111 protein-coding genes, 2 tRNA genes and 1 other RNA gene (1 of these 114 running past the window's edge) are annotated in these 115,343 nt (G+C 30.2%); 60 read left to right on the forward strand and 54 right to left on the reverse strand.

Going from position 1 to position 115,343, the window contains the following annotated elements; translation table 11 throughout:
* Positions 1–280: 280 nt before the first annotated feature.
* Positions 281–907, forward strand: coding sequence for a DUF2238 domain-containing protein (locus ETU10_RS06560; RefSeq protein ID WP_146310844.1), 627 nt, complete (start codon positions 281–283; stop codon positions 905–907).
* Positions 908–1,198: 291 nt separating this feature from the next.
* Here ETU10_RS06560 and ETU10_RS06565 read toward each other — a convergent pair.
* The 9 genes from ETU10_RS06565 to ETU10_RS06605 form a co-directional block, all read right to left on the reverse strand.
* Positions 1,199–1,283 (reverse strand) — tRNA-Ser (locus tag ETU10_RS06565).
* 90 nt (positions 1,284–1,373) lie between these two features.
* On the reverse strand, positions 1,374–2,588 hold the full coding sequence (lysA, locus tag ETU10_RS06570) for a diaminopimelate decarboxylase (protein ID WP_146310846.1): 1,215 nt from the start codon (positions 2,586–2,588) through the stop codon (positions 1,374–1,376).
* 83 nt (positions 2,589–2,671) lie between these two features.
* Positions 2,672–3,688 carry a glycosyltransferase family 2 protein gene (locus tag ETU10_RS06575; RefSeq protein WP_146262787.1) on the reverse strand — a complete coding sequence of 339 codons (1,017 nt, stop codon included), beginning with the start codon at positions 3,686–3,688 and terminating at the stop codon, positions 2,672–2,674.
* Positions 3,652–4,527 (reverse strand): lysophospholipid acyltransferase family protein, encoded by an 876-nt coding sequence (locus tag ETU10_RS06580; protein WP_185145071.1) that lies wholly within the window; start codon positions 4,525–4,527, stop codon positions 3,652–3,654. Before ETU10_RS06580 ends, ETU10_RS06575 begins: the two co-directional genes overlap by 37 nt.
* Before the next feature lie 59 nt (positions 4,528–4,586).
* Positions 4,587–5,600 (reverse strand): ferrochelatase, encoded by a 1,014-nt coding sequence (gene hemH / locus ETU10_RS06585; protein ID WP_146262785.1) that lies wholly within the window; start codon positions 5,598–5,600, stop codon positions 4,587–4,589.
* Between the two features lie 91 nt (positions 5,601–5,691).
* Positions 5,692–6,612: a PfkB family carbohydrate kinase gene (locus tag ETU10_RS06590; protein WP_146310848.1), complete on the reverse strand. Its 921-nt coding sequence runs from the start codon at positions 6,610–6,612 to the stop codon at positions 5,692–5,694.
* A 578-nt stretch (positions 6,613–7,190) separates the two neighbouring features.
* A complete protein-coding gene (locus ETU10_RS06595) occupies positions 7,191–7,712 on the reverse strand; it encodes a hypothetical protein (RefSeq protein WP_146310850.1) in 522 nt (173 codons plus the stop codon).
* A 165-nt stretch (positions 7,713–7,877) separates the two neighbouring features.
* Entirely contained in the window at positions 7,878–8,270 is a 393-nt protein-coding gene (locus ETU10_RS06600) for a DUF3037 domain-containing protein (RefSeq protein WP_146262782.1), read from the reverse strand.
* On the reverse strand, positions 8,248–9,030 hold the full coding sequence (locus ETU10_RS06605) for a HipA family kinase (protein WP_146310852.1): 783 nt from the start codon (positions 9,028–9,030) through the stop codon (positions 8,248–8,250). Before ETU10_RS06605 ends, ETU10_RS06600 begins: the two co-directional genes overlap by 23 nt.
* Positions 9,031–9,540: 510 nt before the next feature.
* Between ETU10_RS06605 and ETU10_RS06610 the strand changes: the two genes are divergently transcribed.
* The 4 genes from ETU10_RS06610 to ETU10_RS06625 all read left to right on the forward strand — a co-directional run bounded on the left by ETU10_RS06610 (position 9,541) and on the right by ETU10_RS06625 (position 14,025).
* Positions 9,541–10,620: an Mrp/NBP35 family ATP-binding protein gene (locus ETU10_RS06610; protein ID WP_146293485.1), complete on the forward strand. Its 1,080-nt coding sequence runs from the start codon at positions 9,541–9,543 to the stop codon at positions 10,618–10,620.
* A gap of 27 nt (positions 10,621–10,647) precedes the next feature.
* Positions 10,648–10,884 (forward strand): NifU family protein, encoded by a 237-nt coding sequence (locus ETU10_RS06615; RefSeq protein ID WP_146293484.1) that lies wholly within the window; start codon positions 10,648–10,650, stop codon positions 10,882–10,884.
* Between the two features lie 391 nt (positions 10,885–11,275).
* Positions 11,276–12,583: an adenosylhomocysteinase gene (gene ahcY, locus ETU10_RS06620; protein WP_146310854.1), complete on the forward strand. Its 1,308-nt coding sequence runs from the start codon at positions 11,276–11,278 to the stop codon at positions 12,581–12,583.
* Between the two features lie 230 nt (positions 12,584–12,813).
* The gene (locus tag ETU10_RS06625; RefSeq protein WP_146262777.1) at positions 12,814–14,025 is read left to right on the forward strand and encodes an acetate/propionate family kinase; all 1,212 of its coding nucleotides are present in this window, start codon (positions 12,814–12,816) and stop codon (positions 14,023–14,025) included.
* Positions 14,026–14,091: 66 nt separating this feature from the next.
* On the opposite strand, the gene ETU10_RS06630 is transcribed toward ETU10_RS06625, so the two are convergent.
* The 9 genes from ETU10_RS06630 to ETU10_RS06665 form a co-directional block, all read right to left on the reverse strand.
* Positions 14,092–14,334, reverse strand: coding sequence for a hypothetical protein (locus tag ETU10_RS06630; RefSeq protein WP_246118432.1), 243 nt, complete (start codon positions 14,332–14,334; stop codon positions 14,092–14,094).
* 56 nt (positions 14,335–14,390) lie between these two features.
* Positions 14,391–18,278, reverse strand: coding sequence for a TraB/GumN family protein (locus ETU10_RS06635; protein ID WP_146310856.1), 3,888 nt, complete (start codon positions 18,276–18,278; stop codon positions 14,391–14,393).
* A gap of 103 nt (positions 18,279–18,381) precedes the next feature.
* A complete protein-coding gene (locus tag ETU10_RS06640) occupies positions 18,382–19,251 on the reverse strand; it encodes a cupin-like domain-containing protein (RefSeq protein ID WP_146310859.1) in 870 nt (289 codons plus the stop codon).
* A gap of 51 nt (positions 19,252–19,302) precedes the next feature.
* Complete coding sequence (locus tag ETU10_RS06645; protein ID WP_146310861.1) at positions 19,303–20,601, reverse strand: aminopeptidase P N-terminal domain-containing protein; 1,299 nt, start codon at positions 20,599–20,601, stop codon at positions 19,303–19,305.
* A gap of 686 nt (positions 20,602–21,287) precedes the next feature.
* Positions 21,288–21,422 carry a hypothetical protein gene (locus ETU10_RS11355; protein WP_262710354.1) on the reverse strand — a complete coding sequence of 45 codons (135 nt, stop codon included), beginning with the start codon at positions 21,420–21,422 and terminating at the stop codon, positions 21,288–21,290.
* Positions 21,423–21,482: 60 nt separating this feature from the next.
* A complete protein-coding gene (locus ETU10_RS06650; protein ID WP_246118433.1) occupies positions 21,483–23,129 on the reverse strand; it encodes a carbon starvation CstA family protein in 1,647 nt (548 codons plus the stop codon).
* A gap of 149 nt (positions 23,130–23,278) precedes the next feature.
* Positions 23,279–23,515, reverse strand: a complete 237-nt coding sequence (locus ETU10_RS06655) for a hypothetical protein (protein ID WP_146262772.1) — start codon at positions 23,513–23,515, stop codon at positions 23,279–23,281.
* A 15-nt stretch (positions 23,516–23,530) separates the two neighbouring features.
* Positions 23,531–23,863, reverse strand: a complete 333-nt coding sequence (locus tag ETU10_RS06660) for a MerR family transcriptional regulator (RefSeq protein WP_146262771.1) — start codon at positions 23,861–23,863, stop codon at positions 23,531–23,533.
* Positions 23,864–24,050: 187 nt separating this feature from the next.
* Positions 24,051–25,067, reverse strand: a complete 1,017-nt coding sequence (locus ETU10_RS06665; RefSeq protein ID WP_146262770.1) for a hypothetical protein — start codon at positions 25,065–25,067, stop codon at positions 24,051–24,053.
* 263 nt (positions 25,068–25,330) lie between these two features.
* Here ETU10_RS06665 and ETU10_RS06670 point away from each other — a divergent pair, with 263 nt between their 5' ends.
* Positions 25,331–27,358: a TonB-dependent receptor gene (locus ETU10_RS06670; protein ID WP_146310862.1), complete on the forward strand. Its 2,028-nt coding sequence runs from the start codon at positions 25,331–25,333 to the stop codon at positions 27,356–27,358.
* Positions 27,359–27,381: 23 nt separating this feature from the next.
* Positions 27,382–28,491 (forward strand): YncE family protein, encoded by a 1,110-nt coding sequence (locus tag ETU10_RS06675; RefSeq protein WP_146262768.1) that lies wholly within the window; start codon positions 27,382–27,384, stop codon positions 28,489–28,491.
* Positions 28,492–28,706: 215 nt separating this feature from the next.
* Here ETU10_RS06675 and polA read toward each other — a convergent pair whose 3' ends face one another.
* From polA to ETU10_RS06695, 4 genes are all read right to left on the reverse strand, one after another.
* On the reverse strand, positions 28,707–31,532 hold the full coding sequence (gene polA / locus ETU10_RS06680; protein WP_146310863.1) for a DNA polymerase I: 2,826 nt from the start codon (positions 31,530–31,532) through the stop codon (positions 28,707–28,709).
* Positions 31,533–31,590: 58 nt separating this feature from the next.
* Complete coding sequence (locus tag ETU10_RS06685) at positions 31,591–32,487, reverse strand: Ppx/GppA phosphatase family protein (RefSeq protein WP_146310865.1); 897 nt, start codon at positions 32,485–32,487, stop codon at positions 31,591–31,593.
* Between the two features lie 19 nt (positions 32,488–32,506).
* Positions 32,507–34,564 (reverse strand): polyphosphate kinase 1, encoded by a 2,058-nt coding sequence (gene ppk1 / locus ETU10_RS06690; protein ID WP_146310867.1) that lies wholly within the window; start codon positions 34,562–34,564, stop codon positions 32,507–32,509.
* A 130-nt stretch (positions 34,565–34,694) separates the two neighbouring features.
* Positions 34,695–36,059 (reverse strand): MFS transporter, encoded by a 1,365-nt coding sequence (locus ETU10_RS06695; RefSeq protein WP_246118434.1) that lies wholly within the window; start codon positions 36,057–36,059, stop codon positions 34,695–34,697.
* A 193-nt stretch (positions 36,060–36,252) separates the two neighbouring features.
* Between ETU10_RS06695 and ETU10_RS06700 the strand changes: the two genes are divergently transcribed.
* Entirely contained in the window at positions 36,253–37,416 is a 1,164-nt protein-coding gene (locus ETU10_RS06700; protein ID WP_146293474.1) for a THUMP domain-containing class I SAM-dependent RNA methyltransferase, read from the forward strand.
* A gap of 44 nt (positions 37,417–37,460) precedes the next feature.
* Here the strand turns inward: ETU10_RS06700 and ETU10_RS06705 are convergent, their stop codons facing one another.
* The 5 genes from ETU10_RS06705 to ETU10_RS06725 all read right to left on the reverse strand — a co-directional run bounded on the left by ETU10_RS06705 (position 37,461) and on the right by ETU10_RS06725 (position 41,704).
* The gene (locus tag ETU10_RS06705; protein ID WP_146310873.1) at positions 37,461–38,303 is read right to left on the reverse strand and encodes a hypothetical protein; all 843 of its coding nucleotides are present in this window, start codon (positions 38,301–38,303) and stop codon (positions 37,461–37,463) included.
* A gap of 20 nt (positions 38,304–38,323) precedes the next feature.
* Complete coding sequence (locus ETU10_RS06710) at positions 38,324–39,178, reverse strand: hypothetical protein (protein WP_146310874.1); 855 nt, start codon at positions 39,176–39,178, stop codon at positions 38,324–38,326.
* Between the two features lie 10 nt (positions 39,179–39,188).
* On the reverse strand, positions 39,189–40,004 hold the full coding sequence (locus ETU10_RS06715; RefSeq protein ID WP_146310876.1) for a hypothetical protein: 816 nt from the start codon (positions 40,002–40,004) through the stop codon (positions 39,189–39,191).
* Between the two features lie 375 nt (positions 40,005–40,379).
* Entirely contained in the window at positions 40,380–40,940 is a 561-nt protein-coding gene (gene rsmD, locus ETU10_RS06720; RefSeq protein ID WP_146310878.1) for a 16S rRNA (guanine(966)-N(2))-methyltransferase RsmD, read from the reverse strand.
* Complete coding sequence (locus ETU10_RS06725; protein WP_185145072.1) at positions 40,937–41,704, reverse strand: DUF3822 family protein; 768 nt, start codon at positions 41,702–41,704, stop codon at positions 40,937–40,939. The genes rsmD and ETU10_RS06725 overlap by 4 nt, the downstream gene beginning before the upstream one ends.
* A gap of 221 nt (positions 41,705–41,925) precedes the next feature.
* Here ETU10_RS06725 and asnS point away from each other — a divergent pair, with 221 nt between their 5' ends.
* Both asnS and ETU10_RS06735 read left to right on the forward strand, forming a co-directional pair.
* A complete protein-coding gene (gene asnS, locus ETU10_RS06730; protein ID WP_146310882.1) occupies positions 41,926–43,374 on the forward strand; it encodes an asparagine--tRNA ligase in 1,449 nt (482 codons plus the stop codon).
* 385 nt (positions 43,375–43,759) lie between these two features.
* Positions 43,760–44,182, forward strand: coding sequence for a deoxycytidylate deaminase (locus ETU10_RS06735; protein WP_146310884.1), 423 nt, complete (start codon positions 43,760–43,762; stop codon positions 44,180–44,182).
* Positions 44,183–44,192: 10 nt separating this feature from the next.
* On the opposite strand, the gene ETU10_RS06740 is transcribed toward ETU10_RS06735, so the two are convergent.
* The 8 genes from ETU10_RS06740 to ETU10_RS06775 all read right to left on the reverse strand — a co-directional run bounded on the left by ETU10_RS06740 (position 44,193) and on the right by ETU10_RS06775 (position 51,175).
* Positions 44,193–44,987 carry a thymidylate synthase gene (locus tag ETU10_RS06740; protein WP_146310886.1) on the reverse strand — a complete coding sequence of 265 codons (795 nt, stop codon included), beginning with the start codon at positions 44,985–44,987 and terminating at the stop codon, positions 44,193–44,195.
* A gap of 18 nt (positions 44,988–45,005) precedes the next feature.
* A complete protein-coding gene (rpoN, locus tag ETU10_RS06745; protein ID WP_146262754.1) occupies positions 45,006–46,475 on the reverse strand; it encodes an RNA polymerase factor sigma-54 in 1,470 nt (489 codons plus the stop codon).
* A 143-nt stretch (positions 46,476–46,618) separates the two neighbouring features.
* Entirely contained in the window at positions 46,619–47,716 is a 1,098-nt protein-coding gene (locus tag ETU10_RS06750) for a Nif3-like dinuclear metal center hexameric protein (RefSeq protein ID WP_146310888.1), read from the reverse strand.
* A gap of 96 nt (positions 47,717–47,812) precedes the next feature.
* On the reverse strand, positions 47,813–48,274 hold the full coding sequence (gene rplI, locus ETU10_RS06755) for a 50S ribosomal protein L9 (RefSeq protein ID WP_146262752.1): 462 nt from the start codon (positions 48,272–48,274) through the stop codon (positions 47,813–47,815).
* Between the two features lie 19 nt (positions 48,275–48,293).
* Positions 48,294–48,599, reverse strand: coding sequence for a 30S ribosomal protein S18 (gene rpsR, locus ETU10_RS06760; protein WP_146262751.1), 306 nt, complete (start codon positions 48,597–48,599; stop codon positions 48,294–48,296).
* Between the two features lie 3 nt (positions 48,600–48,602).
* The gene (gene rpsF, locus ETU10_RS06765) at positions 48,603–48,944 is read right to left on the reverse strand and encodes a 30S ribosomal protein S6 (protein ID WP_146262750.1); all 342 of its coding nucleotides are present in this window, start codon (positions 48,942–48,944) and stop codon (positions 48,603–48,605) included.
* Between the two features lie 102 nt (positions 48,945–49,046).
* Positions 49,047–50,102: an RluA family pseudouridine synthase gene (locus ETU10_RS06770; RefSeq protein ID WP_146310889.1), complete on the reverse strand. Its 1,056-nt coding sequence runs from the start codon at positions 50,100–50,102 to the stop codon at positions 49,047–49,049.
* Positions 50,103–50,107: 5 nt separating this feature from the next.
* Positions 50,108–51,175: a PASTA domain-containing protein gene (locus ETU10_RS06775; RefSeq protein ID WP_146310890.1), complete on the reverse strand. Its 1,068-nt coding sequence runs from the start codon at positions 51,173–51,175 to the stop codon at positions 50,108–50,110.
* 143 nt (positions 51,176–51,318) lie between these two features.
* On the opposite strand from ETU10_RS06775, the gene ETU10_RS06780 reads away from it, so the two are divergent.
* The 10 genes from ETU10_RS06780 (at position 51,319) to ETU10_RS06825 (ending at position 60,163) form a co-directional block, all read left to right on the forward strand.
* Entirely contained in the window at positions 51,319–52,302 is a 984-nt protein-coding gene (locus ETU10_RS06780; RefSeq protein WP_146310891.1) for a D-alanine--D-alanine ligase, read from the forward strand.
* A gap of 6 nt (positions 52,303–52,308) precedes the next feature.
* Complete coding sequence (gene coaD, locus ETU10_RS06785; protein ID WP_146293462.1) at positions 52,309–52,770, forward strand: pantetheine-phosphate adenylyltransferase; 462 nt, start codon at positions 52,309–52,311, stop codon at positions 52,768–52,770.
* A gap of 125 nt (positions 52,771–52,895) precedes the next feature.
* The gene (locus ETU10_RS06790) at positions 52,896–53,738 is read left to right on the forward strand and encodes a MotA/TolQ/ExbB proton channel family protein (protein WP_146310892.1); all 843 of its coding nucleotides are present in this window, start codon (positions 52,896–52,898) and stop codon (positions 53,736–53,738) included.
* A 56-nt stretch (positions 53,739–53,794) separates the two neighbouring features.
* Positions 53,795–54,415: an ExbD/TolR family protein gene (locus ETU10_RS06795; protein ID WP_146310893.1), complete on the forward strand. Its 621-nt coding sequence runs from the start codon at positions 53,795–53,797 to the stop codon at positions 54,413–54,415.
* Between the two features lie 24 nt (positions 54,416–54,439).
* The gene (locus tag ETU10_RS06800; protein WP_146310895.1) at positions 54,440–54,973 is read left to right on the forward strand and encodes an ExbD/TolR family protein; all 534 of its coding nucleotides are present in this window, start codon (positions 54,440–54,442) and stop codon (positions 54,971–54,973) included.
* A 17-nt stretch (positions 54,974–54,990) separates the two neighbouring features.
* Complete coding sequence (locus ETU10_RS06805; protein ID WP_146310897.1) at positions 54,991–55,866, forward strand: energy transducer TonB; 876 nt, start codon at positions 54,991–54,993, stop codon at positions 55,864–55,866.
* 193 nt (positions 55,867–56,059) lie between these two features.
* Positions 56,060–56,746, forward strand: coding sequence for a succinate dehydrogenase cytochrome b subunit (locus ETU10_RS06810; RefSeq protein WP_146310899.1), 687 nt, complete (start codon positions 56,060–56,062; stop codon positions 56,744–56,746).
* 23 nt (positions 56,747–56,769) lie between these two features.
* Positions 56,770–58,785, forward strand: a complete 2,016-nt coding sequence (locus tag ETU10_RS06815; protein WP_185145073.1) for a fumarate reductase/succinate dehydrogenase flavoprotein subunit — start codon at positions 56,770–56,772, stop codon at positions 58,783–58,785.
* 26 nt (positions 58,786–58,811) lie between these two features.
* The gene (locus ETU10_RS06820) at positions 58,812–59,588 is read left to right on the forward strand and encodes a succinate dehydrogenase/fumarate reductase iron-sulfur subunit (RefSeq protein ID WP_146310901.1); all 777 of its coding nucleotides are present in this window, start codon (positions 58,812–58,814) and stop codon (positions 59,586–59,588) included.
* 176 nt (positions 59,589–59,764) lie between these two features.
* On the forward strand, positions 59,765–60,163 hold the full coding sequence (locus tag ETU10_RS06825; protein ID WP_146310903.1) for a hypothetical protein: 399 nt from the start codon (positions 59,765–59,767) through the stop codon (positions 60,161–60,163).
* A gap of 3 nt (positions 60,164–60,166) precedes the next feature.
* Here ETU10_RS06825 and ETU10_RS06830 read toward each other — a convergent pair whose 3' ends face one another.
* A complete protein-coding gene (locus ETU10_RS06830) occupies positions 60,167–61,291 on the reverse strand; it encodes a GNAT family N-acetyltransferase (RefSeq protein WP_146310905.1) in 1,125 nt (374 codons plus the stop codon).
* Between the two features lie 126 nt (positions 61,292–61,417).
* Between ETU10_RS06830 and ETU10_RS06835 the strand changes: the two genes are divergently transcribed.
* The 5 genes from ETU10_RS06835 (at position 61,418) to ETU10_RS06855 (ending at position 66,167) form a co-directional block, all read left to right on the forward strand.
* Entirely contained in the window at positions 61,418–62,119 is a 702-nt protein-coding gene (locus ETU10_RS06835) for a zinc metallopeptidase (RefSeq protein WP_146310907.1), read from the forward strand.
* Positions 62,120–62,131: 12 nt separating this feature from the next.
* A complete protein-coding gene (aroB, locus tag ETU10_RS06840; protein WP_146310909.1) occupies positions 62,132–63,190 on the forward strand; it encodes a 3-dehydroquinate synthase in 1,059 nt (352 codons plus the stop codon).
* 208 nt (positions 63,191–63,398) lie between these two features.
* A complete protein-coding gene (gene epsC / locus ETU10_RS06845) occupies positions 63,399–64,226 on the forward strand; it encodes a serine O-acetyltransferase EpsC (protein WP_146310911.1) in 828 nt (275 codons plus the stop codon).
* Positions 64,227–64,265: 39 nt separating this feature from the next.
* Positions 64,266–65,174 carry a cysteine synthase A gene (cysK, locus tag ETU10_RS06850; protein ID WP_146310913.1) on the forward strand — a complete coding sequence of 303 codons (909 nt, stop codon included), beginning with the start codon at positions 64,266–64,268 and terminating at the stop codon, positions 65,172–65,174.
* Positions 65,175–65,261: 87 nt separating this feature from the next.
* The gene (locus ETU10_RS06855; RefSeq protein ID WP_146310915.1) at positions 65,262–66,167 is read left to right on the forward strand and encodes a hypothetical protein; all 906 of its coding nucleotides are present in this window, start codon (positions 65,262–65,264) and stop codon (positions 66,165–66,167) included.
* A 15-nt stretch (positions 66,168–66,182) separates the two neighbouring features.
* Here ETU10_RS06855 and dnaJ read toward each other — a convergent pair whose 3' ends face one another.
* Together dnaJ and ETU10_RS06865 are read right to left on the reverse strand one after the other, a co-directional pair.
* Complete coding sequence (dnaJ, locus tag ETU10_RS06860) at positions 66,183–67,307, reverse strand: molecular chaperone DnaJ (RefSeq protein WP_146262732.1); 1,125 nt, start codon at positions 67,305–67,307, stop codon at positions 66,183–66,185.
* Positions 67,308–67,347: 40 nt separating this feature from the next.
* Positions 67,348–67,902, reverse strand: a complete 555-nt coding sequence (locus tag ETU10_RS06865; RefSeq protein ID WP_146310917.1) for a nucleotide exchange factor GrpE — start codon at positions 67,900–67,902, stop codon at positions 67,348–67,350.
* A 185-nt stretch (positions 67,903–68,087) separates the two neighbouring features.
* Here ETU10_RS06865 and ETU10_RS06870 point away from each other — a divergent pair, with 185 nt between their 5' ends.
* The 22 genes from ETU10_RS06870 (at position 68,088) to ETU10_RS06975 (ending at position 88,072) form a co-directional block, all read left to right on the forward strand.
* The gene (locus ETU10_RS06870) at positions 68,088–69,068 is read left to right on the forward strand and encodes a long-chain-fatty-acid--protein ligase (protein WP_146310919.1); all 981 of its coding nucleotides are present in this window, start codon (positions 68,088–68,090) and stop codon (positions 69,066–69,068) included.
* Complete coding sequence (locus tag ETU10_RS06875) at positions 69,047–69,709, forward strand: YdcF family protein (protein WP_146262729.1); 663 nt, start codon at positions 69,047–69,049, stop codon at positions 69,707–69,709. The genes ETU10_RS06870 and ETU10_RS06875 overlap by 22 nt, the downstream gene beginning before the upstream one ends.
* A 41-nt stretch (positions 69,710–69,750) precedes the next feature.
* Positions 69,751–72,456, forward strand: coding sequence for a PD-(D/E)XK nuclease family protein (locus ETU10_RS06880; protein WP_146310921.1), 2,706 nt, complete (start codon positions 69,751–69,753; stop codon positions 72,454–72,456).
* A gap of 122 nt (positions 72,457–72,578) precedes the next feature.
* On the forward strand, positions 72,579–72,725 hold the full coding sequence (locus ETU10_RS06885) for a type I restriction enzyme HsdR N-terminal domain-containing protein (protein ID WP_146293450.1): 147 nt from the start codon (positions 72,579–72,581) through the stop codon (positions 72,723–72,725).
* 1,477 nt (positions 72,726–74,202) lie between these two features.
* A complete protein-coding gene (locus ETU10_RS06890) occupies positions 74,203–74,802 on the forward strand; it encodes a hypothetical protein (protein WP_146310923.1) in 600 nt (199 codons plus the stop codon).
* A 282-nt stretch (positions 74,803–75,084) separates the two neighbouring features.
* Complete coding sequence (locus ETU10_RS06895) at positions 75,085–77,370, forward strand: type VI secretion system Vgr family protein (protein WP_146310925.1); 2,286 nt, start codon at positions 75,085–75,087, stop codon at positions 77,368–77,370.
* Between the two features lie 7 nt (positions 77,371–77,377).
* Positions 77,378–78,307, forward strand: a complete 930-nt coding sequence (locus ETU10_RS06900) for a hypothetical protein (protein ID WP_146310927.1) — start codon at positions 77,378–77,380, stop codon at positions 78,305–78,307.
* Entirely contained in the window at positions 78,297–79,793 is a 1,497-nt protein-coding gene (locus ETU10_RS06905; RefSeq protein ID WP_146310929.1) for a PAAR-like protein, read from the forward strand. Before ETU10_RS06900 ends, ETU10_RS06905 begins: the two co-directional genes overlap by 11 nt.
* Positions 79,794–79,799: 6 nt before the next feature.
* Positions 79,800–80,273 carry a toxin-antitoxin system YwqK family antitoxin gene (locus tag ETU10_RS06910; protein ID WP_146310931.1) on the forward strand — a complete coding sequence of 158 codons (474 nt, stop codon included), beginning with the start codon at positions 79,800–79,802 and terminating at the stop codon, positions 80,271–80,273.
* Between the two features lie 40 nt (positions 80,274–80,313).
* Complete coding sequence (locus ETU10_RS06915) at positions 80,314–80,814, forward strand: endonuclease V (protein WP_146310933.1); 501 nt, start codon at positions 80,314–80,316, stop codon at positions 80,812–80,814.
* A gap of 25 nt (positions 80,815–80,839) precedes the next feature.
* The gene (gene cdiI / locus ETU10_RS06920) at positions 80,840–81,193 is read left to right on the forward strand and encodes a ribonuclease toxin immunity protein CdiI (protein WP_146310935.1); all 354 of its coding nucleotides are present in this window, start codon (positions 80,840–80,842) and stop codon (positions 81,191–81,193) included.
* Positions 81,194–81,300: 107 nt separating this feature from the next.
* Positions 81,301–81,699 carry a hypothetical protein gene (locus ETU10_RS06925; RefSeq protein ID WP_146310937.1) on the forward strand — a complete coding sequence of 133 codons (399 nt, stop codon included), beginning with the start codon at positions 81,301–81,303 and terminating at the stop codon, positions 81,697–81,699.
* A gap of 180 nt (positions 81,700–81,879) precedes the next feature.
* Positions 81,880–82,122 (forward strand): Imm74 family immunity protein, encoded by a 243-nt coding sequence (locus ETU10_RS06930; RefSeq protein ID WP_146310939.1) that lies wholly within the window; start codon positions 81,880–81,882, stop codon positions 82,120–82,122.
* A 67-nt stretch (positions 82,123–82,189) separates the two neighbouring features.
* Positions 82,190–82,522: a TNT domain-containing protein gene (locus ETU10_RS06935; RefSeq protein ID WP_146310941.1), complete on the forward strand. Its 333-nt coding sequence runs from the start codon at positions 82,190–82,192 to the stop codon at positions 82,520–82,522.
* A 451-nt stretch (positions 82,523–82,973) separates the two neighbouring features.
* The gene (locus ETU10_RS06945; protein WP_146310943.1) at positions 82,974–84,107 is read left to right on the forward strand and encodes an RHS repeat domain-containing protein; all 1,134 of its coding nucleotides are present in this window, start codon (positions 82,974–82,976) and stop codon (positions 84,105–84,107) included.
* Between the two features lie 24 nt (positions 84,108–84,131).
* Positions 84,132–85,436 (forward strand): RHS repeat domain-containing protein, encoded by a 1,305-nt coding sequence (locus ETU10_RS06950; protein WP_246118435.1) that lies wholly within the window; start codon positions 84,132–84,134, stop codon positions 85,434–85,436.
* Positions 85,437–85,445: 9 nt separating this feature from the next.
* The gene (locus tag ETU10_RS06955; RefSeq protein WP_146310945.1) at positions 85,446–86,087 is read left to right on the forward strand and encodes a hypothetical protein; all 642 of its coding nucleotides are present in this window, start codon (positions 85,446–85,448) and stop codon (positions 86,085–86,087) included.
* Positions 86,088–86,386: 299 nt separating this feature from the next.
* Entirely contained in the window at positions 86,387–86,542 is a 156-nt protein-coding gene (locus ETU10_RS11175; RefSeq protein ID WP_185145074.1) for a hypothetical protein, read from the forward strand.
* 285 nt (positions 86,543–86,827) lie between these two features.
* Complete coding sequence (locus tag ETU10_RS06960; protein ID WP_262710361.1) at positions 86,828–87,121, forward strand: RHS repeat-associated core domain-containing protein; 294 nt, start codon at positions 86,828–86,830, stop codon at positions 87,119–87,121.
* Between the two features lie 29 nt (positions 87,122–87,150).
* Positions 87,151–87,351, forward strand: a complete 201-nt coding sequence (locus tag ETU10_RS06965) for a hypothetical protein (protein ID WP_146310949.1) — start codon at positions 87,151–87,153, stop codon at positions 87,349–87,351.
* 4 nt (positions 87,352–87,355) lie between these two features.
* Positions 87,356–87,778, forward strand: coding sequence for a hypothetical protein (locus ETU10_RS06970; RefSeq protein WP_146310951.1), 423 nt, complete (start codon positions 87,356–87,358; stop codon positions 87,776–87,778).
* 21 nt (positions 87,779–87,799) lie between these two features.
* Positions 87,800–88,072 (forward strand): hypothetical protein, encoded by a 273-nt coding sequence (locus tag ETU10_RS06975; protein ID WP_146310953.1) that lies wholly within the window; start codon positions 87,800–87,802, stop codon positions 88,070–88,072.
* Positions 88,073–88,463: 391 nt separating this feature from the next.
* Here the strand turns inward: ETU10_RS06975 and ETU10_RS06980 are convergent, their stop codons facing one another.
* Positions 88,464–88,724: a hypothetical protein gene (locus ETU10_RS06980; RefSeq protein ID WP_146310955.1), complete on the reverse strand. Its 261-nt coding sequence runs from the start codon at positions 88,722–88,724 to the stop codon at positions 88,464–88,466.
* Positions 88,725–88,861: 137 nt separating this feature from the next.
* On the opposite strand from ETU10_RS06980, the gene ETU10_RS06985 reads away from it, so the two are divergent.
* Positions 88,862–89,239, forward strand: a complete 378-nt coding sequence (locus tag ETU10_RS06985; protein WP_246118436.1) for a helix-turn-helix transcriptional regulator — start codon at positions 88,862–88,864, stop codon at positions 89,237–89,239.
* Between the two features lie 153 nt (positions 89,240–89,392).
* Here ETU10_RS06985 and ETU10_RS06990 read toward each other — a convergent pair.
* A tRNA-Ile gene (locus ETU10_RS06990) sits at positions 89,393–89,466 on the reverse strand.
* 251 nt (positions 89,467–89,717) lie between these two features.
* Between ETU10_RS06990 and lpdA the strand changes: the two genes are divergently transcribed.
* The 3 genes from lpdA (at position 89,718) to ETU10_RS07005 (ending at position 92,272) form a co-directional block, all read left to right on the forward strand.
* Complete coding sequence (gene lpdA / locus ETU10_RS06995) at positions 89,718–91,106, forward strand: dihydrolipoyl dehydrogenase (RefSeq protein WP_146310957.1); 1,389 nt, start codon at positions 89,718–89,720, stop codon at positions 91,104–91,106.
* Between the two features lie 156 nt (positions 91,107–91,262).
* Entirely contained in the window at positions 91,263–91,637 is a 375-nt protein-coding gene (locus ETU10_RS07000; RefSeq protein WP_146310959.1) for a DUF5684 domain-containing protein, read from the forward strand.
* 65 nt (positions 91,638–91,702) lie between these two features.
* Positions 91,703–92,272, forward strand: a complete 570-nt coding sequence (locus ETU10_RS07005; protein WP_246118437.1) for a Maf family nucleotide pyrophosphatase — start codon at positions 91,703–91,705, stop codon at positions 92,270–92,272.
* Positions 92,273–92,295: 23 nt separating this feature from the next.
* On the opposite strand, the gene fumC is transcribed toward ETU10_RS07005, so the two are convergent.
* From fumC to atpB, 10 genes are all read right to left on the reverse strand, one after another.
* Positions 92,296–93,690, reverse strand: a complete 1,395-nt coding sequence (gene fumC / locus ETU10_RS07010) for a class II fumarate hydratase (RefSeq protein ID WP_146310963.1) — start codon at positions 93,688–93,690, stop codon at positions 92,296–92,298.
* 103 nt (positions 93,691–93,793) lie between these two features.
* Entirely contained in the window at positions 93,794–95,617 is a 1,824-nt protein-coding gene (gene yidC / locus ETU10_RS07015; protein WP_146310965.1) for a membrane protein insertase YidC, read from the reverse strand.
* Positions 95,595–97,253, reverse strand: coding sequence for a CTP synthase (locus ETU10_RS07020; protein ID WP_146310967.1), 1,659 nt, complete (start codon positions 97,251–97,253; stop codon positions 95,595–95,597). The genes yidC and ETU10_RS07020 overlap by 23 nt, the downstream gene beginning before the upstream one ends.
* Before the next feature lie 71 nt (positions 97,254–97,324).
* Positions 97,325–97,422, reverse strand: an RNA gene (ffs, locus tag ETU10_RS07025) — signal recognition particle sRNA small type.
* 186 nt (positions 97,423–97,608) lie between these two features.
* Positions 97,609–98,475, reverse strand: a complete 867-nt coding sequence (gene atpG / locus ETU10_RS07030) for an ATP synthase F1 subunit gamma (protein ID WP_146262576.1) — start codon at positions 98,473–98,475, stop codon at positions 97,609–97,611.
* 33 nt (positions 98,476–98,508) lie between these two features.
* Entirely contained in the window at positions 98,509–100,086 is a 1,578-nt protein-coding gene (atpA, locus tag ETU10_RS07035; protein WP_146310969.1) for a F0F1 ATP synthase subunit alpha, read from the reverse strand.
* Positions 100,087–100,118: 32 nt separating this feature from the next.
* On the reverse strand, positions 100,119–100,661 hold the full coding sequence (gene atpH, locus ETU10_RS07040; RefSeq protein ID WP_146310971.1) for an ATP synthase F1 subunit delta: 543 nt from the start codon (positions 100,659–100,661) through the stop codon (positions 100,119–100,121).
* A gap of 2 nt (positions 100,662–100,663) precedes the next feature.
* Positions 100,664–101,158: a F0F1 ATP synthase subunit B gene (atpF, locus tag ETU10_RS07045; protein ID WP_146310973.1), complete on the reverse strand. Its 495-nt coding sequence runs from the start codon at positions 101,156–101,158 to the stop codon at positions 100,664–100,666.
* A 110-nt stretch (positions 101,159–101,268) separates the two neighbouring features.
* Positions 101,269–101,466: an ATP synthase F0 subunit C gene (atpE, locus tag ETU10_RS07050; RefSeq protein WP_185145075.1), complete on the reverse strand. Its 198-nt coding sequence runs from the start codon at positions 101,464–101,466 to the stop codon at positions 101,269–101,271.
* 18 nt (positions 101,467–101,484) lie between these two features.
* Positions 101,485–102,600, reverse strand: a complete 1,116-nt coding sequence (gene atpB / locus ETU10_RS07055) for a F0F1 ATP synthase subunit A (RefSeq protein ID WP_146310975.1) — start codon at positions 102,598–102,600, stop codon at positions 101,485–101,487.
* Positions 102,601–103,278: 678 nt separating this feature from the next.
* On the opposite strand from atpB, the gene ETU10_RS07060 reads away from it, so the two are divergent.
* The 4 genes from ETU10_RS07060 (at position 103,279) to accC (ending at position 105,972) form a co-directional block, all read left to right on the forward strand.
* Positions 103,279–103,764 (forward strand): YceD family protein, encoded by a 486-nt coding sequence (locus tag ETU10_RS07060; protein WP_146310977.1) that lies wholly within the window; start codon positions 103,279–103,281, stop codon positions 103,762–103,764.
* A 31-nt stretch (positions 103,765–103,795) separates the two neighbouring features.
* Positions 103,796–103,996, forward strand: coding sequence for a 50S ribosomal protein L32 (gene rpmF / locus ETU10_RS07065; RefSeq protein ID WP_146262583.1), 201 nt, complete (start codon positions 103,796–103,798; stop codon positions 103,994–103,996).
* Between the two features lie 117 nt (positions 103,997–104,113).
* The gene (gene accB, locus ETU10_RS07070; protein ID WP_146310979.1) at positions 104,114–104,593 is read left to right on the forward strand and encodes an acetyl-CoA carboxylase biotin carboxyl carrier protein; all 480 of its coding nucleotides are present in this window, start codon (positions 104,114–104,116) and stop codon (positions 104,591–104,593) included.
* Between the two features lie 20 nt (positions 104,594–104,613).
* Positions 104,614–105,972: an acetyl-CoA carboxylase biotin carboxylase subunit gene (accC, locus tag ETU10_RS07075; RefSeq protein WP_146262585.1), complete on the forward strand. Its 1,359-nt coding sequence runs from the start codon at positions 104,614–104,616 to the stop codon at positions 105,970–105,972.
* Between the two features lie 54 nt (positions 105,973–106,026).
* Here the strand turns inward: accC and ETU10_RS07080 are convergent, their stop codons facing one another.
* Genes ETU10_RS07080 through ETU10_RS07090 form a run of 3 tightly spaced genes read right to left on the reverse strand, consistent with a single transcriptional unit; the run spans position 106,027 to position 108,603 of the window.
* Entirely contained in the window at positions 106,027–106,593 is a 567-nt protein-coding gene (locus ETU10_RS07080; RefSeq protein ID WP_146262586.1) for an IS1096 element passenger TnpR family protein, read from the reverse strand.
* Positions 106,594–106,608: 15 nt separating this feature from the next.
* Entirely contained in the window at positions 106,609–108,024 is a 1,416-nt protein-coding gene (locus ETU10_RS07085) for a CCA tRNA nucleotidyltransferase (protein WP_146310981.1), read from the reverse strand.
* Between the two features lie 15 nt (positions 108,025–108,039).
* Entirely contained in the window at positions 108,040–108,603 is a 564-nt protein-coding gene (locus ETU10_RS07090; RefSeq protein WP_262710359.1) for an L-threonylcarbamoyladenylate synthase, read from the reverse strand.
* Between the two features lie 197 nt (positions 108,604–108,800).
* Between ETU10_RS07090 and secD the strand changes: the two genes are divergently transcribed.
* The 3 genes from secD to ETU10_RS07105 all read left to right on the forward strand — a co-directional run bounded on the left by secD (position 108,801) and on the right by ETU10_RS07105 (position 112,644).
* The gene (secD, locus tag ETU10_RS07095; RefSeq protein ID WP_146310984.1) at positions 108,801–111,668 is read left to right on the forward strand and encodes a protein translocase subunit SecD; all 2,868 of its coding nucleotides are present in this window, start codon (positions 108,801–108,803) and stop codon (positions 111,666–111,668) included.
* A 113-nt stretch (positions 111,669–111,781) separates the two neighbouring features.
* Positions 111,782–112,075, forward strand: a complete 294-nt coding sequence (locus tag ETU10_RS07100) for a Sec-independent protein translocase subunit TatA/TatB (RefSeq protein ID WP_317129708.1) — start codon at positions 111,782–111,784, stop codon at positions 112,073–112,075.
* Entirely contained in the window at positions 112,075–112,644 is a 570-nt protein-coding gene (locus ETU10_RS07105) for a phosphatase PAP2 family protein (protein WP_146310988.1), read from the forward strand. Before ETU10_RS07100 ends, ETU10_RS07105 begins: the two co-directional genes overlap by 1 nt.
* 29 nt (positions 112,645–112,673) lie before the next feature.
* Here ETU10_RS07105 and pdxR read toward each other — a convergent pair whose 3' ends face one another.
* Entirely contained in the window at positions 112,674–114,092 is a 1,419-nt protein-coding gene (gene pdxR, locus ETU10_RS07110; protein ID WP_146310990.1) for a MocR-like pyridoxine biosynthesis transcription factor PdxR, read from the reverse strand.
* 122 nt (positions 114,093–114,214) lie between these two features.
* Here pdxR and pdxS point away from each other — a divergent pair, with 122 nt between their 5' ends.
* Both pdxS and pdxT read left to right on the forward strand, forming a co-directional pair.
* Positions 114,215–115,090 (forward strand): pyridoxal 5'-phosphate synthase lyase subunit PdxS, encoded by an 876-nt coding sequence (pdxS, locus tag ETU10_RS07115; RefSeq protein ID WP_146262592.1) that lies wholly within the window; start codon positions 114,215–114,217, stop codon positions 115,088–115,090.
* Between the two features lie 64 nt (positions 115,091–115,154).
* On the forward strand, positions 115,155–115,343 hold the beginning of the coding sequence (gene pdxT / locus ETU10_RS07120) for a pyridoxal 5'-phosphate synthase glutaminase subunit PdxT (RefSeq protein WP_146310992.1). It continues 381 nt past the right edge of the window; the window shows 189 of its 570 coding nt (coding positions 1–189); the start codon lies at positions 115,155–115,157; its stop codon lies beyond the right edge, outside the window.

A 115,343-nucleotide genomic window follows, 5' to 3' on the forward strand; every position in this document is an offset into this window, starting at 1 on the left:
TTAAATTTTTAAGTGTTTTGAGGTTATTTTGAATATAATCATTAAAATTGAAAATATTATTTCACTGATAATCAGTAACATTTATTTTTTTCTAAATGCACCATGGGTTTTATAATACTAAATCTTATTATTAATTTAGTTAATTGTATATTAACACATGTGTAAATAAATTATTCAAACATAGAAAATCCTTATTTACAAATTTAATCCTTTTATATTTTTTATGATTTAAATTTTATATTCTTCGTTTATGTCATTATTCCATACATAAAAAAACTATATGATATACTCTAAAAATTACTATGTGCTTTTTTACTTACTGATTTTCTCAATTACAGCAGTTTGTTCTATTTATAAACCTTATGAATTATCATTATGGTTTTTAGAGTCTGGATTCTGTTTTCTTGGCATATTTATTTTAATTTTTACTTACAAAAAATTTAAATTTACTAATATTTCCTATTTACTAATTCTTGTACATTTTATCATTCTTTTTATTGGTGCACATTATTCCTACGCAAGAGTTCCTTATTTTGATTATATCACTAATTCTGGTAGAAATAACTACGATAAACTTGGACATTTTGCTCAAGGTTTTGTACCGGCACTAATAACTAGAGAATTATTAATTCGTTTAAAAATTGTACAAAATAAAAATTGGATTCCTTTTTTAGTGATATGTATATGTTTAGCAATTAGTGCTTTTTATGAATTTTTAGAATGGTGGATATCTATTTTCTCCTACGGAGGAGCTGAGGATTTTTTAGGTATGCAAGGATATATATGGGATACACAGTCCGATATGTTTTGTGCTTTCATAGGATCTATAACCATGTTATTAACTTTGTCAAAAATTCAGAATCGTCAGATATTACAATTAAAATATAAGAAAGCATATCATCCTTAAAGATTCATTAAGATACTATATATATGAGTTTAAATAATTTTAAATTTTAAATATATCTAATAATACAAGCGTTTTGAAATTATCGGATATTATGTGATATATTTTTTTGAGATTTTATTTTTACAACTGTTACAATTTGAAATAAGTTATTAAGTTATAAACAACTTTTTTCAAATAATGTATTTTAAATGAATTGAAAATTTAAACAATAAAAATTTATACTTACTTAATAAAAACATTAAGTAATCTAATAAAAAAACCTTACAATATTTAATTGTAAGGTTTTTAATGCGGAGAGAGAGGGATTCGAACCCCCGGACCTGTTACAGTCAACGGTTTTCAAGACCGCCGCAATCGACCACTCTGCCATCTCTCCAATACTATTGAAATTTATAATTTCAGTAGTTATGTTAAGCGGTTGCAAATATACAATAGTTTTTTATTTTTCCAAACTTTTTCAAATTTTTTATAAATTTATTTCTTCAGTAGTCATTAAAATATCTTCTAAAACCTCTCTTCTTCTAATTAAATGGGGTTCACCATTCATAATTAATATTTCTGCGGGTTTTAATCTAGAATTGTAATTGGACGACATAGAAAATGAATATGCTCCTGCGTTTAGAAAACATAATAAATCACCCTCTCTAATTTCTGAAATTTCCCTTTCCGACGCAAAAGTATCAGTTTCACATATATATCCCACCACGTTGTAATTTTTCTTTTGTGCATTTGGATTAGTTAAGTTGATTATATGATGATACGCATTGTAGAACATGGGGCGTATTAAGTGATTAAAACCACTATTTACAAAAGCAAAGGTATTGTAAGGTGTTTCTTTAACTACATTTACTTCTGCAAGAAAGTACCCTGACTGACTAACTAAAAATTTCCCTGGTTCAAAAATTAGTCTTAAAGTTTTTCCATACTTTTCTATAAATTGATTAAATATCTCGCCTAACTTTTCTCCTAGTAATTCTATATCTGTCTGCTTATCTCCTTCCTTGTATGGTACTTTAAATCCACTACCGAAATCTAAATACTTCAAATTAGGAAATTTCTCTGCTACATCAAAAATTACTTCAGCTCCTTTTAAGAAGATATCTATATCAACAATGTCTGAACCGGTGTGAATATGTAAACCTTGTACATTTAAAGGAATTTGATTTTTTAATTCTAAAAGATCATCGTTCTGTTCAATGGAAATTCCAAATTTTGAATTTACATGTCCGGTGGATATCTTCTCATTACCTCCAGCTTTAATATGCGGATTAATTCTAATCCCTATAGGATAGTTCCTAAATTCTTCAGCAAAATATTTCAGAAATGGGAAATTATCAATATGGATATTTACCCCTAAATCTACAGCTTTTCTAACTTCATCAAAACTTACACCGCTGGGGGTGAAAATTATTTCTTGGGGAGTAAAGCCTGCTTTTAAACCTATTTGTATTTCTTGTAAGGAAACTGCATCTAAGCCAGTTCCTAACTTCTTCATTAGTTTAAGAATATTTAAATTAGTATTGGCTTTACATGCATAGTTAAAAGTAACCTCTTTTACATTATTAAATGCTTCTGATAATTTTTTATATTGACTTTTAATTATATCGCCATCATATATATAAAGAGGATTTCCATATTGCTTTGCAAGCTCCTCCAATTGTTGTATTCTTGCCAGTTCCATATTATAAATTTTAATAGTTTGCTAAGGTATTAAAACTAAAATTAGTTTTAAGTTTATTTAAAAATTTTAGTATTCATTAAATTTTATCTTAATTTTTTGTATGTTTTTCGTTTATAAAAAAAATATTGAAAGACTATAAATTTTTTATGTCCATAGTTTTTTATTCCTGGATTTCTTTTTTTTAGAAATTTTGGGATTAAATAATAAAAAGCAAAGTGTGCCCGAATCACTGCCCAGCAGTGTTTCCAACCATCGGTAAAAATAAATTTAATTCCTGCCAGCCCATCTAAAATTAATCGAAAAAAAATAATTGGAAAGATCTTATAGGATGGTAAATTTTTCAATAGCATTAAATGATTATTCCTAAAATTTAAAAAGGTTTTGGTTGGATTGTATGGATTTAAGGTTCCTCCTCCTACATGATAAACCTGTGATTCTGCACAATAAAAAATTTTTTTTCCTGAATTTTTTAATCTCCAACATAGATCTATCTCTTCCATGTGTGCAAAAAAATCTTCGTCAAATCCATTCTGTTCCCAAAAACTTTTCTTTCTTATAAATAAACATGCGCCTGTCGCCCAAAATATTTCACAAGTATTGTTGTATTGACTTATGTCTTCTTCTGTACTAAAAAAAACTCGCCCTCTACAAAAGGGATATCCTAAATTATCAAGAAAACCTCCGGCTGCTCCTGCAAATTCAAATTTATTTTTTTCTTTGTAACTGAGAATTTTAGGTTGCACAGCTACAATTTCACCGTCCTCTTGAAATAATTTTAAAATAGGATCAATCCAGTTCGGCGTAACTTGAACATCAGAATTTAATAAACAATAAATCTCTTCTTTAACTTCTTTTAATCCATGATTATAGCCTCCGGCATAGCCTAGATTTTTAGGGTTTTTTATGACCCCTATTTCCGGATAGTTTACTTGCAAATAGTTTAAGGAATCATCGGTTGAATGATTGTCTATAACATAAATGGGGTAACCTTGACTAAAATTTACAATTCCTGAAAGGAATTTTTTAAACCATTGGGTTCCATTAAAGTTTAATATGACTATTGCTAAAGTTTGTAATCGATTCCGCTGGTATATTTCCATCTTTTATGAGACCAAAGCCAAAGGGCTGAGTGTTTGATAATATTATGGTTTAAGTTTTGGTAAAACTTTTCAACTATTTCATTTTCTCTAAAATTTTGTTGATCTGGAAGAATACTTTTAATAACAACTTCGTATTTACCTCTATATATTTTATTCATTTCCAGATAAAAAACATGATAGTTCTTTTTTCTTGCAATCTTATCGTAACCGTTAAAAACTGGTGTTAATCGATTGAAAAATTCTAACTCATAATGAATTCTAGTTTTGTAAGGACTTTGGTCAGCTACAAATAAATAGGCATGGGTACCATCATTAGGCAATCCTATCATTTTACGAGTGGCATCTTTAACTGATAAGGGTATTGTTCCAAATTTAGAACGCGCTTGGAAAACCTCAAAATCAAAAAATCCATTTGCAACTTTTTTATAAACTGCATAAGCTTCATTTTGTGGCAATTGTTTAGAAACTCCAATTAACCACTCCCAATTAAACAAATGTCCGGCTAATAAAATTACATCTTTGTTTTCCTTCTTAGATTTTTCTAATATTTCAAGATTTTTAATACTAATGTGCTTATTAAAGTCTTGCTGAGTCATTGAAAAAATTTTTATAAATTCAATAATAAAATCTGTAAAATTTTTATAAAAATTCTTTTCAATAATTTGCTTTTCTTTACTATTCTTGTTAGGGAAAGCAATATTTATATTATGTCTAACAATTTTTTTCCTATATCTTAAAATATAGTATATTATAAAATATAAAATACTTGATATTCCATATAAAAGTTTTAAAGGAAAAAAAGATATTATCTTTATGGTAATATTTGCTAAAACTCTCAATATACTTTAGGGTTATTTTAGATTAAAAATAGAATGAAACATTTATAATTAATTCTATTTTAGTTGTTTGTATAATTATTAATTTTATTAATTAACCACTGAATCCAGTTGTCGTCTTCATTTAAACATTCTAAATAATTATATTCTATTCCTCCATTTTCAATAAAGTATTCTTTATTTTCTACAGCTAGCTCTTCTAATGTTTCTAAACAATCTGAAACAAAGGCGGGGGCAACAATCGCAATTTTTTTTATTCCTTTGGAAGAAAGATTTTTTAAAGTATAGTCTGTATAAGGCTTAAGCCATGGGTCTTTCCCTAAACGTGATTGAAAGGTCTGCATAACTTTAGAATCTTCAAGCCCTAACCTTTTCTTTATTTGTTCAGTTACATAATAACATTGATGTCTATAACAATAGGAATGAGAAGGTAATTCTTTTTCAAAGCAACAGCTATTATCTAAACGGCAGGTTTTAGTGATATCTGTTTTAAAAATATGCCTTTCAGGTAATCCATGATAACTAAAAATTAATAAATCAAAATTTTTTGGTAGTTTAGTTTTTATATTTTTAGTTAATAGATCAAGATATTCTTCATCTTTGTAAAAAGGAGGCAGAAAGCTTAAGTGCATCTTAGGGAATCTTTTCTTCTGGATTTCCTTAGCTTTTTCAACTACTGTCTCAGTTGTACTCATGGCATACTGTGGGTACAATGGTATCACTAAGGTTTCGGTAACTCCTTGTTCTTCTAGTTCTTTTAACCCCTTTTCAATGGAGGGTTGCTGGTATCTCATAGCCAATGCTACGGGATTATTTATTGATTTTTTTATCTTTTGGGTTATTCTTTCAGATATAACCACTAGGGGTGAACCTTCGTCCCACCATATGGATTGATATGCTTTAGCGGATTCTTTGGGTCGTTTCGGGAGTATCGCTAGCTCCACAATTAATTTTCTTATAATCCAAGGTACATCAATTACCCTTTTATCCATTAAAAACTCTCGTAAATATATTCTCACATCTTCTACCGAGGTGGATTTGGGAGAACCTAAGTTTACTAGTAGTATACCTTTCATATGATTATATTCAAAACTTTATTTATCTAAGTTAGTCTTTTAATTTTCTTCTTAAGTATTTGTATTAATATTTAAATCTAAATCGAAGCAACTATATGTTATAATCATAAGAGGTTAAAGTCTTAAAACTTTCAAGTCTTGATTCAAACTCCTGCTGAGTTAATTCCACTAACCTTTCAACACCAAATTTCTCAACGGTATATGAGGCTAACGCACTTCCTACTATAATTGCTTTTTTTAAATTTTCAAATGCAAAATCTTCAGACTTAGCTAAATATCCTGTCATTCCCCCAGCAAAGGAATCTCCAGCTCCTGTAGGATCTAAAATTTCTTCTAATGGCATTGCTGGGGCAAAAAAGACTTGTTCTTTATGAAATAGTAGCGCTCCGTGTTCTCCTTTCTTAATTACCACGAATTTAGGTCCCAGTTGTTGAATTTTTTTAGCGGCTTTTACCAAACTAAATTCTCCAGAGAGTTGGCGTGCCTCTGAATCATTAATTGTAATTACATCAACTTTAGCTATGACCTTAAGCAATAAATCCCAAGTTGAATTCATCCAAAAATCCATAGTATCTAAAACTATTAATTTGGGTTTTTCACTCATTTGCTCAATCACTGACAATTGCACCGCAGGATGCAAATTTCCTAACATTAAAACTTCTGAATTTTTTAAGTCCTCAGGAATCACTGGATTAAAACTTTCTAATACATTTAATTCTGTTACTAGTGTATCTCTACTATTCATATCTTCATGATAAATCCCAGACCAGAAAAAAGTTTTTCCGTCTTCTACTTTTTCTATGCCTTGAATACCGATTTTATGATTTTCTAATAGATCTAAATATTTTTGTTGAAAATCTCCACCTACTACCGAAATTAAATTTACTTCTGTCCCTAGTTTAGATGCTGCTAAACCTATGTAAGTTGCTGCACCTCCTAGAATTTTATCAGTTTTCCCAAAAGGAGTTTCTATAGCATCGTAGGCTACTGTTCCAACTGCTAGTAATTTCATTTTAAATGTTTAAATTAAATATATTCATCACAAATATACTTTTATTAAAAAAATTTGTTAGAATTTTTAAAAATTTATTTTTAGTAATTTTTGAAGTAATAAAATTAATTAGAATATAAATTTTTAAAGTCTAAAAAAATTTATATCATAGATGAGTATATTATTTAATAGATATGGTGGTTTAATGGAATCAACATAATCTACTAAAAATTTAGTGCAATAAATTGTTTATTTATTGCACTAAATTTATTTTATAAAGAATATTTATTCAATGCAAAAGATTTTAAAAGACTTTTTCTTAATAACCTTTCATAATATTTTAAGTAAACTACATACTTTTGTATTAAAAAAAATTTCATAATTATTAGTACCTTTACTAATATCTGTACTGCTCTAGAATGAAGAGATGAATACCTATACCTATATCAACTTCAAAATTTTTAAAGAACTTGATGAAAAAATAAGGAATTTTGAATTTTTAGAATCTATTTAGACCATCAAAAAATCTAAATATATTTATTCATTAAAATTCCAATTTATCTATTATAAAATAAGCTTCAGATCAAGAAAATTTCAAATCACTCACCAGGTAAAACTTCCGTAGGATAAATTTCTTCAGCAACATATAACTTAGCCATTATTTTGTTTTGATAAAAATTTTCCATCTTTATAATTTCCTCTTCTCCATGCTTAGGATCATTACTCCAAACTTGAATTAAATAATTCTCCTTGGTTAAATAGCCTTTTTGTTTATTTGCTAATAATTTATTTAAAGCTGTATCCAGAGATTTTATATCTTTATACTCTGCTACTAAAACCCCTGATTCTGATCCAGAATTTCTATCCTGATAATTCTCTAAATATATTTTCTTTACATTTTTACAGTCTACTTTAAATAATGAACATATTAAACTTGGATTCGTTATAACACTTAAGTTATTTATATTCCCATTGTCTAGTTGAGTATAAATCTTTGCAGGTGTAACCATGTCTGGAAATAATAAAGAATCTAACTTAAAATCTGTTGATATAGAAGTTATTTTTTGTGACTGAGCAATAATAAAGGAAAAACATGCGAATAAAAAAAGGATTCTTTTCATTTTTAAATGTTATATTATTTTTATTCCACACAAAGCAAAAGACATTCCATAATCAAAATATTTGAATACTTTAAATTTTTTTTATGAATTTCTTGTAGAACTATATCTGTATTAATTAAGAGTTTTAATCCATAATTTTTAACAATTTTAGTATAAAAGAAAAGTTTACATTACCAACTCTTCCCACAAAGCTGAAAATGTCTTATTTAAATCTGTTGAAATTCCTGGATGTGGTCTTGAGGTTTGAATTATAGTGCTACGCATGGCTGTCAACCACCTAAAGCGTTCTGGAATATCAAATTCACCGATTTCCCCCCCATTATTTTTCCCTTTGCATATATTTTCAAAAGCAGTTAAAATGGAATGAATATTTTCAATGTCTAATTCCTCCATATTGTTAAATAAACACTTAATTTTTCTTTCATTGATTTCATACTTAAGATTTATATAACGTGCATGTTTAGAAAATAAAATTAAACCAATATTTATAAATTCTTCTCGTTCTATTTTAGGTACTAAACGAATAATTGCATATTCATATAAGTGTTTTTCTTGCATTTTGTGCTTCTTTTATAAATATTTGAGTATGATTTAATCTTCTTAAAAGGTATTCTAAGTAAATGCTTTTTACTTGATCTATATTTTCATCAAAATCTTCTGGATTTATCCATTCTTCAGGAATTAGATTCACAATTTTTTTCAAACTTTCTTCATTAATATACTTTTTAGCAAAAATATCTGCATCTTCTAACTGTGTAGCTAGCGGCAACAATACGTGGTCTTTAACTTGAGAAAATGGGGTAATAGATAATTTTTCCCAATTCACCCAAGAATGATGAAAATATAAAGAAGCACCTTGATCGATTAACCATAATTCCTTATGCCATACTAACATGTTCGTATTTTTAACCGTTCGGTCAATATTGGTTAAAAAGGCATCCAACCAAACAATTTTGGAAGCTAAGGCAGAATCAACTTTAAAAGCTATAGGATCAAAAGTGGTTGCACTAGATAAATAATGAAGCCCTAAATTTAAGCCCTTACTAGCCCTTAATAAATCTTGTATCTCTTCGTCAGGCTCCATCCTACCAAATGCTTCCTCTAAATTAATAAATACTAACTCTGGTATTTTTAAGCTTAGAAGTCTAGCAATCTCTCCTCCTATCAATTCAGCGATTAATGCTTTGGAACCATGCCCTGCCCCTTTAAATTTTACCACATATTTAAAATCATCATCTGCTTCAGCCAAAGCTGGCAAAGATCCACCTTCCCGCAAAGGAGATATATATCTCGTAACATTTACTGTTCTTAAACCCATAATTAATGAATTAACTGTGGCTAAATATAACTAATTTTTAATTTTTAAATACTTAGGAAATATTACGATTATAAATTCATTAAAAAATTAGTGGTTCAATTTTTATTCAGTCGTAGTCAAAAACCTCTTATTTTGAATAAACGAATTAATTTATATAAACAGTTTATAAATTATCTTAACCCGTGGTGCATTTAGAAATTAAAATATAATATATTGAATATTAATCACTTATATTTATTACTCAAAATTATTTGTTATTCTGATTTTAAATTTTTAAGTGTTTTGAGGTTATTTTGAATATAATCATTAAAATTGAAAATATTATTTCACTGATAATCAGTAGAATTTATTTTTTTTCTAAATGCACCACGGGTTATCTTATTTAAAAAACATTATTTTTTTTTACGCTAACATTAGTTAATGGAAAATTGAAAAAACAATTTTATTAATGCTATAATATCCCTATTTTTGTGAAAAGATTTTTATTAAATAATCTAAAATTTAGCATCCATGATAAGCAAAAAGGATATAATTGAGTTTTTAAAGGAAATTGAAGTTGAGGATTTAGTTAAAAATGTTCAATTAATGGGGGATACTGCCATTATTGATATGTTGTCCCATTCCCCGGCTATGCATGAAAAGAAAAGAATGGAAGTAGCTATGCATGCAGCTTTTGAAGATAAGTTTGGCAAAGATTTAAAACTTAAACTTAATATATCCGTAGAGGTTCCTGAAAAACAAGAAATTAAAGGTAAAAACATCCCGGGAATAAAAAACATCATTGCTATTGCTTCTGGAAAAGGAGGTGTAGGTAAATCTACTGTAGCATCTAACTTAGCAATATCTCTAAAAAAATTAGGTTTTAAAGTAGGCTTATTAGATGCAGATATCTATGGACCTTCAATTCCTGTCATGTTTGACGTTGAAAATGCAAAACCAACTTCCAAAGATCATAAGATGGTTCCCATTGAAAGTTATGGTATTCAATTGTTATCTCTTGGATTCTTTTCAGGTGCAAATCAAGCGGTTGTATGGAGAGGTGCGATGGCGTCTAAAGCCATTCACCAATTGATTCACGATGCTGATTGGGGTGAACTAGATTTTCTATTAATAGATCTTCCTCCAGGAACAGGAGATATTCATCTTTCCATTGTTCAAGAAGTACCGGTAACAGGTTCAGTGATTGTTAGTACTCCACAACATGTAGCTTTGGCAGATGTTAAAAAGGGGGTTGCTATGTTTCAAATGCCTGAAATTAATGTTCCCGTTCTAGGTATTATTGAAAATATGGCTTACTTTGTACCTAAAGAATTACCTGAGAACAAATATTATATTTTCGGAAAAAAAGGAGCTCAAAAATTGGCTGAGTCTCTTGATTTACCATTATTGGGAGAAATTCCTATCATTCAATCTATACGTGAAGCCTCCGACTATGGAAGACCTGCCGCCTTGCAAGAAGACGAACTAATTCCAAATATTTACATTGAAATTGCAAAAAAAATGATCGAGAGTTTAGTTTTAAGAAATAAAAATTTACCTCCTACTGAAGCGGTTAGAATAACTACAATGGCTGGTTGCTCTTCAAAATAATTCTATTAAATTAAAATAAATAAGTATATGAATAATTCAATTATAGATAAAGTAAATAAAGCCTTAGAAGAAGTAAGACCTTTTTTAGTTGCTGATGGTGGAGATGTTGAACTAATAGACATTCAAGACAATGTAGTAACTATTAAATTTACAGGTGCTTGTTCTGACTGTTCTATCAATCAAAGTACTTTAAAACTAGGAATTGAATCTACCATAAAAAAACATGTTCCTGAAATTTTAGAAGTGATAAGTATAGTTGAATAGATACATGTCATTTATTTATTAAAAAAATCTACTAAGTGAATTATTTCAAATTAATTTTCAATTTTTTTTAATTCTTAATTGAATCTTTCTAAGTAATAATTTTAAAAAATATTTACTCTTTGTATAAAATTTTTTTGATGATTATCTCACTATGGGGTTATGATTGTTGAATTTTAATTATAAATTTTTTTATTCAAATATTCAACTAAATATATCAATTTATTTCACTTTTGAAGCTACTCAATTTTATACAAGCAAGTAAATAGATTACCAATTTATTAAAAGAACTATGGATTAATATAAATTTATATTAAAATCCTACTATTTTATTTTAGTTTCTAGATTTTGTAGCTAAAAAATTTAATTAATAACTTTACGAAAAAAATTATAAATGAATACAGAATACATACCGTATAAGGTTAAAGATATATCTCTTGCAGATTGGGGTAGATTAGAAATACAGTTAGCTGAAGCTGAGATGCCTGGGCTAATGTCCTTAAGAAAAGAATACAAAGATGAACAACCTTTAAAAGGTGCTAGGATTGCTGGATGTCTACATATGACCATACAAACAGCAGTTCTAATTGAAACTCTTAAAGAATTAGGTGCAGAGGTTACTTGGAGCTCTTGCAATATTTTCTCCACTCAAGACCATGCTGCTGCGGCTATTGCTGCTAAAGGAATTCCAGTATATGCTTGGAAAGGTATGACTGAAAATGAGTTTAATTGGTGTATTGAACAAACTCTATTTTTTGGTGAAGATAAAAAGCCTTTAAACATGATTTTAGATGATGGTGGTGATTTAACTAATATGGTGTTAGATAAATATCCAGAATTAGTAAGTGGTATTAAAGGTTTATCTGAAGAAACTACAACGGGGGTACATCGTTTACACGAGAGGGTAAAAAATGGAACATTACTTATACCTGCGATTAACATTAATGATTCTGTAACAAAATCTAAATTTGATAACAAATACGGATGTAAAGAATCTGCCGTTGATGCTGTACGTAGAGCAACGGATCTAATGATTGCAGGAAAAGTTGTTGTCGTTGCTGGATATGGCGATGTAGGAAAAGGCTCTGCTGCTTCTTTCCGTGGTGCAGGTGCTAGAGTTATAGTTACTGAAATAGATCCTATTTGCGCCTTACAAGCAGCTATGGACGGTTACGAAGTAAGAAAAATGGATAATGCCATTTCAAGAGCTGATATTGTTATTACATGTACTGGTAACCGTGATATCATCCAAGGGAAACACTTTGAGATGATGAAGGATAAAACTGTGGTTTGTAATATTGGACATTTTGATAATGAGATAGACATGGCATGGTTGAATAATAATTATGGAAACACGAAAGTTGTGATAAAACCACAAGTAGATAAGTATACTTTGAATGGTAAAGATGTAATTGTATTAGCTGAGGGCAGATTGGTTAATCTTGGTTGCGCTACCGGACATCCTAGTTTTGTTATGAGTAATTCTTTCTGTAACCAAACGCTTGCCCAGATTGAACTATGGCAAAATCCTGGAAAATACGAAAATAAGGTTTATACACTTCCTAAACATTTGGATGAAAAAGTGGCTCGTTTACATTTAGAAAAAATTGGAGTAGAACTGGATATTCTTACAAAAGAACAAGCCGATTATATTGGAGTAACTGTTGAAGGCCCTTTTAAAACAGACGAATATAGATATTAAGATATTTAAATATAAAGCCGGAAGATTCCGGCTTTTTTATTATTTGCTTTAGATTTTTTTATTTAAATTCTAAATTAATTTGAGAGGTTTATTTTTCAAAACTTACATCAAAAATTATTTTAATTCAAATAATCTAAATTATAGAATTAGGTTTTAATTCTATATAATTTTAAACTATATTCCTTTAATATATTACTTAAAAATATTACTTTTGGCTCAAAAATTAAGGAATGCTAATATTAGTTATAAATGCAGGTAGTTCATCCATCAAGTATCAATTACTTAATATGGAAACTACGACTGTTGTTTCCAAAGGATTAGTTGAAAGAATTGGTACAACAGGAGGACAACTTACACATAGATATTTAAACGGTAACTCCCTAGAAAAGAAAACAATTAATCAAGAATTTCCTGACCATACTGGAGGAATGAAGTTAATTATAGATTTATTAACCGATACAGAAATTGGTGTTATAAAATCTCTTTCTGAAATTAATGCTGTAGGACATAGAATTGTACAAGGAGGGGGTGATTTTAATGCGCCTGTACTTATTACTGATGAGGTTAAAAAGAAAATTGAAGAAATGAATCCTTTGGCTCCTTTGCATAACCCGGCTAACTTACTGGGTATTGAGGTGGCTCAACAATTTTTCCCAAATATTCCTCAAGTAGCTGTTTTTGATACTGCTTTTCATCAAACCATGCCTCCGAGAGCTTATAGATACGCTATTCCAGAAAAATTTTATACGGAGAATAAAATTCGGTCTTATGGAGCACATGGGACCAGTCATAAATACGTACGTGAACAGGCGGCTAAGTATTTAAATAACGAACACGCAAAAGTAATCACCATACACTTAGGGAACGGTTCTAGTATTACAGCTATTAATGAAAAGGGTGAAAGTATAGATACCTCCATGGGATTTACTCCTTTAAATGGTTTAGTTATGGGTACTCGATGTGGAGATATAGACCCTTCTGTATTGATATACATGGTAAGAGAATGCGGAGTTAAATTTGAAGAGCTTGATGATTTATTAAATAAAAAATCTGGTATGCTGGGTATGACTGGTCATAGTGATGCCCGTGATATTGAGAATTTATACAAAGCTGGTGATGAGAAGGCTACCTTGTGTTTAGATTTATATTCTTATAGAGTAAAAAAATATATCGGAGCCTATATGGCTGCATTAAATGGAGCTGATGCCATTGTATTTACCGCAGGTATTGGTGAAAATGATTTTCAACTTCGTTCTTTGATTTGTAAGAATATGGATTACTTGGGTATTCAAATGGATGATTCTAAAAACAAGGAGTATAATAGTCCAGACGAAATCAAAGAAGTTCAATCTTCTGATTCTAAATTGAAAATATTATTAATTCCTACCAATGAAGAGTTAGAAATTGCTAACAATACTTTAGAAATTATTTCTAAAAAATAATAATCATTTTAACAAAAAAACCGACAATAAAATTGTCGGTTTTTTTATTTATTATAGTAAAAGAATTTATTTAGTATAAACCAATTCAACTCCCTCTTGTTCAGTTAATATTTTTCTTCGAACATCTTCAGGCTTTACATCAGCATTTATTTTTCCAGAATTTTCAGCAATTCCAAATGTTAGCCAGTAAGGCAAAATACTTAGTAAAAATGTAAGACACCAAAATGCCATTGAAGCTATGATAAGAAATAATACGAAACCTACAAATTTTGCAAAAGGCCAAAAACCTATATATAGTATTGTTATCATGTCTATTTTATTTCTTCAAATGTAATAATTTTTATTGTAAACTAACAAATATTAATTTAATAAGGATATTCAATCGTGTATACCTCATCTAAAAATTTGGATGTTGATCTTGGATGACTTAAAGATTTTAAATAATCTATAAATTTATCTTTTAATTTCTCCCATTCATTTAAATCTTTATAATACAAATCTATAGAATTAAATAGTGTTAAAGCCATAAAATCTGATTCGCTATTCCAAACGTAATCAGATTCATTGGTAAACCCATCATGATTATTCTCTTCATAACAAGAACCGTCATTTATATTTGATGTCATTAAATTAAAGGCAATTATTCCTATATTAACTTCTTGAATGTTATCATCCTTCTCCTTGTATTCATGAAAATCTTGTTCATCTTCCTTAGCATTGATTTTTTTATCGAACTCTGATCCAATATTGCTTTTATATACTGTAAAATAGAAGACTTTATAATCCTTTCCTTCGTAAGAATAATTCTGTTCCTCCTTAAATGCTAATGAATCTACTTTTTCATAATCATAAGTATGATTCTGAAAAAAATTTTTCATTAGCTCTTTTTTAGCTAATTCTGCTGTTAAATCCTTGGCAGGATTAAAAAGATCTTCCCCAAACTTTTCTTTATAGGATTCATTCATTTTTTTAGATGGAATCGCATTTCTTTTAACATATAAATATTCTTCTTTGGTTAAATCTATGGGATCTTTTAAAGAAATTAAAAGTTCAATTAAGCCAATATTTTTGGTTTCTCTAATGCTTTTTATTAGATGATTATATTCTGCATCATTGAATATGGAAAGTATTTCAAGATATTTTTTTAATTTTAATATAGAATAATTATTTTCTAAATAAGAGCTATTCTTATTATCTCCGGAATCGTAACTTAATATCCTCTTTATTTCTTTATTTGATTCTTTATAGAAAAAGTCTCTATACTTTTTTATATGATAAGCTTTTAGTTTTTTATCATTGCTTAATCTTGTTAAATATTCTATTAATGTATTTTGGTACTCTTCTACTCCTAGCAAAGACAATAATGTAGGTAACATATAATCTTCTGATTGATCGTACAATTCTAAATTATTCATTAGATTAGGAATAGCACTCTCTGATAATGGAATAGGTTGATTCTGATTTATTAAATCAATGATTTTCTTATTCAATTGTTTATCTTTATCTAAAGAAATAATTTTTTGTAATATTAGATATTGAGCATTCCCATTATTTTTAAATTTTGTAAATATGTTTAGATAAAATTCTGGTTTTGTATTATCATGAAAATCTAAAATCTTTATAACTTTTTCTAATAATTTTTGATTTAAATATTGTTCATTTAGTTCTAAAACAAATTCTTCAACCTGGTTAGAATTATTTGAGAATTGCTTCAATTGATTTAATACCTTTTTATCTAGAAAGTCATCGGGTTTCCAGAGAAGAGAATCTTGTTCTAAACTATAAGAATTCACATTCGAGAAACTAAATTCATCGTTAAATTTAAAAAATTCATCATTATCCACCAGTTGGGTGCTAGTGATCTCAGTAGGTTCTTTATTTACATCTAAGTTCTCAACATTATCAAAATTTACCTGATCTTCTATAAGAGGCAAGAATTGAATATTATTAATTATATCTTCAATAGAAGGATTTCTAAACTCTTTATGCGCATTAACTATGTATTTAATTTCGTAAATTCTATGATTTTCATAAAAATATCTTAATCGGTAGGCTTGTGCTTTAGTGTCTTCTTTCAATAAATAATCTGAAAAAGAGTTTTTATTTTCAGTAATTCCATGGACAAGAAATTTTATTTTTCTATGATTGCAAGAGTCTGAGGGATATTGATCATCTACATATTCTTTAATTACTTGATCTACAGAAAGAGAATAACTGGTCGGTATATAGTTATAATTAAATATGCTTAGGGTTTGCCCATTATCTAGGATAAAAGAAGTTTGTTCTTGCACATCTCCCTCGTTCATCTCTTCAGTATTATTTTGCTCATGATCATCAATATTAATAGATGTATCTAACTCATCTCCAGAATCATTCACACTCTTCTCTATATCAATTTTAGGTTTAGTTTTTATAGACTCACTAGGAACAATAATTGAATACCCCGCTGTTTTATTTGTAAATTTTTCTGTTTTTTTAAATCTTTTGAAGTCCGTAATTATTAAGGAATTAAAAAAATCTTTTTTCTGATCTTCATTGCTTGTTTGTACTCCTGCAACATGATAATAAGAGCCATTAATCATTGTTTTTAAATATAATTTCTCTCTATTTTTCCATTGTATTATGGATTCTGAAAATGGAATAGCATTTTCTTGGTTTATAGAAGTAGTAATAATTTCTGCATTTAAATTTTTTCCTATTTCATAAGGTATTCTCTCAAGTTCATAAATTTCTTTCTCTGATGAAATATTCTCCCACACTTGAGACTTCATAAAATAATAAGACTTTGTGTTATTATCATACCCTATTACATTCGTATGACCATACAAAGTATCTGTAACTACTCTATAATCAGGCATTTTAATCGTGTATCCTCCATATTTAGGTTCAAAATTTGAAAAAGTGCTTGTGTAATTGTCCAATTTTAAACTTTTAAAAATTTTGCTTTTATATTTGTCTTGGTAGGGCTTAGATCCAAATAGACTAACTATATACGTTTGTAAGGGTGTCACAAAAATTTGCATACTTATATACTCATCTTGTTCTATCTTACTCATAAGTTCAATTCCTGAAAATCCATCTAAACTTATATTTTTTTTATCTAATATCTTTCCAGGAATATTTTCATAAAGTAGACTATCAATAGATTCTAATGATACTTTTGATAAATTATTTTTTAAAAAATTATAATTGTTGAATTTTGTAATTGATAGAAACGCGCCGTTTGGAATGTCTAAGGAAACCAAATAATCTATATCTTGACTGGAAGAATAGTTAAAAAATTTTTCTGGTGATTGTATTGTTAACCCTGTTTTACTCTTATAATTTTTTAATTTGTGATTGTAAACTAAATGTTCCAATTGTTCCTTTTTCAATCTTCCTTTTTCCGTATATAAACCAGTGATTGGTTGAACTGTATATCCTAAGTTTCTTAATTTCTCGATTATACCATAGGTACCTGGTAAATGTGCCGCTCCAACCGCTGAAAAAAGAGATCCTTTCTTCATTAAACTATCCATAGTTTTAACCATGTTTTCATTTCTTATATACAATAAATACTTTCTCGAATTGAATGTGCTAGTTGCCAGAGATATTTCATCAATTAAATCTAAATCTTGTTTTCTATAAGCATCAAACATTAATTCGTATAACGATTTAGTTTTTAAAAGTTTTTTAATTTTTAAATTTTTTATGTCTGAATTGTTTATATATCCATGACTAACTTCTGATTTTTGTACTAAGTCTTCTGATTCTTGAATGTTCTCTAGCCCTATAAATTTTTTATTTAACTTCTTAGCGGCTCTATAAATAAACATATCAATGTAGGTATTTTCTTGAAAATTCTGCATTTCTGGATACCTTCTATATAGTATACCATTTGCCAACATATCTTTGGCTCTCAACGATTGTTTATAAATATCTATGGAAGTATTATTTATATATAAACTTTGGTATGAGTAATCATTCTTCAGATAATGATTATCAGTATTTAATTTAGAATAAATTTCATTTAACCATAATTCCGGATCAGATTCTAAGGCTATCTGTTTAACGGAAAAGAGCTTTTCATAAAAATCATCAGATAAATTAAATGCTACTTTTTCGCTTACGTGCATAGTTCCGTATAGGTAGGATTTTTCTTTCAGTCCATTTCCTGAAATTTCCCATAATAAACTTGGATATTTTTTTTGTGAAAATAATAGAGTTGATACTAATAAAATACTAAGGAGAATTACTTTATAAAAAATTTTCATATTTATAGTTAATTTTTGCTAAATTAACCATTTATATTTCATTATAAAAAAGTAAAAACCCAAGGTTAACCTTGGGTTTTTAGATGTATTTAATTTTATATATTTATTCAAACATACTCAACTCCCGATGGGTATTTTTTATGGCTAATTCATTTTTATAATCTATCCACTCTTGGCCTTTCTTTTTTCTCATATAATTATCGTAATGTCTTTTTACAAATATATTTAAAATTGCTTGGGTAAAGTTTGATGGTCTTTTGGCTAAAGAGCGCAAACTCATTGAAAAACCTGGAGTTATATATTTCATATAATGCCACCAACCTTCTGGCATGTACAGCATTTCTCCATGAGAAAGGTCTGCTCTAAAAGGTTTAATTCTTTTCAAAGCTGGAAATTTTTCAAAATCGGGTTGATCAAAATTAATATCTTCTCTACAAATGGTTGAATAGGGAACTTTATACATAAATTTTGTATCTTCTGGAGAAACTAGAATACATTGTTTTTTGCCTGAAAAATGGAAATGAAGAATATTTGCTAAGTCAATATCAAAATGCATAAAAACATTGGAACCTGCTCCTCCAAAAAATAACATAGGCATGCTTTTGAAGAGATTAAGACCTAAATCCGGAAATTCAAAATCCTTTTGCATTTCAGGCACTTGTTTTAATAAATTAAATAGAAATATTCGTAAATCTGTAGGACCTTTGTGTAAAAGATCAATATAATCCTCCATCTTCATCCGAGCATCTGGCTCGTTTACCTTTTTATCAGCGCTAACGGGATCATTATTGTATAAGGGCACAATTTTATCTCCAGCTACTTGTTTTATATATTCAAAATCCCATTTAGTAAAAGCTGGCCAATTTTGTGTTATTTTTTCAATAACTACGGGTTTCTGTTTTTTGTAAAAATTGTTGTAAAAATCTTCTTTTGATATTTTTTCAACGCGTTCTATTTCTATATAATTAAACATTTTATAAATTATTAAGTTTTTAATTTAAGACTTTGCCTAAACTTCTACATTTCAAGCATTCATAAGATCTTCGATCTCTTCATAATCAATAGGAATATTTCTCATAAGATTGTAAGGTTCCCCGTTGGATTGAATCACATAATTATCTTCCAATCTAATTCCAAAACCTTCCTCAGGAAGATAAATACCCGGCTCTACCGTTAAAACCATATTAGGAACAAAGGGTTCTGTTAAAATCCCATAATCGTGGGTGTCAAGTCCTAAATGATGAGAATTTCCATGCATGAAATATTTTTTATAGGCCGGCCATTTAGGATCTTCATTTTTAACATCATTTAATGACAATAAATTCAAATTTAATAATTCTTGAGTTACAATTTTACCCACTTCTTCATTGTAATTCAACCAATTGTTCCCTGTTACTAATAGTTTAGTGGATTCTTTTTTAATATTTAAAACTGCTTGATAAATTTGCTTTTGTCTTTGAGAAAATTTTCCGCTTACGGGAACCGTACGGGTCATATCTGAAGAATAATTGGCATATTCAGCTCCAACATCCATTAAAATTAATTGCCCATCTTTACATTCTTTATTGTTTTGTATGTAATGAAGAATATTGTTATTATTTCCTGATGCTATGATCGGTGAATAGGCAAAACCTTTGGATTTATTTCTTATAAATTCATGAATATATTCTGCTTCTATTTCATTTTCAAATACGCCTGGTTTAATGAATGGTAAAACTCTTCTAAATCCTTTTTCAGTGATGTTACAAGCGTGTTGTAATATATCAATTTCTTCTGGCTCTTTAATTGATCGCAGATGTTGTAGAATAGGATTACTTCTTAGATAATTATGTCCCCTATATTGTTTTTGTAATTTTTTTATAAATCTATCTTCTCTAGTTTCTACTACTCGTTCTGCACGAGAATGTTCATTTATATTTATATATATATTCTCCATTTGGGGAATTAATTGACCTAAAATTTTATTTAAATCTTTTAGCCAAAAAACACTTTTTATTCCAGAAATATCATTGGCTTGTTCCTGAGAATATTTTTCTCCTTCCCAAATTGCTATATGTTTATTAGTTTCTCTTATAAAAAGTATTTCTCTATATTCTTCTAAGTGTGCATACGGACATAAAACTAAAATAGTTTCCTCTTGATCTATTCCCGTTAAATAAAACAAATCTCTATTTTGCTGAAAAGGTAATGTACTATCTGCTCCTATTGGAAAAATATCATTACTATTAAAAATAGCTATGGATTGAGGCCTCATTCTTTGAACAAACTTTTGCCTATTTTTTATAAATAAATTTTTATCAATAGTATTATATTTAGTTTTCATATTATTTGTCTATAATTTGAAAATCAAAGGTATGATTATTTAATAATAAAATTTAAAATATCCAGCCAAAACCTTTTGTGCTATTTGCAATAAATAATTATCAATTTTGCACTCTAAAAATTATAGAAATTCAAACTTTTATTACATCCATTTTATGGATATAATTAAATGAAAATTTTATAAAAAATAAGTATTTATTTATACAGCTAGTTTACAACTGTCTAATAGTTGTAATTTATTCATTGCAATTAACTAAATGAATTTGGATATGAAATAACATATGATTCATATCCAAATTTTTCTTAAAAAGGAATATTATACAATTATTTTACAGTAAAAATTATATAATAATAAATTAACGTTCTTGTTTTTTAGTTTAACTAAGCTCTTCGATTTGTTATACAAATGTAACAACCTATTAAACATTACAACTACGGTTTTCCATAATTAAACAATATTGTTATGCTTCTTTTTATTTTAATTTCAATGATTATAAAATATTAACCCATTTATAATCATTTAATTACATATAAACCTTAAAGATTAAAAAATAATATAATTTTAAGCTAAATTATTATAAATTAAGTTTTAATTATATAGAAATAATCTTTTTTATAATTAAACAAATGATTTTTATTATATATCAATTATAAAATTTATAAGTGTTCTTATGGAAACATAAACTTTTATCTTTCAACCAATTGTTTTACAGAATCTCCATATTTATCTGTGACCAAAGTTTTCATATTCAGTAATTCTAGCCATCGTTTAAATGTTCCTATAAAAACAACCAACATCAATAACATTGCTATGGTTGCCAATGTGGCTAATAAATATTGTTCATTCGGATAATATATATCTACAACTTGAATATAACCCGCCTAAAAAGTTATTACAGCCATAAATACTCCTGGGATAGCTGCACATAAAGCATATTTTTTTCTATTCATTCTAATCAACATTGTTGTACATACTATAAGACCACAGGCCGCCAATAGTTGATTACTAATTCCAAATAAAGGCCATATGCTGCTAACATTTCCTGTATAAACTAAATAGCCCCAAGCAAAGGTAAAAAGGGTGCTACTAATAATAATACCTGGTAGCCAATTTTTATCGTTAAACTTAGGTATTACATTTCCTAACATTTCTTGTAAAAAAAATCTTCCAACTCTAGTACCTGCATCTATAGCCGTAAGTATAAACACAGCTTCAAACATAATTGCAAAATTATACCAATAAGCCATTAAACGATCCATATAAGGTATATTATTAAAAATATGAGCCATCCCTACAGCTAAAGATACTGCTCCCCCTGTTCTACCGTGCAAATCAATTCCTATATGATCAATAAAATATTGTAAATCAACTGCATGTAAAGAAGGATGCGCCTTTAAAAAGCTATTGTAGGTATCTACTGGAGTGTTAATTGCAAAATAATCTCCGGGCATTAAAGTACATGCGGCAATTAATGCCATTAAAGCTACAAATCCTTCCACTAACATAGCTCCATAGCCTACAAAAAGTATTTCTCTTTCATCACCAATCATTTTTGGTGTAGTTCCCGTTGCTATTATGGCATGAAATCCAGAGATAGCTCCACAAGCAATGACAATGAATATAAATGGCAATACAGGCCCTCCGATTACAGGTCCTCCACCATTGATAAACGATGTTAATGAAGGCATTTGAATGGTTGGATGAACAAAAATAATTCCTACTGCAAGCATTAATATGGTTCCTATTTTTAAGTACGTTGATAAGTAATCTCTGGGAACTAGTAATAACCAAACCGGTAATACAGATGCAATAAATCCGTAAATAGGAATTGCGATGGAAATGGTTTTTATATCCCAATGGAATATATGGTTGATGGTCTCATTTTGCATTAAATTATGTCCTCCAACAATTCCAATGATCAATAGGAAAACCCCTAAAATGCTGGCTAGGGTTACACTATTCTTTCTATACCTCATCAGCAAACCCATAACAATTGCGATGGGCATGGTTATTAATACAGTAAATAATGACCAAGATGCTTCGTGCATAGCACTTATACAGGCTAGTGACAACCCTGCTAATGTTAATATTAAAATGAATAATATGGCAAATCCTGCAATTGTTCCAGTAACAGGTCCAATTTCTTTAGACGCTATCGTTGCTAAACTTTGTCCTTTATGACGAACTGAAGCAAATAGAACAACCATATCGTGTACTCCTCCTCCAAGTACACAGCCTATTAAAATCCATAAGGTCCCTGGCAAATAACCGAATTGTGCTGCTAGCACAGGTCCTACCAGAGGACCCGCAGCTGCAATTGCTGCAAAATGATGCCCAAAAAGTACATTTTTATTGGTTGCTACATAATCATGACCATCTGCAAATTCTACTGCGGGAGTTACGTTTTTAGAATTCAATCTTAGCACTTTATTTGCTATAAAAATTCCATAAAATCGATAAGCAATAGCAAAAACTAACAAGGATACAAATACCAATGTTAATGCGTTTATTCCATTCAGTGATTCCATAATTTTTATTTGTCTTTAAAAAAATTTATATTATTGAATTTGGATAAATATAAAAATTTTTGAACGCATTCAACATAAATTAAATGAAAAAAGCAATACCTTATCTAGGTATTGCTTTATAATTACATGAGTAATATATTTTAAAAAATTTATTCCTCGTCCTCCTCTTCGTATTTTTCAATTTCTTCGTCACAAAAAGCAAATGCTTTTTCAATTAAGGAATTTATTTCATTGGTTGCATCTTCATCACTTTCTTCGATTGTATCTAACCATTCTACATCCTCTTCTTCAACATTTAATATAAATCTTGGGAATTCGGTGTGAACTACAAATAAATCTTCTGGATAATTTGAGTTATCAGCCATTAAAAACTTTGGTAATTTCATATTCATTTTATTTAATTATTCGTCTAATAATTCTTTTAGTTTTACTAATTCTGCTCTTATCATTTGTAAACGTGATATAACTTCTACCTTCTTTGGTGTATTGGGTTGTACTCTAAGAGCTGTTTTAGCTCCGTCTAAGGTATACCCTTTCTCTTTTACCAAATGATAAATAACTTTAAGATTCTCTACATCTTTCGGAGTAAAGAAACGGTCACCTTTTTTATTTTTTTTGGGTGTTAAAATATCAAATTCTTTTTCCCAAAAACGTATAAGAGAAGCATTCACATTAAAAGCTTTTGCCACTTCTCCTATTGAATAATATAGTTTTTCAGGAAGTTGAATATCCATAATTCAAATCTAAGATTTTTTTATTGAATTTTAATTTTTTTTCAAATTATTTAAAAACACTTAAGAGCTATCTATATTAAATTCTAATATAAATATATATTTATCATTATAAGATTCTTGTGCTTAAAAAAATCACATAAATATAGTTAATCTATGTGATTTTTTTAAAAGTCTAATTTATTACAAATTAATTTTCTTCATCTCCGTAGGAATATTGTGGATACAAATCATAGTCTTTAGTATTTGTATCCATTAACAAAGCATTTTTGTTGTAACTACCGTATTGCAATATAAGCCCATCTATAGGAGAAGGTACTAAATTGGATGAGTTTTTAAATATTTTAGCACCTTTTTTAAATGAATTTATTCTGTAATACCCATTAAAATCTTTGCTATAAGCTACATAAGGTTCTTTAGTTACTTTATTTGTACATATAACTAATAAATATGACGATTGTCTTTGTGTATTATCTAGTATAACTGCTACGTCTTGCAATCCATCATTATCAAAATCGCCGTATGCTACACATTGGGTTGCTCGATCTGCGTTTTGTGTTGGTTTATATCGGGTTTGATCGTAATAGTCGTTATCTAATATAATTTTCTTTGTTTTAGAATCTAGTTTTGAAAATGGTGAAAGAGAAAATGCTTTTTTAAATTCATCAAAACTATATTCCTCAACTAAGGTTGACGTAGCTATATAGTACCTTGACGGGTAACTATCTCCTTCTCTGGGTTTAGTTTTATATACTTCTACATACGGACCACTTCTATTTTCATAAAAATCTTTCACATAAAGAACTTCACCAAAATGTAAAGTTTCAACTGCATTATTCGATTTATCGGGAGAAGTTCTTAAATAAGCACTATTTGCAATTATATAGGCTTTGGTATACGGATCAATTTCTTCTCCATATTCATCGAATTTCTTTTCAACCTTAGTCACTTTCACGCTATCTTCTTTAACTTTCTCTGGCTCAACAGCTAAAACTTTATCGTTCTGCTTATCATCGTTTATTTTTACTTCTTCTATAGCCTTAGGTGAAAAAACTATGTAACCTAATAAGCCTAAAATGACCAGAAAGCATAATCCTAAAATTAAATGCCATCGATTTATTATGATTGCTTTAGAACTAGTTTTTTTATCGATCTCCTTTTTGGAAATCGTAGATTCTTCTGTTTTAATTTCTTTATTTTCTTCCATAGTATTAGAATTTAATTTTGCAAAATTAAAACTAATCACTGAATAATTATAGGATATTTTATTAATATGTTTAATATATTTGCGAAAAATAGATTTTTTTAAATTTATATAAATCTGAATTATAAAATTTAAAATTGTAAATAAATTTTTTATGCTTGTAAAAGTTCTTAGATATTACAACTTTATATATTAACAAGTTTATTAGCCCATAGATAACTTGAATAAAAAATTATCTATATTGATATCTTAATTTATTTAATAAAATGAAAAAAATATTTTTTAGTATAAAAAAATTATTAATTTTATATTTTATCTTATTTTTTTATTTTATTCAAGCACAAAAAAATTCGGATAGCATTTCAATTGAATCCCTACAAGATGTAGTAACTTTTGGCAAAAAAAAATCATTGGAAGTAATTCCTCATCAACAAATCTCAAAAGAAGAATTAGATAAAGTAAATGGTTTATCGGTGGCAGATGCTGTTCGATTATTTTCAGGCGTTCAACTTAAAGATTACGGTGGTGTAGGTGGTATAAAAACTGTAAATATTAGAGGGATGGGTAGCCAACATGTGGGAGTTTTTTATGATGGTGTTTCATTGGGTAATGCACAAAACGGAACTGTTGATTTGGGGAAGTTCTCTTTAGATAATATGGAATCCATCTCTTTGTATAATGGACAAAAAAGCGAGATTTTGCAATCTGCCAAAGATTTTGCTACCGCGAGTAGTATCTATTTAAAATCTAAAAAACCAATTTTTTTGGAAAATAAAAAAAACAATATAGGCATTCAATTTCGTACAGGCTCTTTTGCATTGATTAATCCTTCTGTATTATGGGAACAAAAAATTTCTCCTACCCTATCTTCTTCTCTTAACTTAGAATACCTAAATTCTAACGGAAAATATAAATTTAGATATAGGAAAAATGGTTTAGATACTATAGCTATACGAACCAATGGAAATATTAGTGCTTTTAGAGCAGAATGGAATTTAAATGGTATTATAAAGAACGGTACTTGGAGTTTAAAAAATTATTATTATGATTCGGATAGACAAATTCCCGGAGCTGTAATTAAAAATTCTTACCAGCGTTACCAATTTGAAAAGCAATGGGATAGAAATTATTTTGTACAAGGAACTCTTGAGAAAGATATCAATCCTCGGTACAAGGTTTTAATCCATGCTAAATATGCCAACGATTATACTCATTATTATGATCATACTGTTTTGGGCGATTATGTTTCTAAACATTTTGATAATGTATACAAACAGCAAGAATTTTATATTTCTTTAGCTCAACAGTATAAGCTGTTTGATTTTTGGAATATTGCTTTAGCTACCGATTACCAATTCAACCATTTAACTACTAATTTTTATAAAAACAGAAATCCAAAAAGAAATGCAGAATGGGTGGCTTTATCATCAAATTTCAATTGGAATCGTTTAAAATTTCAAACTTCAGTTTTAGGATCATTTATACAAGATCAAGTTGCGGATCAATCAACCGAGGCTAATTCTAGAAATGAATTTACTCCTTCTTTTTTTGCTAGTTATAAGTTATTAAAAAATATTAATTTTACTTTCCATGCTTTTTATAAGCAAATCTTTAGAATGCCTACTTTTAATGATCTTTATTATACTGAAATTGGGTCTTCAAACCTTAAACCAGAATATGTTTCACAATACGATATTGGTCTGCATATCTCACACAAATTTTCTGAGGGAATTTTAACAAATATTTCTGCAACGGTTGATGGTTATTACAATGAGGTTAAAGATAAAATAGTTGCCTTTCCTAGGGGACAGCAATTTAGATGGGCTATGTTTAATATAGGTGAAGTAAAGATTCGTGGCATAGAAATTTCTACTCAATCGACTTGGCAACTGATGGAGCATATGCAAATGTATACACATATTAATTATACTTTCGAAAGTGTCCAAGATGTCACAGGCGGTTTAACCGGTCAATCAACCTATAAAAATCAAATTCCTTATATCCCTAAAAACAGTGGTAATTTATTAGTAGGATCCACTTTTAAAACTTGGGACCTAAGTTATAGCCTTGTGTATACCGGAAGTCGTTATAGTTCTTCTGAAAATATTAAATCTAATTATTTACCGGAATGGATCACCCATGATATTAATTTTACTAAATTAATTCCTATGAAAAATATGAATTTGAAAGCTGGAATTGAAGTTAGTAATCTTTTTAATAAACAATACGAAATAGTTTTGAATTATCCCATGCCGGGAAGAAGTTACCGAATTTCTTTACGAGCTGAGTTATAAAAATATTTTAAACAATTATAAACATGAAAGCACTACATCTACTTTTGTCCTTTTTAGTCCTTCTTGGAATCACTTCGTGTAGCAACGATGATAACTTTAACAGTCAAATACAAGCACCCCCATTAAAATCTTCAAATGTTACTTATATTTTAAATGAGGGAAGCTTTGGTAGCAATAATTCTACGCTCAGCTATTTTAATAATGATACGGGTGAATTAATCAATGATTATTTTCAAAAAATAAATCCAAGTAAAGGAGGTTTGGGTGATACCGGTAATGATTTGAAAATATATGGTTCTAAGATGTATGCAGTCATGAATGCTTCTAACAGCGTGGAGGTTATGAATAGTAAAACCGGTGTTTCTGAAGGTAAAATAACTATACCTAATGCTCGGTACATTGCTTTTGATAAGGGCTTTGCCTATGTTTCTTCTTACGCTTCTGCTACTTATGGCAATGGGGAGGCTTTAGGAATTGTATTTAAAATTGATACTACTAATTTACAAATAATTAGTGAGGTTAATGTGGGTAGACAACCAGATGGATTGGCCGTTGTTCATAACAAATTGTATGTAGCTAATTCTGGGGGATACACTACAACGGGAGATTACGAAACCACTGTATCTGTAGTAGATTTAAATTCTTTTCAAGTGACAAAAAATATTGAAGTTGCTCCTAATTTAAATAAGGTTAAAGTTGATCAAAACCAAAAAGTATGGGTTACTTCAAGGGGAAATTATGGTAATATATCTTCTTCAATCTCTGTCCTAGATCCTACCACAGATTTAGTTATCCAAAAATTAAACCTTCCAGTTTCTGATTTTGATTTTTATGGAGATACTATGTACTACATAGGAACGGAATATGACAATAATAACAAATCTAGCAATGTTTATGGCCGTTTAAATATTAATAGCTTAAGTAAAGGTTCTAGCTTCGTTAATGAAAATATTAAATCTCAAATAGAATCTCCTTACGGCTTAGCTGTTAATCAAAAAAATGGAGATATTTATCTTGCAGATGCTAAAAATTATATGGTAACTGGTAATGTATTTTGTTTGACGAATGGCGGGGATTTGAAATGGGTAAATGCCACAGGCATTATTCCGGGGCATTTTGCTTTCCTCAAGTAAATGAAAAAGGAGCTTTTACAAGCTCCTTTTTTTTATCTCCTAATATCTAATGTAGGAATATTTTTTTGACTATATTCAACCACTAGCTCATTAAATTTACAGTCTTTGAATGAGCTAATTTTTTCACCGTTTCACACACTATCTTGAATATTTAAAAATTTCTAACTTTAAAGTTATAAAATTTTTGGGTTATCCATTATAATAGGTATAAATAGCTAATGGGCTTCCAGCCAATTTTTTCCAACTCCTACTTCCACCAATAAAGGTACTTCAATTTGAATGGCTGCTTCCATAGTGTTTTTAATTAGAGAAGAAGCTTCCTCAATTTCTTCGTCAGGGGAATCAAATACCAACTCATCATGGACTTGTAACAGTAGTTTCGTATGCATTTTTTTCTCAATCATTTGTTGATGAATCTGTATCATGGCTATTTTAATAATATCAGCGGCAGTCCCCTGTATGGGAGCATTTACTGCATTTCGTTCTGCATGCGATCGAACTATTGAATTGGCGGATTGTATGTCTGGTAAATACCGACGTCTACCCAGTAAGGTTTCTACGTATCCATTTTTCCTGGCTATCTCAACCTGTTCCATCATATATTGTTTTAGCAATGGATATGCTTCGTAATAAGCATCAATCAATTGTTTAGATTCCGAACGAGTTAAGCCTGTTTGTTCACTTAAACCAAAAGAGGATACTCCGTATATGATACCAAAATTTACAGTCTTTGCGTGAGAACGTTGTTCTCTCGAAACTTCCCCCATAGGAACTTGAAATACTTTTGCAGCCGTAGAACGGTGAAAATCTTCTCCTTCGTTGAAGGATTGAATCATTGCCGGGTCTTTGCTCATAGCTGCAATGATTCTTAATTCAATTTGAGAGTAGTCTGCAGAGATAATTTTATGTTGAGCATCTTTGGCTACAAAGGCTTTTCTAACTTCCTGCCCTCTAGAAGTACGTATAGGTATATTTTGTAAATTGGGATTGTTGGATGCTAACCGCCCGGTTGCGGCAACCGTTTGTGCAAAGGTGGTATGTACTCTTCCTGTTTGTGGATTTACCTCATTGGGTAAAGCATCAACATAGGTATTTTTAAGTTTTTGTAATTGTCTATATTCCAGTAATTGATCTATAATTTTATGCTTATGCGCAAGTTTTAGTAGAACATCCTCACCGGTTGCATATTGTCCGGTTTTTGTTTTTTTGGGTTTGTTTCCTAGTTTCAGTTTGTCAAAAATAATATCTCCCAATTGTTTAGGGGAATTTATATTGAACTCTTCTCCAGCTTGTGTGTAAATTTCTTTTTCTAAGTGTGAAAGATTGGTGTCTAATTCCTTAGACATTTCTTTTAGTGCATGCAAATCTAAATTTATTCCTTCCCATTCCATATCTGCCAAAACTTTCATAAGTGGCATTTCTATTTCTTCAAATAGTTTTTTTAGATTGTCTTGTTCTAACTGGGGTTGTAATTTTTCTTTAAGTTGCAGGGTAATGTCTGAATCTTCCACTGCATATTCTTTTTGTTGTTCTAGAGGTACAGTTGAGAAGAGTTTCTGATTTTTTCCTTTTTTGCCTATTAATGTTTCAATGGAAAGTGGTTTATACTGTAAAAGGGTTTCCGCCATTATATCCATTCCATGCCTGCCATCAGGGTTTATTAAGTAATGGGCAATCATGGTATCAAAAAGAGTGCCTTTAACCTCAACGTTGTATCTTCTTAAAACTTTACAATCGTATTTCAAATTTTGTCCAACTTTTACAATTTCTTCAGAATTGAAAAAGCTAAGTAAAACATCTAAGATTTCATTAGTTTTTTGTTTATCGTCAGGATCTAGTGGAATGTAGTATCCTTTTCCTTTTTCATATGAAAAGGAAATTCCTACCAATTCAGCTTCTAAAGAGTTGGTTGAAGTAGTTTCTGTATCAAAACAGACTACTTTTTGCTTTAATAGTTTTTGATTTAGTAATTTAATAACGGTTGGGGTATCTACCAACTGATAAAAATGTTCGGTATTTTCAAGTGTTTTCCAATGATCTGATTCTTCAATATTGGCATTATCTTCTTGTACAGAATCAAAAAGAGATGTTTGTGCTGAATCTGAATTTTTTTTATTAGAAGAACCTGACGCAATCTCTTTATCCGAAATTAGATTGTAGGTTTTTTTAAAGTTTACAATCATATTTCTAAACTCTAATTCTTCAAATAGTTCTACAACTTTTTCTTCATTAGGCTTATCTACGGTAAAATTTTCATAATGGAATTCTATGGGTACTTCTGTTTCAATAGTAGCCAGCCTTTTAGAGAGTAGCCCTATTTCTTGGTTTGCCTCAATCTTTTCTTTCATCTTTCCTTTTAGCTCTGACGCATGAGCAAAAAGATTTTCCATACTTCCATATTCCTTTATAAATTGTTTGGCTGTTTTTTCTCCCACCCCAGGAATACCGGGTATATTATCTACACTATCCCCCATCATTCCTAAGAAATCGATCACTTGAACAGGCTCTTCAACTTCAAATTTTTCTTTTACTTTCTCAATATCCCAAATTTCAATATCATTTCCACGGGTGGCCGGTTTATAAACAAAAATTTTTTCTGATACTAGTTGTGCATAATCTTTATCTGAAGTCATCATATAGGTTGTATAACCTTCCTTTTCTGCTTTTTTTGCTAAGGTACCTATTACGTCGTCTGCTTCAAAACCTTCTTTCCACATGCAAGGAATTTCCAAAGCTTCCAATATTTTCTGTATATATGGAACGGCTATGCGTATAGCTTCCGGGGTTTCTTCTCTATTGGCTTTATATTCTGCATATTCTTTATGCCGAAAGGTTTCTCCCACATCAAAAACTACTGCTAAATGAGTAGGCTTTTCTCTCTTCATTAAATCAAATAATGTATTGATAAAACCAAAAATTGCTGATGTATTAATTCCTTTGGAGTTTACTCTCGGATTTTTTATAAAGGCATAATAAGCCCTAAAAATCAAGGCATAAGCATCTAAAAGGAATAGTTTTTTATCACAATTTTGTGTTGTCATTTTATTGTTTTAAATTCAAATATAAGGGATTTACAAGAAATTATTTAGGCTAGGTTGATCATTTAGTAATATCTTTATTTCTTTTATACATTAAATTGATCATACCATCAGCCGCTCCAATCTTAGGTACAAAAATTTTTTTTGCATTGGCAAACTTCATAATAGAGCTGTAAATTAATAATGCTGGAACTATTACATCAGCCCGATCAGGCTTCATATTGTATTTTTCAATTCTTTCATTATAAGTCAACTCCTTCAAAATTTTATATTGATTTAATAAATAGCCTACGGTAAGACTTTTTCCTTCTTTTTTTTCTGAATTTTTAAATATATAATTGATGTTCCCACCAGAACCAACAGCTTCCACTGATAAATCTCTGGTTATATTTTTAACCCATGGTTTAACTGTTTCAAATAAGTATTCTTCATTCACTTTGCCATCTAATAAACGAACAGTACCTATTGGAAATGATTGACTATTTATTACTTTGCCTTTATTCAATAGGGAGATTTCTGTACTTCCTCCTCCTACATCTATAAAAAGATAAAATTCATTGGATTCTATATAGTTTTTCAATTCTGAACTAAATATTATCTCTGCTTCTTCTTCTCCTGAAATTACTTCAATCTCAATGCCACTTGCATTTTTTACATAATCAATAACATCCGTTGCATTCTGGCTTTCTCTCATAGCAGAAGTTGCAAAGGCTCTAAATTTTTGTACATTGTAAATATCCATTAACAGTTTATAGGCTTGCATTGCTTGTGCTAATCTTTCTTTTGAATGCTCGGAAATCTTACCATCTGTAAATACATCTTGTCCTAAGCGTATAGGAACTCTTACGAGACTTGCTTTATTGAAAGTTACTGAATCTGTGGTTTCATAAATATTGTTGATTAGTAAGCGAACTGCATTTGATCCTATATCAATAGCTGCATAGGTAGATATATTCATAGGTATGTAATAATTAATTTTATTGATTAAATTCTTTTATGAATTGATATATGGTTTCTTGAGATCTATTTTTTTTTCTTCTATTTCTTTGATAAGGTTCTTCTAAACCTTCTTTTATTAAACGCCCTTTTACGTTATCTTCTAACCCTAAATTAAATATTTTCATAATTTCTTCCTTATTCTTAGGATTAGTTATTGGACAAGCAACTTCTACTCTATGATCCAAATTTCTGGACATTATATCTGCGGACGATATAAATATGGCATCTTCACCCGCATTTTTAAACCAATACAATCTTGGATGTTCCAAAAATTTATCCACTACACTTATTACTTTAATATTCTCACTTAGATCCTTAATTCCTGGAATTATAGAGCATATTCCTCGAACCAAAATTCTTACTTCCACTCCATTTTTAGATGCATCATATAAATGATCAATAATTTCTTTGTCGCACAAACTATTTACTTTTAAATTGATTTGAGCCACCAGCCCGGATTTCTTATTTTTAATTTCTCTTTTTATACCTAATATAAGTTTTCTCCTAATCCCCCAAGGACTTACTGCTAAATCTTTGTAATTTTTCACTAAATAATTGGCATTGAAAAAATTAAATACGTCATTTACTTGGTTTACTATGGACTCATTCACTGTAAATAGGGTAAAGTCAGTATAAATTTTTGCCGTTCCTTCATGAAAGTTTCCTGTTGAAATAAATGCATATCTAGTTGCTGCTCCTCTTTGATATTCTCTTTCCACTATTCCGATTTTGGAATGTACTTTAAGCCCTGGGACACCAAATATTACATTAACCCCTTCATCTTGCAACTGTTGGGACCACTTTATATTTTGTTCCTCATCAAAACGAGCCCTTAATTCTAACACAGCGGTTACTTGTTTACCATTTTTTGCTGCATTAATTAATGCGCTTATAATTTGAGAATTATTAGCAACCCTATATATAGTAATTTTTATTTTGGTAACCTTAGGATCTATAGCTGCTCCTCTCAAAAATTTTAGAAAAACTGAATAATCGTAATATGGGGTATAAATGAGTGTATCTTCTTTTGCAAATGCTTTAAAATAATTTTTTTCTTCTCTTAGAATTTTAGGTATTATAGGAGTAATTTTTTTGTATTCTAAATCTTTTCTACCTAAGGTTGGGAATTTCATAAAATCTTTTTTATTATGATATTTACCACCGGGCGAAAGACTGTCATATTCATCTAAATTCAACATTTTTTTTAAAAAAACTAAGGTTTTACTATCGATGGTTTTATCATAAACCAAGCGTACGGGTAAACCTTTTTGTCGTTCTTTTAAAGCCCCTGCTACACTTTCCATATAGCTTATTTGTACGTCGTTATCTACAGAAAGATCAGCATCTTTGGTTAATTTAATGGACTTGGCTTCTATGGTTTCAAACTTAAAAAACTGAAATATATCTTTTAAATGAAATCGAATAATATCTTCTAAAAATATAACATAATGCTTTTCGTTGATGTCTGGTAAAACTAAAAAGCGAGAAAAACGGTCTGTGGGAACTTCAATCAAAGCATATTGTTGATTGCCATTCTTCTTTTTCATTGTAACGATTAAGTAAAAAATATTATCCTTTAAATTCAAAACTTTATCGCCTTCCATCCAATATAAGACGGTTAAATTGTGACTTAATTTATTTTGAAAAAAATCTTGTACGTAAGGAATTAAGCTTTCAGGAAGATGATCATTATCTACCAACAAAGTGTTTTCTTTCGCTAATTCTTTAATAATTTGTTCATATAATAAATCGTATTTTTTTTGTTGAAAGGCTACCGTTTGATTTATTTCATCTAAAAGATCTACATCTTTTTGATCTTCAATTATATTGTTATATTTTCTTTGAAATTGTATCATACGTGCTATATATGCATAACGCACTTTGTAAAACTCATCTAAATTATTAGAATAAATCCCAAGAAATCGAAGTCTTTCCAACAATGGATTTTTTTTATCCATGGCTTCTTGAAGAACTCTTGAATTAAATTTCAACCAACTAATCTCTCTATTTATATATTTATGATTTTTCTTTAACATCTTTCAAGTTCTTTAAAGTTACCCAAATTTACAATTATTTATGAACTATATTTTAGGCTTCTAAATATATAAATCTGTTTTCAATGATAAATATAAATCTTAATAATATATTTAAAATTGAAATATATTTTTACTTTTTAATTTTAACGAGTATCATAAAAAATAATCCTACAAAAAAGAAGAGAGACATTGCAAAAATTGAATTACTCATATTTCCAGTTTTATTTATTAAATAGCCCGATATAAAAGTCCCTAATATTATGGCAAGTTTTTCAAGTATATCATAAAAACTAAAATATGTTGCAGTAATATCTTTATCTTCTTCCGGTAACATTTTACTATAAGTTGATCTAGATAATGATTGTATCCCGCCCATTACTAATCCAACCATTGCTGCTGCTATATAATAGTAATATTCTATATTAGGATCTGTTTTGTCAAGTAAATACCCTCCCAGACATATAACTACCCATATACTTATGCAAATGATTAGAACAACTTTATTACCTATTACTTTGGAGAACTGTGAGCAAAGGTATGCACCTAATATAGCTATGAGCTGGATAAGCAATATAGAAATTATTAATTTATAACTTTCCAAATTAATCTCATTCGTTCCAAACAAGGCAGCTATTAAAAATATGGTTTGAACTCCTACCGAATAAAAATAAAAACTAAGAAGAAAAAATGATAGATTTTTATTTTTAATAATTCTCCTATACAATAAATAAAAAGTCTTAAAACTATTAATTATCACAGTTTTTTTTCTTATTCCTTCTTGTTTATGGTTTTTGGGAAGGAATTTAAATGTATACTGGGCAAATCCTAACCACCACATACCAGTCAAAGCAAAACAAATTCTTATATACAATAATTTTTCATCTTCTGGAGCAACAACTTCTATTAAAAATAAACATAAAATCAATAATAACATGGATCCTAAATATCCTAACATATATCCCTTAGCTGAAACTTGATCTTGTCTATCTTCCGTTGCAATATCTGGGAGATAGGAGTTATAGAATACCATGCTCCCCCAAAAGCCTACGCTTGCAGTAATATTTAAAAATAAACCGTATAAAATTTGTGATTTTTCTATAAAAAAGAATAGACCTATACAGGAAAAGGCGCCTAAATAACAAAAAAATTTTAAAAAATTCTTTTTATTACCAGTGACATCTGCCAAAGATGATAAGAAAAAAGTAGAAATAACAACCATAATAAATGAAATCGTAAATGAATAGCTAAATAAAGCATCTGGTTCATATTTTTGACCGAATATTTGAATTATTGATCTAATAGGAGTATCATACCAAACATTTCTATATTCGTTGTAATTTTTAGTATTTCTTTCAGTAGTTAATATTGAATAATAAATGGGAAAGATAGTGGATGTAATCACTAGTGAATAAACAGAGTTTGCCCAATCATAAAATATCCAAGCTGATAAAATTTTTGGATTATTTTTTTCTATTTTATTATTTATAAATCTCAAAATTATATTATTTAATTATATATGTTATAAAAAAATTAATCATTCTAAAATAAATTTTAAGTATTTAACGAATTTATAAAATTTATTTATATCAAAACATCTTTTAATATTATGTTCAAAATTTTTATAAATTAATGTAGATGCTACTAATAAATTCTTTTATTACTTTTGTTGGAATAGAAAATTTCAAGTCATGGATTTAAACATTAATTCTTTTGTAATGCAAGCAAAAACATTTTATGGTTTAGAAGAAGTTCTTGCACAAGAATTAAGACAACTCGGAGCAACTAACGTACATATTAAAAATAGAGCTGTTGAATTTCAGGGAGATCTTGGTTTTCTATACAAAGCAAATTATTCTTTAAGGTGTGCTTTAAAAATTTTAGTTCCCATTTATAAATTTAAAGCTAACAATGATACTATCTTTGAAAAATATATAAGTAAATTTAATTGGGAAAATTATTTTTTTAATTCTCAAACCTTTGCTATTGATTCTACAGTTTATTCTGAAGAATTTAAGCATTCCCAGTATATAATGCTGAAAATGAAAGATGCTATAGTAGATAGATTTCGAAACAAATTTGGTAAAAGACCTAATATAGACGCCAAACACCCAGATATTAAATTTCATCTCCATATTAGTAACAACGATATTACGATATCCCTTGATAGCAGTGGAGATGCATTATTCAAACGGGGATATAGATCTACATTCTTTGAAGCACCTATCAATGAAGTGTTAGCCGCAGGATTGTTGCATTTAGCAGGATGGGAAGGAAAAGGAAATTTTTTAGACCCAATGTGTGGATCAGGAACATTATTGATTGAAGCTGCTATGATCGCTTTAAACATTCCTCCTCAATTACACAGAAAAAGGTTTAGTTTTGAAAATTGGAAAAATTTTGATCTTAATTTATTTAATAAAATAAAAGAAACTCGACTCAATAGAATTAAGGATTTTAATGGTAAAATCGTTGGTTTCGATATTGACAAAAAGGCTGTTGAAACTGCTTTAAAGAATGTAAAATCCGCAGACTTAACTGATTTTATTGAAATTTATCAGAAAGATTTTTTTACTACTCAAAAAGAATTATTTCCTACCTTATTGATTTTTAACCCTCCTTACAACGAACGTTTAAATATTGAACAAGACAATTTTTACCAAAGTATAGGAAATACCTTGAAAACTAGCTATAAAAATACTTTGGCTTGGTTTATAACTTCAGATTTAGAGGCTTATAAAAAAATAGGCTTGAGACCTTCAAGAAAAATAAAATTATTCAATGGAAAACTTGAATGCCGTTTTTTCAATTACGATATTTATGAAGGATCCAAAAAAAATAATCATAATGGTTAAAAAAAAACTTTAGATTGCTCTAAAGTCTTTTTTATTAATTTTAATTACACTTTCACAATATTTATACAGTTTAGCTGATCATTCTCTGATATTGAAGGAGAATTTAACAAATAGGAATAAAAGGATACATGAACTTTATCACCTGCTTTTAAATATAAAAATGTTTTATTAAAAACAGGTATATCAATACCGCTAGTAGGAGCGATTATAGGATATACACTTTTAACCCCTTGAGCTACTCCATTATCCGTATAGAAAATATTTAATTCACAACTAGCATTTGTAGGTGTATTAATTGTTTTTATAAGTAGCCTTGCAGTAACAACATATATGCCATTGTCAGGCGCGGTAAAAACTCCAGTAGTTGGATTGAAACTATTTGTAATATCTCTAATCATTGTCCAGCCTTTGATGGGTTGATCACTAGGAACAATAAGAGTAAATCCTGCTGGTCTAGCTACAGCCAAAACATTTGTTTTAGGCGGTGCTTTTTTCATTGTTATCCAAGTTAAACCGTTTGAATATTCAATAAGGGATGTTAAAGGATTATACCTGATCGCACCTGCACCTGCAGTAACAGCATCAAGGTTACTATTTCCAACGGCAATTGTACCTTCAGAATCACCTCTTAAATCCAAACGAACTTTTGGAGTAACATTTTTTCCTAACCCTACATATCCATTTTCATTTATTATAAAAATATTATTATTTAAAAAATCAGAGATTTTTAAAATTGGATATTCAGGATTTTTTGAATATACAGATAAAGAAGCAGATTGTATGGACTCAAAATCTGTAGGGTCATTACTATTAATAGCAATTTGTGAAAAAAGGTTTAAATTAAACAGCAAAATTAATAATGTTGCAAAAATTCTATTATTTTTCATAATAAGTTTATTAAAATTAATCATTCTAAAACTCTTATAATTGACAGAGAGTTAAAATTTCTCTCAGCAACAGCATTGTTGTTAACATCCACTCTTAAATAACGACCATCTCCAGAATTATGAATAACTCTTGCTTGAATCTTATCTCCTTCATTTAGACGAACAGTACCAGTGCAAGAAATCCCTAACATATAAACTCCACTAGATAAGAAATTATTTTTAGCTTGAATTATAGGAGTTTCAACGCCTCCCTCTATTTTTACCCACTCTCCTTTAAAATAAGAGCTAGAGGGTTGTTGTATCATATTAGTAAAAACAGAAAATGATAATATATACATTCCTGTAACTGGAACAGTATAGGTGTCATTAATAAAATCCCCTACTCTAGATTCGTGTTTAACTTCCCAACCAGTTAATTTAGTGTATACATTATTAGGTATTAGTACTTTCTTAAAATTATTAACTGCTATTAAATGATCAGGAGGAGTATCATAGTTAAGTACTAACCATTGTTCACCATTAGAACATTCAAAAATTTCAGATTCAAATTTATATCTTAAAGCTCCTGCTTGAGCTTCCTCTGCTGATAATGACGTATTACCTACTTTAATTACAGATGAATTTGAATTTATTCTAACATCAACAGGTACGGGTGAATTCTCTTCGCCAAACTTTAATAATCCTAAACCATCTAGATTAAATTTCAGAGATTGATCTAATGATCTAACTGAAATCGCATTACTATAATTTATATTTTCTTTCATCTTAATATGTAAGGTTGCTTCAGGACTATTTGTATTTATACCAACCCCAATTTGCGCATTTAAAATTGAAGAAATTATAAAAATGTGAGTAATAAATAATTTTTTAAACATTTGGATAGTTTTAATTTTCAACGATTGATATGCTACACGCACTTGGATTAAGGCTTATAGTTGACCCTAAATTATGATAAACATATGGAATAACTTTTTCACCTGCTTTTAAAGTAGCTGTTGAGGTTATTACAGCAAAAGGTTCCATATTATTAGCAGTAACATAATATGTTTTTCTAGATTTTAAAAATAACATTCTAGGTACTCCCGCATCATTAGACAATGGTAAAATTGACAATTCCATTTCTATATATGAACCTGCAAGCACTGATGTTAAATTAAAGCCCAGATTGTAAGAAAAAATATAACTTCCATCTCTAGGTGCAGTAAATATACCATCTATAAAAGCATTATTATTTTCATAAATAATTGTGAACCCAGTCACCTGTGTTTTAACATCTGTAGGAAATAAAATATTTGAGTTTTCAAGATTTGCAACTGTATACAATGGTAAAACTTTAGATGATATTGAACTCCAAGTTAAACCATCTGAATAATATAAAAGTTGATCCGTTTTACTATATTTAATTGCTCCTGAGCCTGCCTCTGAAGCTGTAAGATATGAATTACCTATACCAATGGCTCCATCATCAGGATTTAGTCCCAATAGAACATTAGAGTTTTCTACATCAAATCCAATATTCCCATCACGATTAATATTAAAAACTAAATCTTTTTTTGAATTATACACCTTTAAGGCGTACTCATTATTAGGATTAACTACAATGTCTAAAGTTGAAGTAGGAGAGTCTTGATTTATACCAACCTGAGCATCAACTGAAATATTTATAAAAACGATAAATAAAAATAAATTCATTTTTTCCATATAAATTCATTTATTAAACAACAAGCTAATGTAAATATTTTTTTTTATATTATAACATTACAGTATAAAAAAATATTTATATATGATGTTTATATATTTATGTAATTCAAAAATATATTTATATAAATAATAAATTTATATTTATCTTTAATTAATAATATTAATTAGACTAGTTCAAACTTTAAATAATACTATAATATTTATTTAAATAAATTTGATAAAAAATATTTTTATCAATCGCTATTATAATATAAAAAATACAAATAAATATTTATATTTTTGATGTAAGCCAAATTAATATCCAATTAAAAAGTTAGAGAGTATGAAAATTTTTAAAATGAGTATATATATTTATTATTAAGATTAAATACTTATTTATAAAACTTTGGAATTATTAAAAAAGGAAAACCGAACATTACCGTATTTTCTAGAATCACTAAAAAAAGGTAATTCCGATAAATCTTTTCGACTTTCATGCTCTAAGATGAATTCTCCTTGAGATTTAAGGAATTTATTTTGAAAAATTAGATTAATTATCTTATTATATAATTCGGCATCGGTATTAAATGGAGGGTCTGCAAATATTAAATCATAAGATTGATTACTTTTCTTTGATAAGAATGTAATAACATCGTGCTTGATAAGATGAACTCTATCGTTTATATTTAGAGTATTAACTGTATCCTGAATAAATTTTATATGTTTGTCATTGTTATCAATTGATGTAATATTTTGACATCCTCTAGATGCAAATTCGAGTGTAATTGATCCAATCCCCGCAAAAAGATCTAAAATATTAATATTTGAAAAGCTATATCGATTTGAAAGTATACTAAAAAGAGCCTCTTTAGCAAAATCCGTGGTAGGTCTGACATCAAAACTTTTAGGAGCATGAATTCTTTTTCCTTTGAACTCTCCTGAAATAATTCTTATCATAAATCTAAAATTGTAAAGTTATCTCTAATAAATTCATCTCCATAACCTTTATAACTATCAATAAAATGCTTTTCAAAACCACTTATATATTCTTCACAATCTTTTTTAACTCCAAAGCAAAATAATGTCTTATTAAAAATATTAATTTTTGATGTATCAGAGATTACTTGTAAATAATATAATACATCACTAAAAGTATTATATGAAAATACGTTATAAATAAGTAAACCTTTCTTTTCAATAACAGCCACCTCAAAACATTTATCGTATATATTTATATAAACTCCTTCGTTATTTTTAAAAGAATTAAAAATTTTAGATAAAAATTTAAACCCTGTATGTGTCACCCTTATTTTATCAACACTTTCAATTAAAAGATTATCAATATCTTCTGGATAATAAAAAACTATGGCTAAACCATATTCTGGCAAAAAATTATATCTAACCCCCATATTAATATTGAAAGTCACTGTTTTATTTAGAAATATTTCAGCTGTATCTTCATCAAAATGTTCAAGAGGGATTAAAGTAAATGTATTATTAACAATTGATACATCAATAAAATTGTAAGAAGCTTGAAAAAAATTAAAATTCTTTAGTTTATCATTAAAAAAATTTTTATCAATATACTTACAATGATCCAGGTAAAATATCTTCTTATCAGAAAAATTTTGATCTGATTTTACTAAGTAAGAAACTTTATTTTCTTCAAATAAAAAATATGAAGTTGTATTTATAGGTTGGTTGGTTGTAATTTTTTTCAAATCTATTATTATACTAATATTCCTCTAGTAGCAAATATAAAGAATAATATGTTTTTGAAGAAAAATTATATAAAAATTACACTTATATGCTAATAAAGTCATTACGTTACTAAATCGATTAGATTTTTTTCATACAGTTATATTGAATTATTATACCTAAAACAATATTCAATTGAAAAATGAAATTTTAATTATCTTTGTTTTATAAAATTAAAACATAAATGAATTTATACAGTATTAAAGAATTATTAAAAAAAGGAACCCAATGTTTAAATGAGAAAGTTACTGTACAGGGCTGGATTAAATCTTTTAGATCCAATCAGTTTATAGCTCTAAATGATGGTTCTGGACAAAAAAATTTACAGATTGTTCTTGATTATAATAATTTTAATACTGATTTGTTAAAACAACTAACAAACGCTACCTCAATTAAGGTAAACGGTGTAGTAGCAGAGAGTAAAGGTACTGGGCAAGAAATAGAGGTTATTGCCGAAGAAATTGAAATTTACGGATATGCAAATCCCGATGATGTACAAGAAACCATTTTACAACCTAAAAAACATTCACTAGAAAAATTAAGAGAGCAGGCACATTTAAGATTTAGAACTAATACCTTTTCTGCAATCATGAGGGTTAGAAACGCTTTAAGCTTTGCTATCCATAAGTATTTCAATGAGAATAATTTTTGTTATATTAATACTCCTATAATCACTGGCTCAGATGCAGAAGGTGCTGGGGAAATGTTTACCGTTACCAATTTTAATCTTAATAACATACCAAAAAATGATAACGGAGATATTGATTTTACTAAAGATTTTTTCTCAAAAAAAACGAGCTTAACTGTTTCAGGACAATTAGAAGGAGAGGCTGCAGCCATGGGATTAGGTAAAATCTATACTTTCGGTCCTACTTTTAGAGCTGAAAATTCTAATACTACCAGACATTTAGCTGAATTCTGGATGGTGGAACCTGAGATTGCCTTTTATGATTTAGATAAAACTATGTGGTTGGCCGAGGATTTTTTAAAATATTGTATTAAATATGCCATAGATCACTGTAAAGATGATCTAGTTTTTTTGAATCAAAGATTTGAGGATGAACAAAAGCAAAAGCCTAAAGAAGAAAAAACTGAACACAATTTACTTGAAAAATTAGATTTTGTATTAAATAATAGTTTTGTTAAACTGAGTTATTCTAAGGCTATTGAAATTCTAAAAAAGTCTAAACCCAATCAAAAAGGAAAATTTAAATATCCAATTGAAAAATGGGGGGCTGATCTTCAATCTGAACACGAAAGATATTTAGTTGAAAAGCACTTTAAATCTCCTGTGATTTTGTATGATTATCCTGCAAAAATTAAGGCTTTTTATATGAGATTAAATGAAGACGGAAAAACGGTTAGAGCAATGGATGTATTGTTCCCTGGTATAGGAGAAATCATAGGAGGATCTCAGAGAGAAGAAAGGTTAGATATATTAAAAAATAAAATTGAAGATTTTAATATTGATGAAAAAGAACTTTGGTGGTATCTAGATACCCGTAAATACGGAACTGTACCTCACTCAGGTTTTGGATTAGGTTTAGAACGTTTAGTATTGTTTGTAACAGGTATGGGAAATATTAGGGACGTGATCCCCTTTCCTCGAACACCAAACAATGCAGAATTTTAATTAAAAAAATCACCTTTTAAAAACAAAAGGTGATTTTTTATATATTACTTTTTACTGTTTAAAAATATAAAAAGAATAATACTAAATATTGCAAATAAGCAAATACCAATAATAGTAACCATGGAATAAAATTAAATTAAAATCTTAAACCATCAATGGTTAAGATTTCTTCAAATGTAGTTTATTTTGTTTTAATATTTTTAGCATGTTTAAAATTTTATATACATTTTCAAAAAACACTCAAAAATCATAATAAATTTTCGCATATAAGTCATTATTTTAATTTATTTATTATACTCTTATGAATACTCATCGCAAAAATATTTATGATTCTATAATTAATAGATCTAAAATTTAATTAAGTATATTTATTTAAATTTAACTCATGAAAAATAAATACGACATAGCCTATCTACGGATGGCACTGGAATGGGGAAAATTATCTTATTGTAAAAGAAAACAGGTTGGATCGCTTATTGTTAAAGATCGCATGATTATTTCAGACGGATATAATGGTACTCCTACAGGTTTTGAAAATTGTTGTGAAGATGAAAATGGATATACTAAGTGGTATGTATTACACGCTGAAGCGAATGCTATATTAAAAGTTGCAGCTTCAACTCAATCCTGTCAAGGTGCTACATTATATGTTACCTTGTCCCCCTGTAAAGAATGTAGCAAACTTATTTATCAAGCAGGCATAATACGGGTGGTATACATTGACAATTATTCTGATACTTCTGGCATTGATTTCCTAGAACAGGCAGGAATAAAGGTTGATCATATCCCTTATGATCAGATTATATAACTACATTAATCTATATAGCTACTTCTCCTTTTATATGTGGATGAGCCTCATAATTTTCAATTGCAAAATCCTCAAACTTAAAATCAAAAATATTATTAATCTTAGGATTTAATAGTAATTTAGGTAAAATAAATGGTTGTCTACGTAGTTGTAATTGAACTTGTTCAATATGGTTTTTATAAATGTGAACATCTCCAAAGGTATGAATAAATTCCCCTACATCTAATTTGCAAACTTGTGCCATCATGTGTAACAGCAATGCATATGAAGCTATATTAAAGGGTACACCTAAAAAGACATCCGCACTTCGCTGATACAGCTGTAAAGAAAGTTTTCCTTTAGATACATAAAATTGAAATAGTGCATGACAAGGAGCTAGTGCCATCGACGGAAGATCAGCAACATTCCAAGCAGAGACTATCATTCTCCGAGAATCTGGATTATTTTTTATTTGATCAATAACTTCTGAGATTTGATCAATTGGTTTACCATTCAAGGTTCCCCAACTTCTCCATTGATGTCCGTATACAGGACCTAAATCTCCATTTTCATCTGCCCATTCATCCCAAATTTTAACTTTATTATCTGATAAATATTTTATATTGGTGTCTCCTTTTAAAAACCATAGAAGTTCATATATAATTGAGCGCAAATGTAATTTCTTTGTGGTTAATAAAGGGAAGCCTTTTTGTAAATCTATACGCATTTGATAACCAAATGTACTGATGGTTCCTGTACCCGTTCGATCATCTTTCTCTACACCATTATCTAAAATATGTTGTAATAAATCTAAATATGCTTTCATTTATTAAATTTAAAAAAATTAAATTTTCTTTCTTAACCTAGCAACTGGTATATTTAATTGATCTCTATATTTTGCTATGGTTCTTCTTGCAATATTATAACCTTTTTCATTTAAAATTTTCATTAAATTATCGTCAGTTAAAGGTTTTTTTGGATCTTCGTTATTAATTACATCTTGTAATATAGTTTTAATTTCTCTGGTTGAAACTTCATCCCCCTCTGAATTGGTTAAACTTTCTGAAAATAAATCTTTAATAAGTAAAGTTCCGTATGGTGTATTTACATATTTACTATTGGCTACTCTTGATATCGTTGAAATATCTAAACCAGTTATTTCAGAAATATCTTTTAAAATCATAGGCTTAATTTGCTCTTCATCACCAGAAAGAAAATAATTTTTCTGATAGTCCATAATTGATTTCATGGTGATATATAAGGTTTGTTGGCGTTGCTTAACTGCATCAATGAACCATTTGGCCGAATCTAATTTTTGCTTAACAAACATCACAGCATCTTTTTGCTCTCTAGATTTTTTTTCGGTATTTTTATAGGTATCAAGCATCTCTGAATATTCTCTTGAAACTTTTAATTCAGGAGCATTTCTACCGTTTAATAACAATTCAAGTTTTCCATCTACTATTCGAATAGTAAAATCTGGTATAATTTGTTCAGTATTTTTTGAATTATTGGTAAAAGATTTTCCCGGTTTAGGATTTAACTTCTCTATTTCATTAATAGCTTCTTTTAATTCATCGTCCGTAATAGAAAATTTTTGCTGTAATTTACTATAATGCTTTTTGGTAAATGCATCAAAGGCTTCATCTATTATTTTATAAGCTAGCTCCGTAAATTCTGTTTGGTTTTTAGCTTTTAATTGCAAAAGAAGACATTCTTGCAAATCTCTGGCTCCAACTCCAGTAGGATCTAATTTTTGAATGTAATTTACTAATAGTTTTTCAACCGTCTCTTCATCTGTGTATATGCCTTGAGTAAAGGCTAAATCATCAACTATCGCGGATAGATCTCTTCTTAAATAACCATCGTCATGTAAATTACCAACTATAAAATCAGTAATCTCAATTTCTTCTTCATTTAAACGAAAAGTATGCAATTGTGAAATTAAATGCTCTTGAAATGAAATATATTGAGCGTAAGGCATCTCTGTTTCATCCTCTTCATCACTGTAGTTATTGGATTGTGTTCTATAGCTTGGAATTTCATCATCACTCAAATATTCATCTATATTTATATCTGGAGCATCTATAATTTCATTATCTGATGATTCATCGTAATCATTGGAAGCTTCTAAAGATTCAGAAGCATCGTAATAATCTTCATTAGAAATATCTTCTAGTGCTGGATTTTCTTCTAACTCTTGCTTAACAGCTTCTTCAAAAGCCAATGTAGGCAGTTGAACCAGTTTCATTAATTGAATCTGCTGAGGCGATAATTTTAATAGTTGCTTTAGTTTTAAATCTTGTTTTAACATTTAATAATTAAGTTATTTAGTAGATTTATTTTTTGTTCAATAACATTTCAAATTTACACTTTTTATTATTTAAGTCAAAATTTAGGCATAATATTTGTACAGGAAAAATTTTAAAATTATATTTCCTTAGCTTCACTTATACATTACATAAAATATCTCACAGGATTAGTTTTAACTTTTGAAATACGTATTCTTAAATCATTTAGATTTTCATTTAAATATCTAAATATCAATTTCGTAGTAAATTGTTCACTTTCATAATGCCCTATATCTGTCAAAATTATTTTACCTTCAGCCTTAAAGAAATCATGATATTTTAAATCAGCAGTTATAAATACATCTGCACACGATTGAATCGCCTTTTGTATAGCAAAACTTCCAGAACCACCTAGAACAGCAATCTTTTTTACTGGTTTATTTCTAAATTCTGAATGTCTGATACATAGAGTAGGTAACGAAGTTTTCAAAAATTTTAAAAAATCTTTTTCGGATACTTCTTGATCTAATTCACCCACTCTCCCCATTCCTATCTCTTGATTTTCATTGTCTAAAGTATAAATTTCGTAAGAGATTTCTTCGTAAGGATGCGATTGTCTTAGAGCTTTTAAAACATTTATTTCTTTATAATCTTGAAAAATTACACTTAACATAATTTCCTTAACTTCATTAAATTCCTTTTTTATTCCTAAAAAAGGATTTGCACCTTCACCAGGCAAAAAAGATCCTTTTCCTTCTAACTTAAAACTACATTTTTTATATTTACCAATTTCTCCAGCTCCACCATCAAATAATGCTTTCTGAACTTTATTAAGACTTTCCAGAGGTACATAAGTTTGTAATTTTTTAATCACATTCTTTTTTGCAATTAAAGGTTTTGAATTTTTTATTTGCAAACGGTTGCAAATTTCAAAATTAACTCCTTCTTTAGCAATATCTAAATTGGTGTGTATGGCATAAATAACTATATTATTTTTAATAGCTTTAATTACAGCTCTTTCCACATAATTTTTTCCAGTAATTGATTTTAATCCTGAAAAAATAATTGGATGAAAAGTAACTATTAAATTATATTGATTTGCAATTGCCTCATCTACTACTGATTCTAAACAATCTAAAGTAATTAATATTCCAGATATTTTATTAGAAACATCACCTGTAATAACTCCTACATTATCAAAATCTTCAGCATATTCTTCAGGGGCTAAATTCCTTAATACATTAATTGCGTCTAAAATTCTCATTTTATTCAATTTAAACAGGTTTAAATATATATAAAAAAAATCGATAACTATAAAGTTATCGATTTTAAATATAAGTAATTATTAATTCAATATATCCTATTCAGCAGATACACCGTCTGAAACTACTTCAAACGTATAATCATACTCTACAGTTCTGTGTAAGCGTATTTTTGCTGTATATTTCCCCAGTCTTTTAATAGTATTCCCAGGAATTTTTATATATTTCTTTTCAATATGCACACCTGCTTTTGCTAAAGCTTCTGCTAAATCTTGATTGTTTATAGAGCCAAATAAACGGTCTCCTGACCCAACTTTTGCTAGAATAGAAACAGTTGCTGATTTTAATTTATTAACTATATCATTGGCTGATTTTATTAAGGCTGCTTCTTCTGCTTCTCTTTCTTTAAGAGTAGCTTCTAAGGTAGCTTTGTTTTTAGGGGTAGCTAAAAGAGCCCAACCTCTAGGTATTAAAAAATTACGAGCATAACCTGGCTTAACATTAACCACATCAAACTCTAATCCTAAATTTTCTACGTCTTGTTTAAGAATAACTTCCATGATTTCTTTATAAAATTGATTATGGTTTTAATTGATCTCCTACATATGGCAATAATGCTAAATGTCTCGCCCTTTTAATCGCTTGAGAAACTTTTCTTTGAAATTTTAAAGAAGTTCCGGTTAATCTTCTTGGAAGAATTTTCCCTTGTTCATTCACAAATTTCAATAAAAAATCTGGATCTTTATAATCAACATATTTAATACCGTATTTTTTAAAACGGCAATATTTTTTTTCAACTTTTGTATCTATATCTAGTTGGCTAAGGAATTTTACTTCACTTGTGTTACCGCCTGCCGCTTGTTTTGCTAAATCGTCTATTGCCATGTCTTATTTTTTTAAAGATTTAACTTTTTCTTCTCTTTTTCTTGCCCATTCAACTCCGTGTTTATCTAGTTTAACGGTTAAGAATCTTAATACTCTTTCATCTCTTTTAAAAGCTAGCTCTAAAGCATTAACAATTTCTCCTGGCGCTTGGAATTCAATTAAATGATAGAATCCATTTCTTTTTAATTGGATGGAATAAGCGAGTTTTTTTAATCCCCAATTTTCTTGATTTACAATGGTTGCATTGTTTTCTTTGAGTAATTTCTCAAATGATTTAACTGCTTCCTCTACCTGAGAATCCGATAGAACGGGAGTTAATATGAAAACAGTTTCGTAATGATTCATATATTTTTTATTTTTAAAGTTGCAAATGTACGTTTTTTTAAAGAATTGGACAAATCATTATTCTCTTTCTGCTAATGAAAAAAATATTTGTTTAAATTATAGTTAATCAATTTCCTGAACTGCATTGATATAAATCCGCCACTTTTGAATTACCTGCTGCATATCTTCTGGTAATTCTATTTCAAAAAACATTTCTTTTTTAGTTTGAGGATGTATAAAACCTAAGGTTTTTGCATGCAAAGCTTGTCTTGGAAGAATTGAAAAGCAGTTTTCTACAAATTGCTTATATTTAGTGAAGGTGGTGCCTTTAAGGATTTGATTTCCTCCATATCTCTCATCATTAAATAAAGTATGCCCCTTGTATTTCATATGAGCTCTAATTTGATGAGTTCTTCCTGTCTCCAATCTACATTCTATTAAAGTTATGTATCTAAATCTTTCCAGTACTTTATAGTGTGTTACCGCATGTTTGCCATAGGCTCCATCTTCAAATACAGTCATTTGCATACGATCTTTTAGTGACCTCCCAATATGACCCACGATAGTTCCCTCCTCCTCTTCAATATTCCCCCAAACAAGAGCATTATAAATCCTTTTGGTTGTTTTATTAAAGAATTGTTTAGCTAAATGATTCATTGAATATTCATTTTTAGCTATAACCAAAAGTCCCGAAGTATCTTTGTCAATTCTATGTACTAAACCCGGACGCTTATCTAAATCCGTTTGAAAAAAAGGCAACTGTTGAAAATGATACGCTAGTGCATTGACCAATGTGCCTTCAAAATTGCCAAAACCAGGATGTACTACCATACCTGGCGCTTTATTAACAACCAACACATCCTCATCTTCAAAAACAATATCTATGGGTATGTTTTGTGGTACTATAGTAGTATCTCTAGGGGGATGTGCTAATACTATAGATACCGAATCGTTGGGTTTTACTTTATAATTTGATTTTACAGGCTTACCGTTTACTAAAATATTCCCCGCGATAGCTGCCTGTTGTAATTTATTTCTAGTAGAGTTTTCAATTAAATTAACCAGATATTTATCAATACGAATGGAACTTTGTCCTTTATCAACAACAATCTTAAAATGTTCGTACATTTCATCCCCATCACTTTCGTTAATTTGAGAATTATCCTCAATTACCTTCATAAATATTATTCAACAATTATTCTGTTTACTTTTCTTTTTTGATCCTTATCTACAGTAGGCTTTAATTGTTTCTGATTTTCTTTCACTTGTTCAGACACAGAGGGAGAATTTTCTTGTATTTGCGATGATTTATCTATGTTTGTGTTGGAAGGTATATTTGTAGAACCTGCATTGATTGAATTCGATGATGATATTATATCATCATCATTGCTATCTGGCCTATAAACTTTTTCATCCTCATATGTTTCACCTAAATAACCAGCACTAGAATTTGGATTAAATGTTGCATCTAAATCTCTAATTTTGGTTCTTAATTCTTCCAATGGTTTAGAACTTAGATAGATATCTATTGATTGACCTTGATCGTAATTGGCTGATGGTGATGGAACTTGATAATATACTCGTGTATTTTCTTTATTATCAGGATCATCGTAGGTTATAGTACCTACTGAAAACATTTTTTCTGTTATCATTCTCTTCGCCGTCTCTTCATCTAAACCTAAAAAGTTAGGAACTGAGACATTCTTGGCTAAACCTTTGGCTAAAACAATAGTTAATGGAGAAAATCTTGGTAAATTAACCCCAGGCTGAACCTCTTTTCCTTTATATAGTAATCTTATAACAGTATTTGTCGCTAAACTTGGCTCGTACAAAGTATCGATAACTTTTAAGCCCACTAAATCCAACTGATTAAAAGCTAAATATTTATATTTACCAATTATATTGGGTACAACCACAGGTTTCCATGTTTTTGCATTTGCTCTTATAAAAATTCTCCTACCTCTTTTTACATTAGTTCCTGCTAAGGGATAAACATCTAAAATCTGGTAAGGCTTAAATTTAGGATCGTATTTAGTGGTATCAAGTTCAAACTCTAATTCACTATTTTGTAACTTTTGAATAGCTTCATCTAAATTTAAAGAGCTTAAATCTGGAACTTCAATTTGTATTTCATGATTGGTATACTTATCTAACCATAAAAAAGTTCCTTTAATCAATCCAAATACTAAAGCTATAGCTAAAACTACGCTAACCCAAAATTGCCAAGAAGCTACGAGTTTTAAAAATTTCATATATGTTTTTTACAAAGCAAATATATAAATAATAAAGATTATTTAGTTTTAGTAATATTAAATATGTTATTTTTGTTATTGTACTTGTAGAAAAAAAGTACGCTATTAATTAATAAAAAATTAAAATTTATTATTATTAAAATATGTTAACCATAGGAATTGTCATGGGAGGATACTCCGGAGAAAGCATTGTATCTTTAAAAAGTGGTGAATATATTTATTCACAAATTGATCAAAATAAATATAAAAATGTTTTCAATATTCATATTTTAAATAACGGTTGGAATGTGTTTATAGATGATATAAAATACCCTATTAATAAAGAGGATTTTAGTTTTATATTAAACGATAAAAAAATCAACTTTGATGTTTTAGTCAACACAATACATGGTACCCCTGGTGAGGATGGTATACTTCAAGCGTATTGGAAATTATTGAATATCCCATACACCGGTTGTTATTTTTACAATTCAGCTCTTACGTTTAATAAAAAAGACACTTTAGCCGTTTTAAGCAAATATGGTGTTGCTATGGCTAAATCTTTTTATCTCAATAAAGGAGATGAAATAAACAGTCATGACATAATTACGAATATAGGGCTTCCTTGCTTTGTAAAACCCAATCAATCCGGGTCAAGCCTAGGTGTATCTAAGGTTAAAGCCATAGAAGAACTACCCAAGGCTATTGAAGATGCTTTTAAAGAAGATCATTCTATTTTAATTGAAAGCTTTCTTGATGGTAAAGAAGTAAGTGTAGGTGTTATGAAATATAAAGGTAAAATTGTAGTAGTGGGAACTACAGAAATTAAAACTGATAATGATTTTTTTGATTATGAAGCCAAATATCTAGGTGCTTCTGAAGAAATCACTCCTGCTAATCTTACATCTGTTGAAGAAAAAAATATACGAGATGCTGCAAAGCATATCTATAAATGTTTAAATATGAATGGGTTTTCAAGGCTTGATTTTATAATTATGAATAATACTCCTTATTTTTTAGAAATAAATACCAATCCAGGATGTTCACCTGCAAGCATATTTCCACAACAAGTTCGCTACGCGGGATACAATTTTTCAGAATTACTTGATAATGAAATTAATCAAGCAATTGAAAATTCAAAAAAATAATTAAATATGGAAAAAATTGCTGTGTTCCCAGGTTCGTTTGATCCTATAACCTTAGGACATTTGGATATCATTGAAAGAGCGGCTCCATTATTCGATAAAATTATAGTAGCTATTGGTAACAACTCTAACAAAAACTACATGTTTTCTTTGCAAAAAAGAATGGAATGGATTATTGAAACTGTTAAAACCTTTTCAAATATAGAAGTTGATCATTTTGATTGTTTAACTGTAGATTTTTGCATAAAAAAAAATGCACCTTACATTATAAGAGGATTGAGAAATCCTGCTGATTTTGAATTTGAAAAGGCAATTACACATACAAATAGAACTTTAGCTAAAAAAAGTATTGAAACAGTTTTCTTTCTTACTTCTTCGGGAAAATCATTTATAAGCTCAAGTATAGTAAGAGAAATTATGAGGTATAAAGGAGATTATTCCTCATTAGTACCTAATACTGTAAGAATATAGTTGCATACCAAGGCATAAATCTTGATATTTGCATGTTTTTTAGAATCTTTCTAAATAAATACAATAAATAAAATAAATATCGTTTTAATATAAATAAACTAAAATAGAATTTAAGTTTCACTCAAATGGAAAATAATCAATTAAATCAACCAAAAAAAACAAATAATACAGGTTTAAATCCTCTACTAACCATTTTATTGTTGTTAATTATTTCAGTCTTAACCTATGTCTTCATACTCGGGGCTGATAGTAATTTTGTTCCCTTGTCTGAAGCAGATATAAAAAATGGTTTAAGTGCTAGTGAAGGAGACCCAAGAAATGTAATGGGAATTATTCATCAGGGAGGGGTAATCGTACCTATTCTTATGACCTTTGCTCTTATGGTTATTGTTTTTTCAATTGAAAGATTTTTTATTCTATCTAAAGCGGCAGGTACTAAAAGTATTTCTCAATTTATGACAGAAATAAAAACCGCTCTAGAAAAAAATGAAATTAATTATGCCATTGAACTTTGTGACCAACAAAAAGGTTCCGTTGGAAATGTGGTTAAGGAATGTTTACTTAACTATAAAAATCTTGGCATAGATCAAACACTCAATAAAGAGCAAAAACTAAATTCATTAAATCAAACGATTGAAGAAGCGGTTACTCTTGAGATGCCATCACTAGAAAAAAATATGAATATTTTATCTACTATAGCCTCTGTAGCAACTCTTGTTGCTTTAATGGGTACAGTAATGGGGATGATTAGATCCTTCTTTGCATTAGGAGACGGAGGAGGTTCACCAGACGCAGCAGCATTATCAAAAGGTATAGCAGAAGCTTTAATTAATACTGCTTTAGGGATTGGGGCCTCTGCACTGGCAATTATTGCATATAATTATTTTACCTCTAAAATTGATAACTTAATATTTAAAATTGAAGAAATAGGATTTATTATTCAAAAGTCTTTCAACTCCAAACATTAATTCTTAGCTATTTTTTAATTTAAAATTAATGTTAACTCACGCATAAAAAAAATAGAATGGCAAGAGTAAAACCCCAAAGACAAGGAATACATATAGATATGACTCCCATGAGTGATTTGGCATGGCTGTTATTAACTTTCTTTATTTTAACCACTGAGTTTAGACCTCCAGACATTTTAAATATTGATACACCCTCTTCAATCTCAAGTAAAGAAATGAAAGATGTCGGAACAATGAAAATTTCAATTCCCGAAAACGGTAAATATTATTTCTCTATGGAAGAAGAAAAATATCGGGTTCCTTTATTGAATGCCATGGGTGAAAAATATAATATTTCATTTAACGCAAAAGAACAAAATGAATTTAAAAAGATTTCTGAATTTGGTGTACCTATTCAACAACTAAAACAATATTTAAGTTTTACCGAATCACAAAGAGAAAAACTAGAAAAATCAGGTGGAATCCCTGGAATACCTTCAGATAGTTTAAGGCCCCAAATAGTAGAATGGGTCTTTGAAGCAAGAAAACTTGCCGAACAAAATAATGATTCCTTAGAATTAAAGATTAAAGGAGATCAAAATGTAAAGTACGAAAGAATTAAGAATTTATTGGATCGGTTGCAAGACAGAAACCTTAATAAATTTAAATTAATTACAGTTTATAATGCCGGCAAATAATAAAAAGAATAAAAAAATTACATTATGTCTGCAGGAGTAGATACCAACAATAATAAAAATAAGAATAAAACACGTGCCAAGAAAAGTACTTTTCGTATAGATATGGCACCCATGTGCGATTTAGGTTTTTTATTAATCACATTCTTTATGTTTACTACCACGTTTAGTAAACCTAACATTTTACAATTAAACATGCCATCCAAAGCATTAATTGATCCTAGCAATATACCCACAGTTAAAAATAAAAATTCTCTAACCATTATTCTTGGTAAAGACAATAAAATATATTACCATCAACAGGAATTAGCTAGTTTAACCCCCTCCAATTTAATAGAAACAGATTATTCTAAAAATGGAATTCGAACCGTCATATTAAATGCTGCAAAAAATGCAGATCAAGATAAATTTACAGTTATAATTAAACCTACCAACGATTCAAATTATAAAAATTTAGTGGATTTATTAGATGAAATGCAAATTACCAATAGCGAAAGATTTTCTGTAGGTAAAATAACGAAGCAAGAAACAGATGTGTATAAGCAAAAACAAAATAACTAACCCTTAAAGGTATTAGAATGACAGATAATCATAAGAAGAAATCTTTAGATGATATTATCTTTGAAAATAAAAATAAAGAGTACGGGGCTTATGAACTAAGAAAGTCTGGAAAAAAATATTTAACCATTGCTTTTATCATTGGTTTGCTGTTTTTTTTAACCTTAATTTTACCAATATTTATTTATCTAAAAGTAAAAGATTATACACCTCCCCCTGTAAAATATAAGGAGGAAATTGTTGCGGTTTTACCTCCTACTCCAGAAAAAGTACCAGAAGAAATTCCTGAAAAAGTACCAGAAGAAAAAATTTACACGATTGAAGATAATAACAAAGGTTCGGAACGTTCAACTGTAGAAAAAACACCCAAACAAGACGAAGTTGCACAAAAAAAATATTTTGAGACAAAAGTTGACAATTCAAAAGAAGAACAAACCACTCCTAAGCAAAGTGAATTGGTAGGAAAAAACATTGGAGAAGAAGATAAAGAGGGAAAAAAAACAAAAGCTGATGATACCAATAGATCTGGAGAAAAAAATGATGGCCCTTCAAATGCCAATAATGTAAAGGGAGACCCTAACTCAATTGTTAAAAATCCTCAGAAAAAAGCAAAATTTAATGGAGGCGATTGGGGTAGCTTTCTTAGAAAAATATTAGTATACCCTTCTAAAGCTGAATTTAATGAAACCCAAGGAACTGTTATGGTTCAATTTGTTGTTGATAAAAAGGGAAATATTTCCGATTTAAAAATTATTAGCAAAAGATTGGGCAATGGTTTGGAAGAAGAAGCTATGCGAGTGTTAAAAAAATCTAGTGGTCTTTGGAGCCCCGGAGAGATTAATGGAGAACCTGTAAACTCCTATTATACTCAATCCATTACATTCCAATTAGAATAAGATTAACAATTTTTTATTAAATCCATCATTTTATATCATTAAAATGATGGATTTTCTATTTTTAATTAAAAAATTCAACAAAATATTTATTTAGATGTATTCTAAAGTATATATATCTGAGATTTGTCATAAAACTTACCTATTATATTAATTAGATTTGTTGTCATAGGAACTTTTAAAACAATAAAGTATTATGACTAGATTTTTCTCTTCCTCTATAGGAAGAAAGTTTATGATGGCACTCACGGGATTCTTCCTGATGATATTCTTACTTGTACATTTAGGAATTAACCTTACCTTATTTGCCGGTAATACAGACTGTGCCGGAGAGCTACTACCTAAACAAGAAGTAATATTTAACCAAGCCTCGCATTTTATGGCTACCAATCCGCTAATACAAGTTATGCAATACGTATTAGCCTTAGGTTTTATTTATCACATTCTTTTAGGTGTTGTATTAACTCATAAAAATCAAAAAGCAAGAGGGAAAGAGAGATATGCCGTGAATCATTACGCTGCTAATACTCCTTTTAACTCTAGAACTATGATTTACACAGGACTTTTAATTTTAGTATTTTTACTTTTACACTTATGGAATTACTTTATACCTATTAAATTTTCCGAAGTGCCTGACGATTATCTCTTAGTTACTTCCTTATTTAAAAGTTACGGATATACGTTTATATATGTAATTGCATTTATTTTCTTAGGAACTCATCTCAGTCATGGCTTTGCATCATCATTTCAATCCGTAGGATTTAATCATAGAATTTACACGCCGTTAATAAAAGCATTAGGAAAAATTTACTTTATACTTATATCCGTTGGATTTGCTTCTATTGCAATATATTTCTGTCTTAAAGGCAACGGATTAATTTAATAATTTTAAGAATCAACCAAATCATGAGTATCAAACTAGATTCAAAAATACCCGAAGGAGATATCCACGAAAAATGGAAAAACCATAAAGACCACATGCGTTTAGTCGCACCTAACAATAGAGGAAAAATAGATGTCATTATTGTAGGAACTGGATTAGCCGGTGGATCTGCTGCTGCTTCACTCGCAGAGATGGGATACAACGTTAAAGCATTTTGTTATCAAGATTCACCGAGACGTGCACACTCTATTGCGGCACAAGGAGGAATTAATGCCGCTAAAAATTATAAAAATGATGGAGATAGCATCTATAGATTATTCTATGATACAATAAAAGGAGGAGATTACCGTGCAAGAGAGGCCAATGTTTATCGATTGGCTGAAGTTTCCAATGCCATTATTGATCAATGTGTCGCACAAGGAGTTCCTTTTGCCAGAGAATATGGTGGATTACTAGACAATAGATCCTTTGGTGGAACCCAAGTTCAAAGAACTTTTTATGCAGCAGGACAAACAGGTCAACAACTACTGTTAGGAGCTTATTCTGCCATGAATCGACAAATCGGAAAAGGTAGATTGCAAATGTACAATAGGCATGAAATGCTAGATCTAGTTGTTGTAGATGGAAAAGCTAGAGGCATAATATCTAGAAACTTAATTACAGGTGAAATTGAAAGGCATTCTGCCCATGCAGTAGTTATTGCCTCTGGAGGATATGGAAATGTATTTTTCTTATCTACAAATGCCATGGGTTCTAATGCAACCTCCGTATGGAAAATACATAAAAAAGGCGCTGCATTTGCCAATCCTTGTTTTACGCAAATACACCCTACCTGTATTCCTGTACATGGAGAACAACAATCTAAATTAACCCTTATGTCAGAATCTTTAAGAAACGATGGACGTATTTGGGTACCTAAGAAGAAAGAAGATGCAGAAGCTATACGCGCAGGTAAATTAAAAGCTACCGAAATAGCCGAAGACGATCGTGATTATTATCTTGAAAGAAGATATCCTGCATTTGGAAATTTAGTACCAAGAGACGTAGCTTCAAGAGCGGCTAAAGAAAGATGTGATGCAGGATTTGGAATTGAAAATAATGCCACAGGCGAGGGAGTTTTTCTTGATTTTTCTGCTTCTTTTGTTAAATATGGAAAAGAAAAAGCCAATGAGCTTGACATGCATAATCCTTCCCAAGAGGAAATAATAAAATTAGGTAAAAAAGTGGTTGAAGCCAAATATGGTAATCTATTCACCATGTACGAAAAAATTACTGGTGATAACCCTTATGAAACTCCAATGAAAATATACCCAGCAGTACACTATACTATGGGAGGAATATGGGTAGACTATAATTTAATGAGTAGCATCCCAGGTTGCTTTGTTACTGGAGAAGCTAACTTTTCTGATCATGGAGCAAATCGACTAGGAGCCTCTGCATTAATGCAAGGTTTGGCTGATGGGTACTTTGTACTTCCTTACACTATCGCTGATTATTTGGCAGATGAGATTAGAACGGGTTCAATTTCCACCGATTTACCAGAATTTGAGCAAGCTGAAAATGAAGTTAAAAATACCTTAAACCATTTCTTAAACAATCCAGGAACAAAATCCGTGGATTATTTTCATAAAAAACTAGGTAAAGTGATGTGGAATAAAGTTGGAATGGCAAGAAATGCAGAAGGTTTAAAAGAAGCAATTCAAGAGATTGAAGAAATAAGAAAAGAATTTTGGAAAGATGTTAAAGTTCCAGGTTCTCAAGATACCATAAACATGGAATTAGAAAAGGCGGGTAGAGTTGCAGATTTCTTAGAATTGGGACAATTAATGGCTCTGGATGCTTTAAATAGAAATGAATCTTGTGGAGGACATTTTAGAACTGAATACCAAACGGAAGAGGGTGAAACTTTACGCGACGACGAAAACTATTCCTATGTTGCTGCTTGGGAGTATAATGGAGAAGATATAAATAAAGAGATTCTTCATAAAGAGGACTTGAATTACAAATACATAAAAATAGCAGCAAGAAATTATAAATAAAAATAACCTGTAAAATAAAATATAAAATGGCAGGAAAATTATTAAATCTGAAATTAAAAGTTTGGAGACAAGCAAAAAAAGACCAAAAAGGTAGTTTCGAAGAATATAAACTAGAAGGAGTATCTACAGAAAGTTCATTTTTAGAGATGCTAGATATGCTTAATGAACAATTGGTAGAGCAAGATAAAGAACCCGTAGCTTTTGATCATGATTGCCGCGAAGGAATCTGCGGAATGTGTTCCCTATATATCAATGGTCGTGCACATGGACCAGACAGAGGTATTACCACTTGTCAATTGCACATGAGGATGTTTAACGATGGAGATACAATTGTAATTGAACCTTGGAGATCTGCAGGATTTCCTGTTATCAAAGATCTAGTTGTTGATAGAACTGCTTTTGATAGGATTCAACATGCTGGTGGATTTATATCTGTGGATACTTCGGGAAACACTATTGATGCCAATGCTATACCCATTGAAAAAGAAAAAGCAAATAAAGCATTTGCTGCTGCTGCTTGTATAGGTTGTGGTGCCTGTGTTGCCACTTGTAAAAATGGATCTGCAATGTTATTTGTTTCAGCAAAAGTTTCACAATTTGCCTTGTTACCTCAGGGAAAAATTGAGTCAACCCGAAGAGTTTTAAATATGGTTAAGAAAATGGATGAAGAAGGCTTTGGGAATTGTACCAATACTGGAGCATGTGAAATTGAATGTCCAAAAGGAATTTCTTTAGAAAATATTGCTCGAATGAATAGAGAGTTTTTACATGCAAGCATTGTTAATGATATTAAATATGAATAATTAAATATTCAAACCAATAAAAAAAGTCAAAATAAATAATTATTTTGACTTTTTTTATATTCTTGGAAAATGTATTATTTACCTTTACAATAAATTTTTCAACTAATTATCGAAAATATTTAATACATCTAATGAAAATAAATTTTAGCTTATATATATTTATATTTTTTATTTCAATGGTTAAATCACAGCATATAATTTATAAAAATTCAGAACATTTCAACAATAAAATAGGAAATAGAAACTTACACGACTCGGAAACTAAAATCTCTTATTCTAAAGATAAAATGTCTTTAACCACAGATAGTTTAAGTTTTAATGAATTAAATACAAAAGTAAACAACCCCAACGGAACGATAAACCTAGATACTAGCCGGACTATAAATGTAGATAATAACAACGATACTAACTATGGCAATAACATTGGTAAAAATAGAGATCGATCTAGGGATTTAAGAAGAGATCTAAAAAGAGATTTAAAGAGAGATAAAAATAGAGAAAGAAACAAAGACAGACAAACCGTTATAAATAAATATAAAGGATATAACATCAAATTAAAAATTAAAAACAGTTAGTAATTATATTTCCTTAAAATAAGTTTTTCTTCTTTTATGATTAATAGGATTAAAATCCTTCCAAAGAAGCTGAATACTTTTATTATCTTCCAATTCAGGATTGGTTTCTAAATATTTAATAGCCTTAGATGTAAACAGTTCATGAAACTCCTTTAATACAATAGAAGTTATCCCTTTTTTTTGAAAACTTGGATGAATACCAATTAAATAAAAATTAACCCATTCATTAGAGCGACTGGCTTGGAAAAGATAATACCATCCCAACGGGAAAAGTTTACCTTTCGCTTTTTGTAAAGCTTTTGAATAAGAAGGCATAGTTATAGCAAACCCTACTAAATCATTATTTTCATCAGCAATACAAATGACATAATCCTTATTTATAAAAGGTAAATATTTTTTTTTATAGTATTGAATTTGTTTATCAGAAAAAGGCACGTAAGTAGGCAGAACCTTATAAGTATCATCCAACAATTTAAAAATCTGATCCCCATAAGCAATCAATTCTTTTTTGGATTTAAATTGAAGAGCTTTTAAATTATATTTTTCTTTTAGAAGTTTAGAAAAACGTATCACTTTATCAGGCAAATGATCTACCACTTCAATATAAAATTCCACCCATTCATTTGCCTTACTAAAACCTAGCTTTTCAAAATGTTTATGATAATAGGGAAAGTTATATATCCCTATCATAGTAGCCAATTTGTCATAACCTTTGCTTAAAAATCCAGCTTTATCTAAATTTGTAAAACCTACTGGACCTTCAATTCTTTTAAAATTATTCTTTTTAGCTAGTTCATAAGCCTTATCTATTAATGCCTTAGTTACAGAAATATCATCAATTGCATCAAACCAACCAAATCTTATTTTTTTAATCCCTAAGTCTTCAACCTCTTTACGATTGATAATAATCGCTATTCTCCCTACGATTTCATCGTTTTTATAAGCCAAATATTTTTCACATATAGAAAATTGAAATACAGGATTTTTATCTTCGTTAAAAACTTCCATTTCTTCTGAAATTAAAGCCGGCACATAATAAGGATTATCCTTATACAATTCATTGGGATAAAGAATGAATTTTTTTAAATCTATTTTTGTAGTAACTTTTTTAATTTCAATTTGACTCATGAATTATTATCAAAGATTATTATTAAGCTTATTTGTCATTTAACTTAATAAGGCATAATTTTAGCAAAGATAATGAGTTAATGCGAATATTAAAATATAATACAAACATTTAAAAATTAAAATATTATGGTATACGATCCTATTTATTTGATGATTACTGGTGCTATATTTATCATTAGCATGATCGTTCAAAACCGATTAAAGTCAAAATTTACCAAATATTCAAAAACTACTCTTTCCAATGGAATGAGTGGAAAAGAGATTGCTGAAAAAATGCTTCGCGATCATGGAATTATGGATGTTCAAGTAATCTCAACTCCTGGTATGCTTACCGATCATTACAATCCAGCCAACAAAACAGTAAATTTATCTGAAGGCGTATATAATCAGAGATCAACCGCTGCTGCTGCTGTAGCTGCACACGAATGCGGACATGCGGTACAACATGCCGTAGGCTACTCAATGTTGCAGTTACGTTCCAAACTAGTACCGATTGTAAGCATTAGTTCTAATCTAGTTCAGTGGGTATTAATGGCTGGATTGGCTCTTATGGCTTTCTCTAATAATACCACAATCTTGGCTATTGGTATTGTAATGTTTGCTATTACCACTATTTTTGCCTTTGTAACTTTACCAGTAGAATACGACGCAAGTAATAGAGCCCTTGCATGGCTAGAAGGCAATCATATTGTACAATCTAATGAATACGAAGAATGTAAGGATGCATTAAAATGGGCTGCTAGAACTTATTTGGTTGCTGCTTTAGGTTCTTTAGCACAACTTATGTATTTTGTGATGATTTTATTAGGCAATAGAAGAAGCAACTAAATTATTTGAACCATGAGCTTAATCAATCCCATATATTATAAAAAAGAAGGAATAAATCAAATCAATTCATTTATAAAGAAATACAATCCTTCCAAAATTATATTTTTAGTTGACGAAAATACACACCAATATTGCTTACCAAAGGTAATCCCTGAAATTGAAGCTAATTCTGAAATTGAAATTATTGAGATTGAATCTGGAGAAATCAATAAGAATCTGGATACCTGCAAAAACTTATGGGAAGCACTCACCGATCTAAAAATAGATCGTAAAGGTTTAATAATAAACTTAGGAGGAGGAGTCCTTACCGATATGGGGGGCTTCGTCGCACACTGTTATAAAAGAGGTATTAAATTCATAAATATACCTACAACTCTACTGGCAATGGTTGATGCTTCTATTGGAGGAAAAACAGGAGTGGATTTAGGCAGCCATAAAAACCAAGTTGGAATATTTGTTCTTCCAGAACTTGTCTATATTCAACCCTCCTTTATCTCTACACTTTCTCACGAACAAAAGTTAAGCGGATTTGCCGAAATTATTAAACATGGATTAATTGCCGATCAAGAATACTGGAATAAAGTAAGTTCTTATAAAGTAATTCCTTTCAACGACTTTGAAGAAATTGAAGAATTAATTCATACCAGTATAGAAATAAAAAAGAAAGTAGTTAGTGAAGACTTTTCTGAAAGTGGAATTAGAAAAATTCTAAATTTTGGACACACCATAGGTCATGCAGTTGAAAGTTTTTTTCTTGAAAAAGAAACTCCAATTTTACACGGTGAAGGAGTTGCCTTGGGTATGATTGTAGAAAGCTATATTTCAGTAAAGAAAGGTTTACTTCAAGAATCTGATTATTTAAGTATAAAAGAATTTTTAAGCGTTTTTTATCCAAAAATTTTACTACATAAAGAATATTTAGGTGAAATTCTTACCTTTATGTACAATGATAAAAAAAATAGTAATAAGGAAATTAAATTTGTTCTATTAGAAAAAATAGGAAAAGCCATTTTTGATGTTAGTGTTGAAGAAGATCTGATTAAAGAAGCCTTACTAAAATATATAAATTAAATATCTTTAAAATTATATAAAAGGAGACAAATAATTTTATACTTGTCTCCTTTTTTTATAGAAATAATCTTTTAATAAAAATATAACAATTTAAATAAATACATCTACTCTAATTTTTATATATTTGTTAATGCCTATAGGTTTAGTAGGAAATAATATTAATAAATAAAAATAAAGTAATTTAGATTTTATTATCTAAATTCAAACTATGAATAAAAAAATTGATAATTATATTGATTTAATAAGTTCTCATCCTATTTGTTTATCCATAAATAAGAAGGATTTGGAAACTGCTGTTGACTTATTTTTTTCTCAAATGTATCCTATATGTGAAAAAACTGAAAATTTGGATACTAAAAGAATTCAAATAACTACCATCTATAAAATACTATCAGACAATATTTCTAAGTTATTGAATTCTAAAAGTAAGGCAGATGAAATTATAGATCAATTTTTTCAAAAATTGCCTGAGATACAAAACTTATTATACAAAGACGCTCAAGCTTTTTTGGATCACGATCCCGCGGCAGAATCTTTAGAAGAAGTAGTCATTACCTATCCAGGATTTTATGCTTTAACCATACACAGGATCGCCCATGAATTTTATAAATTAAACGTCCCCATTATTCCTCGCTTGTTCTCTGAATACGCACATTCTAAAGTAGGTGTTGATATTCATCCCGGTGCACAAATTGGTGAAAGATTTTTCCTTGACCATGGCACTGGTACTGTTATTGGAGAAACTACGTCCATTGGTAATAATGTAAAAATCTATCAAGGAGTTACCTTAGGAGCATTATATGTAACCAAAAATCTTACTAAAACTAAAAGGCACCCTACCGTTGAAGACAATGTAGTGATTTATGCTGGAGCAACTATCTTAGGAGGAGAAACTACTATTGGACATGATTCTACCATTGGGGGAAATGTTTGGATAACCAATAGCATTCAACCCTATACATTGGTTTACTACTCTTCACAAATGAAACTTAAAACTATAAAAGAGTTTAAAGAGCCTATTAATTATGTAATTTAATAATCTAAACTAATAAAATTAAACTTAAAATAAATAAATATGAAAGTAAATAGCATATTAGACGTGATTGGAAATACTCCACACGTCCGTCTAAAAAATTTATTCCCTAATCATGAAGTATATATAAAATTAGAAAAGCAAAATCCAGGCGGAAGCATTAAAGATCGTATAGCCTTAGCCATGATTGAAGATGCAGAACAAAAAGGTCTTTTAAAATCTGGAGGTACTATTATTGAACCCACTTCTGGTAACACCGGGGTAGGATTGTCTTATGTAGGTAAAGTAAAAGGCTACAAAGTTATTATTGTTATGCCGGAATCTATGTCTGTAGAAAGAAGAAGATTAATGGTTGCTTACGGAGCAGAGCTTGTTCTAACTCCTAGAGAAAAAGGAATGAAAGGAGCCATCGAAAAAGCCGATGAGTTACAAAAAGAGACTCCTAACTCTATAGTATTGCAACAATTTAAAAATAAAGCCAATCCTGAAATTCACGCTACAAAAACTGCTCAAGAAATTGTTGCGGACTTTCCGGAAGGTATTGATGCATTAATCACAGGTGTTGGCACCGGTGGACATATTACAGGAGTAGGTAAAGTATTGAAAGAAAAGTTTTCTTCTACTAAAGTTTTTGCTGTTGAGCCTACAGACTCTCCAGTAATTTCTGGAGGATCTCCCGGTCCGCACGCCATACAAGGAATTGGAGCAGGTTTTATTCCAGATACTTTAAATGTAGATATTTTAGACGGAAGCATTCAAATTTCTAAAGAAGAAGCATTTGAATATGCTAAAAAGCTTGCAAATACAGAAGGTATTCTTGGAGGTATATCAACGGGAGCATCAATTGCAGCTGTAGCCAAAAAAATACAAGAACTACCAGAGGGATCTACCGTTCTTACCTTTAATTATGATACGGGTGAACGATATTTTTCTGTGGAAGGTTTATTTTAACTTTCTTAGAATAAAAGTTGTTAAGGATGAGGTAAATGATAAGTTTACCTCATCTTTTTTTAGTGTATATTAGTTAAAAATTTATTCATGAAATTATACTCAACAATTTTATTCATAGTATTTTGCATCACTTACCTGAATAGCCAAATAACCACAGATACATTAGATCTTTCTGAAATAGCTATTCGTATTACTTTGCCCAATCAAATTAATGAAACATCTGGAGTTGTTTATAATAAGAATGCACTTTATACATTTAATGACAGTGCAGGAAATGCCGAAATTTATAAATTAAACATAAATGATGGAAAAATACTCCAAACTATAAAAATCCAAGAGGCAACAAATGTGGATTGGGAAGAAATAGCTCTTAAAGATGATACTCTGTATATCGGAGACTTTGGGAACAATTTAGGAAATCGAAGGGATTTAACTATTTATTCTATAAAACTACCTCATGATTCTATCTCTAAAAATTTAGAGGTTCCTCTCATCAATAAATTTTATTTTACTTTTGAAGATCAAAAAGATTTTGAGAACCAGGGTTATCAAAAGACCAATTTTGATTGTGAAGCTTTTGTTTATGACCAAGGAAAACTTCATTTATTCACTAAACAATGGGGAAATAATCAAACCACACATTACCTTTTAAACATTCCAAAGAAAAACGGTAGTACAGCAATTGCCAAAAAAATGGAAAGTTTTAATACCGAATGTGTTATAACTGGAGCCAGTCTATATAAAAATGAGTTGTTTTTTATTGGTTATACACCGAATGGCTTGGCATATCTATGGAAATTCACAAATTTTAAAGATGGTTATTTTTTTAATGGAAAAGCTAAAAAAATACTTTTGGGTTTTACGGCAGAACTAAGTCAAACCGAAGGAATTGAAGTGAATGAAAACAATGTTTATATAACTGGTGAGGAAATGAACTATTCTCTTTTTCAAACCCCTCCTACTCTTTATATACTTAATAAATCTGAATTATAAAAGAAATGTTCTCTATTAGGAGAACATTTCTTTTATTTTTTCAAAAAAAGTTTTATCATTTTTTGTAGGCTTAGGATGAAATTGCTCATTATTTAACATAGACTCAAAAAATTCTTTTTGTTCTTTGTTTAACTTACTCGGGTTTGGAGTCCAAACATTGACATGGATAAATAAATCTCCATGACCATATCCTTGCATTTGTGGTAATCCTTTACCTTTTAATCTTAAAATTTTACCGGATTGAGTTCCAGGCTCTACGGATATTTTTACTTTACCTGTAACCGTTGGTATTTCTTTTTTAGTACCCAATACCGCTTCTGGTACTGATACGTATAATTCATAGTGCAGGTTATCTCCTTCACGTTTTAATTCCTCGTCTTCAATTTCATCAATAACAACAATTAAATCTCCGGGAACTCCTCCAAATGGAGCATCATTTCCTTTATTTCTTACTTGCAATTGAATTCCTTCTCGAACGCCCGCCGGTATTTTTATAGATACCTCTTCTTCAACTTTTATTAAACCTTGGTTGTTAGCTCCAGGGGGAATATGATCGGCTACTTTACCCGTACCTCCACAGGTACTACAAACCGTCTGGGTTTGCATTTGACCAAAAGGCGTATTCATCACCCTACGAGATTGACCGGAACCCTGACAAGTTGGACAATTTTTAGAAGTAGCCCCTTCCGCTAATTTCAGTCTTTTAACTTTAACCGTCTTTTCAACACCATTTACAATCTCGCTTAAACTTAAAGATAATCGAATCCTTAAATTGGAACCTTGAGCTTGTTTAGGACGTGATGAAAAACCACCAAAACCTCCACCTCCGAAGGCTCCACCAAAAATATCTCCGAAATGGGAGAAAATATCTTCCATGTTCATTCCGCCACCATCGAAACCGCCACCTGCAGCTCCTCCTACTCCCGCATGGCCAAACTGATCGTAACGGGCTCTTTTTTGCGGATCACTAAGAACCTCATAGGCCTCGGCTGCTTCCTTAAATTTTTCTTCTGCTTCCTTATCTCCCGGGTTTTTATCTGGATGGTATTTTATTGCTTTTTTTCTGTATGCTTTCTTAAGCTCAACTTCTGTAACCGTTTTGGTAACTTCTAAAACTTCGTAATAATCTCTTTTAGACATAACTTCTTATAATAATACAAATGCTTCTCTTAGGATATAATTATTTACCAGTTACTACTTTAGCATATCTTATAACCTTTTCATGCAACTGATAGCCTTTTTGTACTACATCAATGATTTTTCCTTTCAAACTTTCATCCGGAGCAGGGACTTGTGTTATTGCTTCATGAAAATCCAAATCAAAATCATCCCCCGGATTAACCTCTATTAACTGCAAGCCATTGTCTTTTAAATTATTATATAATTTATTGTAAATAAGCTTAACCCCTTCTAAAACTGCCGAAGAATTTGGATCTTTTTCTAACTCTTCCATAGCCCTATCAAAATCATCCAGTACTGGCAACAAGGATTCTAGAATATCTTTGTTTGAATAGCGAAGTAAATCCTGTCTTTCTTTGGTCACACGTTTTTTGTAATTATCAAATTCGGCAAATAAACGTATATATCTGTCTTTCTCCTCTTTTAATTTATCTTCTAAATTAGGTTCATCTTTGCAATTTTCTGACATATTTTCAGGATTTTCAACAGATTCATTCGTCATTGCATCATTTCCCTCTAGTTCTTCATCAAAACTATTTTTAGTATGGTCTGTCATAACTTAATTTACTTTAAAAATTCATCTTCATAACCATCAATTTTATTGCCACTTTAGTTATACTGCCAAATCGACCTTATTATTAGATTTATTGGTTGTATTGGCAAAAGATTATTAATTATTTAACAAGTGTTTAAAATAATCTACAAAATGTTCTTCATTACTTTGTATTGGATTTAAAAACTATGATTAAAGACTTAAATATTTTTGATATTAAATCGGAGGATGAATTTAATCATTTATCCCTTAAAGTATTTAACTACCAATACTTAAGTGTACCTATCTACAAAAAATTTGTGGATTTATTGTCTATAAATCCTAACGAAATTTCTAACTACAAAGATATTCCTTTTCTTCCCATAGAATTTTTTAAAACACATCCTGTTCTAGATAAAAACTATAACTATAAGTTTTACTTTCAAAGTAGTGGAACTACCTCTACCCATTTATCCAAACATTTCATTGTCAATGAACAAATTTATGAGCAAAGCATATTAAAATCTTTTACTACTTTTTTTGGAAATCCTGCTGAATATATTTTTTTAGGACTTCTTCCCTCCTATTTAGAAAGAGAAAATTCATCACTGATTTACATGGTAAATTATTTAATGAAACTCTCTAACCATAAGGAAAATAATTTCTATCTGCATAACTTTAGTGAGCTTGACCAAATAATAAAGAAAACGGAACAAGAAAATAAAAAAGTTATTTTATTTGGTGTTTCTTATGCCCTTTTAGATTTTGTTGAAGCTTTTCCACAAAAACTTGAACATACTATGGTAATAGAAACGGGAGGTATGAAAGGAAGAAAGGAAGAAATTACAAAAGAGGAATTGCTAAATGAATTGAAGAATTCTTTTCAAACCCATAAAATTTATTCTGAATACAGCATGACAGAATTACTCTCACAAGCCTACTCCTTAGGTCAAAATATTTATGAATGTCCTTCTTGGATGAGAATTTTAATTCGAGATATTGAAGATCCTTTTTGTTATAAAAACCATGAAAAAACTGGAGCTATAAATATTATTGACTTAGCAAACATACATAGTTGTTCATTTATATCTACACAAGATTTAGGTAAAACATATAGTAATAATTCTTTCGAAGTTCTTGGAAGAATTGACAATTCAGATATTAGAGGATGCAGTTTACTGGTAATTTAAATCATCACTTAGAAAAATCAAATTTAAAAACTCTTCCCCAAGTTTTTAAAAAATTAATTAAAGTAGGAACCCGTTATATACTTTTCCCAGCATTGCTAGTTATAATCTGGTTCCTTTTTCATAACTTCTTTATAATAAAAGAAGGCATAAATAATGGTACTTCTCCTGCTGAGGTAGGAGTTATTTTCGGATCTAAAAATCAAGAGAATGGAAGCCTATCTGCTTCCTTACTGGAACGTTTAAATATTGGCTTGAACCTTTACAGAAAAAAACAGATTGAAAAAATTATAGTTACCGGAGGTATGGCAAATAAAGGACTTTGCGAAGCAGATCTTATGCGTAAATACTTGTCAGACCATGGGGTACCTCTCAAAGATATTATTACGGATGATAAAGCGCTGAACACTCAAGAAAATGTAGAAAATTCCTTAGAAATTATTAAAAAACATAAATTTAAAAGTGTTGCGATAGTTTCTGAATACTACCACATTGCAAGGATTAAACTGATGTTTAATAAACACAATTACGATTTTAACAATATTGAAACCGTAAGTTCATACGGTAATCCCTTGAAAAAATATCATTTAGACGTATATCTAAGAGAATTTTTAGCCTATTATTACTATTTATTGTTTAAATAATAGCGAATTCGTTTACCTTTGGATAATCTCCAATTAGTAGTATGGCAAATTCGTTTATAGAAAAAATCATTCAACAATTATTAGATTCCTACAAAGATTTATCAAGCATCCATTTGGTACTTCCGGGTAAAAGACCGATCATTTTCTTTAAGAAATTTTTAATTGATCATGGTTACCAAGGCTTTCTACCTACATTTTATACTATTGAAGATTTTATAGAAAAGTATTCTAAATTAACCCGAATAGAAAATATTCCTCTTTGGTTAGAAGCTTATAAGATTCAGAAAAAATATATAAATACGGAAGAGAAATTGGATGATTTTTTAAAATGGATTCCTACCCTTTTAAAAGATTTTAACGATATAGAACTTTTTTCTGAAAATCCTATCCGAGTATTGGAGCATTTGGCTTCCATTGAAAGAATGGAAAATTGGGCAGAAAAACTAGATTCTAAAAATGAAGAAAAATTATACCATAAGAATCTAAAATTTTGGGAAAACAATTTAATTCTTTACCAAGAGCTAAAGAAAAGTTTATTCAACCAAGGTTTAGGAACCTCAGGAATGTTACTTTCAACTGTTGTTGATAACCTGGAAAGGCTATCTATCAAGCCTGAAGATATTTTTGTTTTTGCCGGATTTAATGCACTAACCCCGAAAGAAGAAAAACTTATAAAATATTTTATATCTCATTCTACTACCCTATTATTCTGGGATACAGATGAGTATTATATGAACCAAAGCACTCAGGAAGCTGGTTTTTTCTTACGTAAAAACATTCTTTGGAACTATTACGCGAATCGGGAATTTTTATGGAAAGAAAATCAATTTTCTAAGAAAAAAAATATACAAGTGATTGGTACTTCCCAAGAAGTTGCTCAAGCCAAATACACCCACAATATACTGGAAAACATCCCTCAACATGAATGGGAACATACAGCCCTCGTACTATGCGACGAAACCCTGCTGCCTTCGGTAATTGAAAGCCTACCGCAAGAGATACAAAAAGTAAACATCACCATGGGGTATTCATTAAAAAATTCTTTGGTAGCCTCTTTTTTTAAACAGATTTTTGGCTTGCATATATTTAGAGAAAAAAACAAAACCCAAGGTTTTTATTATAAAGATGTTTTGGCTATTCTACAACATCCATTGCTAGAATACAACCAAGAAATTGCAGATTTCTGTAAAGAAATTCAAGAGAATAATTTAGTATTCATCTCAGATTCTTTGCTTTATAAAAAATTAAATACTTGGAACTTACTATTTGTTTTTAAAGAATACAAAGACCCTTTACAATTGGTGAAAATAATGAGCGATTATTGCTCTCAAAAATTTTGGAATTACAACGAAGACGAAGGCATATTAAAAGAGAATTTTTTGAAATTTAAAAATATTTTTTCTCTTTTATATACCCAACTTTCCGAACAATCATTGGTAGATACCTTTAGTTTATTGCAAAGCTTATACCAGCACATTTTAAACAATGAAAAAATTGATTTTATAGGAGAACCTTTACAAGGCTTACAAATTATGGGAGTTTTAGAAACCCGTCTGTTAGGGTTTAAAAACCTAATTATGCTAGGGGTAAATGAAGGAATAATTCCTGAGGGAAAAAAGGATAACTCTTTTATTCCTTTTGATGTTAAGAAAAACTATAACATCCATACTTTTTTAGAAAATGATGCCATTTATGCCTATCATTTTTATCGGTTGTTGCAACATGCCGAACAAATTTATTTACTATACAACAATTTTACCGAAGGGCTTTATTCCGGGGAAAAGAGCCGATTTATCAGTCAATTGGAGTTTGAATCTCCACATCAAATACAAGAAATCACCGTTTCCTACTCTGGAAGCGTACAACAACAACCCGAGTTTAAAATTGATAAAACCCCTGCTTTAGTTAAAACCATTCAGCAATGGCTAAAAAAACCCATTTCTCCTACGCATTTAACCAGCTACCACTATAACCCTATCAATTTCTATCTACAAAAATTGGTACAACTGGAAGAAAATACAGAAGTAGAAGAGGAAATTTCTCCTCTAAATTATGGAAACTTAATCCATCATACGTTAGAAGCTTTATACACCCCCCTAAAGGGTCAATATTTAACAGAAGATGCCTTAAAAAATTGCTTGTCTGACTATAAAGTACATTTGCAAGAATATATAAAAAAAGAGCTAAACCCAGATTTATTTGAACGTGGACAAAACTACTTGCAAAAGTTGTTGGCTGAAAAAACCTTAGAAAAAATTATTTTAAGAGACTTAACCGACATTCAGCAAGGAAATTCTATTTATCTACAAGACATTGAAAAATCCATAAGTTCCAAAACTAATTTAGAAAACTTAGGGAAAATTCAACTGAAAGGTTTTGTAGACCGGTGGGATGTTTTTAATGGACAAGACCGAATTATTGATTACAAAACCTCTTCCGTTGGTTCTTTGGCTTTCAGTTCAGATAAAAGAGACAAGATACAGGAAAACACAAACTTTAAATTTTTTATTCAATTGGTTTTTTATGCTTATATGATTTTGAATGAAAAAACAACCCATTCAGTACAAGTAGGCATCTGGAGTTTTAAAAAACCTTTTAGAGGGTTGGAGGTTTTAAGCTATGACAAGCAAACCCTAATCACTTACCCCATGGCTATAGACCTTTTTAAAGAAGTAGAAACAATTATACAGGAAATAGCCAATCCCCATATTCCTTTTATTGAAAAAACTTATGTTAAGTTTAGATAACTTATCGTAAGGATTTTAATAATTAATGAATCATTTACTCTTAATTCTCTATTTAGATAAATATTAAAAAAACATATTTAGTACTTTTAGAAAAAATAAATTTGTATTCTATTTAAATCCCTATGAACTTAGAGATAAAAACTAAAAATAATAAAATTTTTGCTCCCTTATTGAATAAATGTTTAGTAAATAAACCGGAAGAAAAAGTAAGACAAGAGTATTTATGCCGTTTAATAAATAATTATAAGTTTACTTTGGCGCAAATGTAACAAGAAGTAGAGGTAAATAACTCTCAAAGAGAGCAAGGACAAGTCATGGCTGATATTGTTATATGGAAAAATAAAAAAAAAGATAAATTAGAAAATATAAACTCCGTTATTGTTGTAGAGTGTAAAGAAGAACATATCACCATACAAGAAGAAGATTACTTTTAAGGATATAATTATGCTTCTTGGGTTAGTGCTGATTTTTTTACTACAAATCTCAAAGAAACCCGTATTTTTAAAGTAGTAAAAGGAAAAATTCCTAAAAAGTTAGAAGAAATTATTGATATTTCCTAAGGCAGAAATTATCAATAACAAAAAAGTGTAAAAACTTCTAAATTAAACCAAAGCATTTATCCAAGATGAATTTTCTAAACTACTCTTTAAATTTCATAATATTATCCGGAATAACGATAAACTATCTCCAGAAGTTGCTTTCGACGAAATAAGTAAATTTTTTTTATTAAAATACGCTATGAAAGAGATAATTCGGGAGCCCAAATTTTTACTTTAGAAGAATTTAAAAAAGATAAAGAAAGTTACGACCGTTATATGGCAGAAGAAGGCAGAGATTTCTACCAAGTATTGTTTGAAAAAATCAAAAAAGATTTTAAGGATAACAAAAAGCATAATTAAGCTAACATTCTCCGTCAATTTTTTTGATTACATTTCAGGCTTTTTTTATTACTTCCCTCTATACATTAAGTATAATACCCCTTACTTGAAAAATTCTAAGAATTTTTCTTTCATGTAGCAAAAATAAAAAAAAGAGCCTTAGAAACAAGGCTCTCTCCTTATAAGGCAATAAAGAGCGATTGGCATAGTAGTATTTATTCGTTTAATTTATGAAATTACATGTCCTTACAAGTTTCTAATATTTTTGACATTTAAAGAGTGAAAAACCTTACTTGATGTTTCTTATCTTTTATTTATAAAAACCTAATTATATATTTTCATTTTCAATTCTTTAAATTTTTTATTGACTCCTGCAATTATAATCTCTTTCGCCAATAGGTACTCATTTCTTCTTACCTCTATGTGATTTGCTTCCACTAAATTTAATTGTATAATTAATATTATATACAATTATCTGTCTACTTTAAGCTACATTCTTAATTAACACTTTCTCCGATAGGCTTTTTTAACTTTAACATCATTCTATAGGTATTTATCTATGGTGTAAGATTCAAACCCCATACAGATTAAAACTTTTATAAACATTATTAAGTTTTAATCAATTTATATTATTAACTATAAAATTATTAAAATATTATTTATTTGTCAACAAAATTATATTTTATCTCCATTTACTTAAAATTATTTTTTAATTCTGAATTTATGAATCATTAGAATTTTATTAGAAAAAATTAAAATACATTAAAATTAAACCATTTGTTTTAATTTTTTTATTACTTGTTAAAAGAAAGGAAGAGTTTTTTCCTAAAAACTTATTTTTTCTATTATTCATATTTACATATGATCGATGGATAGAATAATATATATATCAAGTATAAAAAAACGGGTTTCTCCTATTGTATTAGTGGGTAATGGTACTGATGTAAGCGACATGGAAAGCTTAAAGAGAAGAGCCAAAAGTAAACTAAATAAAGGTATGTATCGGGCTTTTTCTTTGATTTTAAACAGGTATAAGAAGAGGTTTCAAAGAGGAAAAGCGATTCAACTGATAGGGATTAAGTCTTTGGAATGTAATTTTAATCCTCAGAGAAAAACTTATAATCCGCATTTTCATATTATTACGGCTAATCTGGAAATTGCTGAAATTTTGAAAAAGGAATGGTTACAGATCTGGAAGTATAAGGATAATCCTAACCAAATAGTAGTAAGTCCCAAAGCTCAGTTTATAAGAAAGGTGGAAAACTTGGAAAGGGATTTAATTGAGGTGATTAAATACGGTAGTAAGATTTTTACGGAACCGGATATTAAAAGGAAATCTAAAAAACAAAATTCCAATCTTGCTCCCATGATTTATATTCAGGCTTTGGATGCTATTTTTACTGCTATGAAGGGGAAAAGAATTTTTGAAAGGTTTGGGTTTAATCTTCCAAAACAACCAAGACTTTAACCAAAATCCAAACGAACTTATGAATTTGAAAACTGGAATTTTGATTTAAAGGTGAATGACTGGGTGAATCCTGAAACGGGGGAATGTTTAACGAGGTATAAAACCCCTGCTGAACTTGCTTATTTATTGGAGGAAGGGGTGAATTGTTCAAGAATATAAAACCTATCCTAAAAATCTTCAGTTACTATAATTTTTTTTTTAAAAGATAAAAACCATAAAAAAAATCAATAAATTTGCTCATATTATAATAAAATATATTCACTAATTTAAACATAAAATACAATGAGCTTTATAGATCCTAATAAAGGCAAAGGAGCAGGAAAGACTGTACCCGATATATCCCCAAAAAACATAGTTTCCACCGGAGCAGAACTAGGCAAAGCCCCCCTAAACAATGCCTTAGACCACGTAACCGACCAGATTACCAATAAAATAGAAGAAAAACTAACCGAACTCACCGCCCCCGTACAAGAAGCCATAGATAAAGCCAAAAAATCCGTAGATACAGCAAAAAATATAGCTAATCAAGCCCAAGAAATAAAAAAAATCATCCCCGGAGACCTAACCAGCCTACCCAACGGCTTATTAACCCCGGAACAATATGCCGAATACAAAGGATACAACACCCTTATAGCCACCTACGGCGGAGACCCCGAAACCAACCTAGCCAACTCCCATATCGTTTACAGTAAAATCCAGATCGCAGGACAAAGAGTACTGGCCGAGAGTCATTTTACCGTAGAAATCAAACAAAAAATAGCAGACCACGACAGCTTTACCATCACCTGTTATTCCGATGCGATAGATGGAGCAAAAGCCTACCCCCTAGAAACCTCCAGAAATTACCTAGGAAAAAGAACCACCATACAATTCATGCAGTATGGAAAACCAGCCCTGGTATACACAGGAATAATAACAGACATCACCAATATACGCGAAAACGGAGAATCCAAACTAGTATTAACCGGAAAATCCCCCACCATATTACTAGAAAACGGACTCGATACCCAAAGCTTTGAAAACAAAGACCTAGCAGGAATTATACAAGAAGCCACTACAGAATACCCCCAAGATTTAGTACAATGGGAGATCCAACCCCAAATGAAAGAAAAACTCCTGTATACCGTACAATACCGAGAATCCGACTGGAACTTTATCAAACGCTTAGCCACCCGATACGGAGAATGGTTATATTATAACGGACAACAAATTGTATTTAGCCCCTATGGAGCGAAAGGCTTTGAACTAGTAGAAGAACAAGACGTATATGATTGTAAGTTACACATGCAACTCGTCCCCCAGAAGTTCAGCTATATAGCCTACGACGCCAAACAAGCAAAAGCACACACCGTGAATTCCGAAACAGTAAGCCTCAGTAGACGACTAGTGAATCCCTTTCAACAATACGCCATGCAAGCCTCCGAAGACATATATACCAAAGTCCCATCCTCCCTGTATAATCACAGTTTAATGGAAGCAGGCGAATACGAACTAAAACAAGCCGTAAAAAGACAAAAACAAAAAAGACAGAATGTCTTTTTTATGGAAGCCAAAACCAATAAACCCGACCTAAGAGTCGGAGATACCATAAAACTCAAAGCCTGGATGCCCGGGCATGAAATCTTTAAAAACGGAGAAGTCCCCTTAGAATCCTACCGAATATTAGAGATAAAACACTACCAAGACGTAACCGAAGGCTATTACAACGAAGTGATAGCCATCCCGAAAGACAATGAAGTCCCCCCCTACATGGATGAAGACGCCTTTCCAGCCTGTGAAGAACAATCCGCCATCGTCACCGATAACAACGACCCTGAGGGCATGAGCCGCATACGAGTACAGTTCCCATGGCAGAAAGCCTATGGAGGACAAAGCCCCTGGATCCGCTCCATTACCCCATACGCCGGCAAAGGAAAAGGAATGCATGTAGTACCCGAGATAGGCGAAGAAGTAATCGTAAGCTTTGAAAACGGGAACGCAGAAAAACCCGTAAGCCTAGGCGCCATGTTCAACGGCAAGGGAAAATCCGGACATGGGGGAGCCGGGAATTTTATCAAAGGTTTACAAACCCCAACCGGAAACAAAATACAATTTAATGATAAAGAAGGAAGCGCTTTACTCACCGATAACGGAGGAGCCAGTATGAAGTTTGATGGAGCCGGGAATGCAGTAACTAATGCAGCCGCCATGCAGACCTTTAACGTAGGAGGAGGCGGAAAAGATTCTTCGGGGGAAACCATCCCACCTCAATCGGTTTTAAAAATGGATAAAGATGGGAATATTAAGCTGGATGGAAAAACCAATATTACTTTAATGGTAGGAGAAAACACCTTGGTAATAGATGCAAATGGGCTCACACTTACCAATAAAGATGGTAATAAAGTAGCTATTACCCCGGAAGGAATTGTACAAACCGCCTTGGTAGGAGATATTTCATCAACAGCTGAAACCGGGGATATAAAACTAGACAGTAGCGCAAGTAAAATCAGTTTAAATGCATCCACACAAATAGAAGCAACTGCGGGTTCTACCATTGATCTATCCGCTCCGGAAGTAAATTCAAACTAAGTAAGAGATGGGATTTTTAAGAAATCTATTTAGGAACGAAGTTTCTTCTGTTAGTGCTATACCAGAAGTGCAAGGAAGATTAAAAAAAACTTACAATTATGTTTACGAACGTAGGCAATGGTTACGCGGACAAAGTATGAAACATAAAGTAGAAGGAATTATACAAGCGGCTATTTCGCCATACAGCAAAAATTATACAAAATGGGAGATTTATTTTAAGGATGTTAACCTAAGAAAAACCTCAAATTTTGTGTTAGAATACTATATTTTATGGGATTTTGTACGCCGTGCTAACTTTTATATGAGTACAAACGGAAAAATAACCACCCATGAATTTGATGCTTTCGGACAAAAGGAGATTTTTAAAGAAAAGCAAGAAAAAATTTACCAATATTTAAGAGAAGGAACCCGAAGAGATGCTATTGAAAAGGTTATAAAAGGCGTAAACCAAAATTCAATTTTACTTGCCCGTACCCTGAAAGCCAATCCTATAATTCAGCTATTGGCTAAAGAATTTTCTTTTTTTCAGGAAAACCTTTTGCAAAACACCCACCAACTTCCGGTATTTTCCTTTAATTCTAACGAAATAATGGAAGATTACTTTGGTGCAGGGAAGCACCTGCCCTTAAAAAAATTTTCTTCCTTAAATCTATCCCTTAAAGATGCAACGATAGGAAGCTCCGTAAACGGATGGAACAAGGAAGAAATAGACACCGGAAACTTTTTTCGATTTATGAAGCAATTGGCAGGAAAAATACAAATAGGTAGAGAACTTTTGGTAGATAGTAGTGAGTATTATAAATATGCACCGACCGATTTTTTTAATCAGAGAAAATTATTAGAAGCCGAAAGCTATACCCAAACGGTTGTAGCTGAGGCTTGGTTTTTAGAAGAACAAACAAGTTTAACCTTAATAGAAGAAGACTATGGCAGTTGATGATTTATTTATACCCGATGGGGTTTACTTAAAATGTGACCAGGGAGCGACCGTAGTTAATTTAAAAGTTAATTTTAAAAAGCACAAACTATATGGAGAAATTATTGCTACCGAAAAAGACCATACTCCTTTGGTCAATATTCCATCCTTTGGCGCCTGCTCTTCCACCGGAAGTGCTTGCACACCTACGGATACCTATTGGGTAAATGTACACGAAGGCGGTACCTTGGTGCAAAAACAAAAGCCTTTGCTGGAAACTTCTTTTTGTAAATGTATGAAAGGAGGAAATATTAAAATCTTTTTTTCTGAGGCAGAGGCTATAGCTGGCTTAGAGGCAGATAAAAATGAACGGGTAGATAAAATTCCTTATATAGATGCCATATTAGGAAAAGCCACTCTGGGACCCTTAAATCCTCTTTTCTTATTTACCGATACCGAACCTTCGGATGTGGGAAGAGGAGTGAGAAAAGGAGTAAAAAGCACCTATCATGGACTTAAACAAATGATTTTGCACCCCATTGACACTGCCAAAGGGTTGGGAAAACTAGCCATGACAGGAGTGGCAGGTTATGTTCCTCCCATGACTAGTGCTAGTTTTGGGGGGATACCTACAGAAAGCGAAATAAAAATGCAACAAGACTGGTTTGATAAAACTCCTGAACAGCGGATTGCAGATTTTGATAAAGATATGGGCACCGATCTTACCTCTACCCATGAAGGGATAAAGGCGGCTGCTTCCGAGTTTTATGATCAGAAAATTGTACATGGAACTAATGCGGAGCGTGGAGTATTGATGGGGCAAACCGCAGAGTTCATAGGGGAATTAGTAGTAGGCTCTAAAGGTGCGGGTGCAGTTATTAAAAGTGCTAAAGGGAGTGCAGTGGCAGCCAGTGCCACAGAAAAACTATCTATAGCTATTACCGCTATTAATGAGTTTGTAAAAACAACTAAATTGGGTAAATTAGCTAAGTCTATTAAGGGTGTTTTTAAGGTGAGCATTAAAAAACACCCTTTTAATGAAAAAAAATTTATTGATGACCTAATTAAAAAAGCTGATGATCTAATAGCCTTAAATAGTAGAAAAAAGAATGGACCATGTTTATCTGGTATCTTTGAGCCTATAACTGGAGATACATTTTATGCTCAAAATTTCTTAAAAAATGAAATTGGGAAAGCTGAATATCTTAAATTTGTGGATGAGGCTCATCCAGTTATAAAAAAAAGAATAAAAGCTCAACAGAAACTTATTGATGAAGGGAAGTTACCTGCAGATATTGATATTCGGGCAGGAGGACATTCAGAAATTAGAGCTTTAGATGAAGCTCTTAAGGCTAGAGATAAAGTAACAGGAAGAATTTCGACAGAAGCAGATTTAAAAGATCTATACTTACATAATAGGCATTTACCAAGTAATACTCCATTCAATAGATGCCCAAATTGTTCATCAATAACAAGTGGAGTTCAAACAGTAGGAGGACATAATTAAAATATAATGAAGAAATATATAGAAGAATTGTATACTAAAGGAGATTCTCTTACCGGAGAAAGTTTATACTATTTAGACTCTAATTTTTCACAACCTTACAATGGTTGGGCAATAGAGATGTTTAAAGGTGAAATTAATTGGGAATTTGAAATTAAAAATGGTAAGCAAAATGGAATAGAAAAGGTATATAAAAATGGTCATTTAATACAAGTTGATGAATATAAAGATAATTTGCAATATGGAGTATCAAAAGAATACGATAAAAATGGAAATTTAACCTCTGTTAGCGTTGTTTGGAATAATGATCATATAAAAACTATATATTTAAAAAATAATCAAATAGATGAAGTAATTTTATATAGAGAATTTAATATCCAAAAAACATTACCAGAATATATTAATAAACTATGCCAATTATCAGAAGAAGAATTAATAAATTATAAATTTGACTCTAATAATCCTCACCTAGATTACCCATAAACTATTCTAGTATTAATTTAAATATTGAATAAATATTACAATGAAACTAGCCATAGATGTATATTATTATAATAACAAAGCAAAGGCAGTAGGAATTTTATTTAAAAATTGGGAACAGGAAGTTCCTGATCAAATTATAACCTCTTTTATTACAGATGTTGCTGAATACCAACCTGGTTCTTTTTATAAAAGAGAACTCCCTTGTATTTTAGATTTATTAAAACAAGTGAATCTATCTGAAATAGAAGTAATTATTATAGATGGTTTTGTTTATTTAGATAACCAAGAAAAACCTGGTTTAGGAAAACATCTTTATGATTCATTAAATAAAAAACTACCTGTTATAGGAGTAGCTAAAACTCCTTTCTTTCAAAATGAAAAGTTGGTAAAAGAAGTGCTAAGAGGAGAAAGCACCAAACCCTTATATATAACTACGGTAGGAATATCTCTTGATGAATCTGCTGAGAATATTAAAAATATGCATGGTAAATTTAGGTTCCCTACCCTTTTAAAACTCTTAGACCAAGAAACAAAAAAATAAACTTTAGTTACTTATTTATATATTCATGAAAAAATTAAGGATTACTTTAGAAGATAATTTTTTTCCTGTTCAAGCTTATTTTAATTCTATTCCTGATAGAAGTTTTCTAAAAGTTTTACAAGATTTTTCAAAAAATATAGGTTCAGGATTTGAAGAAACATCTATAGGTTTTCCTGAAAAAGCAGAAGAATGGGGAGAAGAGCCATTCAAAGGAGTAGAATTTGGAATATTTGAAAAAGAAATAATAATTTCCAACACAGATTTTATAAAATATTTAAGAATGGTATGTAATGTATATGAAGAAGATTATCCAGAACAAAAAGAGGAAGTAGAAATATTATTTAATGAAATTAAAAGAAAATTTATTTCAAAGGAATAAAAAATTTATTGAAACAAATTCATACTAGAAAAATTTAAAAGCCTTTAAAAATAATGCATAGAAAAATATTTTATCTACTATAAAAGCAGTAAAGCCATAAATTTATTATGAAAAAAATAAAAGAAAAAGAACTTATTTATGGAGGCTCTGATCAAGGAATTATCCTTGATATGGTAGTCAAAAATAGTAAGAATATTAGATTTATAGATATTATAGAAAATAATCCTTTTCAAAATCTAAAAGAAAAGATTAGTACAGAAAATTTTAATTTTATAAAAGCAGATTTGCATATTCTTCATGGAACAGAAACTAAACGATTTAGGGAAGCCAAAAATCTAGGATTAATAGAGAAAGTAGGAATAGAATCTTTCAATTATTATAAAATAGAAAGTGATAACTTAAGTTTGTATTATTATAAAGTAGATAATTACATATATATATATGGTTTTGGAGAAACACAACCTTGTTTATATAAATTATATTTGGAAGGAGTTTATGAATTATAACAAAAAAGAAGACTAAATATCTTCTTTTTTGTTCATTGGTATTTATAGTTTTTTACTTTTTAAAGTAACCAATCAATTAAAGGGATTTTTTAAATAGAAGGACAATCCTAATAAAACTAAAATCATACTTTAGATGCAGAAAATTTAGAAGAAACAATAATTTTCATTAAATAAAAAACTATGGAAATAACCTATTCTATCCCAACTCCTTTTAAAATGATAATAAATGTAGATAATAAAAAAATGGTTCTTACAGGAGAAGGAACAACCACTCCTGCTTTTTATGCGGATATTAAATCTATGAAGAACTGGGAACCTCCATATGAAAATGAAAAAATAACGGAGTTAGAAAAACAGGAAATAATAAAAGTAATTGAACAAATGAGTCAAAAACAAGGGGAAATACCAATTTATTTTGAGTAATATTTAATAATTTATAAAATTATTAACACCTAATAACAAAACTTAATAATTAAATGAATGGGGTGGATTGATTCCCCCTAATGGTGGTTTTATTAGAAAATATTCAACAGTATTGAAGCTTCCTTCTAAAATAGATAGATATGGAGGAAGAATAGAAAATGGTATATTCAAGGATACAGGAAAATATTTTGGAATAGATGGGGCTTCTTTTGAGAGTAGAGCATTACAAAATTCAGTGAAAGATGGATTTTATAATAAATATGAAATACTAAAAGATCTTCCTGTTGTAGAAGGAAAAGCAATACCATGGTTTGGTCAAGAAGGTATGGGGGGGCAATTTTTAACAGATCAAGGTGTAAGTGATTTAATTAAAAATGGATATATAAAAAGAATTAACTAAATGATAAAAATAATAGAAAACAATAGAATAGAGCTCTATGATGGTTTAGAATCAAAGGAACTATATAACATAATAATAATTGGGAATATTAAATTAAAAGATATTTTAGAAAAACGACTTTTTAAATTTAAAGGATAAGCTAGTTAAAGAAACCGATGAAGAAGGCTTAGAAACTCTTCATAATTACGACGAATTAGGAAATCTTACTAAAACTACTTTACCTGATGAAAGTACGTATACTTTTGCTTATGACAGTGAAAGCCGACTGATATTAGCTACCGATCCTTCCGGCAACCACACGAAATGGACCTACTATAATAATAGGCTGCATAGTACAGAATCCGACAGAAAATCTACCCGTTTTCTCTACAACGAGCAAAATCTTATTTCTACTATAAGAAACCATTGGGAGGAAGAAACCCATTTACAGTACGATTCCCAATACAATTTAGTGGAAATGACCAATCCTTTAAAACAAACTACGCGTTGGAAATACAATGCTTTAGGAGAATGTACCGAGGTAATTAATCCTCTAGGTAATAAACAACAATTTGAATACAACCGTTTGGGGCGTTTGTCTAAGGTAAAATTACCTAATTCAGAAATTATAGACCTTAAGTATGATGCCTATGACAGTATCTTGCGGGTAAATTCTTTGCACTCAAAAATAAATTATACCTATACTCCCTTGGGGAGTATACGGAGCAGGGAAGAAAAAGGCGTTAAGTTTTTTTTTGAATATGATGTGCAAGAAAGGTTAACTGCACTAAGCAATGAAAAAGGGGAAAAATACCAATTCTCCCGCAACCAAAGAGGAGATATTGTTCGAGAAGTTTCCTTCGACGGAATTAACCGCTACTATAAACGTGACAAGGCTGGAAAAGTTGTTCGCATAAAACGTGGAACTGACCGCTTTACCGAATACGAATACGACAAGGGCGGACGGATTACCCGGGCAGAATACCACGACGGTAGCTGGGAAACTTTTTCTTACGACCAAGCAGGTAGGCTTATTGAGGCCCGAAACAGCAAAACAGCCGTTAGTTTCAAGCGAAACCGGGATGGTAAAATTCTACAGGAAAAACAAGGAGAACACCTGCTGGATTATCTTTATGATAAAGATGGTAACCTTGTTGAAGTTAAAAGTTCCTTAGGTGCAAATATAAACTATACTCGTGATGCTTTTGGGCAAATTTCTGGTATACAGGCAGGGGACAAAGAAAACCTATGGATTGCTAAAATAAAAAGAAATATGCTGGGGCTGGAAGTAGAAAGAACCCTACCCGGAGGTGTAAAAAGCAGTTGGAGTTACGATGAAAATAATCTTCCTCTTTCACAAAAAGTTGAATCTTACAAATTTAAATCAGGATTACATAAAAACTATCAGTGGAATGCTTCCCAACAGTTGCAACAAATTACCAATGCTTTAACTCATGGAGAAACAACCTTTGCCTATGATGCTTTCGGTAGCCTGGCTTCTGCCCGATACGAAGATGGTAGTTTTGATTATAAATTGCCTGACGAAATTGGGAATCTCTTTAGAGAAACTGCCAAGCAAGATAGAAAATATGGCAGGGGTGGATAGCTAATTCAGCTTCAAGATCAATATTTGTTTTATGATACCGAGGGAAATCTAATTCTAAAATCCAAAAGAAAAAATCCGAATATTGAGGTTTTAGATAACTCTGAAACTAAAATGAGTTTTTGGATTGATCCTAAAGATGAAGGGGCGTTTACGGGTTTTTGGATAGATGATAAATGTTCAAAAAATCGGGTTTACGATAATATTTTTGACGAAAAGGCAGAAATACGTTCTTATTCTAAAAAAGAACGGGAAGAATACAATCGGCTCAGGGGTAGAGATGAACAAGGTAAACTTAAACAACCCGAGTGGCAACCGGGTGACTGGGGCTACGAATGGTTGGCTAACGGAATGCTGAAAACAGTTACCACCCCTGAAGGGAAAAAAATAAGGTTTGAATACGATGCTTTGGGAAGAAGAACTGCTAAAATTGCAGGAGATAAGATTTATCGTTATATTTGGGACGGTAATGTTCTTTTACATGAATGGAATTATCCTCTGGGGAGAAGGCCTCAGTTAGTAGCTAATTCTGAAGGGGAAATTTACTATAATCAACCGGAACCGATTGAAAATCTGGTTAGTTGGATTTATGAAAATGGAGCCTTGGTTCCTACCGGTAGAATTGAACAGGGAAAAACCCATTCGATTATCTCAGATTATATAGGACGCCCGATACAGGTGTACAATGAAGAAGGGGAATGTGTTTGGGAAACTGAGTATGATATCTATGGAAACCTGCGGAATTTAAAAGGAAATCGGGAATTGATTCCTTTCCGTCAGTTAGGGCAATATGAAGATGTAGAGACGGGACTGTTCTATAATCGTTTCCGTTACTACAATCCGGAAACAGGGATGTATATCAGTCAAGACCCCATCGGTATTGAAGGAAATAATCCCAACCTTTATGCTTACACCCACGACTCGAATACGATGGTCGATCCTTTAGGGTTACAGCAAATCCCTGAAGGACTACCAAGGAGAGCACCTACTGCTGGAGATGTTGATATGGCCTCAGTAAGAGCAGCAAGAAGAGAGGCTATGAGAAGATTAGGTATACCTACTTCACAGACTTATAAATCTAGAATAATTAAAGATCCTACAGATGCAAGGTTTAGAATAGAAGAAATATACGATTTAAATGGTAAAAAATTAGGAGAGTTAAATATACATCAGGATGGACATATTTTCACCAATAAAAATGGAGTTCCTATAAATTACGAAAAACCTCATTATCATACATTTGAAAATGGTGTTAAGCAAGAAGGACATATAACTTATGGGAAAGGTAAGCCAAGAGGTACTCAAACTTATTTAGATTATATATGTAAATAATTAATATTAATGGATAATTTGAGAAATCAATTTATAGATGATATAAATAATTTATACTCTATAGATGAAATTACACTAGAACAAATTAATATAAAAAATAATTATGTTTGGGCTATGTATAGGGAGTACAATATTAATAATATAAATCCTAAAATATTAAAATATAAAGGAGCTTTTGGTAATTTAGGTTTTAACTTTAAAAATAAAGAACTATTAAAACAGTTTTTGATAGTTTACAATCAAAATATATTCTTAGATATTACAAAAATTAGTAATCTAGATGGTTTAAATCAAATTATTTTCAATCAATACTACAATAAGTATATAAATTTATTTATTAGTGAGTTAGAATTGGACTGTAATATTTTATTAGATAGGATACAAGGAATTGTACAACAATATTTTAACTATAACTATGAAAATTATTCAAAGAATCACTTTGAACTTTTATGTAAATATTATAATTCTATAAATAGTTTAGACTGTAAATCTTTATTATTAATTACTAATTTAAGAGGAGAAAAAAAAATATTAACAATATCTCGAAAAACAAAAGAAAACAAAATAAAATTATATTCAGAAGATATAATTTTATTCCCTTTCTCTAAACCTTATACAGATGTGATTAGCAGAAAAAATATAAATCTATGAATTTGACTTATAAATAAATTAGATAAAAGAGAAGATGATACATTTAATTATATATTAAAATTATTTGAAGATCAAATTTTAGATAAATAAAGATATGGTATTAATATTTAAAAATCATACTGAATATAGAGTAAGATATAAGTAACTAAAAAAAAATAACCAATGAAAAAACACTACTACTATTAGTTGGAGTGCTAATGTTAACCTCATGTAGCAAAAAAGGCTGGGATGAAAACGATAAAAAAGAATATGTAGAAGGATGCCAAGAATCCGCTTTAAGCTAATTCAAAGAAAGGAACATGGAAGTAGATACTCTTATGTTAAAAAATCTTTGTAACTGTTCCCTAGAAAAAATAACCAGCCAAGGCTTAACCAAGGACAACCCTTCCAAAGAAAAAGCCATGCAGATTATGCAAGAATGCGCAAAAGAACTAGTAGAAAAAAAACAAAAATAAACCAAAAAGCCAACCTAAGGGTTGGCTTTTTTCAATTAAGAATTATTCTTCAATTTGTCTAAAAGTTCCCATTCGCTGGTAGGGAGAAGGCTTTTAACAAGCCAGAGCAGATTATAAAAATCTAGCGGAGAATGGCAGAGCGTAAGCCCCTTACACTCCGTTTGTGCTAGTAAGGCCGTTTGCCCAATCTTACAAAGCGAGTTCAGCGTAAAGCCTAAGTTTTAAAAATAAAAACTTTCCTTTAAAATGGAATAAAGTTTTTATCTTTGAATAACGATATTTGAAATAAAACAAGTTCTTCCTTTCCGTCAGTTAGGGCAATATGAAGATATAGAGACTGGTTTATACTATAATCGTTTCCGTTACTACAATCCGGAAACAGGGATGTATATCAGTCAAGACCCCATCGGTATTGAAGGAAATAACCCTAATCTATACGCTTACACCCATGACTCTAATACGATGGTCGATCCGTTTGGATTAGATGAAAAGGAGACTTTAGAGTTACTTTTTGATGATTATAATCAAGCTATGTATGGTAATAAAGGTAAAAAAATGGGGCACTTGATTGGTTATTAGAGAGGGGATTTAAGGCAGAGAAACAAACATTGGGTAAATTTGGAGATATTGCAGGAAAACCTGTTGGAATGCAAACAATGGATGGAAAAGTTGGATTCAGAATAGAATATGATGCTAGAAGTGGTGCACATATTAATGTTTGGTCAGGAAAAGAAAAAGGCCCCCATTATATTTTTAAAGCCAAAGAAAAAACAGTTAAAAAATTACAAAATCTTTTTAAATGTAAATAAATTTATGGATAATTATTACGATTCTGATCTAATAAACTCACTTGAAGGGAATATAGATTTTAAAATATTATTAGCAGATAACTATTATAATCTTATTAATAATAAATTCCCATTTGTGGGTAGTAAAATTGATTTTTCTAAATTAAAAGATACACAATATAAAAAATTAAGTATAAAGAATAAAATTGGAGATTGTATAGAATTTATTGATGAAGTATTACAAATTGATAGAATAGATCTTAATCAAGATGTTATTTATTTGGGAGATAGTCTCACAGAAAATGTATATTCCTTTTCATTAAAAAATTTAGATAAAATAATTCCATATATTTTAGATATCCCACAGCATCATTATATTTTATCAGAAAAAATGGAATGGTGTATATACATATCTTTTGAAAATTATATTGAATTTGGATTAAGATAAGTAACTAAAAAAAAATAAACAATGAAAAAAACATTACTACTATTAGTTGGAGGAATAATGTTAACCTCATGTAACAAAAAAGGCTGGGATGAAAACGATAAAAAAGAATATGTAAATGCCTGTGTAGAATCAGCGTTAAATAAATTTAAAGAAAATAACATGGCAGCAGATACCGCCAAAGTAAAAACCCTTTGCGAATGTTCCGCAGAAGGAATAATAGATAAAGGACAAGATATAAAACGCCCTTCCCGCAAAGTAATGTTTGAGGTTACACAGGAATGTGCAAAAAAATGAAAGAAGAAACAAAATAATTAAACAAAACCAACATAGTTTAAGTAAGTCCTAAAAAGTTAGGCAAATAAATAAAAGAGTTCGGTATTTACCAAACTCTTTTTTCCTTTAAACATTATTCAACTGGTCTAAAAGTTCCCATTCGCTGGTAGGGAATAAAGCTTTAACAAGCCAGAGCAGATTATAAAAATCTAGCGGAGAATGGCAGAGCTTAAGCCCCTTACATTCCGTTTCTGCTAAAAGAGCCGTTTCTTTTATGCTAAAAAATCTTTGTAACTGTTCCCTAGAAAAAATAATCAGCTAAGGCTTAACCAAGTACAACCCATCCTAAAAAAAGCCATGCAGATTATGAAAGAATGCACAAAAGAACTAGTAAATAAACTATAAAAATAAACTAAAAATTATTCTTTAATTTGTCTAGCAACTCCAATTCTGGATCAGGAATAAGACTTTCAGCCAAACACAATAAATTATAAATATCTAAGTCCTTATGTAGACGCACATCTTCTTGTTCATTTAATAAAGCACTCTGGCAAACCCTTAATATTGAGTGCAAAGTAAAACCTAACTGTCTATAATCCCTGATATCCATCTTAGATAAAGAAGTCAAAAAAAGGTTTGAGTTTTCCAATAAATCATTCTCTTTTCTTTCCATACCTTTTTTTTATTACAAAGAGAATTAAAAAATAAACCATATACCATAGAAAAAGACCTTATCTTATAGAGAAAGACCTGTAAAATATCTCTATCATTTAATCGTATTTTTCTTACTTTTGTTAAAATCTATTGTTTTTGAATACAGATATAGCACCTAAAAAAGTGCATCAGGGAAGAGACATAAAAAGACTAAGAGAAATGCTGGGAATTAAACAAGAAGCCTTAGCCTTTGATTTAGGTGTTACCCAGACTACCATATCGGATTATAAACAAAAAGAACAATTGGAAGATAAAATATTAGAGAAAGTCTCTCAATCTTTAAAAGTACCTGTAGAAGCTATTAAAAATATGAATGAGGAAGCTACTAACAACTACATTAATACTTTTAATGATAAGGTAGAATCTTTTAATTCATATAATTGCACTTTCAATCCACTAGATAAAGTAGTAGAACTTTATGAAAGAATGATAAAAAATAGAGATGAATTAATTGATGAACTATCTAAGAAGTAATTAATAAGATTCGTATATAATATTAATAGAAGAGGTTTAATTACAACCTCTTTTCTTTTTAAGAAAAAATAAGATCGTTGTCTAAATATTGTCTAAAAAATAAAAGTCTGCATATTAATATACAGACTTTCATTTATTTAATTCCAAAATTTGTGGTCCCACCTGGGCTCGAACCAGGGACCACCTGATTATGAGTCAGGTGCTCTAACCAACTGAGCTATAGGACCAGTGCTGATTAGCGGTGCAAATGTACTATTTTTTTTATTACCTGCAAATTTTAAACGTAAATTTTTACTATATATTTTTATTATTTAATCCCAAATAATTACTTTTAGACTTTTCATTAAAAAAAAAATTCAATAAACAACTGTTAAACTGATAATTACAAATTATAAATTTTGAGTTTTAATAAAAATATTTAAAAGGTTCCTAAAAAAGATAATAAAAATTATAGTATTTTTGTCTATAAAAAAGTATAATGAATTACGATATAATAGTTATTGGAAGCGGACCTGGTGGATATGTTACTGCAATTAGAGCTTCTCAATTAGGTTTTAAAACTGCTGTCATTGAACGTGAAAATTTGGGAGGAATTTGCTTGAACTGGGGATGTATCCCTACGAAAGCACTAATTAAAAGTGCTCATGTTTTTGATTATATTAAACATGCCGAAGAATATGGACTAAATAAAGTAGAGGGTTCTTATGAATTTTCTAATATTATAAAAAGAAGCCGAGGAGTTGCTGACAAAATGAATAAAGGAATTGGCTTCCTAATGAAAAAAAATAAGATTGACGTAATCTTAGGAAATGCTAAAGTGAAAGCCGGAAAAAAAGTTGATGTTACAGATTCCGAAGGAAAAGTATCTGAGTACTCAGCCTCTCACATTATTATTGCAACTGGTGCAAGATCTAGAGTATTGCCTAATCTTCCACAGGATGGAAAAAAAATAATCGGTTATAGAGAAGCTCTTACTCTACCTAAACAACCCAAATCCATGATAGTTGTAGGGTCTGGAGCTATAGGTATAGAATTTGCCTATGTTTATGCTAGTTTAGGTACGAAAGTTACCGTAGTTGAATATTTACCTACAATTGTTCCTGTAGAAGATGAAGAAGTTTCTAAACATTTAGAAAAATCACTTAAAAAACAAGGAATAGACATAATGACTAATGCTTCAGTTGAGAAAGTAGAAGACCATGGGGAAGGAGTTAGAGCATCAATCAAAACTTCCCAAGGTGAAATAACTTTAGAAGCTGAAATTGTATTATCTGCAGTAGGAATAACTGCCAATATTGAAAATCTTGGACTTGAAAATGTAGGTATCGCTACTGACAAGGGAAGAATTCTTGTTGACGATTTTTATAAAACCAACGTACCCGGTTATTATGCAATTGGTGATGTAATTCCAGGACCTGCACTCGCACATGTAGCCTCTGCTGAAGGCATTTTATGCGTGGAAAAAATTAAAGGTCTAAAGGTTGAGCCAATAGATTATGGCAATATTCCTGGATGTACCTATTGTTCACCAGAAATAGCCTCGGTGGGTATGACAGAGAAAAAAGCTAAAGAAGCTGGTTATGAATTAAAAGTAGGTAAGTTTCCATTCGTTGCTTCTGGTAAAGCTACTGCCAATGGAGATACAGATGGATTTATCAAAGTCATTTACGACGCTAAATATGGAGAATTATTAGGTTGTCATATGATTGGAAACGGAGTTACTGACATGATTGCTGAAGCCGTTGCTATAAGAAGATTAGAAGCCACAGCGCATGAAGTGCTAACCACTATTCACCCACATCCAACCATTTCAGAAGCATTTAAGGGTGCAACTGAAGCCGCCTACGGTGAAGCCATTGATTTATAAGAAAATACTTAATTAAGAATCTATAATTTTTAATAGATTCTTAATTATAATTTAATAATATAGAATGTATATTTTTTATTATATAAAATGATTTTTTTTGTTCAAATGTTCTAATTATTAATATCTTTGAATAATTAAAATAAATATATATAAACAATGAATAATTTAGTCCTTTTAATTATTTCGGTAATTGTTATAGTTTCTAATTGGAAACTATATGAAAAATCTGGTCATAAAGGTTGGAAAGCAATTATTCCTATTTATAATTTTTATGTATTAATCCACGAAATTAATAAAAGACCTGCTTGGTGGATAATTTTACTACTTGTACCCATAGTAAATATAGCAGTTTTAATAATTGTTTATATGGATTGGGCATTAAAATTTGGAAAAAGCAAAGCTTTTGGAGTTGGAATGGCTCTACTACCTTTCGTATTTCTTCCTATGTTAGCATTTAGCGAAGCTACCTACAATGACGGTATAAAAAATGATATTCTTGATAGTTTAGGTGAAATTGGAAAGCAAGACTAATAATTATTTAATATATTAAAATAAAGCTACTTTAAAATTAAAGTAGCTTTATTTTAATAAATAGAATGAAAATTCCTTATAATATAATTTTAGCCTCTCAATCTCCAAGAAGACAGGAATTATTAAGATCTCTGAACATTTCGTTTGTTTGTAAACCTGTTTTAGTAGAAGAAACTTATCCAGCGGGATTAGTTGCTAACGAAATTACTGAATATTTAGCAAAAAAAAAGTCATCCCACTTTGGAAATGTAAAATCTAAGGATCTACTTATAACGGCAGATACCATAGTTTGGAAAAAAGATCATCCCTTAGAAAAGCCTAAGAATATTGAGGAAGCTAAAAAATTTTTAAGAGAAATTTCTAATACTGATCATACTGTATATACTTCGGTCGGCTTTACTACTTCTGAGGGTACTAAAATTTTCACCGACAGTGCTAAAATCTATCTTTCTGAATTAAGTGATGAAGAGATTGATTTTTATATAACCAATTACCGTCCTTTAGACAAAGCAGGTTCTTACGGGATACAAGACTGGATTGGATTATCTAAAATTTATAAAATTGAAGGTTCTTATTATACAATTATGGGACTTCCAACACATATCGTTTATGAATATCTTAAAAGTATAAAATAAAAACCTTCATTTTAAATTATAATTTATTTTAAACTACCAACCATATCTTCCGGGCGTACCCATTCATCAAATTCATCTGAGGTAACAAAACCTAAATTAATAGCTTCCTCTTTTAAAGTAGTTCCATTTTTATGTGCTGTTTTTGCAATGATAGCAGCCTTCTCGTAACCGATATGTGTGTTTAATGCTGTTACAAGCATTAAAGAGTTATCTAGCAGCTCCTTTATTCTTCTATGATTGGGCTCAATACCGGTTGCACAATGAGCATCAAAAGAAAGGCAAGCATCTCCCAATAGTTGAGCAGATTGAAGAAAATTATAAGCCATTACAGGTTTAAACACATTTAATTCATAATTTCCTTGAGTGCCAGAGAATGTAATTGTTGTATCATTACCTAATACTTGCGCACATACCATTGTCATTGCTTCATTTTGGGTAGGATTGACCTTGCCAGGCATTATGGATGATCCTGGTTCATTTTCAGGAATGAACAACTCTCCTATCCCACTTCTAGGTCCAGAAGCCATAAGCCTTATATCTTGAGCAATTTTAAATAAAGAAACTGCTAATTGTTTAAGTGCTCCATGAGTTTCCACTATAGCATCATGAGAAGCTAAAGCTTCAAATTTATTGGTTGCGGTTACAAATGGTAATCCGGTGAATTTAGATATATATTCAGCAACTTTTGCATCGTATCCCTTTGGGGTATTTAAACCAGTACCTACAGCAGTTCCTCCCAACGCTAATTCACTAAGATGTGGTAAAGTATTTTCAATTGCTTTAATAGCATAATTAAGTTGAGCTACATAACCAGAAAATTCTTGTCCTAAAGTTAATGGGGTAGCATCCATCAAGTGGGTTCTTCCTATTTTTATAACTTCTTTAAAATTTTCAGCCTTTAGTTGTAAAGTATCTCTTAATTTTTTTACTGCGGGTAAAGTATGTTTCACCACTTTCTTATAGGCAGCTATATGCATAGCCGTTGGATAGGTATCGTTGGAAGACTGCGATTTGTTTACATCGTCATTGGGATGGATACAACTTTTTTCTCCTAATTTCCCTCCTTGCAATACCCATGCACGATTGGATATAACCTCATTCACATTCATATTAGATTGAGTCCCTGAACCGGTTTGCCATATAACTAAAGGAAACTGTTCGTTTAACTTATTATCAAGAATTTCATCACAAACTCTTGCTATTAAATCTCTTTTTTCTGAAGATAAAACTCCTAAAGATTCATTGGCATAGGCAGCCGCTTTTTTTAAAATTGCAAAAGCATGTACTATTTCAACAGGCATTGAACCCTCAGGTCCAATCTTAAAATTGTTCCTAGATCTTTCTGTTTGAGCGCCCCAGTATTTATCTTCAGGAACTTTAACTTCCCCCATGGTATCTTTTTCAATACGATAGTTCATATTTTTAATTTTATTATTTTTATTAAAGTTACAAACTATAATTCTATTGTTAAAAAGAAAGACAGCCCAATTGGGCTGTCTTTTATCATGTTTATTTAATATATTATTTCTTATTCTTGGCTTGCTGTTGCTGTGCTTGCTCTATCATTTGTTGCATCTTCTGTTGCCATTTACTTTTCTTCTTCGCAGGCTTTAGTTTATTTTCTTGCATTTTTGCATGTATCTTCTTCTCATCTATGAAATAATTTTTTATTAATATAATTAGAAGAATATTTATAACATTGGAAACTAAATAATACCATGATAAACCTGCAGCATAGGAGTTTAACCAAAAAATAAACATCACTGGCATTAAGTACATCATAAATCTCATATCAGGCATACCTTCTTGTTTAGGTGGCTGCATGGTTGAAGTTGACATCTTTGTATAAATTAATAAGGCTATACAATATAATAATGTAAATAAACTTATATGATTTCCATAGAAACTTGATAAAATAGGTATATGGGTATTCCATTGATAAATGGAATCGTAAGCGGTTAAATCATTGGCCCATAGGAATGATTTCCCTCTCATTGCTATATTATTAGGAAAGAATCTAAACAAAGAATAAAAGATTGGAATTTGAATTAATGCAGGTAAACAACCGGCTAATGGATTAACGCCTGCTTTCCTATACAATTCCATGGTTGCTTGTTGTTTTTTTAATGGATCTGCATTTTTATTCTTTTCATTTATTTCATCCAATTCCGGCTTAAGTATCCTCATCTTTGCTCCTTGTATATACTGTTTGTACATAATTGGAGAGGTTACTAACTTAACAACAATCGTCATTAAAAAGATTATCCATCCTGCGGGTATTCCAAATTTTTCTAAAAATTGATAAATCCATAAATAAAATATACACAACCATTTCATCCAACCAAAAGGTATGTTGTAAGAAAATTGTTTGCTTATTTCATTATTATCAGCTTTATAAGATTTTAGAAGATCGTAATTTAAGGGCAAGAAATTCCAAGTATAATTTTCATTTATTTCACCCTGGTGAATAGGAACTATGGAAGTAAATGTAAATTTCTTAAGATATTTAGAAGTATCTTCATCCTTGGTTTGTTCTCCTTTTGAATTATGAAATCCATTTTTTGCCTCTAAAATGGTGGCAAAAAACTGTTGTTTTACACTTATCCAATCAATTTTATCTTTGTCTTCTGTAAAGCCGTTGGTATCATAATCGGTTTGTTTATAATTATTTAAACTATATCTATATTCAGTATAAATAAGTTCTTGAGATCTACCCTTTTCTAATGCTATTGCATTTTGTTGCCAATCTAAAGTAGCATTCTTACCTGATGTAATTTGTGATAATCCTTGAGTTTTAACGTTAAAATTTAAAGAATATTCTCCGTAAAGTTTATAGATAAATTGTATGTAAGATCCATTGGAAAGGTTTGCGGTAAATGTAGCTTCATCTTTTCCAACTTGGGGAGTAAAGACTAAATCTCTAGTATTAATAATCTTTCCAGTTTTATCTTTAAAAGAAATATTAAAATCTGTATTTTCTTCATTAACTAAAAAAAGATCTTTCTTATGCGATTCGTTAGCCTCGTCATAAGCCGTCCATTTTTTTAACCTTACTCCTCTTAGCTGTGCTCCTTGCGTACTAATTTTTATGTCTAATTGCTCATTAGAAAATGGAATTAGTTGAACTTTTGCTTCTTCAATAGAATCTAATTGAATGGGTTTGGTTGTTACGGTTGATTGCTCAATTTTATTTTCTGAAGCAATTGCTTGTTTTTCAACCTTCTGATCTTCTAATATAGTTTTTTGCTGCTGTTTACTTGAATAAACTAAAAATCCGATTAAGATTATACCTATAAGTATAAAACCTATAATTTGATTTTTATCAAAATTGCTTTTTTGTTGCATTTTTTATTTTATTATAATTTTGATAATCTTGAGCTGCTTTTATAAGGGCTAAAAATAAAGGATGTGGAGTTGCTACTGTACTCTTATATTCTGGATGATATTGAACTCCTATATAGAACGGATGATCTTTTACCTGAATAATTTCAACCAATCCTGTTTCTGGATTTGAGCCTATAGCTTCAAGACCGTTTTTTTCAAACTGATCTTTATATTCACTATTAAATTCATATCTATGCCTATGTCTTTCTTTAATACTAAGATTGCCATAGATTTTTTCAGCTAACGAATTTTCTTTTATTTTACAATCCCATGCTCCTAACCTCATGGTTCCCCCCTTATTAGTGATATTTTTCTGTTCCTCCATTAAACATATCACTGGATTTTCAGATTGTACATTAAATTCAACACTGTCTGCATCTTCATAACCTAATACATTTCTTGCAAACTCTATGACAGCAATCTGCATCCCTAAGCATATACCTAACAATGGAATTTTATGAACCCTTGCATACTGACAGGCTGTAATTTTACCTGCTATTGCCCTATCACCAAATCCTGGGGCTATAATAATACCATCAATCCCTTTTAATTTATCCGAAATATTTTCAGGTAGAATATCTCCACTATAGATCCACCGTATATTAACTTTTGTTTCATTTGATGCTCCTGCATGTATGAGTGCTTCAACAATAGATTTATAGGAATCTTGTAAAGATACGTACTTACCAACTAAAGCTATTTCAAGTTTATTTTTTGGATTTTTGTATTTAGTGAGAAATTCGTTCCATTGAGTTAGATCAGGCTCTTTACTAAATTCATCAAAACCTAATTCTTTTAAAACTAAGGTATCAAAATTTTGTTTTTTAAGATAAAGAGGTACTTCATAAATGGTTGATAGATCTTTGCTTTCAATTACATGATCTATGTTCAAATTACAAAATAGGGCTAATTTAGAACGTACATCTTTAGGAATATCATGCTCAGTTCTACAAACTAGAAAATTGGTTTGCAAACCATTTTCCATTAATTGACGTACGGAATGCTGGGATGGTTTCGTTTTTAATTCACCACTAGCCGCTAAGTATGGAACTAAAGTTAAATGTACAACTATTGAATTTTGATATCCTAGCTCCCATCTCAATTGTCTTACAGTTTCTATATAAGGTAAGGATTCAATATCTCCAACAGTTCCACCAATTTCTGTAATTATAATATCGAAATCTCCACTTTTACCAAGTATTTTAATACGTCTTTTGATCTCATTGGTAATATGAGGGATCACTTGAACGGTTTTGCCTAAAAAATCTCCTTTTCTTTCTTTTTCAATAACCGTTTGATAAATTTTCCCAGTGGTTACATTGTTATTTCTACTAGTTGGAGTATTTAAAAACCTTTCATAATGTCCAAGATCCAAATCGGTTTCTGCACCATCTTCAGTCACATAACATTCCCCATGCTCATAAGGATTAAGGGTTCCTGGATCAATATTTATGTATGGGTCTAATTTTTGAATAGTGACTCTATAACCTCTTGCTTTTAGCAACATTCCTAAAGATGCTGCAACAATCCCTTTCCCTAATGAAGAAGTAACACCTCCAGTAACAAAAATATATTTGGGAGTCAATGGGTCAGACATAATTTTCAAATTTTTTAGAGATGGATTTCAATATTTATAGCTCTAAATGGTATTCAGTTAGAACCAATAAAAAAAGGCAAGCTACCTGCATCACACCGCTACAACCGTTTACCTTTGCTGCGTTCCCACCCTGGAGGATTCACAGGAGCTGGTTGTGCAGGACTTGCCACTGCAAAAATAGAAATTTTTGTAAAATATCCAAAATAATAAAGAATAATTATTCCATAAAAAGGCTAAACCTCTAGTTTTTGTATGATTATCAAGCCTATACATCTTAGTAAAGCGTATAGACATATAAGCATAAAAAAAGATTGAAATATACTTTCAATCTTTTTTTATGCTTAGTAAATATTTTTTAGCTTTCCAAAGCTTGAGCTCCACTAACAATTTCAATAAGTTCATTGGTGATGGATGCTTGTCTAGCTTTATTATAGGAAATAACCAACTGATTTTTTAAACTTTTTGCGTTATCTGTAGCAGATTGCATTGCAGACATTCTAGCACCATGTTCAGCTGCATTTGAATCTAAAACGGCTTTATATAGTTGAATCTTTAAAGTATTTGGTATTAATTTTTCTAAAATTTCTTTTTTAGACGATTCAAATATATAATCGGAATGAATCTTTGCTGAAATTTCTTCTTTATCTAATTGTAAAGGTAAAAATTGCTCAACTTTTAATAATTGAACTACCACATTTTTAAAACTATTATAAACTAAATCAATTTTATCATATTCTCCTTGAATAAATTTATCGATAAGTTTTTCCGATATTTCAGAAGTGTTTTTAAAATTTAAAGAATCCCAAAGTTCACTATGGTTTTCGTTAATAGAGCAAGTTTTACTTAATAAATCATTCCCTTTTTTACCTATAGTAAGTATATCTACCTGTATACCCTTATAAGTTGTATCTATTAATTTTTTTACCGCTTTAACAACGGTTGAGTTAAATGCTCCTGCCAACCCTCTATTGGAGGTAATAACAACCAATAGTACTTTCTTAATTTCTTCTCTATCCTTATATTCAGAACCGTAATCTTCATCAATGGAAGATGTTATATGTGTTAAAAGTTCCTGCATCTTTTCAGAGTACGGACGCAATTTTTGAATCGAATTTTGGGCTCTTTTTAGTTTTGCAGAAGAAACCATCATCATAGCACTAGTAATCTGCATGGTAGAGTTTACAGATGTAATTCGATTTCTAATTTCCTTTAATGTTGCCATTTTTCTGTATTATAATTCTATATACAATTAAAGTTACGAATACATTTTAGCAACCTCTGATATGACTGAATCTAAAATATCGGTTACTGAATTATCAATTTTTCCTTTTTTTATGTCTTTTAATGTATCAGAATATTTGGTTCTTAAGATGTCTGTTAAGTTATCTTTAAAGTTTTGAACTTTATTTACAGGAACATTTTTAAGTAAATTTTTTGTTCCTGCATATATAATTGCAACTTGTTCCTCTACAGGCATAGGTGAATTTACCGATTGCTTTAGTATCTCCACATTTCTCTCTCCTTTTGCAATTACTGCTGCAGTTGCTGCATCCAAATCTGAACCGAATTTTGCAAATGCTTCTAATTCTCTATATTGTGCTTGATCTATTTTTAAAGTTCCAGAAACTTTTTTCATGGATTTAATCTGTGCAGCCCCTCCTACTCTTGATACTGATATACCCACATTTATCGCAGGACGAACTCCTGAATTAAACAAATCAGATTCTAAGAATATTTGACCATCTGTAATCGAAATTACATTGGTTGGAATATAAGCCGATACATCTCCTGCTTGTGTTTCAATAATGGGTAATGCGGTTAGAGAACCTCCACCTTTAACTATATTTTTTAATGATTCAGGCAAATCATTCATTTTAGAAGCTACCTCATCGTTCGCGATTACTTTAGCCGCTCTTTCTAATAATCTTGAATGCAAATAGAAAACGTCACCGGGATAAGCTTCTCTACCTGGAGGTCTTTTTAATAATAATGAAACTTCTCTATAAGCAACTGCTTGTTTAGACAAATCATCATACACTATTAAGGCTGATCTTCCAGTATCTCTAAAGAATTCTCCTATGGAAGCTCCAGCAAAAGGCGCATATACCTGCATAGGTGCAGGATCTGAAGCATTCGCTGCAACGACTACCGTATATGCCATTGCTCCTTTGTCTTCAAGTGTCTTTACTATTTGTGCAACGGTTGATGCCTTTTGTGCTATAGCTACATAAATACAATAAACCGGCTCTCCTCGGTCATAAAATTCTTTTTGATTTAATATAGTATCTATAGCTACTGTTGATTTACCCGTTTGCCTATCACCTATAATTAATTCTCTTTGACCTCTTCCTATAGGAATCATAGAATCTATGGAAATAATGCCTGTTTGTAAGGGTTCATTCACCGGTTGACGAAATACAACTCCAGGTGCTTTTCTTTCAAGAGGCATTTCATACAATTCTCCTGAAATTGATCCTTTCCCATCTATGGGTTGCCCTAAAGTATCCACAACTCTACCAATCATACCTTCACCAACATTAATGGAGGCTATCGTTTTAGTTCTTTTAACGATATCTCCTTCTTTAATGCCTGTGGATTTCCCAAACAACATTACCCCCACATTATCTTCTTCCAAGTTTTGAACCATTCCTTCTAAACCATTGGAAAAACGAACAAGTTCCCCTTGTTCAGCCTTACTTAACCCATATATACGAGCAATTCCATCACCTACTTGTAATACGGTACCTACTTCATCTAATGAAACATCTTTATCAAAATTTGATAACTGTTGCTTTAATATTGCAGAAACTTCTGCTGGATTTATATTTGCCATTGATTATTTTTTATAGTTTTATAAAGTAGTATTTAATATACTTTTTCGCTTAGTTTTTTCTTAATATTAAATAATTTTGTTTTAACACTTGCATCTACTTGAAAGTCTTCCATACGTAAAATATATCCTCCAAGCAGGGTTTCATCTATAGTATTCTTTACTATCGCTTTTTCAGAATTTATTTTGGCTGTTGATTGTAAGATTTTAGCAATCGTTTCTTCATCTAAAGATATTGCTGAAACTATTTCCACTCTTTGAGTACCTAAATATTCATCATTTAACTTAAGAGTTTCCCTGAAAATATCTAGCAATATATTTTCTCTCTTATGTTTGACTACTAAAATTATAAAATGTTGAAATGTTTTCGTAAAACTTTTAAATATTTCTTTCGAGATTTCAATCTTTTTAGACGTCTCTATAATCGGAGATTTTAAAAATAATTGAAATTGTTTATTTTGCTCAATATTTTCAGTTGCTACTTGTAACTCTTCAATTACAACTCTTTCTTGATTTTCAGATATAGCATAATTCCATAAACCCAATGCATATCTTTTTGCTAATCTTGAAATTCTCATGGTTAATTTAATTTTGACTGATTAACTAAAGTATCTACCAATTTTTTTTGCTCGTCGGTTGAGGATAGCTCTTTTTTTAGTACCTCTTTTGCAATAGCTACTGATAAATCAGCTACTTCAGATTTAATTTGGTTAATCACCATAACTCTTTCTCTATTGATACTTTCTTTGGCAGAAGTTATAATTTTTTCACTTTCAGAATTAGCAATCTCTTTCGCTTCACTTATAATTTTATCCTTAACTTCTCTAGCTTCTTTTAAAATACTTTCTCTTTCTAATCGAGCTTCCTTTAAAATTTTATCATTTTGTGCTGTAAGCTTTGCCATTTCATCCCTTGCATTTTTAGCTTCATCTAAAGATTTTTGTATTGAATTCTCCCGATCTTCCAATGCTTTTAAAATAGGTTTCCATGCAAATTTTTTCAATAAAATTAACAAGATAATAAATGAAATCGTAGTCCAAAAAACAAGACCTATATTAGGGGTTAATAAATCCATTTTTTAATATGCTTTTGTATTTTATTAAATTATATTAATCTTTTAATAAGAAACCCGAATAACCAAGCGTTAAAATTTCGGGTTTCTTAAATTTTAAATCTCTTGCCGTCTTATTTAATTAAAGACACAACTATTGCAAATAAAGCTACTGCTTCAATCAATGCAGCTAATATTAATGCAGAAGATTGGATTTTACTTTGTGCTTCAGGTTGACGTGCTATAGCTTCCATCGCTTTAGCACCAATAATCCCGATTCCAAAACCTGCTCCGATTACAGCTAAACCTGCTCCAATTACTGATAGTTCCATATTGATTTATGTTAAAAATTAATGATTTTCGTGATGTTGTTCATGATGTTCTTCTGTTGCATTACCAAAATACAAAGCAGATAAAGTGGTAAAAATGTATGCTTGTAAAGCTGTTACTAAAATTTCAATCATACTTATAAAAACTACTGCTACAATTGAAGCTGGGGCTACCATGTAGGTTTTAAATATAAAGATTAAAGAAACTAAACTTATAATGATAATATGTCCTGCAGTTATATTAGCAAACAAACGAACCATTAGTGAAAATGGCTTTGTAAACATTCCTATAACTTCTATAGGCGCTAAAAATATTTTCATAGGAACAGGTACTCCTGGTGCCCAGAAAATATGTTTCCAATAATTTTTATTCCCACTAATAGTTGTTATTATTAATGTAATAATTGCAAGAGTAAATGTTACTGCTATATTCCCTGTTACATTTGCTCCAAATGGAAAGAATGGAATAATCCCCATTAAGTTATTTAACCATATAAAGAAAAATACAGTCAATAAGTATGGCATATATTTTCTATAATTTTTTAAGCCTATATTAGGTATAGCTACCTGATCTCTTATAAAAACTATAACAGGTTCTACCACAGATGCTATTCCTTTAGGTACCCCATTATATTTGTTAGATTTATAGTAATTCCCTGCGGTTATAAATATTAAAATTAATACAAGCAATGACATCCACATACTAAATACATTTTTAGTAACTGAAAAATCCCAAGGTGCTTGATTCATTGGATGATGATTTTCGTCTAGATTTACAACATTTGGAGTGTTTGAAATATATTCTCCATTCGCGTTTTTCTGTGTATAAGCGTAATAAATTTTCTCATGAAACTTAATAAATTTCATGCCTTTTTTTTCAACTACAACCTGCCCACTATCATCACAATGAAAATCTTTGGAAGAAAAAGTAACTAAACCATTTTCTGTCCATAAAATTATGGGTAAAAATAAAACATTATTACCCCAGATATCAAATTGATGAGAATCTTTTATGTGGTGCATTGCAACCTCAGTTGGATTAAATTCATCAGAATTCTCCGAAGCTTTTGCATGTAAATGTGAAAAATTACATACAAACAATAACATTGTCAAAAAAAATACAATCAGTCTTTTCATGTTTATTTCATTCGTAGGTTTGCAAAGATAAATATTTTCATAACATACACAATTATATATTTTAATGTAGATAATTAATAAAATTTAACATTTTATTTTTTTAAATTTTATTCTTTTATTAGCTTATGAATATAAAATATTTCTATAAACATAAAAATCATATATAGAAATAGTAAGTACAAAATTCTATCACTTACCAATTCTCTAAATTTTATGCAAAAACCTAAGAGCACAGCATTTTTTATAATTGTCCCTAATAAATAGATAAAAAAACTATTATCCTTTCCTATATGATTTAATAGATATACGATAAAAAAAACAAATGCTGACGATGAACAAATTATTACTAAGGAAACTAAGTTAAATTTTAAAAATTCACTATTTATAAAAAAAGAAAATATAATAATAAATATAGCTATAATTACATTCATCATTATATAGTTTATTACTAATTTACTCATTTTTTTATCAATACTTAATTAAAATAATTTTTGATTCAAATATATAGAGATTTTCAGGTTAATTTAATTAGTGTTTATACTACCTTTAAAAATATATAATTTAAATATCAAATCTCTTTTTTAATTTCATTTTTTTGGACTATAATTAAAGTTTAAATTATAAAAATTTGTAATATTAAAAGTATTAACTAAATTTGCCGATGTTTTCTCATGAAAAATGGATAAATTAAGCAATTACGATATTTCATTACACTCACTAAAACTAGGAAATAATGCTATAAATTTGGTTATTTCTCAAGATTTTTTTGATTTATTTGATTTCAATCAAGAATTTAGTGATCCAAATGTCAATGTAAATATAAATATTGTTAAACATTCTTCTTTTTTTGAGCTAAACATGGATACAATTGGAACTGTTATATTAAGATGTGATATTTCTGATGATGAATATGAACAACAAATTAAAAATAGCATTAAAATACTTGTGAAATTTGGTGAAGAATTCAACGATGAAAATGAAGAAATATTAGTTCTTCCACACGGTTCACATAGTCTCAATATTGCCCAATTCGCATATGAAGCAATCTTGTTATCTATTCCCATGAAACGCATACATCCTCGTTATTTAAACGGGCATGAAGATAAATACACAGAATTATTGGATAAGTATAGTCTTCCCAATGATTCAATATCAAATAATTAAAAATATAAATTTAAACTATATCTAAGGAATTATGGCACATCCTAAAAGACGTCAATCAACAACAAGAAGAGATAAAAGAAGAACTCACTACAAAGCAACAGTTCCTCAATTAGCAAAATGTTCTGCTACGGGAGAATTACATTTATTTCATAGAGCCTATTGGCATGAAGGGAAACTTTATTATAGAGGTAAAGTTGTAATGGAAAAGGCTACTGAAGAAGTAGAAGATTAATTTATTTTTCTTAAGTTTAAAATTATATAAAGCCATTTAATTGTATTATTAAGTGGTTTTTATATTAGAAGATATACACAATTCTTTTCTACATTTACAATAATTAAAAAAGTTCATATGGACATTAAAGATATTCAAAATTTAATTAAATTCGTTTCTAAATCCGACGTTGCAGAAGTAACATACAAAACTGATGAGTTTGAAATTTCTATTAAGACGAATAAAGATGCTGTAATATATAATACTAACATGCCTCATGCTTCGCATGCTATGAATATTGCACCAACTAATACTATTAATTCTCATACTACAGCTCCAACTACTTCTGAAACAGAGATAAGTAACGATACTTCTAAACTAATTACTATCAAGTCTCCTATGATCGGAACCTTCTATAGAAAACCTGCTCCTGATAAAGATTATTTTGTGAATGTTGGAGACAATATTAATATAGGTAATACGGTTTGTGTGATTGAAGCTATGAAATTATTCAATGAAATTGAATCTGAAATATCCGGGAAGATCGTTAAAATATTAGCTGAAGATGCGTCCCCAGTTGAATTTGATCAACCTTTATTTTTAGTAGATCCTTCATAATTAATCAAAAATTTAAATTTATGTTTAAAAAAATTCTGATAGCTAATCGTGGAGAAATTGCTATGCGAATTCTTAGATCTGCTAAAGAAATGGGGATTGAAACCGTTGCGGTATATTCTACTGCAGATGCAAATAGTTTGCATCTGCGTTTTGCTGATGAGGCAGTATGTATAGGTCCACATTCAAGCAAAGATTCATACTTGAAACAAATTAATATTTTAACTGCTGCTGAAATTACTAATTCAGACGCAATTCATCCAGGCTATGGATTCTTATCTGAAAATGCTAATTTTTCCCGTTCTTGTCAAAAAATGGGAATAAAATTCATAGGTGCTACTCCTGAAAACATTGAAAAAATGGGAGATAAAGCTACTGCTAAAGAAACGATGAAAAAGGCGGGTGTTCCTACTGTTCCTGGTTCTGACGGATTGATCCCTTCTTATGAAGAAGCTGCAAAAATTGCTGAAGAAATTGGATATCCCGTTATGATTAAAGCAACTGCCGGAGGTGGAGGTAAAGGAATGAGAGCCATATGGAAGAAGGAAGAATTAGAAAAAAATTGGGAAGCTGCGGTACAAGAGGCTCAAGCAGCGTTTGGGGATGGTGGAATGTATATGGAAAAATTAATTGAAGAACCCCGCCATATTGAAATACAAATTGCCGGTGACCGTTTTGGAAATGCCATACATTTATCTGAAAGAGATTGCTCAATTCAAAGACGTCATCAAAAATTAGCAGAGGAAACTCCTTCTCCTTTTTTAAGCGATGAGCTTCGAAAAAAAATGGGTGATGCTGCTATTAAAGCAGCTAAATATATTGGATACGAAGGTTTGGGTACCATAGAATTTTTGGTAGATAAACATCAAAACTTCTATTTTATGGAGATGAATACCCGTATACAGGTAGAACATCCTATTACTGAGCAGGTGACTGGTCTAGATTTATTAAAGTTGCAAATTGAAATCGCTTATGGTAAAAAAGTACCATCTACAAACTTTTATCCAAAAAATCATTCTATTGAATGTAGGATTAATGCAGAAGACGTATACAATCAATTTTTACCATCGCCTGGAAAAATTACTAACTTGAATATTCCGGGAGGGATTGGTGTTCGTGTAGACACGAATGTCTATCCTCATTATAGCATCCCGCCGTTTTATGATTCTATGATTGCCAAATTGATTGTGGATGCGCCCACACGAAAAGAAGCTATTGACAAAATGAAACGTGCTTTGGATGAATTCTATATTGAGGGGGTTAAAACAACTATTCCTTTACACAGACAGCTTATGGAGGATCCTAATTTTATTGAGGGTAACTATACTACTAAATTTATGGAAGATTTTGTACTAGATAAAAAATATGAATATGATTTATAATTTATATTTTTAAATGTATTAAAAAAAGCTATTCTTTCGAATAGCTTTTTTTAATTATTTTTCATCTTCTTCATCTTCATATAGATCACCATAAGTATCATCTTCCTCTTCATCCTCATAAGAATCTGCCTCATCTGCATCAAATTTAATACTTACATCATCAACAGCAACCACATCTCCAAAGTCTTCAATATTTGTAGAGGAAGCAAATTTTTTATCGGGAGCTTTTAAAGGCATTTTTCCAAATCTATAAACAGTTAAAGGGTAATTAACCACCGGCTTTTTTTCAATGATTTCGGTTAGTTCTACATAGAATGACCACATTTTAATAAAGTCATAAACAAATAATAAACGATCTCCTATTTTGGCTAACGCTTCTTTAACATAAACATCAGACATCGTTTCTCCATCTCCATCCTCAGACATATCTTCAAGAGGAATTTCCTCGCCTTGGCTCCATTTTTCGTCTGATTTATAAAATGATGCCAACTCCTCCCCTTGTAAACTAAAAGCACTTTTTATACCTTCATAAAGATTCCACAATGTCTGGGTTCCTTTTATTTCAATATCTCTAAAAACATCCTCTTCTGTTTCAAGAATAACTCTTACCTTATAAATCATAATTGTTTTTGATAACTATTTTTGTTTTAAGTTTAAATTTTTTGCTAATTCTTTCATATATTGAAAAGAACTTTCATAATCGTTCTTTATAATTCCTTCCAATATAGCTTCTTTAATTTTTTCTTTTATAATTCCAATTTGTTTACCTTCTTGTATTTCATAATTATCCATGATAATATTTCCGGTTATAGGGGGTTGAAAATTTCTAACCTTATCCTTATCTTCAACTTCTTTAATTTTTCTTTCTACATAGTCAAAATTCTTTTTAAATTTTTCTTGCTTTTTTTTGTTTTTAGTGGTAATATCTGCATTGCATAGTAAAAAAAGATCCTCGAGTTCATCACCCATATCAAATAATAATCTTCTTAATGCACTATCTGAGGCATCATCGGTTACTAAAGAGATAGGGCGAGAGCTAAATTTTACTAATTTTTGAACGTATTTTAATGGTTCCCCTAATGGTAGCTTTAATCTTTTAAAAATAGTTACAACCATTTTACTTCCTACAAACTCATGAGAATGAAATGTCCATCCAATTCTCTTATCAAATCTTTTGGTCGGAGCTTTTCCTATATCATGTAAAAGTGCCGCCCATCTAAGCCATAAATGGTCTGTATTTTTACTGATATTATCTACAACTTCTAAAGTATGAAAAAAATTATCTTTATGTTTTTGTCCTTCAATTTCTTCAATTCCCTGAAGATTGGTTAATTCAGGCAAAAATCTTTGTAACAATTCTGCTTCATATAATAATTTTAAACCTATACTTGGCTGAGGAGACATTAAAATTTTATTGAATTCATCTGCGATTCTTTCTTTAGATATAATATCAAAACGATGGGCATTATTAATTATGGATTGAAATGAATTTTTTTCTATTTCAAAATTTAATTGAGTTGCAAATCGTATTGCTCTAATCATCCTCAATGGATCGTCTGAATAGGTAATATCAGGGTTTAAAGGAGTTCTTAGAATTTTATTTCTTAAGTCATGCAATCCATTAAATGGATCTATAAGAGCACCATAATCTTCTTGATTTAAACTTATAGCCAATGCATTAATTGTGAAATCTCTTCTATTCTGGTCATCCTCAAGTGTACCTTCTTCAATAAAAGGCTTTCGACTATCCGGCGAATAGCTTTCTTTTCTAGCTCCTACAAATTCTAGATCGTAATCCTTTAGCTTAATCATGGCTGTTCCAAACCTTTTAAAAAAAGAAACTTTAGGTTTAGGAGAAAGTTCTAATGAAAGTGCCTCAGCTAAGTCTATACCGCTACCCTCTGTAACAACATCTATATCTTTAGGATTATTTCTCTCTAGTAAGAAATCTCTAACAAATCCTCCGATAACATAAGTTTTTTGTTTTTTAAGATCTGCTAGTTTAGAGATCTCCCTAAAAATAGGATTTTGTAGAGCCTGACTTAAATTCATTAAATATAAATATTGTTATTGTCTTATTACGGTTACTTTATTATTTGGTGTTAATTTAATTATAGACGAACCACTATAGATACAATCGTCTTCATGTCGCAAATTTATTATATAATCAACATCCTCCAAAATTTTATGATTGATTGCTGAAAAATTTTTTGGAGACCTTTCTCCACTTAGATTTGCGGATGTTGAAACTAACGGTTTATTTAATTTGGATATAAGTTTTTTACAAAAAAAATCTTTGGTTAATCGGATACCTACAGTTTTATCCTCAGAAATAATACTCCTGGGTAATTTTTTAGGATTTTCATAAACAATGGTTAATGGCTTTTCTGAATAATCCATTAAATCCCAAGCCAACGTGGGTACTTCAACATATTCTTGCAATCGTCTTTCAGATTCAACCAACAGTATTAAATTTTTCTCTTTGGTTCGTTGTTTAATTTTAAATATTTTTTCAACAGCTTTTTCATTAGTAGCATCACAACCTATGCCCCAAATTGTGTCTGTTGGATAAAGAATGATCCCTCCATCCTGCATAACCTGTACTGCTTTTTGAATTTCCTCTTGTTCCATATTAATTTAAAATTGTTGCAAATATATGTAAGGATATAATTTTCATTTTAAAATTTTAAAAAAAATTATAGCGAAAAGTGATTTTAATTAAAATCATAGTGGGTTAAAAAGTGCTATAAATAATTGGTTGACATAAAATAGTCTGTTATATTTGCAAACTTAATGTTAAATAGACACATATCTCATAAACTAAATCAATGAAAGGAAAAGGACTTGTCAAATTTTTTGCAATTGCTTTGGCTATAATTTGTTTAATTGAATTATTACCTACAATTTATGTTAATCTTTTAGAATCTAGAGCTGAAAAAAATTCTAAAGGTGATGAAACAAAGAGAAAAGCTGAAATTGAAAAATTAGCAAAAGACACTTTAAATTTAGGTATAGTCAAAATGGACTATCAAAGTGCTAAAGAAAAAGAAATTAAATTGGGGCTTGATTTAAAGGGGGGCTTAAACCTTCTTTTAGAGATTTCTGAGAAAGACTTATTAGTAGATTTGGCTGATAATACTGAAAACCCAGTGTTTAATAAAGCCATTGAAATTGCTTCATCAGAAGCTAACACTTCCAATAATACTTTCACTCAAAATTTCTTTAAGGCTTTTCAAAAAGCAAAACAAGAATTAGGTCAACCGAATTTAAAATTGTCCTCTCCTGAAATATTTGGCACCAAAGAACTTTCTGGGGTAATTCAACATAACACTAGTGATTCTGAGGTTGAAAAATATATTACCAGTAGCATAGAATCTAAAGTTTCCAACGCTATAGATATTATCAGAACACGAATTACTAAACTAAAAATTGATGAGCCTAATATTTCCAGAGTTCCTGGGACAGGTAGAATTCTTGTTGAGTTGCCTGGAGTTACAGATACCGATCGGGTAAAAAATTTATTACAAACTTCTGCAAGACTTGAGTTTTGGGAGGTGGTTGAAAAATCTTCTGCATGGAATATGTTAACGTATATTAACCTAAAAGCTGCCGATAAGCAATTAATGGGAAAGCTAATTCAAGCACCAAATTCCACTGCAGTTGCTCTGGCTAAATTGAGTGATACAGCTACCATTAATCGTATTATAAATTCTGATAAAGCTAAAAACATCCTACGTTATAATAAATTATTATGGTCTTCCGAGCCTGATTCAAACAATTTACTTGAATTGTATGCCATTAAAGGTACGCGTAATAATAAAGCCCCATTAGTTGGAGCTGTTAGTGATGCACAACTAACTTTTGATCAATTTAATCGAATTCAAATTGCTATGCAAATGGGGCCTGAAAGTTCCATTGAATGGAAAAAGTTAACGGAAAAAAATGCTCCTAAACCTGGAGAGCCATCAGGCAAACCTATTGCAGTTGTTTTGGATGATATAGTTTATACTGCACCAGTTGTAAATTCTGTAATTCCTAACGGTCAATCTGTAATTAGTGGGAATTATTCAGAACAAAAAGCCAGTGACTTGGTTGATGTTTTAAAAGCTGGTAATCTTCCAGCGAAGGCAAATATTTTACAGTCAGAGGTTGTTGGTCCTACCCTAGGGCAGCAATCCATTACTAATGGATTAATTTCAATTTTAGTTTCTTACATTTTCATATTGATATGGATGGTATTTTATTACGGCAAAGCAGGTATCTATGCCAACATTGCTCTAGTTATAAATCTGTTCTATTTAATAGGAATCATGGCTTCCTGGGGTTCTGTACTAACACTACCCGGTATCGCCGGTATAGTTCTTTCTATGGCTATGGCCGTAGATGCTAATATTATTATATTTGAGCGTATTAAGGAGGAATTAAGAAAAGGTAAACCTTTAAAACAAGCCTTTATAGAAGGTCAAAAACATGCTTTAGCTGCTATTATCGACGGTAATTTAACTACTTTAATTGTAGGTTGTGTATTATTGTTTAGCACTGGTCCTATTAAAGGTTTTGCCGTTACATTAGTTATTGGTATATTCTGTACTCTATTCACAGCGATTTTTATTACAGGAATGCTAATCTATGGAGCAATGGAGAAAGGACAGCAATTTTCTTTAACAACTAGATTCACTAAGAATTGGTTTATGAATGTGAATTATAAATGGATGGAAAAAAGAAAATTGGCTTATATCTTCTCTTTAATTCTTATGGTTGTAGCTTTAATATCTATTTTTACCAAAGGTTTTGATAAAGGTGTAGATTATACAGGAGGTAGAACCTATGTTATTAAATTAAATAAAGAAATTCATCCCGAAGTTGTTTCTGAATCTTTAGAAAAAATCTTTACTGTCGGTGGTGAATCAAGTAATATAAATGCTAAACAATACGGTGGAAAAGACCAATTAAGGATTACAACTAAATATGGATTAGGAGACAATAACCCTAATATTGATCTTAGCATTCGAGAAAAATTGTACACGGGACTTAAAGAATATTTACCTAAAGGATATTCTAAAGAAGAATTTATTAATGGTTCTCCTTATGGAATTCAATCGGCATCAGAAGTTGGACCTACTGTAGCGAGTGGCATCGTTAAAAATGGTATTATAGCCGTTTCAATTGCTCTGGCTGGGATATTTATATACATCTTGGTTAGATTTAAGAATTGGCAAATGTCTACCGGTGCTGTAGTGGCTCTTTTCCATGATGCTGTAATTGTTATGGGAGCTTTTTCAGTATTGAGCTGGTTAAAAATTATACCATTCTCTGTAGAAATAGACCAATCTTTTATTGCAGCCATTTTAACTATTATTGGGTATTCCATTAATGATACAGTGATTGTATTCGATAGGATTAGAGAAAACAAAAATCTTAATTTGGCTCGTACAATGACTCTTGAAGAACTTTATAACGATGCTATTAATCATACCTTAGGAAGAACTATAAATACAGGTATATCTACCATTATGGTTACTGTAATCATATTCCTTTTTGGGGGTGAAAGTTTACAAGGATTTATGTTTGCATTATTTTTAGGATTTACCTTTGGTATGTATTCATCAATTTATATTGCGTCTTCTCTATCCTATGATTTAACTAGACGTAGTTATGATCAAGCAAAAGCAAAACTAAAGGAGTCAGTCCTTTAATTATAAACAATTAAAATAAAAAAGGAGTCTTTGTTAAGACTCCTTTTTTATTTTTAATTAATAATATTGATCAAAATTAAATTGTTACTTTTGTATTCATTAAATGATATATTGTGAGCTTTGGAGAAATATTAGTAATCTTGTTAATAGCAGTTCTTATTTTTGGGCCTGACAAAATCCCTGAAATAGCTAGAGGATTAGGACAAGGAGTTAGAGCTATGAAAGATGCTACTGATAGCATAAAAAAAGAAGTGATGTCTCATGTTGACACTGATGATTCCTTTAAAGAAATTGAAGAAGAAATTAAAGACACTAAGAAAACTATGGATGCTTCTATAAAAGAAGCAAACAAAAACGTTAATGATTTCTTTGATGATACTTTTGATGGCCCTATAAAAAGAACTTAATGGAACGTATTGTTTATTGGGATGAAAAACTTTTTTTATACCTCAATCAATTAGGTAGCTCTAGTTATGATAATTTTTGGTTATTTTTAACCGACGAATATTACTGGATTCCTGTATATATAATTCTTATAATTATAATTTTTGAAAAATTTGGTTTAAAAAAATCAATCATAATACTTATAACCATTGGATTAATGATTGCTTCTACGGATAATATTGCTTCTATATTCAAATACTGGGTTCAAAGACCTAGACCATGTAGAAACCCTGAACTGAATGGTTTATTCCGTTTGGTTATTGAAAACTGTAAAGGAAACTATTGTTTCTTCTCTGCCCATGCAGCTAGCACATTTGCGTTAGCATTTTACTTATCAAAATTATTTTATGCAAAACATAAGTATACCCCTTATTTATTTTTTTTATGGGCTATACTAGTCTCATACAGTAGAATTTATGTGGGTGTGCATTTCCCCTTAGATATTATAACTGGTGCTATCTTTGGACTTCTTATAGGTTGGTTCTTTAGTAAAATCTTAACTTATATATTTACTAAATATAGATTAAACTAAATATCATAATCTATTATTATGTGTTAAAATCAAATAAGTTTAGAAAAAGTCTTGATCCCTTCTTCTAGTTGACTTTTAGAAATAGTTCCATAACTGAGTCTAATTCCATTCACTATTGTATTATACCCATAATGGTCTGGAGTTATTATTTTAATTCCTCTTTGTTGTAAATGAATATCTAATTCTTTCCAATTTATATTTTTTAAAGGAATGATCCAATAAGCCAATCCTCCGTTAGGCGTATCAAAAGTTATTTTATCTTTTAAATATTTATTTAATAAATATTCTGTAAAATCTCTCTTATTTTTATAATAAGAGATTGCCTTTTTTAAATACCTTCTTATAGTTCCTTCTTGAATTAATTGCAAAACAGCTTGCTCCATAATACTATCCCCTTGTATATCAATTATTTTCCTCAACTCTCCTACCCTATATATTAACTTTAAATGGTTACTTACTAAGTAACCTATTCTTAAAGCCGGTGAAATTATTTTACTCATTGTACCTATGTACACAAAGTTTTTCAATTCTTTGTAACTAGATAGGGGTAATAATGGACGATAATCAAAATGAAATTCATGGTCATAGTCATCTTCAATAATGGTAAAACCGTATTGATTCGACAATTGTATTAAAGACAACCGCCTTTCAAGGCTTAGAGATACTGTAGTCGGAAATTGATGATGTGAAGTAACAAATACTGCTTTAACCTTAATTCCATTTTCCAAGTTTCTTTTTAAAGATTCAACATTCATTCCCTGTTTATCTACTTCAATAGATAAAAGCTTTGCACCAGCATTTTTAAAAGTTTTCCAAGCTAAAGGATATCCTGGATTTTCAATTGCTATGATATCTCCTTTTTTAAGCAAACATTGAGAAACTAAGTATAAAGCCATTTGGCTACCTCTAGTGATACATATATTTTTATCATTTACCTGCATACCACGCTGAAAATTTAGCATGGAGGCAATTTCATTTCTAAAATCATTACTTCCTAACTCGCTTTCGTAACCCATAATTTGCCAACGTGATTGACTGTTAAAAATTTGGCGGTAAGCTCTTGCAAGTTCGTTAATAGGTGCAATATCTCTATCTGGATAGCCACCTTCAAAACTTATATTCAATGTATGCTTAGGCAATCCACCAATATCTTTTGAAACGCTATTTATATTCCCTTTTTGTAATATAGGAAGTTTACTATTAACAAAAGTTCCTTTCCTATCCTGTGTTACTAACCACTCTTCACTAAGCAATACATTATAGGCTTCTACAATAGTATTTCGATTTAATTTTAAATCTTCTGCAAGTTTTCTAGTTCCTGGTAAGGCAGTTCCTTCTTTTAATCTACCGGAACGTATATCGGAAATAATAGCATCTGCAATTTGTAAATAAATTGCTTTTTTAGATTGGGATTTTATGTCTAATTGTAATTTCCACGGTCTTAACATCTGGACTAGTTATTTTTATAAAAACTGTATCATTTGCACCCGCCAAATATACAATACATTTACGTTAAAATTGATCATTTACTTAATTTAAGAATTGTAGAATAATTAAAAAATAAATAATAATGACAGAATCTAGACTAGAATTAAACAAAAATTTAGCTCAAATGCTAAAAGGTGGGGTAATTATGGACGTTTCAACTCCTGAACAAGCGAAAATAGCAGAAGCTTGCGGCGCTTGTGCTGTTATGGCTTTAGAAAGAATTCCAGCAGATATTAGAGCTGTGGGTGGAGTATCAAGAATGAGCGATCCCAAAATGATAAAAGGAATTCAAAATGCCGTAAGTATTCCTGTAATGGCGAAAATTAGAATTGGTCACTTTGTTGAAGCTCAAATTCTAGAGGCACTAGAAATTGATTATATTGATGAGAGTGAAGTATTAACTCCAGCCGATGATAAATATCACGTAAACAAAACCAAGTTTCAAGTTCCTTTTGTTTGTGGAGCAAAAAACTTAGGAGAAGCTTTAAGAAGAATACAAGAAGGAGCAGCTATGATTCGTTCAAAGGGTGAACCTGGAACTGGAGATGTTGTGCAAGCAGTCAGACATTTAAGGGCTATGAATGAAGAAATTCGACTTATAAAAGGTATGCAAGAAGATGAACTGTTCCATAAAGCTAAAGAGTTACAAGTTTCTTACGATTTGGTTAAATATGTTCATGAGAATGGAAAATTACCGGTGGTTAATTTTGCTGCCGGTGGAGTAGCAACCCCAGCCGATGCAGCTTTAATGATGCAACTTGGAGCAGAAGGAGTTTTTGTAGGATCTGGAATTTTTAAATCAGGAGATCCAGAAAAAAGAGCACAAGCCATTGTTAAAGCTGTAACTAATTACAACGACCCGAAAGTTTTACTTGAAATCTCTGAGGATTTAGGTGAAGCAATGGTGGGTATAAATGAGGCTGAAATTGAATTATTAATGGCTGAAAGAGGTAAATAATGACCTTAGATAATGGTTAATTAAATAATAATTAACCATTATCTAAATAGATTTATTATAGAAAATGAAAATAGGAGTATTAGCTTTACAAGGAGCATTTCTTGAGCATAGACAAAAATTGTCCGAGATAAACATAGAATCTTTTGAAATTAGAAATAAAAAAGATCTTAAGCAGGATATGCAGGGAATTATATTACCAGGAGGGGAAAGCACTGCCATTGGTAAATTATTGAAGGATTTAAATATGATTGAT

Origin of the sequence: Apibacter muscae, from assembly GCF_007845595.1 — a bacterium.
Taxonomy (GTDB): domain Bacteria; phylum Bacteroidota; class Bacteroidia; order Flavobacteriales; family Weeksellaceae; genus Apibacter; species Apibacter muscae.

What these genes read in the sequence shown, in the direction of transcription:
- ETU10_RS06925 (WP_146310937.1), top strand. Translation starts at nt 81,301, where the DNA reads ATGAAAAAAATAAAAGAAAAAGAACTTATTTATGGAGGCTCTGATCAA.
- accB (WP_146310979.1), top strand. Translation starts at nt 104,114, where the DNA reads ATGGACATTAAAGATATTCAAAATTTAATTAAATTCGTTTCTAAATCC.
- ETU10_RS07105 (WP_146310988.1), top strand. Translation starts at nt 112,075, where the DNA reads ATGGAACGTATTGTTTATTGGGATGAAAAACTTTTTTTATACCTCAAT.
- ETU10_RS06810 (WP_146310899.1), top strand. Translation starts at nt 56,060, where the DNA reads ATGACTAGATTTTTCTCTTCCTCTATAGGAAGAAAGTTTATGATGGCA.
- ETU10_RS06830 (WP_146310905.1), bottom strand. Translation starts at nt 61,291, where the DNA reads ATGAGTCAAATTGAAATTAAAAAAGTTACTACAAAAATAGATTTAAAA.
- ETU10_RS06955 (WP_146310945.1), top strand. Translation starts at nt 85,446, where the DNA reads ATGGATAATTTGAGAAATCAATTTATAGATGATATAAATAATTTATAC.
- ETU10_RS06900 (WP_146310927.1), top strand. Translation starts at nt 77,378, where the DNA reads ATGGGATTTTTAAGAAATCTATTTAGGAACGAAGTTTCTTCTGTTAGT.
- ETU10_RS11175 (WP_185145074.1), top strand. Translation starts at nt 86,387, where the DNA reads ATGGAAGTAGATACTCTTATGTTAAAAAATCTTTGTAACTGTTCCCTA.
- ETU10_RS06560 (WP_146310844.1), top strand. Translation starts at nt 281, where the DNA reads ATGATATACTCTAAAAATTACTATGTGCTTTTTTACTTACTGATTTTC.
- ETU10_RS06660 (WP_146262771.1), bottom strand. Translation starts at nt 23,863, where the DNA reads ATGGATATTCAACTTCCTGAAAAACTATATTATTCAATAGGAGAAGTG.
- ETU10_RS07090 (WP_262710359.1), bottom strand. Translation starts at nt 108,603, where the DNA reads ATGGAACAAGAGGAAATTCAAAAAGCAGTACAGGTTATGCAGGATGGA.
- pdxS (WP_146262592.1), top strand. Translation starts at nt 114,215, where the DNA reads ATGACAGAATCTAGACTAGAATTAAACAAAAATTTAGCTCAAATGCTA.
- ETU10_RS06675 (WP_146262768.1), top strand. Translation starts at nt 27,382, where the DNA reads ATGAAAGCACTACATCTACTTTTGTCCTTTTTAGTCCTTCTTGGAATC.
- ETU10_RS07080 (WP_146262586.1), bottom strand. Translation starts at nt 106,593, where the DNA reads ATGATTTATAAGGTAAGAGTTATTCTTGAAACAGAAGAGGATGTTTTT.
- hemH (WP_146262785.1), bottom strand. Translation starts at nt 5,600, where the DNA reads ATGAAAGGTATACTACTAGTAAACTTAGGTTCTCCCAAATCCACCTCG.
- ETU10_RS06610 (WP_146293485.1), top strand. Translation starts at nt 9,541, where the DNA reads ATGATAAGCAAAAAGGATATAATTGAGTTTTTAAAGGAAATTGAAGTT.
- ETU10_RS06970 (WP_146310951.1), top strand. Translation starts at nt 87,356, where the DNA reads ATGGATAATTATTACGATTCTGATCTAATAAACTCACTTGAAGGGAAT.
- ETU10_RS06775 (WP_146310890.1), bottom strand. Translation starts at nt 51,175, where the DNA reads ATGAAATTTTTAAAACTCGTAGCTTCTTGGCAATTTTGGGTTAGCGTA.
- asnS (WP_146310882.1), top strand. Translation starts at nt 41,926, where the DNA reads ATGAATTTATACAGTATTAAAGAATTATTAAAAAAAGGAACCCAATGT.
- atpA (WP_146310969.1), bottom strand. Translation starts at nt 100,086, where the DNA reads ATGGCAAATATAAATCCAGCAGAAGTTTCTGCAATATTAAAGCAACAG.
- ETU10_RS06595 (WP_146310850.1), bottom strand. Translation starts at nt 7,712, where the DNA reads ATGAAAAGAATCCTTTTTTTATTCGCATGTTTTTCCTTTATTATTGCT.
- ETU10_RS06605 (WP_146310852.1), bottom strand. Translation starts at nt 9,030, where the DNA reads ATGGGTTTAAGAACAGTAAATGTTACGAGATATATATCTCCTTTGCGG.
- atpH (WP_146310971.1), bottom strand. Translation starts at nt 100,661, where the DNA reads ATGAGAATTTCAAGATTAGCAAAAAGATATGCATTGGGTTTATGGAAT.
- yidC (WP_146310965.1), bottom strand. Translation starts at nt 95,617, where the DNA reads ATGCAACAAAAAAGCAATTTTGATAAAAATCAAATTATAGGTTTTATA.
- ETU10_RS07000 (WP_146310959.1), top strand. Translation starts at nt 91,263, where the DNA reads ATGAATAATTTAGTCCTTTTAATTATTTCGGTAATTGTTATAGTTTCT.
- ETU10_RS06770 (WP_146310889.1), bottom strand. Translation starts at nt 50,102, where the DNA reads ATGAAGGTAATTGAGGATAATTCTCAAATTAACGAAAGTGATGGGGAT.
- ETU10_RS06780 (WP_146310891.1), top strand. Translation starts at nt 51,319, where the DNA reads ATGTTAACCATAGGAATTGTCATGGGAGGATACTCCGGAGAAAGCATT.
- ETU10_RS06750 (WP_146310888.1), bottom strand. Translation starts at nt 47,716, where the DNA reads ATGAGAATTTTAGACGCAATTAATGTATTAAGGAATTTAGCCCCTGAA.
- ETU10_RS06655 (WP_146262772.1), bottom strand. Translation starts at nt 23,515, where the DNA reads ATGAAATTACCAAAGTTTTTAATGGCTGATAACTCAAATTATCCAGAA.
- ETU10_RS06910 (WP_146310931.1), top strand. Translation starts at nt 79,800, where the DNA reads ATGAAGAAATATATAGAAGAATTGTATACTAAAGGAGATTCTCTTACC.
- pdxR (WP_146310990.1), bottom strand. Translation starts at nt 114,092, where the DNA reads ATGTTAAGACCGTGGAAATTACAATTAGACATAAAATCCCAATCTAAA.
- ETU10_RS06635 (WP_146310856.1), bottom strand. Translation starts at nt 18,278, where the DNA reads ATGAAAATTTTTTATAAAGTAATTCTCCTTAGTATTTTATTAGTATCA.
- ETU10_RS06980 (WP_146310955.1), bottom strand. Translation starts at nt 88,724, where the DNA reads ATGGAAAGAAAAGAGAATGATTTATTGGAAAACTCAAACCTTTTTTTG.
- rpmF (WP_146262583.1), top strand. Translation starts at nt 103,796, where the DNA reads ATGGCACATCCTAAAAGACGTCAATCAACAACAAGAAGAGATAAAAGA.
- ETU10_RS06670 (WP_146310862.1), top strand. Translation starts at nt 25,331, where the DNA reads ATGAAAAAAATATTTTTTAGTATAAAAAAATTATTAATTTTATATTTT.
- ETU10_RS06870 (WP_146310919.1), top strand. Translation starts at nt 68,088, where the DNA reads ATGATTAAAGACTTAAATATTTTTGATATTAAATCGGAGGATGAATTT.
- dnaJ (WP_146262732.1), bottom strand. Translation starts at nt 67,307, where the DNA reads ATGTCTAAAAGAGATTATTACGAAGTTTTAGAAGTTACCAAAACGGTT.
- cysK (WP_146310913.1), top strand. Translation starts at nt 64,266, where the DNA reads ATGAAAGTAAATAGCATATTAGACGTGATTGGAAATACTCCACACGTC.
- rpsR (WP_146262751.1), bottom strand. Translation starts at nt 48,599, where the DNA reads ATGGCAATAGACGATTTAGCAAAACAAGCGGCAGGCGGTAACACAAGT.
- accC (WP_146262585.1), top strand. Translation starts at nt 104,614, where the DNA reads ATGTTTAAAAAAATTCTGATAGCTAATCGTGGAGAAATTGCTATGCGA.
- ETU10_RS07020 (WP_146310967.1), bottom strand. Translation starts at nt 97,253, where the DNA reads ATGTCTGACCCATTGACTCCCAAATATATTTTTGTTACTGGAGGTGTT.
- ETU10_RS06790 (WP_146310892.1), top strand. Translation starts at nt 52,896, where the DNA reads ATGGAAAATAATCAATTAAATCAACCAAAAAAAACAAATAATACAGGT.
- ETU10_RS07085 (WP_146310981.1), bottom strand. Translation starts at nt 108,024, where the DNA reads ATGAATTTAAGTCAGGCTCTACAAAATCCTATTTTTAGGGAGATCTCT.
- ETU10_RS06805 (WP_146310897.1), top strand. Translation starts at nt 54,991, where the DNA reads ATGACAGATAATCATAAGAAGAAATCTTTAGATGATATTATCTTTGAA.
- ETU10_RS06875 (WP_146262729.1), top strand. Translation starts at nt 69,047, where the DNA reads ATGCAGTTTACTGGTAATTTAAATCATCACTTAGAAAAATCAAATTTA.
- ETU10_RS06815 (WP_185145073.1), top strand. Translation starts at nt 56,770, where the DNA reads ATGAGTATCAAACTAGATTCAAAAATACCCGAAGGAGATATCCACGAA.
- ETU10_RS06715 (WP_146310876.1), bottom strand. Translation starts at nt 40,004, where the DNA reads ATGGAAAAAATGAATTTATTTTTATTTATCGTTTTTATAAATATTTCA.
- ETU10_RS07060 (WP_146310977.1), top strand. Translation starts at nt 103,279, where the DNA reads ATGGATAAATTAAGCAATTACGATATTTCATTACACTCACTAAAACTA.
- ETU10_RS06705 (WP_146310873.1), bottom strand. Translation starts at nt 38,303, where the DNA reads ATGAAAAATAATAGAATTTTTGCAACATTATTAATTTTGCTGTTTAAT.
- ETU10_RS06905 (WP_146310929.1), top strand. Translation starts at nt 78,297, where the DNA reads ATGGCAGTTGATGATTTATTTATACCCGATGGGGTTTACTTAAAATGT.
- ETU10_RS06640 (WP_146310859.1), bottom strand. Translation starts at nt 19,251, where the DNA reads ATGTTTAATTATATAGAAATAGAACGCGTTGAAAAAATATCAAAAGAA.
- ETU10_RS06820 (WP_146310901.1), top strand. Translation starts at nt 58,812, where the DNA reads ATGGCAGGAAAATTATTAAATCTGAAATTAAAAGTTTGGAGACAAGCA.
- ETU10_RS06855 (WP_146310915.1), top strand. Translation starts at nt 65,262, where the DNA reads ATGAAATTATACTCAACAATTTTATTCATAGTATTTTGCATCACTTAC.
- aroB (WP_146310909.1), top strand. Translation starts at nt 62,132, where the DNA reads ATGAGCTTAATCAATCCCATATATTATAAAAAAGAAGGAATAAATCAA.
- ETU10_RS07005 (WP_246118437.1), top strand. Translation starts at nt 91,703, where the DNA reads ATGAAAATTCCTTATAATATAATTTTAGCCTCTCAATCTCCAAGAAGA.
- rpoN (WP_146262754.1), bottom strand. Translation starts at nt 46,475, where the DNA reads ATGTTAAAACAAGATTTAAAACTAAAGCAACTATTAAAATTATCGCCT.
- ETU10_RS06685 (WP_146310865.1), bottom strand. Translation starts at nt 32,487, where the DNA reads ATGAATATATCTACCTATGCAGCTATTGATATAGGATCAAATGCAGTT.
- ETU10_RS06885 (WP_146293450.1), top strand. Translation starts at nt 72,579, where the DNA reads ATGAACTTAGAGATAAAAACTAAAAATAATAAAATTTTTGCTCCCTTA.
- rsmD (WP_146310878.1), bottom strand. Translation starts at nt 40,940, where the DNA reads ATGATAAGAATTATTTCAGGAGAGTTCAAAGGAAAAAGAATTCATGCT.
- ETU10_RS06650 (WP_246118433.1), bottom strand. Translation starts at nt 23,129, where the DNA reads ATGGAATCACTGAATGGAATAAACGCATTAACATTGGTATTTGTATCC.
- ahcY (WP_146310854.1), top strand. Translation starts at nt 11,276, where the DNA reads ATGAATACAGAATACATACCGTATAAGGTTAAAGATATATCTCTTGCA.
- ETU10_RS06710 (WP_146310874.1), bottom strand. Translation starts at nt 39,178, where the DNA reads ATGTTTAAAAAATTATTTATTACTCACATTTTTATAATTTCTTCAATT.
- rplI (WP_146262752.1), bottom strand. Translation starts at nt 48,274, where the DNA reads ATGGAAGTTATTCTTAAACAAGACGTAGAAAATTTAGGATTAGAGTTT.
- ETU10_RS06800 (WP_146310895.1), top strand. Translation starts at nt 54,440, where the DNA reads ATGTCTGCAGGAGTAGATACCAACAATAATAAAAATAAGAATAAAACA.
- ppk1 (WP_146310867.1), bottom strand. Translation starts at nt 34,564, where the DNA reads ATGTTAAAGAAAAATCATAAATATATAAATAGAGAGATTAGTTGGTTG.
- ETU10_RS06865 (WP_146310917.1), bottom strand. Translation starts at nt 67,902, where the DNA reads ATGACAGACCATACTAAAAATAGTTTTGATGAAGAACTAGAGGGAAAT.
- ETU10_RS06575 (WP_146262787.1), bottom strand. Translation starts at nt 3,688, where the DNA reads ATGGAAATATACCAGCGGAATCGATTACAAACTTTAGCAATAGTCATA.
- ETU10_RS06700 (WP_146293474.1), top strand. Translation starts at nt 36,253, where the DNA reads ATGGATTTAAACATTAATTCTTTTGTAATGCAAGCAAAAACATTTTAT.
- lpdA (WP_146310957.1), top strand. Translation starts at nt 89,718, where the DNA reads ATGAATTACGATATAATAGTTATTGGAAGCGGACCTGGTGGATATGTT.
- ETU10_RS06880 (WP_146310921.1), top strand. Translation starts at nt 69,751, where the DNA reads ATGGCAAATTCGTTTATAGAAAAAATCATTCAACAATTATTAGATTCC.
- ETU10_RS06975 (WP_146310953.1), top strand. Translation starts at nt 87,800, where the DNA reads ATGAAAAAAACATTACTACTATTAGTTGGAGGAATAATGTTAACCTCA.
- ETU10_RS06930 (WP_146310939.1), top strand. Translation starts at nt 81,880, where the DNA reads ATGGAAATAACCTATTCTATCCCAACTCCTTTTAAAATGATAATAAAT.
- fumC (WP_146310963.1), bottom strand. Translation starts at nt 93,690, where the DNA reads ATGAACTATCGTATTGAAAAAGATACCATGGGGGAAGTTAAAGTTCCT.
- polA (WP_146310863.1), bottom strand. Translation starts at nt 31,532, where the DNA reads ATGACAACACAAAATTGTGATAAAAAACTATTCCTTTTAGATGCTTAT.
- ETU10_RS06825 (WP_146310903.1), top strand. Translation starts at nt 59,765, where the DNA reads ATGGTTAAATCACAGCATATAATTTATAAAAATTCAGAACATTTCAAC.
- ETU10_RS06895 (WP_146310925.1), top strand. Translation starts at nt 75,085, where the DNA reads ATGAGCTTTATAGATCCTAATAAAGGCAAAGGAGCAGGAAAGACTGTA.
- ETU10_RS06625 (WP_146262777.1), top strand. Translation starts at nt 12,814, where the DNA reads ATGCTAATATTAGTTATAAATGCAGGTAGTTCATCCATCAAGTATCAA.
- ETU10_RS06735 (WP_146310884.1), top strand. Translation starts at nt 43,760, where the DNA reads ATGAAAAATAAATACGACATAGCCTATCTACGGATGGCACTGGAATGG.
- ETU10_RS06890 (WP_146310923.1), top strand. Translation starts at nt 74,203, where the DNA reads ATGGATAGAATAATATATATATCAAGTATAAAAAAACGGGTTTCTCCT.
- ETU10_RS06740 (WP_146310886.1), bottom strand. Translation starts at nt 44,987, where the DNA reads ATGAAAGCATATTTAGATTTATTACAACATATTTTAGATAATGGTGTA.
- ETU10_RS06835 (WP_146310907.1), top strand. Translation starts at nt 61,418, where the DNA reads ATGGTATACGATCCTATTTATTTGATGATTACTGGTGCTATATTTATC.
- ETU10_RS06590 (WP_146310848.1), bottom strand. Translation starts at nt 6,612, where the DNA reads ATGAAATTACTAGCAGTTGGAACAGTAGCCTACGATGCTATAGAAACT.
- atpG (WP_146262576.1), bottom strand. Translation starts at nt 98,475, where the DNA reads ATGGCAACATTAAAGGAAATTAGAAATCGAATTACATCTGTAAACTCT.
- ETU10_RS06915 (WP_146310933.1), top strand. Translation starts at nt 80,314, where the DNA reads ATGAAACTAGCCATAGATGTATATTATTATAATAACAAAGCAAAGGCA.
- coaD (WP_146293462.1), top strand. Translation starts at nt 52,309, where the DNA reads ATGGAAAAAATTGCTGTGTTCCCAGGTTCGTTTGATCCTATAACCTTA.
- atpE (WP_185145075.1), bottom strand. Translation starts at nt 101,466, where the DNA reads ATGGAACTATCAGTAATTGGAGCAGGTTTAGCTGTAATCGGAGCAGGT.
- epsC (WP_146310911.1), top strand. Translation starts at nt 63,399, where the DNA reads ATGAATAAAAAAATTGATAATTATATTGATTTAATAAGTTCTCATCCT.
- ETU10_RS06630 (WP_246118432.1), bottom strand. Translation starts at nt 14,334, where the DNA reads ATGATAACAATACTATATATAGGTTTTTGGCCTTTTGCAAAATTTGTA.
- ETU10_RS06615 (WP_146293484.1), top strand. Translation starts at nt 10,648, where the DNA reads ATGAATAATTCAATTATAGATAAAGTAAATAAAGCCTTAGAAGAAGTA.
- ETU10_RS06665 (WP_146262770.1), bottom strand. Translation starts at nt 25,067, where the DNA reads ATGGAAGAAAATAAAGAAATTAAAACAGAAGAATCTACGATTTCCAAA.
- secD (WP_146310984.1), top strand. Translation starts at nt 108,801, where the DNA reads ATGAAAGGAAAAGGACTTGTCAAATTTTTTGCAATTGCTTTGGCTATA.
- ETU10_RS06795 (WP_146310893.1), top strand. Translation starts at nt 53,795, where the DNA reads ATGGCAAGAGTAAAACCCCAAAGACAAGGAATACATATAGATATGACT.
- atpB (WP_146310975.1), bottom strand. Translation starts at nt 102,600, where the DNA reads ATGAAAAGACTGATTGTATTTTTTTTGACAATGTTATTGTTTGTATGT.
- ETU10_RS06600 (WP_146262782.1), bottom strand. Translation starts at nt 8,270, where the DNA reads ATGCAAGAAAAACACTTATATGAATATGCAATTATTCGTTTAGTACCT.
- atpF (WP_146310973.1), bottom strand. Translation starts at nt 101,158, where the DNA reads ATGGATTTATTAACCCCTAATATAGGTCTTGTTTTTTGGACTACGATT.
- cdiI (WP_146310935.1), top strand. Translation starts at nt 80,840, where the DNA reads ATGAAAAAATTAAGGATTACTTTAGAAGATAATTTTTTTCCTGTTCAA.
- ETU10_RS06645 (WP_146310861.1), bottom strand. Translation starts at nt 20,601, where the DNA reads ATGAAAACTAAATATAATACTATTGATAAAAATTTATTTATAAAAAAT.
- lysA (WP_146310846.1), bottom strand. Translation starts at nt 2,588, where the DNA reads ATGGAACTGGCAAGAATACAACAATTGGAGGAGCTTGCAAAGCAATAT.
- rpsF (WP_146262750.1), bottom strand. Translation starts at nt 48,944, where the DNA reads ATGAATCATTACGAAACTGTTTTCATATTAACTCCCGTTCTATCGGAT.